Consider the following 115,343-nt stretch of genomic DNA (forward strand, 5'->3'; position numbering starts at 1 on the left):
ACGTCTTCACGTTTCTTAACAGCAGAGCCTTTGTTTTCAGCAGCATCTAAGATTTCGCCAGCTAGACGCAAAGCCATGGATTTTTCACCACGCTTACGAGAAGCATCAACCAACCAACGCATAGATAAAGCTGCGCGGCGAGCTGGACGAACTTCTACAGGAACTTGATAAGTCGCACCACCAACACGGCGAGATTTAACCTCAACCATTGGCTGGATAGATTCCAATGCTTTTTCGAAGATAGCCATTGGCTCTTCAGTTTTAGCGCGAGCTGCTACAGTATTTAGCGCATTGTAAACGATGCTCTCTGCAACAGACTTTTTACCGCTAACCATTACATGGTTGATAAATTTAGCGAGAATCTGGCTTCCGTGTTTAGGATCCGGAAGGATTTCACGCTTAGCGACGACGCGTCTTCTAGGCATATCTATATCCTCTTCAGGTTCGCCCGAGACAATTTAATTATTGCTCGGCCTTACTGTATTAAAAAATTATGTCTAAACGATGAATTAAGCTTATTTAGCTTACTTCTTAGGACGTTTAGTACCGTATTTAGAACGGCCTTGCTTACGATTTTGTACGCCTGAAGTATCCAAGCTACCACGTACTGTGTGGTAACGAACACCAGGAAGGTCTTTTACACGACCGCCGCGAATCAGCACTACGCTGTGTTCTTGCAGGTTGTGACCTTCACCACCGATGTAGGAAGTAACTTCGAAGCCGTTAGTCAAGCGAACACGACATACTTTACGCAAAGCCGAGTTAGGCTTTTTAGGTGTAGTAGTATATACGCGAGTGCAGACACCGCGGCGTTGCGGACAAGCTTGTAACGCAGGAACGTCACTCTTTGCCACTTTACGTTTACGTGGTTTACGAACCAACTGGTTAACGGTTGCCATTAGACAAGCTCCACAAATCCAATTCTCATGACGGAAATCGCCAAAATTAAGGAGGCGCAAGTTTAATTTGCGCCTATAAAACAGTCAATAGGGAGGCGACTAAAAAATCACCTCCCTTACGATTTAACAGCAAATAACTAGTCTTTCAGTGCAGCACTCAATGCTTCTTCAACATCTGAGGCACTTACTGTCGAACTTCCTTCCTTCGCTGCTAGCGCAAGCTCTTTCTTTCTCTTACGCTCATTGTGGTAAGCCAAACCTGTACCAGCTGGTATCAAGCGACCCACTACAACGTTTTCTTTCAAGCCACGCAAGTGATCTTTCTTACCAGTTACCGCACCTTCCGTAAGAACTCGAGTTGTCTCTTGGAAAGATGCTGCTGATATAAAGGACTCAGTAGCCAAAGAAGCTTTCGTGATACCTAAAAGCACACGCTCAAACTTAGCAGGGAACTTACCCTCAGCTTCCGCTTTTTCGTTTGCATCTAGCAGATGAGTAAATTCAACCTGATCACCTTGAATAAGATCTGTATCACCAGACTCACCAACTTCTACTTTACGCAACATTTGGTTAACGATAACTTCAATGTGCTTATCGTTAATTACTACGCCTTGTAAGCGGTAAACTTCTTGCACTTCATTCGTGATGTAATCAGCCAAAGCCTCTACACCCTGAAGGCGCAAAATGTCATGGGGACTCAAAGGACCGTCGGCGATAATCTCACCTTTAGCCACTTCTTCACCATCAAAGATGTTGATTTGACGCCATTTAGGAATCAAAGTCTCGACTGGATCATCACCGTTTTGAGGAGTGATAACCAAACGGATCTTACCTTTTGTTTCTTTACCGAAGCTAACCACACCGCTAGTTTCCGCCATAACAGCAGGATCTTTCGGACGACGCGCTTCGAATAGGTCTGCCACTCGCGGCAAACCACCGGTAATATCTTTGTTACCAATAGATTCTTGAGGAATACGCGCAAGAACCTCACCTGATTTCACTGTCGCGCCATGATCTAGACTCAACAATGCTTTTTCAGGAAGCATGTACTGTACTGGTGATTCAGTACCAGGAATCAATACAGGGTTACCCTCTGAATCAACAACAGAAATCATCGGACGAATGTCCTTACCTGCTGCTGGACGATCGCGCATTTCCATTACTTCAATGGTAGTCAAGCCCGTCATTTCGTCAGATTGACGACGAATAGTAACGTTCTCTTCCATACCACTAAACTCAAGGCGACCTTCCATCTCAGATACAATTGGGTGTGTATGTGGATCCCAGTTAGCGACGATTTGACCCGCAGTAACTTGATCACCTTCACGTACACTCAATACCGCACCGTAAGGAAGCTTATAACGCTCTTTCTCACGACCCGCTTCATCGGCAATGGCCAATTCAGAAGAACGAGATGCAACCACTAGATGCCCAGTGTGGCGCTCGATACTCTTCATTTTATTAAAACGAACCGTACCCGCACTCTTCACTTGAACACTATCAACCGCAGACGCTCGAGAAGCCGCACCACCGATGTGGAAGGTACGCATTGTTAACTGTGTACCAGGCTCACCGATTGACTGTGCCGCAACAACACCAATGGCCTCACCAATGTTAACTTGATGACCACGAGCAAGATCACGACCGTAACACTTAGCACATACACCATGACGTGTATTACAAGTGATAACAGAGCGAATGATCATTTCGTCAACACCAGCCGCTTCGATAGTTCGCACATCATGCTCATCGATCAATGTGCCAGCAGACAATACTAAATTGCCTTTTGCATCAATAACGTCTTGAGCCACAACGCGCCCCAACACACGATGACCTAGCGGCACAACCACATCACCACCTTCAATCATAGCGGCAACGGAAATACCGTTTGTAGAGCCACAATCAACCTCAGTGATAACCAAATCCTGTGCTACGTCTACTAGACGACGAGTCAAGTAACCAGAGTTTGCTGTTTTCAATGCCGTATCGGCTAGACCCTTACGAGCACCGTGTGTAGAGGTAAAGTACTGAAGTACTGACAGACCTTCACGGAAGTTCGCAGTGATTGGTGTTTCGATGATGGAACCATCTGGTTTCGCCATCAGACCACGCATACCACCCAACTGACGCATCTGCGCAACACTACCACGGGCGCCAGAGTCAGCCATCATGTAAACCGAGTTAAAAGATTGTTGTTCAACCGTTTCACCTGCTTTGTTGACAGTCATCTCTTTTGCCAAGTTTTTCATCATGGCTTCAGTAACAGTTTCGTTAGTACGAGACCATAAATCGATTACCTTGTTGTACTTCTCGCCTTGCGTTACAAGACCATCAGCGTATTGGTATTCGATTTCTTTAACTTCGGCTTCTGCTTTCGCAATGATGGCTGCTTTCTCAGGAGGAATAACAAAGTCATCCACACCAACAGAAGAACCAGACGACGTTGCGTAAGCAAAACCTGTGTACATCAATTGGTCAGCAAAAATACAGCTCTCTTTCAAGCCGACTTTACGGTAACACTCGTTGATCAAGTTAGAGATCGCTTTTTTCTTCATGGTTTGGTTAACCACAGAGAACGGTAGGCCATCAGGAACAATATCAAACAACAAGGCACGACCAACAGTTGTATCTGCAATGAAAGTAGACGGCACTTTGTCACCATCAAGCGTGGTATCAACTTGGCTGATACGTACTTTTACTTTCGCGTGCAATTCAACTTGTTTAGCACCATACGCACGGTGTACTTCTTTGATGTCAGAAAATGCCATGCCTTCGCCTTTGGCATTGATTTTCTCACGAGTCATATAGTACAGACCCAATACAACGTCCTGAGAAGGAACGATGATCGGCTCACCGTTTGCAGGTGATAGGATGTTGTTCGTAGACATCATCAATGCACGAGCTTCTAGCTGCGCCTCGATAGTCAACGGAACGTGAACCGCCATTTGGTCACCATCGAAATCGGCGTTGTATGCCGCACACACTAGTGGGTGCAACTGAATCGCTTTACCTTCGATCAACATTGGTTCAAACGCTTGGATACCCAAACGGTGAAGTGTTGGCGCACGGTTCAACATCACTGGATGTTCGCGGATAACCTCATCTAGGATATCCCACACTTCAGGTGTTTCACGCTCAACCATTTTCTTAGCCGCTTTGATCGTCGTCGCCATGCCACGAAGTTCAAGCTTAGAGAAAATGAATGGCTTGAATAACTCAAGTGCCATTTTCTTAGGTAGACCACACTGATGTAGACGCAGTGATGGACCTACTGTGATTACAGAACGACCAGAGTAGTCAACACGCTTACCTAGCAAGTTCTGGCGGAAACGACCTTGTTTACCCTTGATCATATCAGCCAAAGATTTTAGAGGACGTTTGTTAGAACCCGTAATTGCGCGGCCACGACGACCGTTATCAAGCAAAGCATCAACAGATTCTTGCAACATACGCTTTTCGTTGCGCACGATGATATCTGGAGCTGATAGCTCTAGTAGTCGTTTAAGACGGTTGTTACGGTTAATCACACGACGGTAAAGGTCGTTCAAATCAGACGTCGCAAAACGGCCACCTTCAAGTGGTACCAATGGACGAAGATCTGGCGGAAGAACTGGCAATACATCTAGCACCATCCACTCTGGGTTGTTGCCAGAATGATAGAATGCTTCAACTAGCTTAAGGCGCTTAGAAAGCTTCTTAATACGCGTTTCAGAATTAGTGCTGTTTAGCTCTTCACGCATGCTGTTAATTTCTACAGGCATATCTAAATCGCGAAGCAACATCTGAACCGCTTCCGCACCCATACGGGCATCAAACTCGTCACCGAATTCTTCTAGCGCTTCAAAATACTGCTCATCGTTTAGCAATTGGCCTTTATCAAGCGTTGTCATACCTGGATCGATCACGATGAAAGATTCAAAATACAAAACACGCTCAATGTCACGCAACGTCATATCTAAGATAAGACTGATACGAGACGGTAGAGACTTCAAAAACCAAATATGTGCAACAGGCGATGCAAGCTCAATGTGACCCATGCGTTCACGACGCACTTTAGACAGAGCCACTTCAACGCCACACTTCTCACAGATAACACCACGGTGTTTCAAACGCTTATATTTACCACACAAGCATTCGTAGTCCTTAATAGGACCAAAGATTTTTGCACAGAACAAGCCGTCACGTTCTGGTTTGAACGTACGGTAGTTGATGGTCTCTGGCTTTTTAACTTCACCGTAAGACCATGAACGAATCATATCTGGTGATGCCAAGCCAATGCGGATCGCATCAAACTCGTCAGATTGTCCCTGTGATTTTAGAAGACCTAATAAGTCTTTCATGGATATTCGCCCCACTCGTAAGGCCGGGGAGTCTTGCTCCCCAGCAGGTCAAATGTGATTCGTGCTTATTCGTTTTCCAGCTCGATATCGATACCAAGAGAACGAATCTCTTTCACCAACACGTTGAAGGACTCAGGCATGCCAGGTTCCATACGGTGGTCACCATCTACGATGTTTTTATACATCTTAGTACGGCCATTCACGTCATCGGACTTAACAGTCAACATTTCTTGAAGCGTGTAAGCAGCACCGTATGCTTCTAGTGCCCATACCTCCATCTCCCCGAAACGCTGACCTCCGAACTGAGCTTTACCACCCAGCGGCTGCTGAGTAACCAAGCTGTAAGAACCGGTAGAACGTGCGTGCATTTTGTCGTCAACCAAGTGGTTCAACTTAAGCATGTACATGTAACCAACAGTTACCGGACGTTCAAAAGCATCACCAGTACGGCCGTTAAACAATTTAACTTGACCGCTTTCGTTGATTCCCGCTAAACGCAACATACGTTTGATTTCAGACTCTTTTGCACCATCAAAGGCACCAGACGCCATTGGAACACCACCTGTTAGGTTAGATGCCAAGGTTAAAATTTCTTCGTCTGTAAAGCTGTCCAAATCTTCAGTACGCGCACATTTCAAATCACCTTCGTAGCCGTTATAGATCTCGTCAAGGAAGCTACGCAGTTCTGCAACTGCCTCTGCTTTCTCACGCTCTACAACAAGCATCTCGTTGATCTTACGACCCAAGCCTTTAGATGCCGCACCTAAGTGAGTCTCCAAAACCTGACCAACGTTCATACGCGAAGGAACACCTAGCGGGTTCAAAACGATATCAACTGGATCACCGTTTTCATCGTACGGCATATCTTCAACTGGCATAATTTTAGAAATTACACCTTTGTTACCATGACGACCGGCCATTTTATCACCTGGCTGGATACGACGTTTGATGGCAACATAAACCTTAACGATTTTAAGAACGCCAGGCGCTAGATCATCACCTGTTTGTAGCTTGCGTTTCTTATCTTCGAATTTCGCATCAAGTTCTTTACGGCGCTCAATCAAAGCGGCTTGTGCTTTTTCAAGCTGCTCACTCGCTTCTTCATTAGCAACACGAATTTTAAACCACTCAGGGTGATCTAGATTCGCCAAGTACTCTTCCGTAATAATCGCATTACGAGCCAAGCCAGGACCGCCTTCTGCTTGTTGACCGATTAGGGCCTCAGCTAGACGTTCAAACGTTGCTTTCTCGACAATACGGAACTCTTCGTTCAAGTCCTTGCGAACTTGATCTAGCTGCGATTTTTCAATGAACTTAGCACGGTCATCTTTTTCGATGCCATCACGAGTGAAAACTTGTACGTCGATAACTGTACCGCGCGTACCCGTCTTAACACGTTGCGACGTATCTTTTACGTCGGATGCTTTTTCACCGAAGATAGCTCGCAAAAGTTTCTCTTCAGGCGTTAGCTGTGTCTCACCCTTAGGCGTTACTTTACCAACTAGAATATCGCCCGGCTCTACTTCTGCACCGATGTAAACGATACCGGATTGATCCAACTTAGAAAGCGCACCTTCACCCACATTAGGGATATCGGCAGTAATCTCTTCTGGCCCAAGCTTAGTATCACGCGCAACACACGTTAACTCTTGAATGTGGATAGAAGTGAATCGATCTTCTTCTACAACACGCTCAGAAACGAGAATTGAGTCCTCGAAGTTGAAACCGTTCCAAGGCATGAAAGCAATACGCATGTTTTGGCCTAGTGCCAAATCACCCATATCTACAGAAGGGCCATCAGCCATAATGTCGCCAGAAGCAACCTTCTCACCTTTCATAACCAAAGTACGCTGGTTAATACAAGTGTTCTGGTTAGAACGCACATATTTAGTTAGGTTGTAGATATCTACACCCGCTTCACCAGCAATTGTCTCTTCTGAGTTCACACGTACAACGATACGACTTGCATCAACAGACTCAATGACACCGCCACGATTCGCAACAATACAAACACCAGAGTCTTTTGCTACATTTCGCTCCATACCCGTACCCACAACAGGCTTATCAGCCTTAAGTGTTGGTACAGCCTGACGCTGCATGTTCGATCCCATCAAGGCACGGTTAGCATCGTCGTGCTCTAGGAACGGAATCAAAGATGCCGCAACAGAAACAACCTGACGAGGTGACACGTCCATTAGGTTTACTTTCTCTTTTGGAATCAAAGTCGTTTCGTGCATGTGACGCACCTGAACCAACTCATCAACCAAACGACCTTCCGCATCAACATTTGCAGATGCTTGGGCAATAACATATTTCGCTTCATCGATTGCAGAGACATAAACTGTTTCATCAGTCATCTTGCCATCGATAATCTTACGGTAAGGCGTTTCTAAAAAGCCGTAGCTGTTAGTGCGCGCATAAGTAGATAGCGAGTTGATCAAACCGATGTTTGGACCTTCCGGCGTTTCGATAGGACAAACACGACCGTAGTGAGTGGCGTGTACGTCACGTACTTCAAAACCTGCGCGCTCACGCGTAAGACCACCAGGCCCTAACGCTGAAACACGGCGCTTATGCGTTACTTCAGATAGCGGGTTGTTTTGGTCCATAAACTGAGACAGCTGACTTGAACCAAAGAACTCTTTAATTGCGGCAGCAACAGGCTTCGCATTCAAAAGATCTTGCGGCATAAGACCATCCGCTTCCGCCATAGACAAACGCTCTTTCACGGCACGCTCAACACGTACAAGACCAACACGGAATTGATTCTCGGCCATTTCGCCAACAGAACGAACTCGACGGTTACCCAAGTGATCGATATCATCAACCATGCCGTTACCGTTACGGATATCTAGCAAAGTTTTTAGAACAGCAACGATATCATCGTTATCAAGAATACCAGCGCCCGTATCTTCTTCGCGACCTAAACGACGGTTGAATTTCATTCGACCAACGCCAGACAAATCATAACGATCTTCTGAGAAAAATAAGCCTTGGAACAAACCTTCAGCCGACTCTTTGGTCGGTGGCTCGCCAGGACGCATCATGCGATAAATTTCAACCAAAGCCTCCAACTGATTACTCGTTGGATCAATACGAAGCGTGTCAGAAATAAATGGACCATTATCCAAATCGTTCGTGTAAAGCGTTTCAACTTCAGTAATACCTGAAGAAACCAACGCTTCTAGCAAATCAACAGACAACTCAGTGTTTGCTTCCGCAATCAGTTCACCCGTTGAAGGATGAACCAAGTTTTTCGCTGTTACTTTGCCAAGCATATACTCAAGCGGCACAGATAGACGCTCAAGACCTGATTTTTCCATCACACGGATATGCTTAGCAGTAATACGACGACCTTCTTCTACGATCAGCTCGCCATTTGCATCAGCAATATTAAACAGTGCAGTTTCGCCACGCAGACGATTTGCAACTAGATCCATTTCAAAACCATCACGCTTCAAATAAAAGCGAGTAGAGTCAAAGAAAGTATCTAGGATTTGCTCAGTTCCATAGCCTAAAGCGCGCAACAAAATAGTTGCTGGCAATTTACGACGACGGTCAATACGAACAAATACGCAATCTTTTGGATCAAACTCGAAGTCCAACCATGAACCGCGGTAAGGAATAATACGAGCAGAATGTAGTAATTTGCCTGAAGAGTGTGTCTTACCACGATCGTGGTCGAAGAACACACCAGGAGAACGGTGTAATTGAGATACAATAACACGCTCAGTCCCGTTGATTACAAAGGTACCATTGTCTGTCATAAGCGGAATTTCGCCCATGTAGACTTCTTGCTCGCGAATGTCTTTGATTGCCTTGTTGGACGACTCTTTATCATAAATAATAAGTCGTACACGAACACGTAAAGGTGCCGCGTAAGTAACACCACGCAACTGACACTCTTTAACATCAAAGACTGGCTTGCCTAAACGGTAATCGACGTATTCTAGCGCCGCATTGCCGGAAAAGCTGACCATTGGAAAGACAGATTTAAAGGCCCCATGCAGACCTAATTCCCCACGTTCTGCAAGACTTTTACCTTCCTGCAGAAAATTACGGTAGGATTCAAGCTGAATTGCCAGCAAGTATGGCACATCCAAAACGGGCGGCAGTTTACCGAAATCCTTACGGATACGTTTTTTCTCAGTGTATGAGTAAGCCATCAGCATTCCCCAGCTTGTGCACATTGACGCAAAAGGCCCAAATCAGGCCTTACCATATATGGGAGCATTATCTCCCATGTGAAAAATCTTTTAAGTTTTATTTGAGTTTTAGAAACCCAAAAAGGCCGGTGACAATAATGTCACCAGCCATTTCGACTATTGGTCGAAATCTGGAAATGCAAGTATCATTACTTGATTTCGACAGATGCACCAGCTTCTTCAAGAGCTGCTTTAAGAGCGGCAGCATCTTCTTTAGAAGCAGCTTCTTTAACAGTCATTGGAGCGCCGTCAACGATAGCTTTAGCTTCTTTCAAGCCTAGACCAGTCGCTGCACGAACAGCTTTGATTACGTTTACTTTCTTATCGCCTGCAGCAGTAAGAACAACGTCAAATTCAGTTTGCTCTTCAGCAGCAGCGCCAGCTTCAGCAGCAGGACCTGCAGCTACAGCAGCCGCTGCAGATACGCCGAATTTTTCTTCCATTGCAGAAATTAGTTCAACAACGTCCATCACAGACATTTCTGCTACTGCATTGATGATATCTTCTTTAGTTAGAGCCATGACTCAGATTCCTAGCATTCTTTATAATCACCCAAGGGTGATAAAACAAATATTTATCAAGAAGGGATACGGTAAGCCGTATTAAGCCGCTTCTTGCTCTTTTTGATCGCGAACCGCTGCAAGAGTACGTACAAACTTGCTTGTTGCGCCCTGAATAACACTCATCAGTTTCGCAATAGCTTCGTCGTATGTAGGCAGTGTTGCCAAACGATCAATGTCGCCAGCTGGGATCAACTCACCGTTGAACGCCAACGCCTTTACTTCAAACTTGCTGTTAGTTTTCGCAAACGCTTTCAACAAACGAGCAGCCGCACCCGGGTGTTCGTTAGAAAAAGCAATTAACGTAGGACCAACAAAGCTCTCAGCTAGACATTCGAAGTCAGTGCCTTCAACTGCACGGCGAGCCAAAGTATTACGTACTACACGTACATAAACACCTGCTTCGCGCGCTTCTTTACGTAGCTCTGTCATACTACTCACGGTAACACCGCGAGAGTCAGCAACTACTGCAGATAGTGCAGTTTTAGCAACTTCGCTAACTTCGGCGACAATGGCTTTTTTGTCTTCTAGACCTAATGCCACTGGTTTTCTCCTGGATTAGCAGGGAATAAATTCCCCTATTTTTACCAACTCTCCGATTACTCGAAGTACTTGCTGGTGAGTTAGATCCAGTTAATCTGAATCGGGCCACACCATCTGCGCAGGACAAACATTTTTCAACGTTTTATTAAACCGTTAGGTTCCTGCGGTCTTTGACGGCCTGCTCAACAAATAAATGAAGGCAGACCCCAAAGCTCATGATCTAAACACACTTACTTAGTAGAGTTAAGCGCGCCTAGATCAATTTGTAGACCAGGTCCCATTGTAGAGGACAAGGTCACTTTTTTTAGGTAAACACCTTTAGAAGACGCAGGTTTAGCACGACGCAAGTCGGTCAAAAGCGCTTCCAAGTTACCTCTGATAGCATCCGCAGCGAACTCAATAGAGCCAACAGCAGCGTGGATGATACCATTTTTATCTGTACGGTAACGAGCTTGACCTGCTTTTGCATTTCGTACTGCAGTAGCAACATCAGGCGTTACTGTGCCAACTTTAGGGTTAGGCATTAGACCACGTGGGCCTAAAACTTGACCTAGCTGACCAACGATACGCATTGCATCTGGAGATGCAATAACTACGTCAAAATCAAGGTTACCAGCTTTAACTTGTTCAGCTAAATCTTCAAAACCAACAACATCTGCACCAGCTTCTTTCGCAGCTTCAGCATTTGCACCTTGCGCAAATACAGCAACACGAACATCTTTACCAGCACCATGAGGCAATACTGTAGAACCACGAACAACCTGGTCAGATTTGCGTGGGTCAACGCCTAGGTTAACAGATACGTCGATAGACTCTTTAAACTTAACAGTAGAAAGCTCAGACAATAGAGCAACAGCTTCTTCTACAGAGTAAAATTTTGTTGCTTCTACTTTTTCAGCGATCAAGCGAGCGCGTTTAGTTAATTTAGCCATTAGTTAACACCCTCAACTTCTAGACCCATAGCGCGTGCGCTACCAGCAATTGTACGAACTGCTGCATCCATGCTAGAAGCAGTCAAATCAGCCTGCTTAGCAACAACAATCTCTTCTAGTTGAGCACGAGTAACCGTACCGACTTTTTGAGTATTTGGACGTGGAGAACCACTCTTTAAACCAGCTGCTTTTTTAAGCAAAACTGCTGCAGGAGTAGATTTAGTTTCGAATGTAAAACTACGATCACTGTAAACAGTGATAATAACAGGCGTTGGAAGACCAGGCTCAACACCCTGAGTTTTCGCATTGAACGCTTTACAGAATTCCATAATGTTCACACCATGTTGACCAAGTGCTGGACCAACTGGTGGACTTGGGTTCGCTTGACCCGCTTTAACTTGTAGCTTGATATAAGCTTGGACTTTCTTAGCCATTTTTCAACTCCAATTGGGTCACTGCCCGAGGGCTACCCGTTCAACAAAATCAGGCCTTTTCAACCTGACTAAATTCCAAATCAACTGGCGTAGAGCGCCCGAAAATAAGCACAGCCACTTTGATTCGACTTTTATCGTAATCCACTTCTTCAACAACACCATTGAAATCAGCAAATGGCCCTTCGTTGACACGAACAACCTCACCCACCTCAAACAAAGTCTTAGGACGAGGCTTATCAACACCGTCACTAACGCGCTGCAAAATAGCATCTGCTTCGCGAGTGGTAATTGGTGATGGCTTATCAGCCGTACCACCAATAAAACCAAGCACACGAGACGTACCTTTAACCAAATGCCAAGAAGCATCATTCATATCCATTTGAACCAATACATAGCCTGGATAGAACTTTCTTTCACTCTTGCGCTTTTTACCATCTCGGATTTCGACAACTTCTTCAGTCGGCACCAAGATGTCACCAAAATTCTCTTCCTGCCCCATAACCTGCACTCGCTCAATTAGCGAACGCATTACGTGCTTTTCGTACCCTGAGTACGCTTGTACTACATACCATCGTTTGGTCACGAGCAACTCCTAACTAATTACCGAGGAAACGATCCAACCAAGGAACGAATCCACCCCCCATAGCACGAGAGACATAAAAACAACAACCGCTAACACTATTAAGGTTGTTTGCATGGTTTCTTGCCTAGTTGGCCATACAACTCTGCGAATTTCGGTTTTAGCTTCTCTTGCCAGAGCAAAAAAAGCCTTACCTTTCACAGTTTGCAACGCAACAAAACCGGCAACACCAGCTAACACCAAGATAGCGATTAAGCGATACAATAGTGACTCAGCAGAATAATAGTTATTACCAATCACGCCTACCGCAACTAGCAGAACAACAATTGCCCACTTAAACACATCTCCGCGAGACGCTTGAGCTTCAGTACTCGAACTCATACTTCAGGTGATCCCTAACTAAGAAATAGGATACGAAAGATGGCAGGCCAAGAGGGACTCGAACCCCCAACAGCCGGTTTTGGAAACCGGTGCTCTACCAATTGAACTATTGGCCTACATTCGTATGGGCGAAGGATAATACCTGAACAAGCTAAATCTAGCAAGGGTATCTGCCCAAAAAACAGACAATAAAAAAGGCGGTCAAACCACCTATCTTTTGCATTGGAAATGCTGGAGCTCATGAGCAGATTTGAACTGCCGACCTCACCCTTACCAAGGGTGTGCTCTACCAACTGAGCTACATGAGCATTGGAGCGGGTAGCGGGAATCGAACCCGCCTCTTCAGCTTGGAAGGCTGAGGTAATAGCCACTATACCATACCCGCAATTGGTGGAGGGAGGTGGATTCGAACCACCGAAACTTTCGTGGCAGATTTACAATCTGCTCCCTTTGGCCACTCGGGAACCCCTCCACGTACTCAGCGCTACAACGCAACACCCCAAAAGGTGGGAGCCATTATATGAATCGTCTTGCCAATTGCAAGCGCTAGCAAGGATTTTTTTCTACTTTTATCATCATCTTGGTTAGATCGAAGCGCGACATAAATTGCTCCCAGTCTTTTTCATCCACTGGTTGCGCGATATCTATCTGTTGAAGCGGAACATTTCGCATATGTTCATAAACATCAACAGCATAGCCAGATATATTTTGAATGCGTATTTTTGCTTGTTCGGCGCGCTCTTGTGAAGAATACAATCCTAATGAGATACGGTTCTTCATTTCTGCTCGATTAATAACGAAGCTATCTATAGATTTGGAGGCAAGCTCTTTTACTATTCGCTCCGCAATGGCTGGCGTTTCCGGTGCTGCTATATAAAGCCAAAACTTAGGGCGCTTACCTGTCACTTCACGATCGGTATAAGCCCAACCAAAACTCTTCAACACTTGAGCAATCTGTTTTTTATCATCATCTCGCTCTGTTTCTAAACGCGGACAATACAAGTCAGGGGAATCTCCAGAAGCCTGGTCTATAACCTTATTGAGCGCATCCTCAAGACTCTCATTAGTTACCATTCCAGCATTATAATCTTGCTCGGTAACCGCTGGCGCCTCTGACAGTAGGTGAATTTTTTCACTGACAGGTGGGCCATAAATAGATTCTTGTTTTTTTTCTGGTTTATCCTGAACGAAACTGTGCCAACTCAAAAAAGCGGCATTAAGCAACACTACAAAAAGAAATAGCCACTTCATTTTTTGCCCCTTAACCGTTCATCACCAACCAGTTTTGCGCCCAAAGCCACAAGATTGGGCTGACATTCAAGTGACACTCCCAACGAGCCCAACAATGCCTGCGCATCACCACCTGTCACAACCCACTTAAACTCTGGGTAACGATGATAAATACGCTCCAAAAAACCTAGCGCCATCTCGCGACAACCTTCTGTTACTGCTCTCGCAGTCGAATTAGGCAGCTCATCCCCTTCGACAACCTCACGGGAGTCAAAACGAATCCGAGCCGTTTTTGACAGTAAAGATTCCTCCATCATAGCCAACCCAGGAGTAATATAACCACCGAGATGAACCCCGTCGTTGTTAACCACATCCACCTTGATTGCGGTACCGGCATCCACCACTACAACATCGCCCGTCACTACATAATGCGCCGCAATCACACCAAGCCACCGATCAACCCCCAAACGTTCAGGTTCGATATAGGCATTACGAACACCACATGCAATTGCTTGACTCGTTAATGTCACCCATTCACTGCATGGAAACTCAGCTTGAATATCGGCATGCAGCAACGCGCTTTGCTCTTTAGAGCGAACACTAGCGAAATAAATCACATCAGGAGAAAAACCAGTATTAACAGGAAAACTTTCCTCCCTCTCCACCCATAATACTTGCTCACCTTCAAAGGCTGTAAATTTGATACTGGTATTACCCGCATCAACAACCAAAACCTTAGCCGCGACGGACACTAATTTCCCCTCCATGAAGAGCCACCAGCTCACCATTTTCCTCTAGAAGCAAAGCACCTTTTTGATCAATCCCCCTCGCAATACCTTGGCGTTGCTGAGAAACCGTACTAACAGTCACCGTCTGATTGAACAAAACATCATACGCTTGCCACTGATATTGAAAATGCTTCATGCCATTACCATCCTCAAACAGCTGGCAAATATCGATCAATTCTTTGGTTAATTCAGCTAAGATGACATTTCGACTCGGGCGAGATTTCAAGCGAGAAACCAAATCAGTCCAAGGCTGATCGACTTTCGCCATAAAGGCATCATCCATTTCCACATTGAGCCCAATGCCGATGATTACATGACACACATCCTGATCTGCTACCATTTCCAATAAAATACCGCAGATTTTCTGACCATCAACCTGTACGTCATTGGGCCATTTTAATCCAGGATTCGGAATGCCTGCCTTTTTTAATACCCGAGCAACAGCAACTCCCGCTGCAAGACTCAAGCCTTCAACAACATTTGGCCCGTTATCAAATCGCCACGCAAAGGAAAACGTAATATTTTTTGCAACCCCCGACTCCCATTGACGGCCACGACGCCCCTTACCCTTTGTCTGACGCTCAACCGAGAATAAAACAGGTAACGGCAGTCCTTGTGATATGTATTGCTTAGCATCACCGTTGGTTGACTCTGTCTCGAACGCTAATCTAATAGCCACATCATTAGGCACGCCATTTTCACGCAGCATATCTTCTGACAGCAGCTCAACTGGTGCCGGTAAACGATAACCACGGCCTTTTACAGAATGGACAGTTACACCAATGGATTCTAGCTTTTTAAGCTTTTTCCAAACCGCGGCACGGGTCACTCCCAATGCAGCCCCCAACTCTTCGCCAGAGTGAAATTCATTATCACTAAGCAGGGCTAAAACAGCTTGCATCAATGCTCTCCAACTTCTCTTTTTATCTCACTCAGTTCTAATACCAGTTCAATTTCTGGGATATATGAGAGCAATCTATTATCACGCTAACGCACTCATAATTAAGAACCTCTAATTTATCTATTACTGTTTGCGTTTGCCTTGATAAAAAAAGCAACTTCTTGCATTAACGAATTGAAGTTCGGATTCCAAGATACTCGTGCAGCATGAGGACTCCGTTCCGTTAATACATCAGAGCCTTCACCAAACCAATTATCTTTATCCGTTCGACAAGCTTGATACAAAGGCTCATCAGACAAATACCAGCTGCAAATACGATATTCACCCATCGCGCCGTAATAGGCGTTTTCAGGATTACCATGAATCGCCATATGCGACAAACCTAATATTTTAGCCTCTGGCCAATTTGTATTGAAAACCTTCATACGATCCGTATTGGTGCTCATTTGATCTTTACTGTAAAGCACCATCTGACTCTTAGCACCAATCATCCCAGTTTTAAACACCTTTTCTGATACAGACGAATCTACCGTTTGATCATCTTCTGACAAGGCAATAAACACTGGCAACTCTTTCGGGTTATCAAGAATTAAATTACGCACTTCTTTAGACAACTTGTACACCTGAGCAATCGCAGGTAAAGGGATTGACGCATATTTAGCAAAGTCATCACTTGGATAATTATCTAACCAGTCTTTCACTAACGCCAACCAAGGCGACAGCCAATCTATGCTACTGTTCACCTTAAAAATAGGCGAAAATAAAATAGCGCCAGCGACATTGTCTGAATGTTGCCATGCATATTCCGCCGCCAACGCGCCACCAGTAGAAAAGCCGCCAACATACATAACATCCACTTCTTTATTGAACTGATCAGCGGCATTTTGAAAGGTCGCACGCCAATCATCGCGCGAAACATGAAGAAGATCTTCTGACTTTGTACCGTGACCCGGCAATAGAACTACTCGCACTTGGTAACAAGCTTCCTGAAGCGCAAGCGCTGGGTCTCGCATCGAAAAAGGAGAATCAGATAAACCATGAGACAATAAAACACCTATGCGAGCTCGCCCAGCACAGTTATCCGCATTGGGCAATAACTCAAAAGGCAAAACAGCGGCAAGCTCTCTAGCCTTGTCATCGGCATTAATCCAAACCTTGCGCTCACTTACATATTGTTTTGCTCGCTCTGCATAATGTACAAAAGATTCTTCTGGCTGATAAACAAATTGCGTTTGTGTTTCTGCGGTATGACCTATGACAGAAACGGGCAATGCAAGAATACAAAAGCACCACAACACTATTTTTTGCTGCACAATAATCCCTCCCGTTATATAAGTAATTCAAACTAACAGACATTCTAGGAATGGCGGTTTATGCTATCATCAAGCACTTCATTGCCATACACATTCAACTATGAAGACATCCTATCTTATCACCGAGCAAGTTCCTTCACTTTGGTTTCCTTTGGTAAAAAAGTTTTATCAAGAACATTATCCGAGTGGTAAACCAAACAAAGCGGACCCTATCTGGGTAATAACAGAGAAAGGCAAGATTCTTTGTGCTTTAAGACTCAAACAAATGGCTCACTCTCAACTACTAACAGGCATGGTGACAGACCCCAATCACCGCCATATTGGGCTTGGCAGCCGTCTCATCCAAAGTATTCATCCCGCATTAGGTGAAAAGCCTACTTATTGCTTCGCATTTACGCATCTTGTGTCTTTTTATAACACGAATCATTTTACGACCATCTCAGCAGAAATGTTACCAGAAGAACTAGAAAGTCGCTTCCGATCTTATACGCCACAAGGTCGAGCTCTTACGCCAATGCACTATATCCGCTGCTAAAAAGCTCTTAAAATACGCTTAAATTCTCTTAAACCTCTAAAACTCACTCGCTCGTATTGACGCTTTTCAATATCCTCCAGTACCTTTGGTCGCATTACTTATTTTCCCAAGCATAATAAATAAAAATCGAGGACAACATGTCAATCACCTTACCATCAAACTCTAAAATGCTTACCTCTGATTTTACTTTCGGAGTCGCAACCGCTGCCTTTCAAATCGAAGGCGCATCAAAGGCCGACAATCGCCTTCCATGTATTTGGGATACTTTTTGCGCCATACCCGGTAAAGTAAAAAACGCAGATAACGGCGAAGTAGCTTGTGACCACTATCACCTTTGGGAAGAAGACATAAAACTCATTAAAAGTCTCGGTGTAGATGCTTATCGATTATCTATTGCTTGGCCTAGAGTCATGAATGAAAAAGGCGAAGCAAACCAAGCTGGACTCGACTTTTATCGTAATCTGCTCAAAAAACTCAAAGCAGAAGGTTTGCATGTTTTCGTCACGCTCTACCACTGGGATTTGCCGCAATACCTTGAAGACAAAGGCGGCTGGCTTAATAGAGAAACCGCATACCTGTTCAAGAATTATGCAGACTTGGTGACCAAAGAATTAGCGGAATGGGTTGATAGCTGGGCGACTTTTAACGAACCTTTTTGCGCTGCGATATTAGGTTATGAGTTAGGCATACACGCACCCGGTCTAAGCAAGCCAGAATACGGAAGACAAGCCGCTCATCATATTCTGCTCGCCCATGGTTTGGCGCTGCCGGTTATTCGTAAAAACGCACCAAAATCTCAGGTAGGCATAGTGCTCAATATGAATCGTTCCTATGCCGCCAGCGAAAAAGCCGAAGACCAATTCGCTTGTTTAATGCGCGAGACCTTAGACAATCAGTTTTTCATTGAACCGCTAATGAAAGGCCAATATCCACAGATCCTCAAAACCGTTGCACCACAATATTTGCCAACAGTTTTACCTGGTGATATGAACATCATTTCTCAGCCAATTGATTTCTTAGGCATGAACTTTTACACCTGCAACCACAACGCTTATGATCCCGACAATATGTTCAAGGATGTAAAAAACAGCAAAACGGTTGAATACACTGACATTGGCTGGGAAATCGCCCCGCACGCTTTCACTGAACTGTTAGTGAATCTTCACAAACAATATACATTACCACCAATGTACATTACCGAAAACGGTGTTGCCTGTGCCGATACTCTTGTTGACGGCGACATAAACGATGAGCAACGCGTTCGTTATTTAGATGGCCACCTCAATGCCGTTCACCAAGCCATTGAAAACGGCGTCGATATTCGCGGTTATTTCGCTTGGAGCTTAATGGATAACTTTGAATGGGCAGAAGGTTATAACAAGCGTTTTGGTCTTACTTACGTCGACTATCAGACTCAAGAAAGAACCATAAAGCGCAGTGGATATGCCTACCGAGACTTTCTAAATAATCGCAAAAGCTAAAATTTTCAGATGCCATTATTGAACAACTAAAAATGCCCGATGCATAAGCATCGGGCATTTTTATTGGTAAGATAAACAAGTACCTTTAGATAACTACTTCAAATGACCTGCATTGTGAAGCTCTCTGTCTTTTTCTGCTGGCGGAGTCCACTGATACTGCCACGTTTCAGTCAGCGGCTGCCCATTCGCTTCTAGATAGACGCGAAGATTAATCGGCTTAGTTGCATTCTTTCCATTCGGTGGAACTAAATCGAACATCGCGCGATAGCCGTCAATAGAATGCAGTGGTCGAGCCGATTCGATTTCTACTCTACCTTCAGACGAAGTAATCACCGCCTTCACTTTCGTATCATTGCCTAACATAGCTAAAGAGCCGCCGGCAAAATCAACAACAAAACGCTTGCTATAATATTGGCGTTTCTTGCCAATCACGCCACCAATGCCGGTAAAGGTATCAACAACTCGAGCGCGGTTGGATTGCACAGGAGGATGACTTCCCCAATACATATTGTAGCTGTAGAGCAACTCTTGGCCAGCTTCAACTGGAGCCGCCGGATTCCAGAAAGCCACAATATTATCGAAGGTTTCATCCAAAGTCGGAATCTCTACTAATTGCACAGAACCCTTGCCCCAGTTACCAAGTGGTTCAATCCATAGACTTGGGCGTTTTTCATAGAAAACACCATCATCTTGATAGTGATCAAAGTTACGGTCACGTTGTAGCAAGCCAAAGCCTTTTGGGTTTTCATCACTGTATGCATTGAACTGCAAATTGGCAGGATTACTTAAAGGGCGCCAAATCCATTCACCATTACCCGTCTGCATTGCAAGCCCATCAGAGTCATGAATCTCAGCGCGCCAGTCATAATTGGTCCGTCGGTCATTTTCACCAACCATAAACATACTGGTCATTGGTGCGACCCCCAAACGCTCAACCGATTTACGAGGATAAATAGCCGAATCTACTCGCATTTTGAACGGTTCGCCCGGTGTCATATCAAAGCGATAAGCACCTGTCACACTAGGAGAATCCATTAAGGCGTAGACAGTAACCACGTCTGAGCCTGGCTTGGGCTTCTCTAACCAAAAATCGGTGAAAGTCGGAAACTCTTCTGGGTGAGGCATCGCCGTGTCGATAGCCAAGCCTCGAGCGGAAAGACCATATTGCATTTCACTGCCAACCGCTCGGAAGTAGCTCGCGCCTAAAAAGGCAACAACATCACGCTGCCAGTCAGTCGCAAATTGCATTCTAAAACCAGCAAAACCAAGGTCTTTCGGCAACTTATCACCTTTTACCCCTGACTTACCATAAGTAAACTCAGAGGGCATATAAGGAATCGGCGTCGACTTACCATTTTCAAGCTCATTCATATGAATTGGCGTATCAAAACCTAAGCCAAGATGGAAAAGCCCTGTACGGAACTCCGACTTTTGATCGTGCCATAACGCAGCGTCTTTATTAAATTGAATTTCTTGATAATCATCCCAGTCCAAGCCTTTTAAGCTCTCTGGCATTTCACCTTGATGGCTTTCATAAGGTTTAGTTGCCAATTGACGCGCGTGGCCTTTTAACCAGGCATAACTAAACTCTTTACCTTTTTTCGGTTGCGCGACAGACTGAGATGATTGTGACTGCGCTGGCTGTGATTGTGCAGCGCAAGCTGTGAGACTAAACAACACACCGACAGCCACTAAAGATCGACTCGCCAACCGTTGCAAATTACTAGACACATTTGTTTTCCGGGATTTTCGCAACACCTGCGACCCGACCTGGTTTGAATCCTTCATGAACTCTGAAAAACAATGAGGAAGCATAAAACTTAACCCTATCAGCTAAAAAGTTGATATCTATACTAGCGAATTACGTCCGAGCCTAGTGTTCAGATAGAGTAAACATTTAATACATTTATAAGGGAAATTCAGGATATCACCTTACACTTGATCTGAAACTCCCTTTAAATCGAACAGTTTTTCACTTCAATCACACCATATAGGCTTAAATATAAGCAAATGTGGATAAGCGCCTAAGTTATTCACATCAAAATGCTCAGTTGTATTTTCGTAGTAAGGAAAGCAACCTTAGTTAGCAAAATAGACTAAGTTAATTACATAACAATACAGAGTGGCATCATATGTCATACAGCCGAAAAGCCAAATTCAGATTAAAATAGTGATCACGAAATACATAATGATGGCGTTTATATAACAACCACTCGCTCTATTTTTTCATTTGTGCATAGCTAAAAAATTAAGGTGAAAAGTAATGACATATCCTTGGGTAACAATATTAGGCTATTGCTTAGCTTTATGTTTTTTACTCATGTTTATATACATTCACATAAAGATAAAAACAGAAAATCACATTATTCTTCAAAAGCTTGAACGATCTAAAATCGATAATTACCAATTAACATCATCACTCGACACGCTTTCCGATCCTATATGGATCAAAGACAAAGACCAAACTTACACCTATTGCAACCCCGCATTTGAGCAACTTATTGGGCTATCAAAGGCAGATATAATCGGTTATGCAGATGAAAACATTCAATCTCACCACGCTCAACTTACTCAAAAAATTATCCCTACCATTACGTCAAATGAAGCAACAGGAACAATAGAAAAATATGTTTGCTTACCCTGTGGCGACTTTGATTATTTTCAAATCAGCATCGCGCGCGTATACGACATTGGTAACCAACTCTTTTCATCCGTTGGTTATGCGCAAAAAATAACGCCATTTAAAGAAAGGGAAAACGAACTTATCAATGCTGAAATCCGAGTGAACGAAGCGTTAAAATTAACCAAGGTAGGTATTTGGGAATGGGATGTCAGCAAAGATATCTGGTTTGCCACTCCTTCCTATTTCACTATGCTCGGCTATACTCCCGTCGAAGGTATCGCTGACAGAAAAGCTGAATTGGAAAAAATACACCCTGAAGATCGCCGACATGTGTTAGACACCATAAACAGCATCTTAACCAGCGCAAAGGGGCCAAATTACTACAAATATCAAGCTCGGATAAGACACATAAACGGCCACTATCGGTGGATAGGTGTACGCTGTATCGTGACCGAATTTGATCAAGAAGATAAGCCAGCACGCATGTTGGGTGTAAGAATTGATATTGATGAAATCCAAAAAGCACATGATCAGGTTGAGTGGCTAGCACACCACGACTCACTCACCAAACTCCCTAATAGAGTCGCACTCAATAAGACATTCCATCAAATCATCAAACCTAATACCAAAATAGCACTACTATTCATCGATTTAGATCATTTTAAAAACGTAAACGACACGCTTGGTCATTGCATAGGAGACCTGTTACTACTAGCCGTTGCAGACAGAATGCGTACTTTAGTTAATAATATTGGGTACGTTGCACGACAAGGCGGTGACGAATTCATTATTCTTCTACCTGCAGAAAATGAGGAATGTTTAATCGAAAAAACCTACACAATCAAAGAGGCTTTGTCCGCACGTTATACTATCGACCAGCATCAGTTTTTTATCACTCCGTCTATAGGAGTGAGTTTATACCCACGGCACGGGGAAGACTTCGACACCTTATATCAGCGAGCAGATGCAGCTATGTATCATGCAAAGCATACAGGCAGAAATCGATACGCTTTTTTTACAGAAGAGATGCAAGCTATCTCAACACGAGCACTTACATTAGGTAACGCCCTCCATGACGCCTTAGAACGCGAAGAGTTTTCCTTACACTACCAGCCACAAATATCGCTCAGCACTGGAAAATTAATAGGTGCAGAAGCACTCATTCGATGGCATAGCCAAGACTTAGGGCAAATTAGCCCTGCTGAGTTTATTCCTCTTGCAGAAGAGAGTGGGCAAATTTTAGCTATAGGCGAATGGGTGCTACGAGAAACAGCTCGTCAACTAAAACAATGGTTAGAAGAAGGCATTACACCAGTAAGAATTGCGGTAAACCTATCTTATGCTCAGTTTCAAGTAAATGACCTTCCCACTATTATCGAGGACATACTCAAAGAATACGCAATACCGACAAAATACTTAGAGCTTGAACTCACCGAGCGCATTGCGATAAAAGACCCTGAACACACAATAACAATACTAGAATCATTGCAGAAGCTTGGTATTCATACATCCATTGACGACTTTGGTACAGGCTATTCCTCTCTGAGTTATCTACAACGTTTTCCTGTCTACAAACTAAAAATAGATCAATCTTTTGTGCGTAACATGAACACTAACACCAATGATCAAGTCATAGTTGGCACCATTATTCTACTCGCGCAACAACTAGGCATGACCACAATAGCAGAAGGTGTTGAGACAGAAGCACAACTAGACATGCTCAAAAATATTGGTTGTAACGATATTCAGGGCTATTACATCAGTCAGCCAATTCCAGCAGAAGAGTTCAAAATAGGTTTCTTACAAAAAAAGCAGAATCTTATTGTCAGCCAAGACGAGCACTAATAAACAAAAATCACTTGAAGCCTTCAACAAACCCGTTACCTTTCTGGCGCTTGTGTCAACTTGCCTATAAAATCCCTTCATTCAAATCATCCAAGGATTTTACCTATGAAAAATGCCGTCTTAGGCATCCAAATGTTGTTTGTTGCATTTGGTGCTTTAGTACTCGTTCCACTCTTAACAGGACTTGATCCTAACGTCGCGCTTTTTGGCGCGGGTGTCGGCACACTTTTATTTCAATTAACCACACGCCGCACAGTTCCCATCTTTCTCGCCTCTTCTTTTGCTTTCATTGCGCCAATTATGTACGGCGTTCAAACATGGGGCATTCCAGCCACCATGGGCGGTTTGATAGCAGCAGGTTTTGTCTATGTCGTTCTTGGTGGGGTTATCCGACTCAAAGGTGCTGGCTTCATTCACGCTCTATTACCGCCTGTAGTAATCGGTCCAATCATCATGGTGATCGGTCTTGGTCTAGCGCCAGTTGCGGTCAACATGGCGCTTGGGAAAGCGGGTAGCGTACAAGCCATTGATGCCAATATTTCCATTTGGATTGCCCTTGCCTCTTTGCTTACTACGATCCTAGTTAGCGTGTTCGCAAAAGGCCTTTTCAGATTACTACCTGTTTTTGGCGGTATTATCGTTGGTTATGCCCTGAGTTTATTCTTTGGCATAGTCAATTTCGACCCTATATACAATGCAGCATGGTTTGCTATGCCAAACTTTACCGCACCAGAATTTAACATTAACGCGATATTGTTTATGTTACCTGTTGCCATTGCTCCAGCGGTTGAACACGTAGGTGACATTCTATCTATCTCCAATGTCACAGGAAAAGACTACCTTAAAAAGCCGGGTTTACATCGCACTATTGCTGGCGATGGCATCGCAACCATGGCAGCGGCTATGGTCGGCGCGCCACCGAATACAACTTACAGCGAAGTCACCGGTGCAGTGATGCTGACCAAAGCATTCAACCCTGTCATCATGACATGGGCCGCCATTGCCGCCATTGTTCTTGCTTGGGTTGGTAAATTAGGCGCTGCGCTGCAAACGATCCCCCTCCCTGTCATGGGTGGCATCATGATTCTATTGTTTGGCTCAATTGCCGCGGTAGGACTAAATACCCTGATTAAGAATCAAGTCGACCTTCATAAGTCACGAAACCTAATCATCGTTGGTGTAACTCTAGTATTTGGTATCGGTGGTATGGCTTTTGGTATTGGTGAGTTCAGCCTTCAAGGCATCAGCCTGTGTGGCATCGTCGCGATCATATTGAATTTAATACTACCGAAAGACATCGGTGATAATCACATCGTCGACAAAGCACAAATGGAAGATTAATACTTTCATAAATAGTTAAACGGAAGCGGCCCATTCAGAGCCGCTTTTTTTTGTAGTAAGCTACAAGCTCTTCTAGAAAAATAAGTTAATTAAGCATCGGATAGGTAAATAAGAATAGATGCAAAACGTTCAACATAAAATGACATAGAATTGACCATTCCATTATCTTAGTCCGATGGAAAAGACTGTCAACCCTACTGCTACACCTGTAATATCAGCTAGGTCAAAAATTTAACGCTGAAAATATGGGACAATTAATAGAGAAAGCTTGCCGTCCAATCAATTTGATAACACTCCTTGCAGAAAGCCTAGAAAACACTTCTTCGGCAACACAAGTAAACAACAAATTTATAGCACGAAAGCTCAACCAAAAGCTTGGCACTTTAAAACCGATCTGAATTCCCCCACAATACGGCCTACCCTTAAAGCAAAACATAGAATAAGAATTACTATAAGCGACGTCTATTGATGTTCCTGCAGATTGTAAAATAATCTATTCTCGCTTGCCCAGCGGAAAAGGTAAGCCAGTAAAAAAAACAAACCAGCTGCAACGCTAACGACACCAATATTGGCCTCGCGTTGGATTACTGAACAGATACAATCAAATCGAATACCAAGGTGAGCGACACTTCTTGGTGGTGACAGTGCTATAAGGTTCGACCTTCTCGACCTAAAATCACGTAGATGCTCTCACAGAGGTTTTCTTTATAACCTTGGAGCTATTGCGATGGCGAGCACCGACGGCGAATAAATAATCACTTCTGAACTTGGTATTAGATTCGCGTAGACGTGTTGAGCCTGCGAAACAGGCGCAAGCAAATTGAATGGCAAGGTGAGGTAGCACAGAGCTACTTAGTCAGCATTAAGAAGAGCTAGATTCCTGTCTTCGCAGGAATGACGAGCGTGTACCTTTATAGGAGTCACGTGGCGTTCCCAATTTCATGGAGGTTTACTCCCCCATTTTTATTTTCTGACTTTTCTTCAGACGAAGAAAAAAACCCTGGCAGCTGATACTTACACTCTTGAAGTGTTATCAAGGCGACGACCTTCAATGATCTGAAGCTTCGCTTCATCCCCTTCGGGCATCCTATGGATGTCTTCCACTGGTTCCTTCGGAACATGGTGTAATCACATGGATCCAAAGGTAGTAAAGAGCTAGGTGACGTGGTTCCAAGACGAAAAAACCCCGCCCTGCTTCGCAGGACGAGGTTCTTTTCATTTTAAAGCTTGACGACGACCTACTCTCACATGGGATCTCCCACACTACCATCGGCGATGGCGCTTTTCACTTCTGAGTTCGGGATGGGATCAGGTGGTTCAACGCCTCTATGATCGTCAAGCAATTCTGTTGCGTTTGTTCTGAGGTGCACTGTGTTGTGCGCTGACTTGTTAGGGTTAGCTCGTCTCAAAACACGCGAATACGTGCTTGGATCTTTAACAATTCTGTTTTGAAATAACGTGTATCAAGTATTAAACCGGATCGTATTATGTGTCTTTTTAACGTTTTCGTTAAAACCACTTTGGTGTTATATGGTCAAGCCTCACGAGCAATTAGTATTGGTTAGCTCAATGCCTCACAGCACTTACACACCCAACCTATCAACGTCCTAGTCTCGAACGGCTCTTTAGGGAACTTAAGTTCCAGTGAGATCTTATCTTAAGGGAGGCTTCCCGCTTAGATGCTTTCAGCGGTTATCCCGTCCGAACATAGCTACCCGGCAATGCCACTGGCGTGACAACCGGAACACCAGAGGTTCGTCCACTCCGGTCCTCTCGTACTAGGAGCAGCTCCTCTCAAATCTCAAACGTCCACGGCAGATAGGGACCGAACTGTCTCACGACGTTCTAAACCCAGCTCGCGTACCACTTTAAATGGCGAACAGCCATACCCTTGGGACCGGCTTCAGCCCCAGGATGTGATGAGCCGACATCGAGGTGCCAAACACCGCCGTCGATGTGAACTCTTGGGCGGTATCAGCCTGTTATCCCCGGAGTACCTTTTATCCGTTGAGCGATGGCCCTTCCATACAGAACCACCGGATCACTAAGACCTACTTTCGTACCTGCTCGACGTGTCTGTCTCGCAGTTAAGCGTGCTTTTGCCTTTACACTCTATGCATGATTTCCGACCATGCTGAGCACACCTTCGTGCTCCTCCGTTACTCTTTGGGAGGAGACCGCCCCAGTCAAACTACCCACCACACAGTGTCCTCGATCCCGATTAGGGACCTGAGTTAGAACCTCAAACATACCAGGGTGGTATTTCAAGAGTGGCTCCACGCAAACTAGCGTCTGCGCTTCAAAGCCTCCCACCTATCCTACACAAGTAGGTTCAAAGTTCACTGTGAAGCTATAGTAAAGGTTCACGGGGTCTTTCCGTCTAGCCGCGGATACACAGCATCTTCACTGCGATTTCAATTTCACTGAGTCTCGGGTGGAGACAGTGTGGCCATCGTTACGCCATTCGTGCAGGTCGGAACTTACCCGACAAGGAATTTCGCTACCTTAGGACCGTTATAGTTACGGCCGCCGTTTACTTGGGCTTCGATCAAGAGCTTCGCTTGCGCTAACCCCATCAATTAACCTTCAAGCACCGGGCAGGCGTCACACCCTATACGTCCACTTTCGTGTTTGCAGAGTGCTGTGTTTTTAATAAACAGTCGCAGCCACCTGGTATCTTCGACCGACTAGTGCTTACGGAGCAAGTCCTTCACACCGGCCGGCGTACCTTCTCCCGAAGTTACGGTACCATTTTGCCTAGTTCCTTCACCCGAGTTCTCTCAAGCGCCTTGGTATTCTCTACCTGACCACCTGTGTCGGTTTGGGGTACGGTCAATGTATATCTGAAGCTTAGAAGTTTTTCCTGGAAGCATGGCATCAACCACTTCACCCAAAAGAGGGTTCGTCATCAGTTCTCGGCATTCTCTCTTAAAGAGTGACCCGGATTTGCCTAAGTCACTTGCCTACCGCCTTAAACACAGACAACCATCGCTGTGCTGGCCTAGCCTTCTCCGTCTCTCCATCGCAATATACATCGGTACAGGAATATTAACCTGTTTCCCATCGACTACGCATTTCTGCCTCGCCTTAGGGGCCGACTCACCCTGCCCTGATTAACATGGGACAGGAAACCTTGGTCTTCCGGCGGGGGAGTTTTTCACTCCCCTTATCGTTACTCATGTCAACATTCGCACTTCTGATACCTCCAGCCTGCCTTACAGCTTGACCTTCAACGGCTTACAGAACGCTCCTCTACCATGCCTAATAAATTAAGCATCCGTAGCTTCGGTGTACAGTTTGAGCCCCGTTATATCTTCCGCGCAGGCCGACTCGACTAGTGAGCTATTACGCTTTCTTTAAAGGATGGCTGCTTCTAAGCCAACCTCCTAGCTGTCTAAGCCTTCCCACATCGTTTCCCACTTAACTGTAACTTTGGGACCTTAGCTGACGGTCTGGGTTGTTTCCCTTTCCACGACGGACGTTAGCACCCGCCGTGTGTCTCCCGTAATTGCACTCATTGGTATTCGGAGTTTGCATGGGGTTGGTAAGTCGGGATGACCCCCTAGCCCAAACAGTGCTCTACCCCCAATGGTGAGATACGAGGCGCTACCTAAATAGCTTTCGAGGAGAACCAGCTATCTCCGAGCTTGATTAGCCTTTCACTCCTATCCACAAGTCATCCCCAGCCTTTTCAACGGATGTGGGTTCGGTCCTCCAGTTGATGTTACTCAACCTTCAACCTGCTCATGGATAGATCGCCCGGTTTCGGGTCTATTCCCAGCAACTAAACGCCCTATTAAGACTCGGTTTCCCTACGGCTCCACTACATGCTTAACCTTGCTACTGAAAATAAGTCGTTGACCCATTATACAAAAGGTACGCAGTCACGGAACAAGTCCGCTCCCACTGCTTGTACGTACACGGTTTCAGGATCTATTTCACTCCCCTCACAGGGGTTCTTTTCGCCTTTCCCTCACGGTACTGGTTCACTATCGGTCAGTCAGGAGTATTTAGCCTTGGAGGATGGTCCCCCCATATTCAGACAGGATAACACGTGTCCCGTCCTACTCGTTTTCATGATTAGGGTGTTTTCGTATACGGGGCTATCACCCTCTATCGCGGCACTTTCCAGAGCCTTCTACTAACACCAAAACCACTTAAGGGCTAATCCCCTTTCGCTCGCCGCTACTTAGGGAATCTCGGTTGATTTCTTTTCCTCCGGGTACTTAGATGTTTCAGTTCCCCGGGTTCGCCTCCACACAGCTATGTATTCACTGTGGGATACTCTACAAGTAGAGTGGGTTTCCCCATTCGGACATGTTCGGATCAAAGCCTGTTTATCGACTCCCCGAACCTTTTCGCAGATTACCACGTCCTTCATCGCCTCTGACTGCCAAGGCATCCACCGTGCACGCTTGGTCACTTGACCATATAACCCAAAATAGTTTCCACTCAAAAGAGTGTAATATTAAGAATCACATACCAAAGGGCTTTTGTACCCCTCTGGATTTACGATAATAGAAGTCACTAAGCTGTTATCCTTAAAGAATAAGAGCAAGTAAACTTCCACCGGTTTAACGCTTGATTCATCGTTATTTCAAAATTCGAATTGTTAAAGAGCAAGTTTAGTGCAAAGCACTAAGTCAGATGCTTGATGGTTAAACCATTCAAACCTCTTGCTTAGAACTCTGTGCTAATGCTTTTAAGATAGGTATCAGATAATTTGTGTGAACGCTCACCAGAGGTTTCTATCGTTTAAGGAGGTGATCCAGCCCCAGGTTCCCCTAGGGCTACCTTGTTACGACTTCACCCCAGTCATTGACCACTCCGTGGTAACCGCCATCCCCGAAGGGTTAAGCTAGCTACTTCTGGAGCAATCAACTCCCATGGTGTGACGGGCGGTGTGTACAAGGCCCGGGAACGTATTCACCGTGGCATTCTGATCCACGATTACTAGCGATTCCGACTTCATGGAGTCGAGTTGCAGACTCCAATCCGGACTACGACGTACTTTCTGGGATTCGCTCACTATCGCTAGCTCGCAGCCCTCTGTATACGCCATTGTAGCACGTGTGTAGCCCTACTCGTAAGGGCCATGATGACTTGACGTCGTCCCCACCTTCCTCCGGTTTGTCACCGGCAGTCTCCTTAAAGTTCCCACCCGAAGTGCTGGCAAATAAGGATAAGGGTTGCGCTCGTTACGGGACTTAACCCAACATTTCACAACACGAGCTGACGACAGCCATGCAGCACCTGTCTCAGTGTTCCCGAAGGCACTCCAAAATCTCTTCTGGATTCACTGGATGTCAAGAGTAGGTAAGGTTCTTCGCGTTGCGTCGAATTAAACCACATGCTCCACCGCTTGTGCGGGCCCCCGTCAATTCATTTGAGTTTTAACCTTGCGGCCGTACTCCCCAGGCGGTCTACTTATTGCGTTAGCTGCGCCACTAAGTCATTACAACCCAACGGCTAGTAGACATCGTTTACGGCGTGGACTACCAGGGTATCTAATCCTGTTTGCTCCCCACGCTTTCGCACCTCAGTGTCAGTATTAGTCCAGGGTGTCGCCTTCGCCACTGATGTTCCTTCCTATATCTACGCATTTCACCGCTACACAGGAAATTCCACACCCCTCTACCATACTCTAGCCTGCCAGTATCGGGTGCAATTCCAAGGTTGAGCCCTGGGATTTCACATCCGACTTAACAAACCACCTACGCGCGCTTTACGCCCAGTAATTCCGATTAACGCTTGCACCCTCTGTATTACCGCGGCTGCTGGCACAGAGTTAGCCGGTGCTTCTTCTGGGGCTAACGTCAAAATAACTAGGTATTAACTAGTTACCCTTCCTCACCCCTGAAAGTGCTTTACAACCCTAAGGCCTTCTTCACACACGCGGCATGGCTGGATCAGGCTTGCGCCCATTGTCCAATATTCCCCACTGCTGCCTCCCGTAGGAGTCTGGGCCGTGTCTCAGTCCCAGTGTGACTGGCCATCCTCTCAGACCAGTTAAAGATCGTCGCCTTGGTAGGCCTTTACCCTACCAACTAGCTAATCTTACGCAGGCTCATCTAATAGCGGAAGGCTCCGAAGAGTCCCCTCCTTTCCCCCTTAGGGCGTATGCGGTATTAGCATGCGTTTCCACATGTTGTCCCCCTCTACTAGGCAGATTCCTACGCGTTACTCACCCGTCCGCCGCTCGTCAGCAGGAGCAAGCTCCCCTGTTACCGCTCGACTTGCATGTGTTAAGCCTGCCGCCAGCGTTCAATCTGAGCCATGATCAAACTCTTCAGTTTAATTTTTAAACTCATACTTAAAAGTAAAAGTTTGCCTGCTCAAAATCTATTACACTAACAATAACTTAATCATTTCATCACCCCGAAAGATAACAAAACAACATAAAGCGAATTGACGTGTTAGACGTTTCGCAAGACTTCAATTTTTTTGATCATCTCGAACCAGTCAAAAACTAATCCGGACAATCTTCTGAAGCCTCCAGCGAGCGCCCACACAAATTATCTGATTATCTATTTTAAAGAGCGTGCTAACTTGAATCACCAATCAGGTAACAACCTAATCAGTTGAACTTGGTCTTCGTTGCTCTGAAGCCTTGTCCGTGTCAGCGAGGGCGTATATTAAGGATCTACAGATTTTTTGCAACCCTTTTTTGAGGTTTTTTATCATTTTGTCATATTTATTTGCTTCATCCTCAAAAACTGATTACGCAGTGATCAAAGGACACGAGAAAGGCCATTATTTGTACAAATAATGGCCTTTCTATTTCAAATACATCAATCTATTTTGTTATGAACTGGCCGAAAGTTCTCGACGACGTTTTACTTCATAAACAATCGCTAACAGGATAGTAATAGAAATCATCACCAACCCCAGAGCATTTACCGCTGGAGTTAAACCCGTTCTCACTTTAGATGCGATATAAACAGTCAAGGTTGTGTCGTAACCTTTAACAAACAAGGTTGTGTTGTAGTTTTCAAACGATTGCAAAAACGCAATTGCTGCCGCTGAAATAATAGCTGGCTTTAAATAAGGCAAAAGAATACGTCGGAACGCTTGCCATTGAGTTGCCCCCAAACTTAACGCTGCATTTTCAAGCGTACGATCGAATCGCTGCAACCGAGCTAACACCATCAACATGACATAAGCTGCAATAAAGGTGGTTTGCGCAACGACGGTTAGAAAGACACCTCCACTCACAGACAATCCCTTCCAAAAGATCAGCGTTGAAATACCCACAATCACACCCGGTGTTAATAAAGGCGACATCATCAAGGTATAAATAAAAGTCTTCCCTTTGCCTTGTACAGTGGATAAAAACAACGCGCAACAAATACCAATCGGTACAGCAACTACTAAAACACCAGCCGCTACGACAATACTTGTCCACAATGCATTCCACATAGCACCATCTTGAGCGAGCGCCTCAAACCATTTAAACGTTGCGCCTTTCCAAGGAGAAACAGTAGGGAAACGGCTGTCGTTAAAAGTTGCTAAGCCCATAATTATGAGCGGAGTGAATAAGTAGACAAAAAATACGCCAATATAAAAGCGCACAGCGAATCGCATAATAGTTTCAGATTTCATTTTGCTATGTCCCCCAAACCGACTTTAAAGACACGCATCACTAAGGCAATAAAACCAATACAGATCACTAACAACAAGAATGCATACGCCGCGCCTTGGTTCCAATCTCCACCTTCAAAAAACCAATTATATATAATTTGAGTAAACCAACGGCTACCGGGAGAACCTAATAATGCTGGAACAGCGTAACTTCCCGCTGCCAACATAAAGGTCATAATGCAACCCGTTGCAATCCCCGGCTTAGCATGTGGAATAACCACTCGCCAATGTGTACGAATCCATCCTGCGCCCAAATTACGCGCGGCTTTAATTTGATTGGTATCCAAACTTTCGATGGCATTATAAATAGGAAAAATCATGAACAAAATATAAGCATAAACCATACCGATCAGTACGCCACCATCACCCGATAAGAATCGTATTGGACGATCAATAAAACCCAACCCCAACAACAAAGCATTCAGCGGTCCTTTATAGGCAAGAATGATGTACCAAGAAAACGTACGCAGAATTTCATTAATCCAAAATGGAATGATCAATAGGAGCAAACATAAAGCCGCTTTCTGAGGTGTGGCGACTTTTGCCAGATAAAAAGCAATTGGATAGCTAACCAACAACGTTAATCCTGTTACCAGCACACTAGACCAGATGGTTTTAAAGAAGATCTTAAGGTGAATCTGGTTTCTAAAAAACGTTTGATAATTCTCTAACGAATAAATATCTTTGGGACCACCAATGTCAGCGGGCAACAAGCTTGGGCGCAGAGAATAGTCAACCATCAAGAGCTGCGGCAAAATTACTAAAGCAATAAGCCAGATAGTAATCATACCGAGGACGCCAACCGCTAAGCCACTGCCAAATCTCGCCCTCAGTTGACTAAACATGACCGCCTCCACCAATAACAATGGCATCTTGCTCATTATAAGAAAGACTTACAGGTGCACCTTTTTTCAACGATTCAGAAAACTGATGAGTACCAAGCTGAATAGACAAAGCTTGATTTGCTGGCGTATTAGCGTTCAACGTTAAATATGCACCTTCAAAGTTCACTTCATCAATAATGGCTTTTAGCGTATGCATACCATTTTCCGCTTGAAGCCGGAAATGTTCAGGTCGAATGAAAAGAGTCGCTTCGTCACCGATATTAATATTGCTTTGAGAGCGCCCGACTAACTTTCCCAATGGGCCGCAGTCCAATACCGTAAAATCAGAACCAGATTCCACCACTTTACCTTGAACACCGTTATTTTCGCCAACAAACGAGGCAACAAAAGCAGTATGAGGATCGCGATATAACGTAATAGGGTCTGCTACTTGCTGAATTCGTCCCGCCGACATAACCGCGACTCTATCCGACATAGTCAAAGCTTCGCCTTGGTCGTGGGTTATATAGATGAAGGTAATGCCCGTTTTACGCTGTATGGCTTTTAATTCGGTGCGCATATGTTGGCGTAATTTTAAATCTAGCGCCGACAATGGCTCATCGAGCAACAATACTTGCGGCTCAACAGCCAAGGCACGAGCAATGGCAATACGCTGTTTTTGCCCTCCAGAAAGTTCTGAGACTTTCTTTGTCCCACTGCCTTCCAAGGCAACCAATTCAAGCAAGCGATCCGATGCTTTCTTGCGCTCACTTTTCGAAACGCCGCGAACCTCGAGGCCGAACTCAATATTTTCGGCCACTGTCATCAGAGGAAAAAGTGCGAGGTTTTGAAAAATCATCGAGGTTGGGCGCTTATTAGCTGGTACGCCGCGCATACTCTGTCCGCCGATTTTAATGTCACCCTGAGTCGGATCGATAAATCCGCTAATCATATTAAGAATCGTGGTTTTTCCACAGCCAGAAGGGCCTAAAAAACTAAAAAACTCGCCAGATTCAATTTTCAAATCGGTTTGTTGTATGGCGGTAAAGTCACCAAACTGCATGATGGTATTATCTAGGTGAACACTGCTATCCATTTTTCTCTCACTAATTATTTTTCTCGATACGATTTTTCGATATAAAAAAGCCCCTTGTGCATAAATGGCACGCAGGGGCTTTCAAAGCTATGCAGACAGGTAACGGTCTTGATATTCGTTGCGCAGTGATAAATACCAAGCTTCTTGGATCGGCCACCACCAAAGGTTAGCAAGATCTTGCTGGCTGTACGATTCTTGGAAGAATTGTTTCGTTGCTGCTGGTAATAACGCATCCGCACCTTTCGATGTAGAATTATAACCCGTCGCTTTAACAAACATTGCGCCTGCTTCTGGTGTGTAATACCAGTTAATGAATTCGTAGACAGAATCTACATTATTGGCATTTTTCGGAATAACAAAGCCTTCCATCCATGCTAATGCACCTTCTTTTGGCGCGCCATAGGCAATAGGTTCACCTTCGGACTTCAGTTTGAATGCAGTGCTATCCCAAGTTTGGCCAATCGTCGCGCCATTTGTACGGAAGGCACCTTGCGCTTCGTTTTCTGTCGACCAATATTGAGCAATAGCAGATTTGTGCTCAACAGCGACTTTCAAAATTACATCGAAATTTGCACGCATGGCTTTTTCGTTTTTATACGAATCTAGCAATGGGAAAGGAAGCTTATCTGCTTTTTCTAACCAAAGGCCGATACCAACCAGTGCAGAGTGGCCACGAACCGTAACGCCACCAGCATTTTCCGGTAACCAAAGGTCACCATAACTTAGCTCTTTGCTTATTTTTGCGTCATTTTTGTTATAAGCAATCGCTTCTGTGCCCCAATCAGATGGAGCAAAGTAGCGCTTACCTTTTACAACACCGCCCACATCAGAGCCAGACAAAGCACTATCTAGACAGCCTTTCCAGTTAACTCTTTTTACATCAAGAGGCTGCACCAAATCGTAGTCAACAAAACCAGGAACACGGTCAACAGTTGGCATAATAATATCGAAGCCAGTTCCATCTGTAGCGCGCAGTGAGTTCATCAATTCATCGTTTGTACCGTACGGTGTAAACGTCGCATTGATTCCGGTTTTTGCTTTGAAATCCGATAACATTTCATCAGTAATGTAACCAGCCCACGCATAAATACGTAGCTCTTTGTTCGCAGCAATGGCTTTATTAATGGAAAATGGTGTAGCGGCAACAGCGCCTGCAACAGAGGCGCCTTTCACGAATTGGCGACGAGAAAGGGTCATTCTTGAGCTCCTTTGGTTCTATATGTTTGTTTTACAGTTAAAAAACGTCTCATTTTTTATAAAGTATCTCAACACTTAAAAACTTCTTAATTAAACGCTTATTTAATTACTCTCCTAATTTAATACAAAATAATGACAAAAAAGTGACTATGAACGTTTTTTTACAGATACCCTATTTTAGATCCTAACAATGACGCTAATAGTCAATAACACAGCGCTTTTAGACATCTTTATTTAAAACAACCTCGATTTATCTCCAATCTTTTATTAGATGCTTTGTCACATTTTTGTCATATATTCCTATTACTGTAGCCGTATTCCTACAAACGTCTATCTTCGAGCAGGTGCTGGATTGAAAATATCCCATGTAACACGAACTACAACAGCGAGCTATTTGGTCATTGCTGCAATGCTGGTTGCCTTATTGTTGTGGAGCTTAATGAAATTCAGTGACGCTTTTGAACAAAGCGACACTTACACTCAAGTATGGTCATACGCTTCTATCGATTTGAAGCAGCAAATAGAAGGCTACCTATCTACTGGAGAAGCATCGGCTCTACAAAACTCACAAGAGTTTATTGAGAACAAAATTCGTCCCGCATTGAACGCATTACCCGACACCATCAAAGACCCTGTTAACGGCCAATTGACTGAAATAGAAAAGAGCCTCCAATCTGATGTTAGAGCGGCAGGAAAACTCTCTGGCAATCCATACGCATTGATCGAAAATAATGAAAGGCAAACCTTATTATCACTGGATACTTTGGCTGATAAGGTCGCATTATTTCAATCCAAACATGATCTGCAATCCGCAGCAATTTACCTAGCTAGCCAAGCTTTGCTATATGCCGACCTTGCTCATATGAGTGATGCCAAAGACAACTATCTCGCAAAAAACACAGCGGACAATAAACAGCGTTTAGTCGATGCCATTGGAGTATTCCAATCTCATATTACTGATTTTAATCAACTTCCCATACTGGCATTAAATGAAAAGAACGATACCGATTCTGGTGATGATTTATCATCCTTAATGGGCTGGGCAAGCGACTCAGAAGACACGGAGGAAGTGGCCGATCCCCTAGAAGAAACCAAAAGCGAACTGCATACTTGGTCAAGCCGCTATTTAAAAGACGTTGATTCTAGCCTTATTAATATCCAACAAGCTGTCACAGCTCAAAACAAGATTCGATCGCTAATAAGTCAACTTGAAGAAATTTTAAAGGCTGGTACTGAGGACATTAAGGAAAGCGCTGAAGCCACTCAAGAACAAACGTTAATGGCGTTTTCTCTCTTCGTTATTTTGATGATCTTAACTACCATTTCAGTGCATATTTTTCAAAACAGAGTCGTGGTAAAAAGTGCTCGGGATTTATACACGGCAGTGAAAGACTTAGTCGAACACCAAAACATCAATACCCTTAAAGTTGGAAAGAATAAAAACGAGCTGTCAGATGTCGCTCATTATTTAAATCGTTACTTAGAACAAATCGCCGTACAACGACAGCAACGAGATACTGAACTAAACAACATCTCTCTCTCGCTTAATGAGATGCTAAATGCCTTTGGACAAGTACATGAATTAAGCACGGCATCTCGACACGAATTGGATGACACACTAAACATGTCAAACCAAGTCGAAACGCTCGCGAGCAAAGCCGAAGTGCGCGCTCAAGAAGTGGCAAATTATGCTGCTGAAACCAATACAGCCATGTCACACAGTGTAAACCAAGCTGCATCATTAGCTCTTGCTAATCAAACAACGGTTGAGCGACTTAATAGCAGTAAAAAGGCATTAACTAGTTTAAGCTCATCCGTATCCAGTGCATCCTCCATTGTGAGCGGTATCAGAGATATCTCAGAGCAAACCAACCTACTTGCACTCAATGCTGCCATAGAAGCAGCTCGAGCAGGCGATCATGGTCGAGGCTTTGCTGTGGTTGCCTCCGAAGTGAGAACATTATCTACAAGAACCCAACAATCCCTAGAAGAGATCACTAAGATCTTTTCACAGCTCACATCAGCAACAGATAAACTCATCCAGAATATAGACCTAATTGAAACAGCCTCAGTTGAGCAAATAGATTTGACCCATGCACTTGGCCAATCGGCTCAAGATATTCTTGAGAAATCTAAGCAATCGAGCCATTTAGCGAAAAAGGCAACGGGCTATGCGGCAGAACAAAAACTAGGTATGAATAAGCTAAATAGCGCTGTTGTTAAAGTAAGAGAACAAGCTAACGAGTCCGAAGAGTTTATGGCTGGCATGACGCATAACATCAAACAGAAGATTCAAGACATCACGACAACATTGGGTATCAACTAGCTCCCAAGATCAGCGTCTTATCTAAAGTAAAGAATCAACAGATACAAAAAATCCAGCCGCAGCTGGATTTTTTAACATCTAGAATACAAAGAAAAAGCTTAGAACAAAACGCGCGCTTTAACCGTTCCTTCCACTTCTTTCACTTTCTCAAGTGCCAATTCGCCCTCTTCTGCATCCACATCCATTACCATGTAGCCAAGCTTCTCCGTTGTACGAAGGTACTGACCGGTAATGTTGATGTTGTTTTCAGAGAAGATCGCGTTGATCTTAGAAAGCACACCTGGACGGTTTTCATGAATGTGAAGAATACGGTGGTTATCGGCCTGCGATGGCAATGCCACTTCTGGGAAGTTAACCGCAGCTGTCGTAGTACCAACATCAGAGTATTTAATTAGCTTCTCAGCCACTTCAATACCGATGTTCTCTTGCGCTTCCATTGTGCTGCCGCCGATATGAGGCGTTAAGATCACATTGTCTAAACCACGGAGCGGTGAAACGAACTCTTCGTCGTTACCTTTAGGCTCCACAGGGAATACATCGACGGCTGCGCCACCTAAATCTCCAGACTTAATAGCTTCAGCCACAGCGTCTAGATCGGCAACTGTTCCACGAGAAGCGTTAATGAAGATAGAACCCTTCTTCATTTGAGACACTTCTTTCGCGCTAATCATCATTTTAGTCGAATTCGTTTCTGGCACATGCAAACTGATAATGTCACTGGTAGACAGCAATTCTTTCAAGCTCTTAATCTGACGCGCATTACCAAGAGGTAATTTAGTAACGATATCGTAAAAGCATACTTCCATGCCTAATGATTCAGCCAAAACGCTCAATTGAGTACCGATGCTGCCGTAACCGATAATACCCAAACGCTTACCACGAGTTTCGAAAGAGCCCGCAGCAGACTTAATCCAACCACCACGATGACATGCCGCGTTTTTCGCAGGAATGCCTCGAAATAATAGAATTAATTGACCAAGAACTAGCTCCGCAACACTTCGAGTATTGGAGTATGGCGCGTTGAAGACAACAATACCTTTCTCACTTGCTGCATCGAGATCTACTTGGTTCGTACCAATGCAGAAACAACCAATGGCAACCAGTTTGTTCGCATGTTCTAAAACATTCGCTGTTAACTGAGTACGAGATCGAATACCTATAAAATGCGCTTCCGAGATTTTCTCGATCAACTCATCTTCTGCTAGTGCAGTTTTATGATATTCAATGTTGGTATAGCCTGCGTCATGCAATGCATCCAATGCAGATTGATGAACGCCTTCTAATAACAAGATTTTGATTTTGTCTTTGTCTAGTGAGTTATTACTCATGGCTCGTTCGACTTCTCTTTGGTGGTGGGGGAAAAAGTTGCAGTATCTTAACACAGAATAATACGTAACCTAATGCCGCTAGAGGAAAGTCTTTCATTATGAGAAGAGCAATCCTCATAGCAGCCTAGTTCATCCTATTACGCTTGTATTTTTCTCTGCAAATACACGCCAGTTTCAACATGATGCGTATAAGGGAACTGGTCAAACATGGCGTATCGAACCACTTCATGGGTGCTCGACAGGGCTTCTAAATTTGCTTTCAGTGTTTCAGGATTACAAGAAATATAAAGAATGGAGTCTATCTTACGAATCAATTCAACCGTCGCATCATCCAAGCCTGCGCGTGGTGGATCAACCAAAACCACCGATGGAGTAAGCTCGCTGACGCCCGCTTGAACCAAGCTCTTAGGCAGCTCGACGTCGCCATTCAAAGCAGCGGACACATCTTCACTGGCCATTTTAACCACTTGAACATTATGCATGCCATTGATAGCAATATTTAGCTGCGCAGAATTAACTGACACTTTCGAGATTTCGGTCGCAACAACGCGATCAAAACGACGAGCTAGAGGAATAGAAAAGTTACCATTACCACAATACATTTCTAACAAATCACCCGAGGCGTCTTTCGTGACATCCAGCGCCCACTCTAACATTTTTTCACTGATACCAGCATTAGGCTGAGTGAAGCTATTTTCAACTTGTTGATAATGAAACTTCTGCCCATTGACAGTTAACGTTTCCATCACAAAATCACGAGTGATAATTTGCTTTTTCTTACGGCTACGACCAATAAAATGGCAAGCAGGAAAGACATCGTTTAACTCTTGTACGGCGGCATTCCATTCATCATCAATCGGTTTGTGATAAAGCAAGCTGATCAAGGCTTCACCGGTAGTCGTCGTTAAAAAGTCCACCTGAAAGAGCTTGTAACGTAAAACAGGAATATCCCGAACCGCATCAAGCAGCTTTGGCATCAACTCATTAATAAGACTAGATGCTGCGAGAAATTGATCGGTACGAATCGGCGTTCTAGGATCGGCAGAATCAAACATCGCATAATATAAATCATCGCCATCATGCCAAATACGGAACTCAGCTCGCATGCGGTAATGAGTCGGCTTACTCGCAAACACTTCCATCTCAGGTAATGACAAAGTCGCCATTAATTTGGCTAATTCAGCTTGCTTATCTTGCAGCTGCTTTTCATACATTTCTGGTTGGATTTGATCCGGTCTCATGGCTGATTCTCTTGGAAGCGATCGATACTGATTAAGCGCGGCATTATACGAGTTCCCTGTATACAAATCTAATCGCACACAAACAAACAGTGAAATTAGCCAATCCGCTTAATGAAGGTATTTGGGGCCAAGCAAAATGGCTAAAGACAAGGTAAGTGAAAACTTTCCATCATAATCATCATCCGCTTCATGAGTAAATTGAGGAATCACCTGCCCGATTAACCAGTCTTTATAAAGTAAATGCTCATATTGTAAATTGTACAAGAAGCTCTCTGGGTCGAGAGATTGTTTACCAGACTGAAGAAAGCTTAGCTGATAACCGATGCGGTTATTTTCATCCAAACGGTGCTGTACATAGAAATCCTCTCGACCATAAAACTCGCCTTCTTTGTCGAGCCAGGTCACACTAAAATCGCTCCCTAAGTTTAGGTTTGGGCTCACCACATAGCCCACACCAATGCCATAACGCGCCCCAATGCCTTTTGAGTAATAAGCAAAGGCTTCTTGGCTCTGCTTCCAGCTCCACTGTTCTTTTCTGCTGCTTTGATTAAAGCGAAATCGTATAAAAGGATCCAGAGGGAAGTCCACTCGGATACCAGTGTCAATATCCAAGCCAATATCTTCTTTCATATAACGAATGGCGGCTGATACATTGGATTTCAGCGCAGAGTTAACCACGCTATTTTGCTGGGCGGATTCACCTCGCAAGCTTTCTGGCGCTAAAGAGTCAGGCTCTGACTCAATGATCAATCGTAATCTGTCTTGCGTATTGGGAAGTTTCAGTCGAGTACGAAATTCAAAAAAACCCGAGCGCTCGCCTTCCTCTTCACTCAGCACCGAGCCAAATCGAATCTGTAAATTACTATCAGAACGTTGATCACTTTGACTTTGCTTTCCAGACAGGAAGGTATCAATACTTTTAGACCAATCACCAATCGTCTCTGAAACACGCTCATGGGAATATAACCACCATGAAGTGTCATCCGCTTCGTTGTTAATAGGTTCTGCCTGAGGTTCCGTGGCGCTTTCTGCGGAAAACACGAATAAGGGCCAACAAGCCACCAAACAAATCCCTGTTCTTTGCCCCTTACTCAACAGCATAATTTAGAAACCTTTAAGCATTTGCTGAATCATCAACGAAGAATTTTCAGCCGCGACTTTCAGGTATTCTTCAAAACTTTGAGGTGATTCCTTACCAGCAATGTCAGATAAAGAACGTACAACAACAAACGGCGTACCAAACTTATAGCAAACCTGCGCTACAGCGGCCGCTTCCATTTCAACAGCAACCAATTCAGGGAACGTCGCTCGTACCGTTTCAACTCGAACAGGATCGTTCATGAAACTGTCACCCGTTCCAATCAAGCCCACTTTTGCTTGTACTTGAGTAACTTTTTGCAGAGCAGATTTGGCCTGATTAACTAAAACCTCATCAGCAGCGTAAGTCGCAGGCATATTGGGGACTTGACCCATTACATAACCAAAGGCCGTCACATCCACATCATGATGAACAACCTGATCGGATATCACCACATCACCAACTTGTAATTCAGGATCAAAACCACCAGCAGAACCAATATTGATGACATATTCAGGCTTAAACTGAGACAGCAGCAAAGTAGTAGAAACCGCAGCATTTACTTTACCGATACCAGATTTCAGCAAAACAACGTCTTTACCTTCAAAATGCCCAACAAAAAAATCACAACCCGCAATGCTTTGCTCACGAACGTCCGTCATCCACGCCTTGATAACAGCAACTTCTTCGTCCATGGCTCCAATTAATCCTATTACGCTCATTCATTGCTCCTCAAATTTGTATTTTGTTGCATAATTTCTTGTGTAAATAATCGTATTTGAGCGCCAGAATAAGGCTGCTTCATATCGAAAAGTGCCACATTATAAGGCATTTCAGGCCAGCTTTGTAGCGAAAAAAATCGAATTGCAGGAAAAGCAGCCTGAATTGATAGTAAAAGCGTCTGTGGCTGAGGCTCGAGCAACACCACCACCGCATCAGGATGATAGGACAACACCACATGATAATTGGATAAATCTACCAACCATTGAGTTTCTAAATCATATTTCTCTAACTCTGAATACCAAATTGCTTTTGAGACACGACTCCCGCCAATCATCACCCAAGACAAAACGTGTTTATTAGAATGAGTAGGGACAATTCCCTCTAACTCACATGCTTTCGCCAATACCTGATGTAAATTGTAATCAAATGAGCATCCCTGCAAGGTAAAAACATCTGGATCTACTTCAACCGGCAAGGTGCTATTAAGCCAAACAATAGGAAGATCATTACGGTTATATTTGAGCTTAAGAGCTCGGGTCATATCAGCTTGGGCCTCAACGTCTTTATCGCAGCCAATCAATACCGCATTAAATCTTATGACTGCACTAGAGTGGGTAAAAAAACTGTCCGTTGAAACGTATTCTTCTACTTGCAGCCCAAGCCTCACTAAAGTGCCCTTGATCGCACCGGGGTTAGGATAATCGTTTGCAACCCAAGCCATGACCAAATTGGGCTGTAACGGCTTGAGTTGAGAATTATATTCATTTGCTTGCGTTACTAAATTAAGTTGTAGAGCATTATTTTGTAAGGTCTTTTGTTGTCCTCCAAGAGACTCTAACAGCATTTTAATCATCCAGTAAAAGAGAGGTCGGAAAGCCATGTCATGCATTGCTATTATCTCAAGTTCTGCACCATTGAATCGAATCGTTAAACGACGCTCTGCCATGTCATTCGACATCACCATCATAAATAAAACACGAATCAAACTTCTGAACTTTGTATCCACAGCGACGATTCTTGAACCAGACCTGACCGAACAATCCAATAACACTCTATTCGCTTCCACCCCCATTGCCGCCATAACCCGAGCGCTTTCTTGGCAAAAAACATCACCTATTGGCAGGTAAGACACCTCAGTGTCTAGGTCACTAATATCATCTAATACAGAGATCAATAGAACGAGCCAACCTTGTAGGTGCTTGGCATCAATATAACTCGGCAATAAAGAAAGATATGTCAGTTCATTCAATATAACATCCGAGTCTACTTTCTTTTGTAAGGCAGATGACAGCGGCTGCAATTGCTCCAATTGCCAGGTTAAACTGGTTTCTTGGGTCACGTCTTGCCCTACCAGTAACAAACCTCGATAGTCGCTCTCATTCTTAAATGAATACGCTTGCCATTGATATATTCGACCTAGACTATTGTGGGTTAACTCAAAGGAAATACCGACATCACCTTTTAGGGCTTCTTGAATCGGTTGGTGACAAGAAATTGGCATAAAATCAAAAAGCGTTCGCGCTTTGTCTGCGTCAGGAAAAAGGCACTTTGCTTCCGAGTTAATCAACTCAACTTCTGCCACTTCCGTACAAAAAATAATCGCACTGTGTATCGATTCGGCAAGAAGCTTAAACCTGCGCTCTTTGGCATCAATAAAAGCTTTATAGTGATGGCTTTGTAACTGTATTGGCTGCAACTCGCTGTATGGTAATAAAGCTTCCTCGTTGCGATATACAATCGCTTCAAGAGGCTGGAAAATCAATTTCTTGATTTGGAGAAATAACAGAAAACAAGAAAAAAATAAAACAACACCAACTCCAGCAATTAAAGGCAACGCATTGATTAAAACAGCCGAAGAAAAAGAGTGCTTTTGAATGATTTCTAATTGTAAGTCTGCTTGTATAGGCGACACCAAAGGTAAGCGAGAATGCAATGTTGAACCTGACAGATCCACTCCGGTTTTATGCTCTTCAAGCAAGATACGATTATGAGCATTATCATAAATTCGTACAGCACTTACTTGAGCACTTTCAAGCAACTCATTTGCCAACGTCAAGTTATCGTTTAAGGAGATAAACCCATACAAAAAACCAATATTTTCTTGATCAGACGAAAGTAACTTCTTTTTAAACATTAGCAAGATAGAGTTGTCTTGCGTCACAATAGACGCCCATCGGTTAATGAGCCCTTTACCTAATACTGATTGCAAATCCACCTTAGTAAACAAACGCGCCCTAGGATCCATCGAGTGTTTACCATCCATCCACTCAATATAGAAAAAATCCAATCCACCAAAAAACAACACTTCATGGTGACTAAACAGCAAATCTAGCTCACGCCCAGCGGTATAATTACTCAATGAGAGATCTTGACCAATGAATTTCATCTCATCTTCAGCACGCGCCAGATAGCCATTAAAAGCTTGCTCAACAACACGATGCTTCAATGCCAAATTCTGCTCCGCAGCAGTCTGATTTAACACCTCAATGAAATATAGAGTCATCAAGGTAACAGCTATAAAAACAACACAGGCCAATATAAGCACCGTTGAGCGCAAACGGTCCTGTAAACTAATCGTTACTCCAGCCATAGATCAACCGAATAATGATAAGCTTGCTGTACCATCAAGCGTAAACTTTCCGAATCTAACTCTGCAGGTACAAGAATAGAATTAGCAACATAAAGATTTGGCATATTCCTTCCTTCAAGATCTAACTTAATCGCTTCTGCCACCGCGATAGAGAGATCATCTTTCATAAAAAGCACGTTCGCTTTTACTTTGTGGCTTTCTAAATCAACTATACCGCTAGAAGACAGTCCCCAAGTATTCGTTTGTACCTGAGAATTAAAGCCTTTGGCTTGCAGTGCCGCAACAACGCCCTCAGAAATATTCTGTGAACAACTAAAAATAAAGTCTGACGGATTATCTTTTAATAATACTTGAGCAGCCTCAAAAGCGCTGGCCTTATCATCCGATACTGCTCTAATACGACTGACATGACGATTGTACTTCTGCATTTCGTCGAGAAATAAATCACAGCGCATATGACCAAGATAACCAGTTGGCAAAACCAAAGCAGAAATGTTTGTCTCAGGCGGCAGCTGACGCTCTAGATAGCTAGCCAACATAACCGTTGCTTTCTTTTGATCAAAACCGATATACATTAATGGGGAATGATTCATCCAATCCGTTAATGGCGTAGCAAAATCGTACAAAATAACTTTTGGTTTACTGGCACGTAAGAATTTCTCTAAAAAACGACGTTGTACAAAGCCCAACTGAGTCATAATAATATAATCTGGTTGCGCATCCGCCACCTTAAAATAAGGCGATAAATCGCTATCTTGATCGGCAGGTAGAGCGTAAGTGTCTAAACGATAATCAATCGCTAATTCTCGCATACGCTTTCTAAACGTCATTAAAATTGATCTATTTTCGAGAGAATTGATATCGCCAAACAACAGCAAAGCAATTCGTGCCGCCTGCTTTTGAGACACACGTATTGGATTAGGAGGAGAATTAACTATCGTAGTGAATTGTTCAGCCAAAGGACCTTGTCTAGGCATCAACTGATAGAAGTCCTGACTATCCATAAGATCAAGCGCCATATTAGCGGCTTGTACGTTGAAAGCCGCGCTGCCTAGAACAATCCATATAAAAAAAGAACGAAGCCTTCGCATTACCGAGTCCGATGAAACATCATAGAAAAATTATTCTAACCAAGTTAACGAACTTTGATGATAACAGGAACAAGAAAATGCGATTCAGCACGATAAATATCGTTTTAAATACACGTCATAACGAAGAAGAAAGAAGTTAAGATAAATTTCAGGCAAAAAAAAAGCTGACATAAAGTCAGCTTTTTTAAATTTGGTGCGGAAGGAGAGACTCGAACTCTCACGCCGTGAAGCACTGGAACCTAAATCCAGCGTGTCTACCAATTCCACCACTCCCGCAAGGAATGGCGAGCATTATAGGCAATTGATTTTCTCGGTCAATAGTTTTTTTGCTTTTTTATTAAAAACTTAAAAATATTTTCCTTAACCTATATTTGTCCGCCATTTTATTAAACGTCACTTACTTCAAAGCAAAGCTTAAAAAATACGTCCGTCGGAATATTCACCGCGTTCATAACGAACCGCCATTTCTTCCAGATCCATCGTATGAATACGAGAAGCCTGGCCGGCACAACCAAATGCTTCATAGCGATCAATACAAACCGCCTTCATTGCTTTAATACTTTCTGTTAAGTATTTACGTGGATCAAAGTTACCTTTGTGTTCAGCCAAACTACGGCGAATCGCGCCAGTTGCTGCCAAACGTAAATCTGTATCAATGTTGACCTTACGAACACCGTAACGGATCGCTTTAACGATCTCATCAATCGGCACACCGTAGGTTTCAGGAATATCGCCACCAAACTCATTGATGATAGACAGCCAATCTTGTGGAACAGAAGAAGAGCCATGCAACACGATATGAGTATTTGGTAACAACTCTACGATTTTCGCAATACGCTCAATATCAAGAATATCGCCAGTCGGTGGACGCGTAAATTTGTATGCGCCATGGCTGGTACCGATCGCTACAGCCAAGGCATCAATACCAGTGGCATTAACAAAATCCACGGCTTCTTGTGGATCTGTCAGCATTTGATCATGTGACAAGATACCTTCAGCGCCAACACCGTCTTCTTCGCCAGCCTGACCTGTTTCTAGAGAACCCAACACACCCAACTCACCTTCTACAGATACGCCACATGCGTGTGCGAATTCAACAGTGCGACGAGTTACGTCAACGTTGTAGTCATAAGTCGCAGGAGTTTTACCGTCAGCCATCAAAGAACCATCCATCATGACAGACGAAAAACCAAGCTGTATAGAACGTTGGCAAATAGCAGGAGACGTGCCATGGTCCTGATGCATCACAACAGGGATATGCGGATAATCTTCAATTGCAGCAGCAATCAAGTGACGCAAGAAATGCGAGCCAGCGTATTTACGAGCACCAGCTGAGGCTTGCATGATAACAGGTGAATTTACTTCGTGAGCTGCTTCCATGATCGCCTTAACTTGCTCCATGTTATTCACATTGAAGGCTGGCAAACCATAGCTGTGTTCTGCTGCGTGGTCGAGCAGTTGACGCATACTAATTAAAGGCATAAAAGGTTTCCTCTGACAATTTGTCTTATATTGTATTTATAACGAACAGAGTTATGGTGTTAGTTAACTCTGTGATTTTATAATCATGACACTGCTTATCGCAGGTCATGTGGCTTACGCCTTATCGTTATTGTCATACTCGACTTGCGCCGAGTAGGTCACTCTCTAGTTTTGTTTTTCGCCTACACCGTTTTCAGCACAACTAATATTTAGCATCTAACGGTGTTAACGAAGTAGGCTTTTCGCCTTTTTATTACTTATAAAGCGCTTTAGAACGATCTTTGCCATTCTTTGATACTAATTTTGCGCGCGAGACTCTAACATCGCAACCGCTGGCAACACTTTTCCTTCAACAAATTCCAAAAACGCCCCGCCACCAGTGGAAATATAGGATATTTTGTCAGCCAAACCGTACTTATCAATAGCGGCTAACGTATCTCCGCCACCTGCAACAGAAAAAGCATCGCTGTCAGCAATAGCTTGAGCAACAACTTCTGTGCCCTTAGAAAAGTTATCAAACTCAAAAACACCACATGGGCCGTTCCATAAAATGGTTTTAGCATTCTTTAAAATGTCAGCAAGAACTTGAGCTGAGTCCGGACCTAAGTCCATAATTTCTTCATTGTCAGCCACTTGATCAACTGGTTTAATCGTTGCAACTGCGGTATCAGAAAATTCAGTTCCCACACGAACATCCGTCACTTCAGGGATATCCAAATCAGCCATTAATTTTTGCGCTTGCGGAATCAAGTCTTTTTCATATAACGACTTACCGACATTGTAGCCACGAGCTGCAACAAATGTATTTGAAATGCCACCACCAACAATCAGCTGATCACAAATTTTAGATAATGATTCCAATACAGTTAATTTAGTCGAAACTTTTGAACCACCAACCACTGCAACCAAAGGACGAGCCGGGTTATCAAGCGCTTTACCCAATGCCTCCAACTCCGCCGCTAATAAAGGGCCAGCACACGCAACAGGTGCAAATTTCGCTACACCATGAGTTGAAGCATGAGCGCGATGAGCCGTACCAAATGCGTCCATCACAAACACATCACACAACGCTGCCATTTTTTTAGACAAGGCTTCATCGTCTTTCTTTTCGCCGACGTTGAAACGCACATTCTCCACCAGAACGAGTTGGCCTGCTTCAACCTCAACACCGTCTAACCAATCTTTTACAAGTGGAACGTCTTGGCCCAGTAAACCCGCCAAATGCGTTGCTACAGGTTGTAGAGAAAACTCTTCTTCGTATTGGCCTTCTGTTGGACGGCCAAGATGAGACATCACCATCACTTTAGCGCCAGCCGCTAGAGCAGATTGGATTGTTGGCAATGCAGCACGAATACGCACATCACTGGTTATTTTTCCGTTTTTTACTGGCACATTCAGATCTTCACGAACTAATACTCGCTTACCTTTTAGATCTACTTCACTCATTTTTATTACGGTCATTTACAGTGTCCTCATTATTTAACCTTGCGGTGTATCAACATAAATATTACTGCTTAATCACACCAGCCCAATACTTAGCCACATCCAACATACGGTTAGCGTAGCCCCATTCATTATCAAACCAACATAGTAACTTTACCATTCGCTGGTCAATTACTTGGGTTTGCGTACTATCGATGATCACTGAACGCGGGTCATGATTAAAATCCACCGACGCATGCGCTTCTTTGGTAAAACCCATTAACCCTGCGTATTTTGAATTTGCTGCTTGCTCTAACTGCCCATTGATTTGCTCAACGGTCACGTCTTGTTCCGTGCGTAATACTAAATCAATAACCGAGACATTTAATGTTGGCACACGCACCGCATTACAACCCATTTTTCCGTCAAGTTCTGGCATCATCCGTGCAATACCTCTCGCCAATCCTGTATCGACAGGAATAATCGAACTCAAGGCAGCCCGAGTCAGACGCAAGTCTTTCGTGTGATAACCATCAATCACTGGCTGATCATTCATAGCAGAATGAATTGTCTGCGTCATACCGTGCGCCACACCGGAGAATTGCTTAACGATATCTAAAACCGGAATCAAACAATTCGTGGTACAAGATGCCGCCGAAACGATATTGTGATCCGCCTGAATGTCCTGATGATTAAAACCATACACAATCGTCGCATCAACATCTGCCGCTGCCGGCTGCGAAAGCAACATTCTCGGAACACCGGCATTTAAATAGGCTTGTGCACCCTCTCGTCCAGAAAAGCTACCAGAGCATTCAAGTACCATATCTAACTCAAGAGATGACCAATCAAATTCAGCGGGCGTCGCACAGGAAAAACACAAAATCGCATCGTCGCCGATAAGCAACGCATTACCTTGAGTCAAAACAGACTGAGGAAAGCGGCCATGAGTCGTGTCATAGCGCGTAAGATAACTGATTGTCTCAATATCAGACAATTCATTAATAGCAACCACTTGAATGTGATCGCGGTAGCCGTTCTCATAGAGCGCTCGTAATACCGAGCGTCCGATACGACCATAACCATTGATAGCGACTCGCAACATATTCCTACTACTTCATCGCAAAGAAAGTGACCTAAAATCATCACCCTCCGCCTTAATAAAAGGAAAAAGAGGCATACAAACGTACACCTCTTTTCTTATCAAGCAACGAGATTACACGGCTAAAATTTTCTCAGCAGTCGCAACCACATTGTCCACTGTAAAGCCGAAGTACTTCAGAAGATCGCCACCAGGAGCCGACTCACCAAAAGTCGTCATACCCACCATAGCGCCTTCGAAGCCCACGTACTTGTACCAGTAATCAGTATGAGCCGCTTCTATAGAAACGCGCTTAGTCACACTGCTTGGTAGTACAGACTCTTTATACGCAGCATCTTGCGCTTCAAAGACATCCGTAGATGGCATAGAAACCACACGCACTTTCGTACCCTTCGCTGTTAGTGCTTCCGCAGAGTCCATTGCCAGACCCACTTCAGAACCCGTAGCGATCAAGATAAGCTCAGGTGTCCCAGCGCAATCTTTCAGTACGTAACCACCTTTCGCAGCATTCGCTAATTGCTGAGCATCACGCGCTTGCGCAGGCAAACCTTGGCGAGAGAAAACCAAAGAGGTTGGGCCAGTACGACGTTCGATACCTGCTTTCCAAGCAATGGCGGTTTCCGCCGCATCACATGGACGCCATACAGACATATTTGGTGTCATGCGCAAGTTAGCCAATTGTTCTACTGGTTGGTGAGTTGGACCATCTTCGCCTTGACCAATAGAGTCGTGCGTGTAAACAAATACGTTTTGGATGCCCATCAAAGCAGACATACGAACCGCATTACGCGCGTATTCCATAAACATCATGAAGGTTGCACCGTAGTTAATAAAACCACCATGCAAAGAAGCGCCGTTCATTATGCCGCTCATACCAAATTCACGAACGCCGTAGTAAATGTAGTTACCCGCTGGATCGTCTTGAATACCTTTAGAGCCAGACCATAACGTCAAGTTAGAACCGGCAAGATCCGCAGACCCGCCTAGTAATTCTGGCAACATAGCCCCAAAGAAACCAATCGCATTTTGAGACGCTTTACGGCTCGCAATGCTCTCGCCTTTGTCTTGGCTTTCTTGAATGAAAGCTTGTGCTTTCGCTTCGAAATCCGCTGGCAATTCGCCTTTAATGACACGACGCTCAAACTCTGCAGCCAACTCAGGGTAAGCCGCTTTATATGCTTCAAATTGAGTATTCCACTGCGTTTCACGAGCGGAGCCCGCTTCTTTCGCATCCCAACCAGAATAAACATCGGCAGGAATTTCGAAAGGAGCGTAAGGCCAACCTAGGAATTCACGAGCAGCGGCAACTTCCGCGTCACCAAGTGGTGAACCATGACTATCGTGGCTTCCAGATTTATTCGGTGAACCAAAACCGATAATCGTCTTGCAACAAATAAGAGTCGGCTTAGTGGTTTCCGCTTTTGCCGCCTCAATCGCCGCTTTAATCGCTTCTGGATCATGTCCATCGACGTCAGCAATAACATGCCAGCCGTAAGCTTCAAAACGTTGTGGGGTGTTATCTGTAAACCAGCCTTCCACATGACCATCGATAGAAATACCGTTGTTATCCCAAAACGCGACCAACTTACCTAGCCCCAACGTACCCGCTAAAGAAGACGCTTCGTGAGAAATACCTTCCATCAAGCAGCCATCGCCAAGGAAGCAGTAAGTGTTGTGATCAACGATGTTATGACCTTCACGGTTAAACTGTGCCGCTAGAGTCTTCTCAGCAATCGCCATACCTACCGCGTTACTGATACCAGCGCCCAAAGGACCCGTTGTGGTTTCTACGCCATCGGTGTAACCGTATTCTGGATGACCAGGCGTTTTAGAATGTAGCTGACGGAATTGTTTTAGCTCTTCAATTGGCAATTTATAACCAGACAAATGCAATAAAGAATAAATCAACATAGAGCCATGGCCGTTTGACAACACAAAGCGGTCGCGATCAACCCATTTTGAGTTATTTGGGTTGTGCTTTAGAAAATCGTTCCATAGCACTTCAGCGATATCCGCCATACCCATTGGCGCACCTGGGTGACCTGAGTTAGCTTTTTGTACGGCATCCATACTCAATGCACGTATGGCGTTAGCAAGTTGTTTACGAGACGGCATGGTTATTCCACTCCTGATAGCTTAACGAACAAAATAGAAAGGACATTCTCTACAGGATAGAGCCACCTTGCAATGCTGGCACCACCGTGACGCCCAAACATTGGGCAAAGAAAATGAAATTACATAAAAATCTCAACCATCGTAACAAAAAAATCGCCCTTTGCCTCATTAAAATCCACAGATCGGGTTGATATTTAAACAGCTCTAGTTCATTATTCTCACTACTTAAAAGCGTCGATTTGTTTCGGCTTGCGGACGGTATATAAATTCAGCTAAACAGAAGCAATATCACCTGTTTAGCTTTTTTTGAAATATAAACATTGCTAAGCGGGGTTTTTTATACCTATTTAGCGCTTATCCATCATTTTTGATTGAGGCACTAAACATGTCAGAATATTCTTTATTTACTTCAGAATCCGTTTCTGAAGGCCATCCAGATAAAATCGCCGACCAAGTGTCCGACGCCATCCTTGATGCCATTTTGGCAGAAGATCCAGAAGCACGTGTTGCCTGCGAAACTCTAGTAAAAACTGGCATGGTGCTGGTCGCTGGCGAAGTTCGTACCAACGCATGGGTCGACATTGAAGAAATCGCTCGTGGCGTTATTCGTGAAATCGGCTACAACAGCTCAGACATGGGTTTCGACTGGGAATCTTGCGCGGTTATGAACGCTATCGGTAAACAATCTGCTGATATCGCAGTAGGCGTTGACGAAGCGGGCGAGCACGAGCAAGGCGCTGGCGACCAAGGTTTGATGTTTGGTTTTGCAACCAATGAAACTGACGTGTTAATGCCTGCCCCAATCACTTACGCACACCGTTTGGTTCAACGCCAAGCAGAAGTTCGTAAAAACGGTACCTTAGATTTTCTTCGCCCAGACGCGAAAAGCCAAGTTACTTTCCGTTACGACGAAAATGGCAAACCATGCGCTATCGATGCCGTTGTCCTTTCCACACAGCACAGCGCATCCATTAAACAAGCGGACCTTCGTGAAGCGGTTATGGAAGAGATCATCAAGCCAGTTCTTCCTGCCGAGTGGTTATCAAAAGACACTAAATACTTCATCAACCCAACAGGTCAGTTCATCATTGGCGGCCCGGTTGGCGATTGTGGTCTAACTGGCCGTAAAATCATCGTTGATACTTACGGCGGCATGGCTCGTCACGGCGGTGGAGCTTTCTCTGGTAAAGATCCATCCAAGGTTGACCGCTCTGCTGCGTACGCTGGTCGTTATGTTGCTAAGAATATCGTTGCCGCTGGCCTTGCTGATAAGTGTGAGATTCAAATTTCTTACGCCATCGGTGTTGCTGAGCCAACCTCTATCAGTATCAATACATTCGGTACAGGCAAAGTAAGCGACGCCGTGATTTCGCAATTGGTTCGCGAGCATTTCGAATTGCGCCCAGCTGGCCTTATTAAAATGCTCGATCTGAAACGTCCAATCTACCTACCAACTGCGGCTTACGGCCACTTTGGTCGTGAAGGTGAAAACTTCACTTGGGAAAAAACCGACAAAGCGGACGCATTACGCAAAGCTGCTGGTTTATAATTTTCTGGTTTTCCGTTATAAAGCCTTCTTCTGCGTTACTCTTTAATTAGGTAACCCGTGCAGAAGAAGGCTTTTTTATTTCTATTTTTTTAATACTCTCGAAAACATAAGGCAAAACATGCGTATTCCACGAATTTTTATCGACACAGAACTCAACGAGAATACTACCCTTGCCTTACCTGATTCGGCTTTCCAACACCTTTGCAAAGTATTGCGTCTAAAATCAGACCATCCTATTCGTGTTTTTAATGGCCGAGAGTTTAATGGTAAAGGCGGTCAATTTAACGCCACTTTGTGCGATGTTGAAAAACGCTCCGCTAACGTTCATGTCACAGATTTTGAAGCACTGGATAATGAATCCCCAATCCAAGTCACAATTGGACAAACACTGTCTAGAGGCGAACGAATGGATTACGCCATTCAGAAATCTGTTGAAGCGGGCGTATTTGCTATCCAGCCACTTTTCAGTGAACGTTGTGAAGTAAAACTGCAAGACAGCCGTGCAGAAAAGCGCCAACAACATTGGCAGCAAGTGGCGATTAGCGCAGCAGAACAATGTGGTCGAGCTATCGTCCCTATTGTTCATCCCCCCATAGAATTGAGCGAATGGGTTGAGAAATGTAACGAAATGTTAAAACTTACTTTGCATCACCATAGCGCAAAAGCGATTAGTCAATACGAAAAACCAACAAATAATCGCGTTGTTTTATTGATTGGACCAGAAGGAGGGCTAACTGAAAAAGAAGTCCAACTATCTGAAAAGTCAGGATTTAATGCCATCACTCTAGGACCTAGAGTACTTCGGACAGAAACGGCTCCCATCGTGGCTCTCAGCGTTATTAATGCTATTTGGGGGGATATTTAATACATTTCGATATAATGCCAGAACTAACAGAATCGCTACATATTCAGCGTTTAAATAGCCTTACCATTCTCGCAAGATATAAAAAAGGGTAGATGATTACATGTTTTATCGAATAGTTTTGACTTGCACTGTCTATCTCGGGGCAACGTTTCTACCTGCTGTGGCACATGCAATCACACTAGAAGAAGCCACATACATGGCAATAGAAAATAGCCCGAAAGTTAGACAGGCCATCGCCAAATATCGAGAGTCTAAAGAAAGTGCCGAGATAGCTAATCGCGCTGGTTATTATCCAAGCGCAAATCTCTCCGCTGGAATAGGACGTGAAACGACCTATGCTGATAACACCAATACCAACGATGTTGATCTTACTCGTCGAGAACTCACACTTTCCCTTAATCAGCCTTTATTCAACGGCTTTTCAACAAAAAATGACGTCGAACGCCTAAACAGCGAGGCTGAAGCTGATCGTTGGGGTGCGTTAATTTCAGTTGAAAATACAGCACTAGAAGTGGCTCAAGTTTACGCTAATATTTTACGCTACCGAGAGCTTGTCAGTCTTGCCGATTTAAATCTAAAAACACACGAGCGGATTTACGGACAAATCAAATTAAAAAGTGATACTGGCATTGGCCGCCAATCTGACCTTAGCCAAATAACTGCGCGCCTTGCCAAAGCACATGCTAATTATTTTGCTGCCATTAACAACCTGCAAGATGCGCAAAGCAACTACAAAAATATCGTCGGAGAAATGCCCCCAAACGATTTAATCTATCCGATTCCAGATAAAGATTTGCTACCAAAAGATCTCGACTCGGCAATAAATGAATCTTTGAAAAAAAATCCTTCCATTGAAGGGGCACATTGGGACGTTGCCGCAACAGAAAGTAACCAGAAAATTGCCGATGCAGACAACTATCCGACGATTAATTTTGCCTTAGAGCGTACATGGAATAATAATTTAGATGGCAAAATAGGACCGAGTGAAGATTTATTAGCCATGGTGCGGTTAAACTATAACTTATACAGCGGTGGCACACACAAACGCAAAAAAGAAGCCGCTGTACAACAAAATATTCAAGCATCCGAGATTCAACGCAAAACCATCAGAGACACAGAACTTACCGTTCGCTTGGCATGGGCAGCCTTTGAAGCCACCACAGGACAAAAAGAACACATTAGACAATACGTCATCGCGACAAAAGAATCACAAATCGCCTATGAAAAACAGTTTCGCCTGGGCCGTCGCACTCTGCTGGATGTATTAGACAGCGAAAACGAGCTGTTCCAAGCTCGCCAAGATTACGTAAACGCCGACTACGATGAGCTTTTTTCTGAGTTCCGTTTATTTAATGCTAAAGGAGAATTGATGCGCGCGTTTCGCATTTATCGCCCACAACTCCTTGGTTTCAACGATGAATTCGATAAAGCCAAAGCGCCGCCAGCACCAGAACCGACAGCCACCGACGAGTTAAAAGCAGCTGAAAGCTCAATCAAAGAGAACCCTGATGTGTTCTCGCCAAAGCCAACCCAGACAAATACAGAAAAAACACAAGAAAGTGAGCTATTCTTGGATGCGAATGGGAGCTCTGGTAATTGGTAGATCGAGAAAATTCTTCTCTTAAAAGCAGAATCATTAAGATAACAGCTATTTGTTGCACCTAATAATTCTGCTTTTAATTACGCGGAACGACAGACTCTTTTTTCATACCGTCAGCTAATTGCCATATTCTTACTCTTCGCAACAACTATCTGAAAATCATGGGTGTTTTTTCTTCTCAGCGCCCCCATATTTCTATAGCATCAACCACTATCAATATTGAACAAAGCACTAAAACGTTGCTTTCGCTTTAGGAACCGCCTTATGACTATCAAACTCGGCATTGTTATGGACCCAATCTCATCCATAAACTACAAAAAAGACACCTCTCTCGCCATGCTATGGGCTGCTGCAGAAAAAGGCTGGCAACTCATTTACATGGAGCAAAAAGACTTATTTTTGGACAATGGCAAAGCTTACGCCATGACTCGCCCATTAAGCGTTTATAAAGACCCAGCACACTTTTACGATCTTGGCGAAGAAACGAAAATGGCCATGGGTGATATGGATGTGATCTTAATGCGCAAAGATCCACCTTTTGATAGTGAATTCGTCTACAGCACCATGATTCTAGAACAAGCAGAAAGAGATGGCGCACTTGTGGTCAATGATCCAAAAAGCTTACGTGACTGCAACGAAAAGCTCTTCGCTACTCAGTTCCCGCATTGTTGCCCACCTGTTTTAGTGACAAGACGTGCAGACTTGCTGAAAAAATTCCACAAAGAACAAGGCGACGTTATTTTCAAGCCATTAGACGGCATGGGCGGCAGCTCGATTTTTCGTATCAAACCCGATGATTCAAACGTCAGCGTGATTATTGAAACCCTAACCAACATGGGCGTAGAGCAAATCATGGCGCAAAAATTCATCCCAGAAATCAAAGACGGCGATAAGCGTATTTTGGTGGTAAATGGTGAACCTGTTCCGTTTGCTCTAGCGCGCATTCCAGCATCCGGCGAAACCCGTGGCAACTTAGCCGCTGGTGGGCGTGGTGAAGGCCGACCTCTTACAGATAAAGATCGCTGGATTTGCGAGCAAGTTATCCCATCATTGAAAGAAAAGAATTTAATGTTTGTCGGCTTAGACGTAATCGGTGATTACCTCACTGAAATTAATGTCACCAGTCCAACCTGCGTTCGTGAGCTAGACACTCAGTTCGACCTAAATATCGCCATGATGTTGATAGAAGCCATAGAAAAACGTCTTCAGTAATATCAACATGCGAGTAATAGATAAATTTTCTATCGCGCTTTTCATTGCCATTAGCCTTCATGTGCTAATGGTGATGATTGTTGGTTTCGATTTCGCATTGCCGGCACCAAAGCCTAAAACGCTAGAGGTGACTCTCGTTCAGCATACAACAAAAGCGCCTGTCGAAGCAGACTTCATTGCTCAGGCCAATCAGCAAGCCAGCGGTACAGAACTACGCAAACAGAAACTCACCACAACAGAAGACGCGCGCTTTTTATCAGATACCATTCAAGAAATATCGCCTCCCGTACAGCCGCAACTCGCCTCTGCCGAACCTATCGACGAACCAAGCTTACTGGCAACCAAAGACCAAGAAGCCGTATTTGAAATCATCAATGAATCTGAAAATGAACCTAAAACGCTAGAAGAAAAGTTTCGTGGCGAAACCCAGATTCCTAGCCATATAACCAACGACATAGCCACCTTAGAAGCACTATTAGACCAACAGCGCCAATCCTATGCCAAGCGACCAAGAATTCGCCGACTAACGTCAGTCTCCGCCAAAGCAGCTATAGATGCGCAATACTTAGATGATTGGCGACGCCGTATTGAACGCATCGGGAATATCCACTATCCAGAAGAAGCAAAACGCAACCATCTATATGGAGAACTACGCTTAGCCGTTATTATACAGCCGAACGGATATGTCGATGATATCGAAGTATTGCATTCCTCTGGTATTAGAGTGCTCGACGATGCTGCCATGCGCATTGTTCGTCTAGCAGAACCTTTTCAGGTCTTCCCTAGCGAACTCAAGAAAGAAGTGGATAAACTGGAAATCATTCGTACATGGCGATTTGTCCCAGGCAATCAGTTACAAAGCCAGTAAACATACAAAGTCAGAAAGTATAAAAAACCATAGACACAAAAAAAGCCCTCACACAGAGGGCTTTAGTCGTTTTCGCTGGCTAAGCACAACGATCAATCAAATTGACCGTCACCCATTGCAAGGCGAATTTTCTTCATTGCGTTCTTTTCAAGCTGACGAATACGCTCAGCAGAAACACCATATTCATCGGCCAATTCATGCAAGGTTGATTTAGCATCGGACAACCAACGTTGTACTAGAATATTTCGGCTACGCTCATCAAGGTCTGCCATCGCGACTTCTAGACGCTGATTGGAGTCTTCTTCCCAGTTACCATTTTCAAGCAAGGTCGCAGGATCTGAACGATGATCTTCTAGGTACTGTGAAGGTGCTTGGAAAGCACTGTCGTCGTCATCGTCTGCAGAAGCATCAAACGCCATATCAGAAGAACTTAAACGCCCTTCCATTTGGCGAACCACTTCTGGCGTCACACCTAAATCACTGGCAACAGATTCAACTTCTGAGTTGCTGAACCAAGACAAGGTCTTTTTCGCACTGCGCAAATTGAAGAACATTTTACGCTGTGCTTTCGTTGTCGCCACTTTAACAATGCGCCAGTTTTTCAGAATAAATTCATGAATTTCAGCTTTAATCCAATGCACAGCAAAGGATACAAGGCGAACACCGACTTCTGGGTTAAAGCGTTTAACCGCTTTCATCAAGCCAACGTTGCCTTCTTGAATAAGGTCACCTTGTGCTAAACCGTATCCAGAGTAACTTTTCGCAATATGTACAACAAATCTCAAATGCGACATAACCAAGGTACGCGCTGCTTCAAGATCTTCTTGATAATACAGACGTTCCGCCAACGCTTTTTCTTCGTCTGCGGTTAAAATCGGAATTCTGCTGACGGCTTGTATATAGGACTCAAGGTTTTGACCTGGAATCATCATGTCCGTAGGCTGGAGAGCTTTACCCATCTCTATTTCCACCTTTCTAGTTGTTCATACTGTGTATGACAAAATACTAACAAGTAAATTTTGCTTGTGTGTGACATAAATGTGAATAAATCGTGGCTATTATCTTAGTTGTGATATTAGCCTTTCATTGTCACTGCAGCTCAATAGTCGTGATATGTCGGTTAACAGCAATCCACGCACCAAACACACCAATAAATGCACTAATAGTTAAACATAAAACAATCTCATCTGCATTAAAAGTCTGCAGTTGAAAACCGCTTTGGTAGAGATCAATCAATCGTTCTGCTGGCGCACTTACCCACCAGCTAAGTAAGAGAATACAAAGGCTGGCGAAAAAACCGCCCAATACACCAAACCAAAAACCCATATACAAAAATGGTCGACGAATATATGCATCGGTTGCACCAACCAACTTCATCACCAAGACTTCATCACGACGACTTTCCACCGCCATACGAATGGTATTGCCAACAATTAGCAACACAGCAACCACCAACAAAACCGATAAAGCATAGACAAATCGTTGGCCAAAACTCAGTATATTCGCAAGACGCTGTAACCATTGTGCATCAAGTTCTGCATAATCCACCTCTTTTTGTGCGGCCAACTGGTCTCGCAAAGCCTGCAAGCTCGATAACGTCGTAATATCTACCGCTTGTTTAGGAATGACACGCAGAACAATCGGCAAAGGGTTCTCAGGCAATGCAGACATTATTTGTTCATAACCACTAGAACGTTCAAAATATCGAAGACCTTCTTCCTTAGAAATATATTCCACCGACGCAATATCTGCTTGCGCAGAAAGACGATGTGACAAGGCAAGTGCTTGCGTGTCTTCTAAGTTAGGAAATAGATACAAGGTAATGACCGATTGTTGTTCCCACTGGTCCGTCACGGATTGCACATTTTTCAGCAAAACATACAAACCACCCGGTAAAGATAAGGCAATCGCAATCACCATCACCGTCATAACACTAGCTAGCGGATAATTCACCAGCCGCATAAAGCTTTCAGTCAATGTGGTTTGATGTTGACGAAAATACTTACTCGGGCTAAAAGACGTTCGCGCAGGCCAATTATGTTTGGTCGCTTTAATCGACTCTCTGGTCGCACCTCGTTGATTTGGCTTCTGTACCATCAACCAAACCCTCCGTCATTCACCATTCGCCCCTGATTTAGCGTCAATACTCGATGACGCATGCGCGCAACCAGCGCTAAATCATGGCTGGCAACTAGGACGGTCACGCCAACACGATTAAACTCTTGGAATAGATTCATTATTTCTGCTGACAATTTAGGATCCAAATTACCGGTCGGCTCATCGGCTAATAATAATTGCGGTTTATTCACTACGGCTCGCGCTATACCAACACGCTGTTGTTCACCACCTGATAACGCCATGGGGTTGTATTTTTCTTTATCTAACAAGCCGACTTTATCCAACGCCGCACGCACTCGCTTGGCAATTTGCTGAGGATCGGCACCACTTACCTGTAATGGCAAGGCAACGTTATGGAAGACATTTCGATCTAATAACAACTGATGGTTTTGAAACACCACACCCACTCGACGTCGATGATGAGGAATTGCTCGGTGACTCAAGGTGCGCAGATCGACACCATCCACCAAAATTTGCCCCGAAGTTTGGCGCTCGATCATCATCATGAGTTTCATTAAGGTACTTTTACCCGCACCAGAATGCCCAGTAAGGAAAGCCATTTCACCTTGCTGCAAATGAAAGCTCACCTGCGACAATGCTTCTTGTCCACTCTCGTACTTTTTACCCACTCGTTGAAATTCGATTTCCACGCTAATCCAGCATCCTTAAATTAGAAAGAAGAAAGGTCTAATCACCACTTATTTACTATCAAGCTATTCACTATCAAACTATTCGCCATCAAACAAAGCGTCGACAAACTCTTGAGCAACAAAGGGACGTAAGTCATCCGCTTGTTCACCCACACCAATATAACGAATAGGAATACCGAACTGTTTGGCGATAGCAAAAATAATACCGCCTTTTGCGGTTCCATCCAGCTTAGTTAGTGTAATACCACTTACACCAACGGCTTCGGAAAACAGCTTAGCCTGACTGATAGCATTTTGACCAGTACCAGCATCCAAAACCAACATAACTTCATGTGGCGCTTTTTCATCCAGCTTCTTCATAACACGAACCACTTTAGACAGTTCGTTCATCAAATTCGCTTTATTTTGTAAACGACCAGCAGTATCTGCAATAACAATATCGACGCCTTTTGCTTTGGCAGACTCAATCGCATCATAAATAACCGACGCTGAATCGGCGCCAGTATGTTGGGCAACGACTGGAACATTATTACGCTCGCCCCAGACTTGAAGCTGCTCAACAGCGGCGGCACGGAAAGTATCACCGGCCGCCAACATAACACTTTTGCCTTCTGCCTGATATTTTTTGGCCAGTTTACCAATGGTTGTCGTCTTGCCAACACCATTCACGCCTACCATTAGAATCACAAAAGGACCGTCTTTACTGACTGGTTTAAGCACATGCTGAGACTGGTTAAGAATACCTTCCATGTCGGCTTTTAGATGACTTAACAAGGTGGCAGAGTCTTTTAATTCTTTACGATTTAGCTTGTCTGTTAACGCGCTTATCAAGGTCTGTGTAGCGTCGATCCCAACATCCGCCATCAGCAACTGAGTCTCTAGCTCTTCAAGCAGATTATCATCTACTTTTTTATGACCGCCGATAACAGAAGACAAACCATTGCCCAAACCATTGCGCGTACGAGACAAACCGGATTTAAAACGCTGTGACCAGGATAATGTAGACTGAACAGGCAAGCTTGCGACTTCTTCTGCTGCTTGCGTCTTAGTACTGGTCGCCACGTCATCTTCAAGTTGCTCATCAGAAACCAAAGTTTCCGCAGAAGTGGATTCATCCTGAACTGAATCAGACGTATCTATATCCTTTTTCTTAGCTGCTGCAATATCTGCATTCATTTTGTTCACAAAACGACGGCGAACAACAAAAGCGATAATGGCTAAAAGTGTACCTATAGCAATCGGAACATAACGCGCATATTCACCAAGATACGGTGTGAAAAAAGCAATAATTTGATTAACAACTTCCATTAAATCAGTCTCTTTATTTTGACTGATGCGATAAACATCAGTGAAATGCTATGATTAGACACAGCGCCACATACATGGACACTTAAAAACGGTTATTTTAACATCATTCTGGCTCGCAAACAGGCTTAGTTTTAACCAAAATATTCTTAACACGCACCACTCAAGGTTCATTATGTCCGACGATAGCAAACCTCTCTTTAGCCGACCGGTTTTGGCGGCGGTCATGTTGTTCTGTACTCTGGCGATCTGGCTGTTAAATTTAACGGCTCCGAGCAGTAAACTGCCCACACCTCAAATTGAAAAGTGGACAACCACTTCAGGTATTCCTGTTATCTGGTTAAAACAAGCACAATGGCAAGACAGCAACAAGTTAGAAATTCGTTTTTCATTTCGTTCGACTACCAACAACCTAGCATTGACCCAAGCGACCCTTGCCATGTTAATGAGCGACTCATTACCGCTAAGTACTGCTTCGATTAACCAAAGACTCGCACCATTGGCCGCTAGCGCAAACAGCTATTATGATCATGAAAATCAAACCATTGGTTTAACGCTAAGCAATGAACCCAAATATCTAATTCCAACACTTTCTTTGGCAACGAATTGGCTTAAACAACCGGATTTCAAACGCCGAACTTTTGAAACATGGCAAACACAACAACAGGCCAATCCGCCCGTACAGCATGAACTTGAGCGAGTTTTATTTTTTGACAAGGCTGATGAACAAAACAACGAAACAATAACGTCGGTATCTCTAGAACACGTCGCTGATTATTACCAAAATTTAAAATCGTCTGCTAACGCTATTTTTGTTGTAGGCGATATGTCGCCAGAAGCGAAAAAAACCGTCGAAGCCGCGATCAACACCATCAGCCAAAATTATCGATTATCAAATGCGTCGGCGGAAACAATTCACTACGAATCCATCAGCTCAACGATTCAACAGAATGAAGGCGAGCTCTGGCAGACCCGCAGCGCCATTGCATTAATGCCAGTGTCTTCAATCAAAGAATGGATTAGTTTACAAATTTGGGGCTCGGATTTAGTTTCGACGCTCAACCATCAACATATGGATTTTGTTCAGCTCGCTTTTACGCTTTCACCCCAGCATCCTTGGGCTTGGTGGAATATTCAATATACGAATAACATCACAGAAACAGCGAGCGAGCCTATCAATGATACTAATCAATTCATCGATGCTAAAAGCCTTGTTTTTGTTGAACAAATCCCATCAGCAAATGACAAAAACAACTTTAATACGCTATTGGATAATTTCAAAGAGCAGCTCGAACAGCAAACACTATCGCCAACATGGTGGAGCCATATTGCCACGCAAGTCACCCATGAAGATGGCCCACTCACCGTGGAACAATTCGCCCAAGGCTATAAAGAAGCCATAGACAGCTTCACCATAGAAGATTATCAAACGGCTCTACAGCACTTATTAAAACCATCATCCTATCAAGAGATTCAGGTTTACCAATGAAAAAAAAAGTTCTAAGCAACGTCTCGAATAAAAGCAAAGCGAAGGCATCGAGACTTCGTATCATCGCCGGTGAATGGCGCTCTCGCCAATTGCCAATTCCAGATATCGAAGGCTTACGTCCTACTCCAGACAGAGTAAGAGAAACCTTATTCAACTGGATCAATGCTTACCTTCCAGGCGCGGTATGTGGCGACCTGTTTTGTGGTTCTGGTGCGCTAGGATTGGAAGCGCTATCACGTGGCGCAAAACACATGACCTTTGTCGATAATTCTCGCGTTGTGTCACAACAGATGCAAACAAACTTAGCGACATTAGGCGCGACAGATAAAGCCAATGTGATCGCACAAAATGCCGCTGTGTTCCTTGATACCGTCACGCCGCATGCCATGGATATTGTGTTTCTTGATCCACCATTCCGCAAAGGTTGGTTGGCGCAAATTATCCCTTTGCTTGAAAAAGGCTGGCTCGCAGATCGTGCGCTTGTTTATATCGAAATGGAAAAAGAAGCCGACCTACCCGCTCTACCAAGCCACTGGACTTTATTAAAAGAAAAAGTCGCTGGGCAATTAGTCTATCGGTTATTTGAAATTTCTAAATGACTTTCTAAATGATAATAACATCAAGCCCTATCCAAAATAGGGCTTTCTAACTATCCGGCACAAATCGCGCACCAAAAATATGCACCTTTTATAAAACAGTTGCATTACAAATAAAAACAATTAGGAACATATCCTTACAACATCCTAGCTTGTGTTCAACTAAAGGATTTGTTGACTTTTTAGCACGTTACTTGCATAAACTAACAGTATACGTGCAAATTATATGCATATTCTTTAAACATTGCCTCGCGCTGGAAGGTACCTATGCTGTCAAACCTATCCTTTAAGACAAAACTACTTATACTTCTTATCACCGCGATTATGGGATTAATTATCGTCACCTTTGTTGCCATGAAAGGACTTTCTTCCCAACAGGACGCCAACAATAAGCTGAGAAATTTCTCAAAAATTCAAACATCTAATGATCAACTCAGTATTCACATGTTAGAGATAGCTGACAGCCTAAGATCCATCTCTGCAGAAAACTATCAAGGCTATGTTGCTAGCGCAAAAGAGCAAATTGCACAAAATGCCGACATCATTGCCACGAATATCGAAAAAGCTCAGAGCCAAAATTTAAAACAAACCCTCGAAGAAAACCTAGTAGAACTCAATGACTATAGCCAAGCACTTATGGCTCTTATTGAAAAACGCTACATTATTGGTTTTGATTCCTCTTCAGGCTTACGTGGCAGCGTAGATAAAATGGGCTCAGAGATAAGCGAAGACATTCAAAAGCTTAGTTTATTAAAACGCGAGTTTACTAATGTGCGTAAGGCAGAAGCTGGCTATCTATCAGATCCAACCGAAAGCAATCTAGAAGAATTCACCACCAGCTTCGACCGCTTTGATAATCGAATTGAAAACTTCGGTTTTCAAGATACTCACGGCGTTAAGGCCAACGCTTATCGTGATGCCATCTTCCAATATGGTAAGGAATACGCGTCACTCAGTGACACTAAGAACACTTTTGCCACACAAAAAAAAACGCTTCACAGAAAGCCAGCTCAAAGCCAATCAGTTGATTGAAGACAAGGTTCAGCAAGCAGAAACCAGCGCGGAAGAAAGTTCAACTCAGGCCAATGCCACACTATTGGCCGTCAGTATCGCAATCATTCTCGTCGCAGCCCTTCTTATGCTTGCCATTGGCCGCAGCGTCAACAGCACCTTACAAAATATCATTACAGACCTTAATAAGGTCAAAAAAGGCGACATGTCATCGAAAGCGTCTGTTAACACCAAACGCAACGACGAATTCGATCAATTGAGCCAATCACTCAATGAAATGACAGGTGGTTTGGGTGATGTATTAAAAGACGTTGTCTCCACTAAAAATAATGTCAGTACCATGTCCACCGATCTGAACAACACCATAAGCAGCATTGCCAGCAGTAACCACTTGGTCAATCAGCGTACACATTCATTGGCTTCTGCAACGGACGATATTTCTAGCCGTTTAACCGAATTGTCTAGCACCACAAATACGCTGCAAACCCATTCCAATGAAACCTACCAATCCGCTAAATCTGGCGCGGACACGATTAAATTAGTATTAAGCAGCATCACCGACACAGTGAATATTGTGAACATGACCAGCCAACAACTCGATGAGCTGGGTCGTTTGTCTAAAAACATCGACAGCGTTATTGCCATGATCAACGACCTTGCTAGCCAAACCAATTTACTCGCACTTAATGCCGCCATAGAAGCGGCTCGCGCTGGTGAAGCAGGACGTGGGTTCTCTGTGGTCGCTGATGAAGTTCGAGCTCTGGCGGAGAAAACCGTTGATGCCACCTCGAAAATTACGGACATCGTCAACACCATTCAACAGTCGACTCAGACCGCGATTAGTACGATGGAAAGCGGCCAAGACAACCTGAAAATCATCAGCGCAAATGGTAACAAGGCAGAAGAAGCTATGCGTGATATCGAAAACAACGCCATGACAGGATCTAAATCCACAGACTCAATGGCAAGCGCCATTCAAGATGTTGCTAGTACCGCGATTCAAATGAGCACCGAGATGGAAGAAATTGCTCAACAGTTAAATCAAGATACACGCTCTATCGATATTTTAGCGGATAAAACCAAGCAAATTCAGCGTATTTCTGAACAACTTGCTGTTAAAACTCAGGTATTCACTCTCGTTTAACGCCCTATTACTCCATAGATATCAGTAATAAGTAAAACGCTTCTGCCATTAACAAAGACAGAAGCGTTTTACTTTCAACCATCTAACACCATACACGGATTGATGGCGACATCCGCCTCTTGATGACGCTGGGCACAAACGCTAGACTGTGTGGCATCTTTCATCGATGAACCTTCCCACCTTTCTTCACGGGAATTCGAGCACTTTCTTTAGGACTTTACTTTAGGATAAAAACGAACCTATGCCGGACGTCATTCCAGCCGACTCTGTGGGTATTATTACGCCACAGACTGCGCAATTCGACACACCGTTGGCGCTTTCCTGCGGACAGACCTTGTCATCGTACCAACTGATTTACGAGACTTATGGAACGCTGAATAAAAGTGCGACTAATGCTATTTTAATTTGCCACGCGCTAAGCGGAGATCATCACGCAGCTGGCTATCATGCCATGTCGGACTCAAAACCGGGTTGGTGGGATACGGCAATAGGTCCTGGGAAAGCCATCGACACGGACAAGTTTTTTGTTATTGCACTCAATAATTTAGGCGGTTGTTGTGGATCAACGGGACCGACCAGCATCAATCCAGAAACCGGACAGCGTTGGGAAGCCAGTTTTCCGATTGTCACAGTAGAAGATTGGGTCGAAAGCCAAGCTCGCTTAGCGGATTTATTGGGCATCCAAACCTTTGCGGCCATTGTTGGCGGCAGTCTTGGCGGTATGCAAGTACTTGAGTGGAGCATCCGCTTCCCTACTCGCTTGAAGTCAACGGTGATTGTTGCTTCGGCACCGAGACTATCTACGCAAAACATCGCCTTCAATGAAGTCGCACGTCAGTCTATTCGTCGTGATCCAGACTTTTTTGATGGCAACTACCTAGACAACAGTTCAGTGCCAACCAACGGCCTTGGTTTGGCGCGTATGTTAGGTCATATCACTTATCTTTCAGACGATGCCATGGGCGCCAAGTTTGGTCGTCAGATGCGTCACGATAGCTATCAATACAATTACGGCATTGAATTCGAAGTAGAAAGCTATTTGCGCTACCAAGGCGAAGCCTTCACCAAACGCTTTGACGCCAACACCTACATGCTGATGACCAAAGCGTTGGATTATTTTGATCCCGCGTCACAAACCAATGGCGATCTTTCAGCTGTTCTAAGCCGCGCGCAATGTGAGTTTTTATTGGTTTCCTTTACCACCGACTGGCGCTTCTCTCCAGAGCGCAGCGAAGAAATTGTCAACGCGCTTGTCAAAGCAGGCAAGCAGGTTTCTTACGCCAAGATCGAAGCGGCAGAAGGTCATGACGCCTTTTTGTTTCCAATCCCACGCTATATGGCCGTGTTAAGTACGTTTTTAACCCGCGTTGCCAATCGCTTAACAACGGAGGTCAAATAATGCGCTCTGATTTAGAAATGATCGATGAATGGGTTCAGCCCAATATTCGAGTGCTCGATTTGGCCTGTGGTCCCGGCGAGTTGCTTCATCACCTCATTCAGAACAAGCAAGTAAACGGCTATGGTTTGGAGATCGGCCATGAAGATTTAAACACCTGTATCGAAAAAGGCATTCCGGTTTTAGAGCAAAACATCGACGAAGGTTTGCAAAACTTTGATGACCAAAGTTTTGACTTGGTCTTAATGACTCACGCCTTACAACAATTTCGTCGCCCTGATTTGTTGATCGATGAAATGCTGCGTATCGGCAAAGAATGCATTATCACTTTCCCGAACTTCGGACATTGGCGAAGCCGTTTGCATTTGGCGCTAAAAGGCAGAATGCCGGTATCCGATTTCTTGCCATACAATTGGTATGACACACCGAACATTCACTTTTTCACCTTTCAAGATTTTGAGCGTTTGTGTCGCGAAAAAGACATCAAAATCCTACGTTGGGCTGCCGTAGACGGCCAATTAAAAGACCATTGGTGGATTCGATCTATGCCTAACTTATTCAGTGAAACGGCTATTTTCCATATCAGTCGTTAAGTCTCGATTAGTTGCATAAACAGAATTATCAACAAGGCGGCGCATCAGCCGCCTTTGTTTTAGAACATGAAGGAAAAATCAATGAACAAGACCATAGTACTCGCCAGCAACAATGCCGGAAAAATCAAAGAATTCAATGCGTTACTAGGTGACATGGGCATTGATGTCAAACCGCAAAGCGAGTTTAACGTCGAAGAAGCAGAAGAAACAGGCTTGAGTTTTATTGAAAACGCCATTCTAAAAGCGCGCAACGCTTGTGCTCACACTGGCTTGCCTGCATTGGCCGATGATTCTGGTATTGAAGTGGATTATCTCGACGGTGCACCAGGTATTTACTCTGCTCGTTTTGCCGGTGATCACGGTAATAACGAAGCGAATAACAAACTATTATTGGAAAAACTAGACGGCGTACCTGAACTAGGACGCACCGCTCGTTTCCATTGTGTATTGGCTTATATGCGTCACAAGGATGATCCAACCCCACAAGTGTTTCATGGCGTTTGGGAAGGTCGTATTTTGACCTCGACAGAAGGTCAGGAAGGTTTTGGTTATGATCCAGTCTTTTATGTTCCTGAATGCGCTTGCAGCGCGGCTAGCCTGCCAAAAGAAGTGAAGAACCAAATTAGCCATCGCGCCAAGGCTTTGAAACAGCTATTCGCATCCTTTCAACCACCCTCTTTTTCTCAACAGGGCAAGCCATTTTGAGCACTCAGTTACCGCCACTAAGTCTGTACATCCATTTACCTTGGTGTGTGCGTAAGTGCCCTTATTGCGACTTTAATTCCCATCAAGCAGACCGTTTTGAGGCCAATGGCAAACTGCCGGAAGATGCCTATTTGGCGCAGCTTTTGGCGGATTTAGACGCCGATTTACCTTATGTTGCTGGGCGGGAAATCCAAACTGCGTTTATTGGCGGCGGCACGCCAAGCTTGATGAGCGAAGACTTCTATTATCGCTTAATGGCTGCGCTACGGGAAAAGCTAGTTTGGGCTGACAATGCTGAAATCACCATGGAAGCCAATCCAGGGACATTTGAACAAGAAAAGTTTCGCCACTTTCGTCAGGCTGGCATCAATCGTTTGTCCATCGGTATCCAAAGTTTCCAGCCAAACCTGTTGAAAACCCTAGGAAGAATCCACAACCGCGAGGAAGCGATACACGCTGTGGATAAGTCTAGAGCCGCAGGCTTTGACAATATCAACCTTGATTTGATGCATGGCTTACCGGATCAAAGCCTAGAAATGGCGCTAGAAGACTTATCTCTTGCTATCGAATTGAACCCTGAACACTTGTCTTGGTATCAACTGACTATCGAGCCAAACACTGAGTTTTATCGTCGCCCACCAACGCTACCTGAAGACAATACTTTATGGGGAATTCAAGACGCAGGACAAGAGCTGCTGACCAAACATGGTTACGCTCAATACGAAGTGTCAGCGAATTCGAAAGAGAACCGTCGCGCGGCACATAATCTTAATTATTGGCGCTTCGGCGATTACATAGGAATTGGCGCTGGCGCTCACGGCAAGATAACATTGGTTAATGGTCAAATATTTCGTACACGAAAGACTCGCCATCCAAATCATTACCTAAACAACCTGCCTGAAGCCTTGGTGATCAAAGAAGCCATAGAGCAAGAAGACCTACCGCTTGAATTCATGATGAACCGTCTGCGCTTGTTCGAAACCTTTGATTTAAAGGATTACGAGCGTTTTACCTATCAACATGTGCCGCTTTCCCTGATCAATGCCTGTGAAATAGCAATAAAACAGGGCTTATTAGATGCCGATGAATGGAAGAATCAGCGTGTCAAAACCACCGAAAAAGGCAAACTTTTCCTCAATGAATTGCTTGAGTTATTCCTTCCCTAACCCGCCATTTTATTTACTATAATTTGACATCTAAGCATTTAGATGTAACCCTTATCAGGTTAAGAACAAAAAAGGCCATCTTTGATGGCCTTTTTTGTTCTATTTGCAACACACAAACTAGTGGCTTTTTTGATAGGAATTATCTTTTTAAACGAAAGAAATAGCCCAAATTCCGTTCTAATTAATCAATTTACAGCTCTTCATCATCACGCTTTCTTGGTTAATAAGATGCAGGAAGACTTTTACTCTTGTAAGCAAAATTGCTGGCACGAGATTATGCATAAATTGTGAAAAAAGAACAAAATGCGTCGTATTAAGAACAATCTGACAATGAGAATTCTTTTAGGGTGATGAAGCGAAATTGTTTAAAAAACGCTCATGTTGATTTTCGTTTAAAAAGATTGGAACAGACCTTTGTAAATTGAGTTATCCAACAAAGGTCTCGGGGAAGTTTTCACTAATTCAGGAGATTGTTTATGAGTAATAAAGTACCTGACAGTGGTCGGGCAGAATACAACACGTCGTATAAAGTAGGACAAGATAACATTCAGTTTCTTGGCTTAGACGTATTAAACCCAGTGTTTAGTACCAGTGCTCTTATTATTTTTGCATTCATCATTGGCAGTATCTTATTCCCTGCCGATGCAAGTGCTGTTTTATCTGGTGCGAAGAATTGGTCGATCAATAATTTTGATTGGTTTTTTATGGTCGCTGGTAATATTTTCGTACTCTTTTGTTTACTACTGATTCTCCTTCCTTTAGGTAGAATTCGCCTTGGCGGTACTGAAGCAAGAGCAGAACATTCAACGATTACTTGGTTTTCTATGCTGTTCGCGGCAGGCATGGGTATTGGTCTGATGTTTTGGAGCGTGGCTGAACCGGTTGGTTATTATACAGGTTGGTATGGCACACCTTTTGACGTGGTTAAAAACACGCCTGAAGCACGCGATCTAGCAATGGGCGCAACCATGTTCCATTGGGGTCTTCATCCTTGGGCTATTTATGCGGTTGTTGGTCTGTCTTTGGCGTTTTTTGCATATAACAAAGGTTTGCCTCTTACTATTCGTTCTGCTTTTTACCCACTGTTTGGTGAGAAAGTCTGGGGCGGAATCGGTCACGTAATCGACGTTATTTCGGTTATTGCAACTATCTTTGGTTTGGCAACATCGCTTGGCTTTGGCGCACTACAAGCAACAAGTGGTCTTAACTTTCTTTTTGATATTCCAAATACGCTAACCACACAAATCTTTGTGATCTGTGGCGTAACAGCCGTTGCCATTATCTCGGTAGCCCGTGGTCTAGAAGGTGGTGTGAAACTGCTTTCTAACATCAATATGATCATCGCCGCTGTCTTGGCTATCTTCATTGTGATCGTGGGTAACACTGGCGCTATCTTTGCGGCAATGGGTTCTTACTTGTTGAACTACGTTGAAAACATCATTCCATTAAGTAACTGGATTGGTCGTGACGATACAACCTTCTACCACGGTTGGACTGTGTTCTACTGGGCTTGGTGGATTTCTTGGTCACCATTTGTCGGCATGTTTATCGCACGTGTTTCTCGTGGTCGTACTGTTCGTGAATTCCTAGTAGCCGTTCTATTAGTACCAACGGTTGTCTCTCTTGTATGGATGTCTATTTTTGGCGGATCGGCTTTGGATCAGTCTGCGAACGGCATTGGTGCATTGGCAAACGGTATTACTGATTCTTCATTGGCTATGTTCCAAATGTTTGCGAGCCTACCATTGACGTCTTTAATCTCTTTCATTGGTATCATTCTGGTATTGGTATTCTTTGTAACCTCTTCTGACTCAGGCTCTTTGGTTATCGATGGTATTACCGCTGGCGGTAAAACTGATGCGCCAATGGTCCAACGTGTTTTCTGGGCGGTTCTAGAAGGTGTCATCGCCATTGCCTTACTTGTAGGCGGTGGTTCTGAAGCACTTGGCGCAATTCAAGCCGCTGCGATTACCATTGGCTTACCATTCACCCTACTCATGTTGATAATGTGTGTGAGCTTGTGGAAAGGTTTGCATAGCGATATGCATCTTTATAAAAAAGCATAGATTTATAGAGATCCATTACTTCTAAAAGATAACGCGAATGGCCGTAACAGGGCATTCGCGTTGTTTTCTTTTTGTAAATACTCTATTATCGGCGTCCTCTTAGGGGAGTAATCTTCTTTGCACAGTACCTCTGTGTACCGCAAAGATTCTTTGTCAACATAATTGAGCCTCAAGCTCGTGGCAAAGAAGTCCTGATCCGATAAAGTATCGACAGGGTTGATGAGACTTAAGACAATAACTTGGCTCAGGTGGGCTCAGGTTTGTTGTCTTTCGTTTATTGCCCACCTAGGATCTATCAAATGGAAGCACTGCTCACTTCTATCTCTACTGTTGCTCTCGCTGAAATGGGTGATAAAACCCAACTTTTGGCCTTATTCCTTGCTACTCGTTTCGCGTCCAAATCTTCTATTGTGCTTGGTATTCTTGCTGCGACATTACTTAATCATGCGCTATCTGCATGGCTTGGTGTTGAAATTGCCCAATGGATTCCGGAAAGTGCAATCAGTTGGGTGGTTGGCTTAAGCTTTATCGCCGTCGGCTTATGGTTATTGATCCCAGACAAAGACGACAGTGAAGACAATGGCATGCTGAAATACGGTGCATTTGGTGCGACGTTTATCTTGTTTTTCCTTGCCGAAATCGGTGACAAAACCCAAATCGCCACCGTCTTATTAGGCGCTCACTATGGCAGTGTTTGGATGGTCTTGCTAGGCTCAACTATCGGCATGATGCTGGCAAACGTACCGGTGGTGTTTGCCGGTAACTGGATAATGGACAGAATCAATGCCGACCGCACACGTCAGCTTGCTTGTTTGCTTTTCCTCATTATGGGAATAGTCACAATCGCGACGCCTCTGCTTCAATAAACGGGCTCTACAAAACGAGCCATAAAAAATAGGAACGGAACAATGGATGTCGAATTAACCGAAATTCTCGAAGCACTTTGTCAGCATCCGCCATTCAATGAGATTGCCGACGACCCGCAACTCAATGACATGACCAAAGAAATAGAGATTCAGTATGTTCGTGCTGGCGAGTGGGTTATTGCTCCAAGCGCACTGAACAATACCTTGTTCTTTATTCGTAGTGGTGCGATTGAAGTGCTTAGCAAAGAGGAAAAGTTAATTCGACGTATGAATGAAGGCGAGCTATTTGGCTACTTTTCTCTACTGCGAGGTGGCAAGTCTTCACAATCCATGCGAACCATTGAAGACAGCTTGCTGTATCGCATTCCAGCACGTTGGTTTCTAAAACTCTACGAAGAAAACGACAACTTTTCCGACTTCTTTGAACTCGCTCGCGAAGTGCGTTTGCGCGTTGCGATGGATTCACAAAACTCAGATGTGTCATTAATGACTTGTCCTGTTATCAGCTTATTAAGACGACCACCGATTAGCGCAGACATCAGCTCAGACATTCTGACTTCTGCGCAAATTATGGCGGAGCATCGTGTCTCAAGCTTGTTGATTACGGAAAATGACGAACTGATCGGCATTGTTACCGACCGAGATTTACGTACTCGCGCTGTTGCCAAAGGCCTTGCCTACGACACGCCTATCGCAGACATCATGACTCGCGATCCGATTGTGATGGACAGCGGTGATTACGCATCAGAAGCCGTATTAAAAATGATGGAACGTAACGTTCACCATATTCCCATTGTCAAAAATGGGCGCCCTATCGGCGTGGTGAGTACCGGAGACATCATTCAAAAAGAAAGCCACGGCAGCGTCTATCTGATCAGTGATATTTATAAGCAAACCAGCATCGAAGGGTTGAAAAGTATCAGTCGCAAAATGACACACACGTTCACCCAACTTGTGGTCGCAGATGCCAATACACAAATGATTGGCAACGCCATGTCGCACATCGGCACTGCCTTTGTAAAACGACTATTGCAGCTGGCCGAAGAAAAGTTCGGTCCGCCACCTGTGCCCTATTGTTTTATCGCCCTTGGTTCACAGGCAAGAGAAGAGCAAACCATTAAAACCGATCAAGACAATGCGCTTGTGTTGAGTAATAAATACGACGAATCTCTTCACGGTGAATACTTCGAGCATTTATCTGAATGGGTCTGTCGTCACCTTGATGACTGCGGTTACACCCTTTGCACTGGCGACATCATGGCATCAAACTCTCGCTGGCGTCAGCCATTGAGTGTTTGGAAAGAAAACTTCAGTGATTGGATACAAAAACCCAAAGCCGAAGCACTGTTACGTCTGTCTATCTTCTTTGATTTACGCGGTATCTATGGCGATAAAACCCTCGCCAAGCAACTTAACCAACATATACGTCAACAAGCCCAACAGCACTCCGGCTTCTTAACCTTTATGGCAAGAAACGCCAATCAGCGCAAACCGCCACTGGGGTTCTTCCGACAATTTGTGCTGGATGGCGAAGGCAAACAGTCGCGCACTTTCAACCTAAAAGAGCGAGGCATTGCGCCAATTATCGATATCGTTCGAGTTCACGCTCTGGCTTGCGGCAGCGATAAGCTCAATACACTTGAACGCATCGAAGACATTGAAGCCGCAGGATTATTGCCTGATGGTCGAGCGAAAGACCTTGCGCTAGCGTTAGAAATGATAGGTATGGTGCGAATCAAACATCAGAAAGACCAAATCGAAGCTGGCGAAGAACCGAATAATCATGTTAACCCTGAGCACTTGTCGTCATTTGAAAAACGCCATCTACGGGATGCTTTTCATATCGTTACTCGCCAACAGGAATTTATTAAATTTCGTTACGCAGGGAAACGCAGCTAAATGGCAAAGTTATTAATGAAAAACAAGTCCAAAGCAGGCATTCAAGATTGGCAGGTCATGTTTGCGGAGTGGGCAGAAGAAGCGCCTGAAGGCCCTCTGAAACGCTATTATCAAGCGGGAATGATTGCACCGCAAACAGCCTTGCAAGATACGCCGTTGCTGGCCTTGGATCTAGAAACCACAGGACTTGATCCAAGCCAAGATGAAATCATCAGCCTTGGTTTAAAAACCATTCGTTGCCAAGGCGCACAATACTGGATGGCAAAACCAGAGCGTTCACTGAATGCAGAATCTGTCACCATCCACGAAATCACACACTCGGAGCTGGCTGAAGCACCGCGACTTCATGCCATTTTAGATGAGATTTTAGTGGCGCTCTCTCATCAAGTCATCGTCGTACATTGTGTTGCTATTGAGCGTCAATTCTTACTGGAAGCATCGATGAAGATATACGGCTATCCGCTGTATTTTCCTATGCTCGACACCATGGATATTGAACGCCAAGCGACCTTTAAACCTTGGTGGAAACGCTTTGGCAGACAGCCTTCGTTACGCTTAGACGCTTGCCGTCAACGCTACAAACTACCGCGCTATAAAGCACATCATGCGCTCACCGATGCCTTGTCATCCGCTGAGTTACTGCAAGCGCAAATTTCCTATCACATGGACCCAAGCGCAGACATTTCAAACTATTGGGTTTGAGGTTTTGCGACCTGCTTCTGCTTTTTTCAACTAACACTTAAGCTTAAGCAATTGCGGGCTTGGCAAGCGCTGGTTCAATGACGGAAGGACAACTTTCACGAATCACCAATTCTGTTTCTAACACCACGTCTTTAGCTTCTCGAAGTCCTAAAAATACTTCTGCGGCAACGCGACCTTTTTCCACTGTGTGTTGGTGTATGGTGGTGATCGAAGGATGAATATTGGCACTTTCAGCAATGCCATCAAAGCCAACGACCTGCAAATCTTCCGGCACACGCAAGCCTAAATGCAAGGCCGCTTGCACCGCAGCAATCGCGATACAATCACTCATACACAGCAATAATTGCGGACGCTTTGCCATGGTCAGCGCTTCTCGGGCAGCCTGGTACGCCAACTTATGACTGTTCTCAGGAATATTCCAAATATGCTCGGACACAACAGACAACTGATGCTCTTCCAGTGCTTGAAAGTAACCATGTAAGCGCTGAATTGAAATAGACGCCGCGCGATCAAACAATTCGTCTTCGCGTATACGACACACTCGATCCGTCGCTAGCAAACTCAATCCTAAAATCGCTACAGCTTCAGGCTTATGTTGCAAAGCATGACTGGCAATTCGGTAAGCGCCGCTGTGGTTTTCAATATTGACCGATGTGGTACCGGGAATGAAGCTATCTACCGTGATGATGTTCTTATTCGGCATCAACCAAGGGGCATTAATGCATTGCTGCGGTTTATGTCCGTAGACAATAAAACCATCCACCATAGAAGATTGCATACGGCTTTGTGCATCTTGCTCAACTTGATCCGAGGACAGCAGCAACATGTTGTATTCATTGGCTTCAAAAACTTCCGCCATGCCTTTTAGAAATTGATTGGCAACTGGGTCGGTTAAGCTGTAGCTAAGGTCATCAGACAACACAATACCAACGATTCCCGTACGGCCAGTACGCAAACTACGAGCAGCGGCATTGGGGCCAAAATAGCCCATTTTTTCGCATTCGCTCAAAATGTTTTCACGTAAGGTCGCCGACAACTGATCGGGGCGATTAAAGGCGTTTGAGATGGTTGCCGTGGAGACTTCTAATCGCTCGGCAACGTCTTTTAAAGTCAGTTTTTTTATGTTTTTTGTCATACTAACTACCCGCAAACCAAAAGAGCTTCGACAAACAAACCGACTTACGCAAAACGCAAATCGGCTTGAGGCGACAAAAGCTCAATTAAAAAGCTCAATAAGCCGTGATATGGCCTAAGACAACTTAGCGTAGAACGCTTGATAAGCTGGTAAGGTCAATACCTTACCATCCAAAGTCGATTTAAAACCATGACCTTGCAACACGTCAGCAACGTCCGCTGTTAATGTCGCTTGCTGCTCTTCACTCGTCATGTTTAACACAACTAAGAGTCGAACACCTTCGTACTCGCGCACCAACGCAATTAATTGTTCATTACCCAGATCAAGCTGAGACAATTCACCATTCACCAAAGCTGGTTGCTGCTGACGCCAATGAATCAGCTGACGAACCTTATGCAACAAGGCATCTGGATTCGCTTCTTGTTCAGCAACACTCAACGGCAACTGCTCTTTAGAAACAGGCAACCAAGGCTCAATGGTAGAAAAGCCACCTAATGTCGATTTATCCCACACCATCGGCGTACGGCAGCCGTCACGGCCTTTGAAAACTGGCCACAGCGGAATGCCATAAGGATCCTGAATGCGCTCAAACGGCACCTCAGCTTCAGGTAAGCCAAGTTCTTCACCTTGATACAAACAAACACTGCCACGTAGGGATAAAATCAAGGCTAACGCAATCAGAGGATAGGCTTTGCTATCTTCGTCTGCGCCCCAACGAGTGCGAGAACGCACCACATCATGGTTCGATAACGCCCAGCAAGGCCAACCGTCGCCCACGATGTTATTCATGTCCGCCAAGGTTTTGCGAATATATTCTGGAGAATGAGGCGTATTCAAAAAGTCGAAGGTATAAGCCATATGCAACTTATCACCGCCAGACGTGTATTCCGCCATGCGTTTTAATGGGAAATCATCGCCAATTTCACCCACCATAGTACTACCTGGAAACTCATTCATCATGACACGTAAATCTTTTAAGAAATCCAAGTTTTCTGGACGGCTCAGATCGTACACATGACGCTGATAAGTGTAAGGATTGTCGTGTGGTGCACCCATGGTTTTTGGCTCACCAGCAGGCACTGGAGGATTATCTTCCAAACCTTCACTGTGGAAATAGAAGTTCACTGTATCCAAGCGGAAACCATCCACACCAAGCTCTAGCCAAAAACGCATGTTATCCAAATGCGCCTGACGAACCTCTGGATTATGGAAATTAAAATCAGGTTGAGACTCTAAGAAGTTATGCAAATAATACTGCAAACGACGGCTGTCCCATTTCCAAGCGCTACCACCAAAGATAGACAGCCAGTTATTTGGCGGTGAGCCATCTGGTTTCGGATCAGACCATACATACCAATCGGCTTTCGGATTAGTTTTGTCTTGACGGCTTTCTTCAAACCAAGGATGAACATCCGCTGAATGGCTAATCACCTGATCGATCATGACTTTTAGCCCCAATTCATGGGAACGATCAACCAAGACTTTAAAATCTGCCAACGAACCGAACATAGGATCAATGTCACAATAATCGGACACATCGTAGCCAAAATCTTTCATTGGGGAAGTAAATATTGGCGAGAGCCAAATGGCATCCACACCAAGCGATGCAACGTAATCTAACTTACTTGTGATACCCGCTAAATCACCTACGCCATCACCATTTGCATCCATAAAACTACGTGGGTAAATTTGATAAATAATCCCACCTTTCCACCAGTTCAGATTGGTTGTCATCAGACTCTCCAAAAAAGATAAAACGTGGGGCAACGCCAAAGCATTGCCCCATTTAAACAACAGTATTAGAAACTGTTCAATAACACGCGAGCAAATTAGCCTTTGCGTAAATAAGACTGCTCGTTTTCATCAAACAAATGCATTTTTTCAGCCGGTGCAGATAAGTACACTTTATCGCCGCGCTTAATATCCAATGTACCAGCTTGCTTAGCAATCACCATCTCATCTGCGCCAGGGATTTTCACATAGAGCAAAGTCGCTTCGCCAAGCGATTCTACAAAAGAAACGTCGCCAGAGAAAAGACTGTCTTGTTCCGCTGAAACAACCACCAAATCTTCTGGACGAATACCAAAGAAAGCGGGTTTCGCCTGCTCGCTAGATTCTGTCACGATGGGCGTTTGAATGGAGGTTGTAGCCGACAAAGACACCAAAGTTTGTGCGCCAGTTTGCTCAATACGACACGGCACAATATTCATCGCTGGCGAACCAATAAATTTCGCCACAAATACGTTCGCTGGATGTTCATAAAGCTCCAAAGGCGAACCAACTTGTTCAATATCTCCGCCAGACAACAACACAATGCGATCCGCCAAGGTCATGGCTTCCACCTGATCATGGGTCACATAAATCATAGTTGAATCAGGCATACTGTCTTTTAGATTGGCAATTTCCATACGTGTCGCCACGCGAAGCGCCGCATCCAAGTTAGACAAAGGTTCATCAAACAAGAAAACTTTAGGGCGACGTACAATCGCACGACCAATCGCCACACGTTGACGCTGACCACCAGAAAGCGCCTTCGGCAAACGATCTAGATACGGCGTTAATTGCAACATATCCGCGGCTTTACGCACTTGTTGCTCGATATCCGCTTTGCTCACCTTAGCGATTTGCAAACTGAACGCCATGTTGTCATACACTGTCATGTGCGGATACAAGGCGTAGCTTTGGAACACCATAGCAATACCGCGCAACGCAGGCGGTACATCGTTTACCACAACACCATCGATCTCTAATGTGCCAGCAGAGATTTCTTCTAATCCAGAAATCATACGCAACAACGTGGATTTACCACAACCTGATGGACCGACGAAAACAATGAATTCGCCCTGTTTGATGTCTAGATTAATGTCTTTTAATACTTCAACATTATTCGAATAAATTTTCTTAACATTGGTGAGTTTTACATCAGCCATGATTCTACTGCCTCAATCTAAATTCATACCTTAGGTGAGGAGCAAACGCTCGACTCACCTGCCTAGGTTTTGTTATTTCACCGAGCCTGCTAGCAAACCGCGGACTAAATAGCGCTGTAAGCCAAAGAAGACGCACAAAGGAATAATAATGGTAATAAACGCAGACGCGGTTAGGATTTCCCAGTTACCGCCACGAGAGCCCAGCAATTCTCGAAGCTGACCTGTTAACACCATGTGGTCCGCATCGTTACCAAGGAATACCATGGCAATCAGCAAATCATTCCATACCCAGAGGAATTGAAAAATGGCAAATGACGCTAATGCAGGGAAAGATAATGGCAACACAATTCTGCGAAAAATATCGAAGTCTGAAGCACCATCAACACGGGCTGATTCGATGATTTCTCTAGGCAATCCAACAATATAGTTACGCAATAGATAAATTGCCAACGGCAAACCAAACCCGGTATGCGCTAACCAAATCCCCACGTAGGTTTTTGATCCGACACCAAAAAACTCACCGATCAAGTTATAGGTTTTCAGCAGCGGAATCAGTGACATCTGTAACGGAACAACCAATAAACCAACCACAGCCGCAACCAACAAAGCACGCCCAGGAAAACGCATCCACGCCAGCGCATACGCGGCAAACGCCGCGACCAATATAGGAATAATAGTCGCCGGTATCGTTACGGTTAAAGAGTTAATAAAAGACTTACCTAAACCTTCGGCATTCAATACTTCGCGATAGTTTTCTAGCGTAAAGCGCGGTGGGATCTCAGCCGTATAGAAAATACGATCACCACGTGAACCTTTCCATTCAACAGGTGAAGAAAACGCATAATCACCGTTTTCCATAACTTGCAAGGTTTCGCCGTTATTAAGCTCAGCAGTCGTTCCAGCATCAAATTCATCAGGTCTTAACGAACTTGAACCAAACTGAGTTATTTTTCCTGCCGCCCCTTCAAACAGATTACCGCGTATAACAAAGCGATCACCCTCTTGAACTTGTTTTTTCGGTTCATGAGCTCGCGCCACAAGACGCTGCTCTGAGGTAGCCAGTGCTGTCCACCAGCCAGACGTAGAAAGCTGATTTTTATCTCGGATAGAAGAGATAAACAAACCTGCGGTCGGAATCGTCCAAATAATCACGAGAAACAAGACAGTCGCATGTACCAAATAAGTTAACGGAGTGCGTTTAGATGACGTAATCATATTAACGACCCTCCATTTCGGCATTAGCGCGACGAATATTCCACACCATAATTGGGATAACCAGAACCATAATAACCAACGCAATCACCGCGCCGCGACCAAAGTCGCCACCGCCATTAAACATCCAACTAAACATCTGATTGGCCAACACTTGTGTGCCCCATTGGGCATTCGTCATTGCCAATACGATATCGAATACTTTCAATACCAAGATGGTAATCGTGGTCCAAACCACCGCTATGGTTCCCCAAATCTGTGGCACCATAATTTTATAGAAAATTTGAAAGCCATTAGCGCCATCTAACACTGCCGCCTCAATGGTTTCATCTGGAATGCCACGCAGTGCAGCAGACAAGATAACCATGGCAAAACCGGTTTGAATCCAGATTAAAATCACCATTAGGAAGAAATTGTTCCAGATAGGAATCGTCAGCCAGGTCTGAGGTTCACCACCGAAGAAGACAACCAAGGCATTTAACAAACCAATTTGATCTTCGCCGCCAGTACGAAAATCGTAAATAAACTTCCAAATAACCGACGCACCAACAAAGGAAATCGCCATCGGCATGAAGATTAAACTTTTTGCGATATTGCCCCACCAAATACGGTCGGTCATGGTTGCGATAATCAAACCAAAAAACGTTGCCGCTGTTGGCACAACAATCAACCACAGCATGTTATTGCGGAAAGATTCATAGAACTCATCGCTGCCAAATAGCCATTTGTAGTTCGCGAGACCAACAAAGTCTTCACCGCTACGGCCATAAAAAGATAAGCGAATGGAATCGATAACAGGATAGAAAAGATAAAACGTTAGCAATAAAACCGCAGGCCCCAAAAACAGCCAAGGACGAATCGTATTCGCCACACGCAAATTACGAGCTACCACAGAAGCGGCGCCACTTTTGGTTGGGAAAATTTTATCTAAAAGGAAGTTGGAGCCGTAGAAATACACGACACACCCCATAACACCTAGAATCATGGTCACTAACGCCGAGGCAAGCTGTCCCATAGAATCTCCAAAATATATCAATGCAGTGACGATTTAAAACGGCAACCGCTTTACTTATAAAACAAATACAAAAAAGCCCCAGGGCGAATAATCCCCTAGGGCTTAGCAAAGAATTACTTCAAGGCATCCCATGTTTTCTGGATGTCTTTCGCGACTTCTTTGGCATCTTTACCACCAGTGTAATCGACCATACCTGTCCAGAAAGAACCGGCACCGATTTTACCTGGCATCAAGTCAGATCCATCAAAACGGAACGTCGTCGCGTAGCGAATGATTTCGCCTTGTTTTTTCGCCGCTTCACTTGAATAAACCTCAGGGTTTGCTTTCAAGTGCGCAGAGATAAAGCCAGTTTGCGCCATCCACAACTCATGAGCGATTGGCGAACGGATGAAGTCGATAAACGCACGAGCGCCTTTAGAATCATTCGTCACACTCATCAAAGTTCCGGCACCCAATACTGGGTTGCCCAAGTCTTTAGATGCATAAGATGGGAAGTAGAAGAAATCAGCATCTAGACCCAGTTTCGTTCCTTCAGGGAAGAAAGCAGGAATAAACGACGCTTGACGATGCAAGTAACATTTAGGTGGAGATTGGAACAAGCCTTTTGGGCTGTCACGGAAGTCAGTAGACGCTACCGCGCCTGCGCCACCGTCAACAAATTTATCATTACGAGCGAACCAGCCAAACTCTTCGATGGCACCAACAATACGTGGATCATCGAATTTGATTTCGTTAGTTACCCATTTATCGTAAACCGATGCTGGCTGTGTACGAAGTAGTAGATCTTCCACCCAGTCGGTTGCTGGCCAACCTGTTGCCGCGCCGGAACCCAAACCGATACACCAAGGCGTTCCGCCATCAGCGACGATTTGCTTGGTTAGCGCTTTTAGGTCTTCCATGGTTTCAGGCACTTTATAGCCTGCATCGTTGAAGTTATCTGGTGAGTACCAAACTAACGATTTCAAATCTGCACGATAGAAAACACCGTAGAATTCTTTCTGACCTTTTTGGTCTTTAAACGTGGCTAGATCCACCCAAGATTGACCTGCTGCATAATCTTTTTTCACGCCATCTTTTACGGTATCGCTCAGAGGGGTTAAAAAGCCTTTAGCAGCCAAATCTGCGGCTAAGCCAGGTTGTGGGAAAACAGAAATGTTTGGCGCACTACCTGCTTGAGTATCAATAACAATTTGCTGTTCAAAAGAGTCAGAACCCGCGTATTTCACTTTAGCGCCAGTCGCTTGTTCAAAGTAAGCCGCAACTCGTTCGAAGTTGGTTTTCTCATCACCAGTCCAAGGACCAAAAATAGAGATGGTTTCGCCAGAAAGCTTAGTCGACTTCAGCGCTTCATAGCTGCTCCAACTAAAACGAGAATCTTCACCAGGCTTAAACAAGAGGTCTGCTGCATGTACAGCATTTGCGGAAAGTGTCAGGGCAACAGCCATAGACAATAGAGATTTTTTCATCATTGCTCCTTACAGGCCAGCTTGGGAAACCCCTAGCACGCCTTTGTTTTTATTATCGTAGGTCGAAACAAGGTAAACATGTCTTCTATAAGGATTAAGAAGGAATTCGATTATTAACAAACATAACCCACGCTTCAAGCACCTCAACCGCTTAATATTGACTTAATTATTTTTAAATTTTAGTAGAGTCTTACCAGATTGCGAATCTTATTTACTTCGTCACATCTGGATAAAAAACCAAAAAAACACGGTTTTTATTCTAAATTCAGCAAGTTAATGCGCAATTTTTAATCATTTATTGTTAATTATATTCTCGTTGTTTACCTATTTTAACGACTTTTTTGGGCATAAAAAAAGCGTGGCTAGCCACGCTTCTTACTTACTATAAACAGACTTAATAGCCTCTTAACCGTTTAACTAAAATATACTCAAAGAGTAAAATCCTATTTTTTATGGCTTAAAATCGGCTTAACTGCGCCTCAGCTTCGCTCAATGAAGGCAAAGAAGGATACGCACCTAATTTTGTCACCGAGTTGGCACCGCAAGCGGCAGCAAAACGCACAATATCCACCAACTGTTGTTGAGATAAAGCTGCTAGCGCTGCGCGGTCTCCACCTTGTTCAGCCAGTTTATAAAGCAAGCCACCGACAAAGGCATCACCCGCCGCAGTGGTATCTTTTACTTCAACTTTTGGTGTCAGCACTTCACTTACACCGTGAGTCGCTGTATAAAAGCGAATTGGGTTGCCGCCATCGGTTAACACAAACAAAGTCACACCCGCAGCAAGAGACTCTTCAATAAGAGCAAATGGATCTTCTGCCATAACTGCCAACTCTTCTAGGCTGGCTTTCACCACATCGCCACTTTGCATCCAATCAATAACGCGCTTGGTATCAACTTGCCCATTTGGCCAAAGATTCATACGCAAATTCACATCAATGCTCACGATCCAATTCGCTGCACGAGCCATGCCCACACCCGCCAACGTTGCTTTGGTAATATCCGCATCAGTCAGAGTGTTAGAACAAGTGTGGAACACGCCTTGGCTATCAGCAAACCAAGCGGCTTCAAAATCTCCTTCACTGAACAAGATATCCGCCGAAGGACTGCGGTAAAACTCAAAACTACGCTCACCCGTTTGGTCCAAGCTCACAAATGCCAAGGCCGTTTTGGCTTCCTTGGTCATTAGCATATTGCTGGTATCCACACCGTAACCATCAAGAGACTCTTTCAAGAAATGACCAAAGGCATCGTCACCTACTTGGCCGACAAAATGACTATTGCCACCTAAGCGTGCCACAGCCACAGCAACGTTTGCTGGCGCACCGCCTGGGAACTTAGTAAAAGACTCAAGCTCTCCTGCTTTGGTGGCTCCATTGGAAAGGAAATCGATCAAGGCTTCGCCAAACGCCATTACTTTTGTTGTCATTATTGTGTTCTCTTTTTGATTTGCAGACATAATCTACGCAGATATAAATAAGGATAGATGAAAAATTATGCAGGGGAGAAAGCTTTAAATCAATTTAATTTATTTAAAGCCTGCTCATCTCATACTTTATATCAGTAATTGGTTCACTGTCCGTTTCTTGCTAGACTGAAACTTACATAACAATTTCTGTAATAACTTTTTACAATTATTTTTTGTAATAACTAACAGACCTCAACCTTCCACTGAGCAAGATAATGACCAACGCAAAATGTATCTATGTTGTAGACGATGACGACGAGATCCGCACCCTGCTCAAAACTTACTTAGAAAAACACCAATTTACGGTATTAACCGCGGATTCTGGCGAAGCGTTTTTAGCAAACTTTCGAGCCGAGCAAGACGTCGATTTGGTGATTTTAGACATCATGCTTCCCGGGCAAGATGGCTTTGCGGTTTGCCGTTCCTTACGAACTCAATCACAAGTTCCGGTGATCATGCTGACGGCAAACTCTGACGAAATGGATCGTATCATTGGTTTGGAAATTGGCGCGGATGATTATCTTGCGAAACCCTTTAATCCGCGTGAGCTCTTGGCTCGGATCAAGGCTATTTTGCGTCGTATGGAACACACCGAAGTCATAGAAATAGCACCAGTCGCTCATCGCTTCTATCGTTTTGCACAATTCACTTTGGACACTTTGTCACGTGAATTACACTTTAAGGATGAAAATAAAGATGAAAAAGAGTCGTTATCCGGTGCGGATTACAACCTTCTAATGTTGTTCTTAACTCATCCCGGCGCGGTACTCACTCGCGAGCTGATCGCCGAAAATACACGTGGACGCGACAGCGCTCCGCTTGATCGTTTTATTGATGTACACGTTAGCCGCTTACGTCAGCGTTTGCGTGAAGATGCCCGCCAGCCACAGTTGATCAAAACCATTCGTGGTCAAGGTTATATCTTAACCGCTAGCGTCGAAGCCATCAGCGATGCCCGTTAATACACCAATCAGTAAACGCTCGCGCATTAAGCGCTGGTCCCAGTCTCTGACAGGGCAAATTCTGATCATCATGGCGTTGGGCGTAGCCAGCGCTCAGTTCATCAGTTCATCCATTTGGTTACGCCAGCTCGAATCTGATACCGAAGAAAACGTGCGTGAAGTATCTAAGCACATGGCGTTTCGCATCGCTGCCACCGTCAGCTATTTCAAATCTTTACCAACCAATTATCGTCATATCGTCATCGATCAATTACAAGATATGGGTGGTACGCGCTTCTTTGTGACGCTCAACAAAGAAGAAATTCGCATCAACAATATTCCCGACTCGCCGCTCAAAGACATCGTCAAAAACGAGGTTCAGTCGACATTAATTAAACAGCTGGGTATTCACAACGCCAAAATTGCGTTCTCCAGCCCAGAAGACCTGCATGTGATCAACAACCATACTCGTCTCGTAGACTTACCCGAACGTTGGGGACACCACAGCTTATTGGTAAAGCCTCTTACCTCGCCGATTATCGTGATTCAAATCCCTATCAATGACAAAGATTGGTTGTACCTTGCGAGCTTAATGCCCGATCCGTATTTTTTGGATGGCACCACAGCGCTCAGCGGCGATCGTTTGTTTTCCATGGCCATGTCTGTGATTACCGTGTTGCTGCTGAGCATACTGATACTGCGCCGAGTGACTCGCCCACTGGCAACCTTAGCTCGCGCGGCGGAACGTTTTGGGCAAGGTGATTGGCAACCAATAAAAGAAGTCGGCAGCGTCGAAGTACGCAATACCGCCAAAGCCTTTAACGATATGCAACGCCGTATACAGCGTTATCTCAATGATAGGGAAAGACTCTTTGCTTCCATCTCGCACGATTTAAAAACGCCTATTACACGCTTACGATTACGTGCCGAAATGTTGGAGGAGGATGATATCCGCGATGCCATGATTCGCGATCTAGAAGATTTAGATATGCTGCTAAAAGGCGCACTACAAAGCGTAAAAGAAACCGATATTCATGAAAATCGCGTCGAAGTGAACATTTCTAGAATGCTTAGAGACATGCAATCCACAGCCAATTTACATGGCGTGAAACTCTCGGTTGTCGGCGAATTACAACACCCATTTATAGGTAAACCCTTTGCTATAAAGCGCTGCCTTGGCAACCTTGTCGATAACGCCTTGTATTACGGAAAAACCGCCACTGTCTACATTGAAGACGATGAAGACGAAGTCTGTATTCGCATTTGTGACCAAGGCCCAGGTATTCCCATTGATAAAATGGACAAAGTTTTTCAGCCTTACACTCGTCTCACACCAGATCATTCCGGCCATCCCGGCGGCATGGGATTAGGCTTGAGTATTGCGCGCAATATTGCCCGTGCTCATGGTGGCGAAGTGACCTTGAGTAACCATATACCGCAAGGCTTAGAAGCCAAACTCTGGCTACCAAGGCATTGATTTTCAAATGATTAACAGGCATTTTTTAGCTAACGAAAAATGAAAGAAATCAGGACCTAAAAAGCAAGCAAAAGTCATTCTAAAGAACCGCCTTGCAAGACTTCGTTACAATAGGTTGCTCTACTTTACCCTCACTTGTCAGATCCTTTGCTAAATTCTGTAACTCGAACACTCGCTTAAGCTGATCTTCAGAAAGCGAGGTCGATACAAAATAACGCGATATCAAAGTCTCTAAAATGTCTTTGGTTGGATGACATAACAATAACAAAGGTTCCTATCATGAAAAAAATTGCTTTCGGTTTAACCACAGTTGCACTTTCTCTAGCCGCGGCTACTGCTCAGGCTGGTGAAGTAGAAGTTCTACATTGGTGGACATCAGGTGGCGAAGCCGCTGCGATCAATGTACTTAAAGAAGAAATGGTAGACGCTGGCCACACCTGGAAAGACTTCGCAGTCGCTGGTGGCGGTGGTGAATCTGCTATGACCGTTCTAAAATCTCGTGCCATTTCTGGCAACCCTCCTTCTGCTGCTCAAATCAAAGGCCCAACCATTCAAGAATGGGGCGACCTTGGCTTTCTAACAAATCTTGATGATGTTGCTAAAGCGGGCGAATGGGATGTGATCCTTCCTCAAGTTGTTAGCAATGTAATGAAGTACGACGGCCACTACGTAGCGGCTCCAGTAAACGTTCACCGCGTAAACTGGATGTGGGCAAATCCTGAAGTATTCCGTAAATCAGGCGCGTCTATCCCGACAACTTGGGATCAGTTCATTGTTGAAGCGAAAAAAATCAAAGCCGCTGGTTTCACACCACTTGCTCACGGTGGCCAAAACTGGCAAGACGCGACTTTGTTCGAAGCAATCGCTTTGGCTAAAGGCGCTAAATTCTACAACAGCGCGTTCATCGGCTTATCTGACAAAACACTACGTAGCCAAGACATGATCGACGTGTTTGATACTTTCAAGCAAATGCGCGAATTCGTTGATCCAGGCTTCTCTGGTCGCGATTGGAACATCGCAACGTCTATGGTTATCAATGGTGATGCAGCAATGCAAATCATGGGTGACTGGGCGAAAGGCGAGTTCACCGCTGCAGGCAAAAAAGCGGGCATCGATTACGTTTGTTACCCAGCGCCTGGCACAAGCGGCTCTTTCACTTTCAACATCGACTCTCTAGCTATGTTTAAAGTGGATGGCAAAGATAAACAAGCGGCTCAAAAAGACCTTGCGCGTTTGATTCTTGAACCTAAATTCCAAGAAACATTCAACTTGAACAAAGGCTCTATTCCAGTTCGCTTAAATATGCCTCGCGACAAGTTTGATACTTGTGCACATTCTTCAATGGATGCGTTCCTAGCAAGCTCAACGACTGGCAACCTAGTACCAAGTATGGCTCACGGCATGGCTGTGAACTCTATGGTTCAAGGCGCTATCTTTGACGTAGTGACGAACTTCTTCAATGACGAATCTATGACGTCTAAAGAAGCGGTTGATAAACTGGCTCGTGCTGTTAAAGCAAGTATGTAAGATCTAAATCTGCAAAGTCTTAATTTGCAGTAAACATAAGAGGCTGGCCACCTAGCCAGCCTCTTCTTAATCTCTCCAAATAGTGAAGCATCAACTATGAATACTAAAGCCGCCAATTCTGGGTCAGGACAGACTCAGTCAGGACGTCCTGCGCGCCTAAGCTTGGCCGATTGGATGCCTAAAATCGTCATGGCCCCAACGGTACTGGTTACCTTGGTGTGCATATACGGCTATATGATTTGGACAGCCGTACTCTCTTTTACTGGTTCTCGCATGTTGCCGTCGTACAATTTTGTCGGCTTCGATCAATACGAGCGCCTATTCAATAACGACCGCTGGATGGTAGCCCTATCCAATCTTGGTATTTTCGGCGGCTTGTTTATCTGTATCTGTTTGTTCCTTGGCGTTACCTTAGCCATTTTCTTGGATCAAAAAATTCGTGCTGAAGGCGCGATTCGTACTATTTATCTTTATCCGATGGCGATTTCTTTCATCGTGACCGGTACCGCTTGGAAGTGGTTGCTTAACCCAACCAACGGTCTAGAGAAAATGATGATCGACTTCGGTTTTGAAAACTTCAAATTCGACTGGCTTATTAACCCAGACATGGTTATTTACTGTTTGGTTATCGCGGCGGTATGGCAAGCATCTGGTTTCGTTATGGCGCTGTTCTTAGCTGGCCTGCGTGGTGTTGATGGTGATCTTATCAAAGCCGCACACCTTGATGGCGCAAGCACGTTTACCACTTACCGACGTATTATTCTGCCTTCTTTGAAGCCAGTATTCTTCAGCGCCTTGGTGGTTCTGTCGCACATCGCGATTAAGAGTTTCGACTTGGTAGCGGCGTTGACCAATGGTGGGCCAGGCTACGCGTCTGATTTGCCAGCTAACTTCATGTACACCTACACCTTTACTCGTAGCCAAATCGGCTTAGGTTCGGCATCTGCCATGGTGATGCTAGGTTGTGTATTGGCGATTTTGGTTCCTTATTTGTACTCTGAATTGCGAGGTAAACGCCATGAGTAACCTTAATTCTACAAGTAACAAAGCTGTTGGCCGTAAAACGTCTGGCCTAGACAAAGTATTGCGCGTTGCCTTGTACACAGTATTAATCGTCGTTGCGGCGTTTTATCTGATGCCGTTTATCGTCATGTTGATTACATCGCTAAAAGACGTTGAAGAAATTCGTACTGGTACGCTACTGTCTTTGCCTGCGTCTTTGCATTTCGACTCTTGGTCTAAAGCTTGGTCTAGCGCTTGTACTGGCGGAAGTTGTGGCGGTATTTCACCTTACTTCATGAACTCGTTTCAAATCGTGTTACCGGCTGTGGCTATTTCTACTTTAGTTGGTGCCATTAACGGTTACGTTATTTCCCTATGGAAATTTCGTGGCAGTGACTTTTTCTTTGCGGCGATGCTAGTTGGCTGTTTCATTCCGTTCCAAGTTATCTTGTTGCCAATGGCGCAAACACTAGGCTGGTTAGGCATCGCCAATACCACCTCAGGTTTAGTCTTCGTGCACGTGGTTTACGGTGTGGCATTTACGACCTTGTTCTTCCGTAACTTTTATCAGTCCATTCCTGGCGAATTGGTAAAAGCGGCTCGCCTTGATGGCGCTGGCTTTTTTACGATTTTCTACCGCATCATTTTGCCCGTATCTACACCTATTATCGTAGTAACGGTAATTTGGCAGTTTACGCAGATTTGGAATGACTTCTTATTTGGTGTGGCCTTCTCTGGTTTTGATACTCAGCCAGTCACGGTTGCCTTGAACAACTTAGTAAACACCAGCTTCGGCGGTAAGGAATACAACGTCGATATGGCCGCAGCCATTATCGCCGCCCTACCAACACTGGCCGTTTACGTGTTTGCAGGAAAATACTTCGTCCGTGGCTTAACGGCTGGCGCAGTAAAAGGCTAACAACGCCGCTAAGCAACCTAGCGAACAACGATAAAGACAAAATGCACTCGTGCCTTTTTACCTAACACAGCACGAGTGATCTGAAAAATTCGGAGTAATAACATGGCAAACCTAGTCATTGATAATGTTAAAAAACGCTACGGCGAGACTGAAATCTTAAAAGGCATCAATATTTCTATCAAAGCAGGTGAATTCCTGATTTTGGTTGGGCCATCTGGTTGTGGTAAATCCACTTTGATGAACTCGATTGCGGGTCTTGAAGACGTCACCGAAGGTCGTATTCTAATCGCCGACAAAGACGTGACTTACACCAGCCCAAAAGATCGCGATATCGCAATGGTGTTCCAGTCTTACGCCTTGTATCCAAACATGACCGTAGAGCAAAACATCTCTTTCGGTTTGGAAATGCGCAAAGTACCAAAAGCAGAACGTGATGTTGAAGTACAGCGTGTCGCTGAACTATTGCAAATTAGTCACCTACTTGATCGTAAACCAGCACAATTGTCTGGTGGTCAGCGTCAACGTGTTGCCATGGGGCGTGCCTTAGCTCGTCGCCCTCAGCTTTACTTGTTTGATGAGCCGTTGTCTAACCTTGACGCCAAATTGCGCGTAGAGATGCGTACAGAGATCAAGAAGCTGCATAAAAAGCTGGGCACAACCATCGTTTATGTAACGCACGATCAGATCGAAGCCATGACCTTGGCCGATCGCATCGCCGTAATGAAAGACGGACAAGTTCAACAACTTGGTACACCACAAGAAATCTACGACAATCCAGCGAACTTGTTTGTTGCTGGTTTCATGGGTTCACCAGCGATGAACTTCATTCCAAGCAAAGTCGTCGAGCAAGATGGCGTACCAATGTTGGAACTGGCCACCAGCACTACCGTTGCTTTGCCATTCCCGAAACCAGAAGCGCTAAAAGACTATGTAGGTAAAACTATCCTGCTTGGCTTGCGTCCTGAAATGATCACCGAACCTCAGCCGCACAAAGAAGGCCAGCCTTTTGTGACAACAACGGATATCGAAGTCGAAGTAACTGAGCCTATGGGCGCGGACACCATGATTCTGACACGTGTTAACGATGCCGAAATCAACTGTCGCTCTAACCCAATGTACCCAGCTGATGCCGGTTCAATCATCAAAATGATGTTTGATACCTCTAAAGCGGTTGCCTTTGATAAAGAAACAGGTCGACGTTTAGATCTTTAATCGTTAGTAGTGCGAACGATTAAACAGGTTTAAGCAAGCCTGCCACAGAATGACTTTCGCTGTGGCAGGCTTTTTTTGGAAAAAACTCCAGCACTTTATTTTTAAATTATCCATCCAGAAATATACGACTTTTTATTTGCTTCATTAATTCGTAACAAATAAAATACTTAAAGCTAACAAACAATGACAAGGATTTGTTGATGAAATACCGCCTGATTAAGCTGGAGAGCTTAATGGAGATGGAGTTCTCTTCTGTGGAAGGGAGCTTGGAGCAAATAAACGAGCGTGACCTACATTCTATTCTCCCTAAAGGCATGAATGCCGCGGCGTTACTGGAGCAGGTATCTGCCGGAGAATACGTTCTCTCTACCGACTTCCCCACGACGCCCTTACTCATTCGTCCAAGTAAAAATCTGGGTGCCAGCAGATGGGAAATCAACCCGGATGCCGAAGCTGGCTTTCAGCCCTCCGCGTTAACCGCACTGACACAACGTCTTAATATGATGGGACAAGGTGCGTCTTCAACGGCCCCCTTCGACAATCAGAACCGGGGCAATCTTCATCCCGCTAAAGAACCGGATTACACACCAGAACCTGTCTTGCCTGATCGAAGCTCCCGACCACATCAAGCGCCTCTCGCCTACGAATACAATATCGAAATCGCTTTTTCCGCCAAGAACCCGAACCTTCCTGTTGGTTTGAGCACAGAATTATTCGACACAAAGCATAAAATAGCAAAGGGCAATTGGACAGCAAGTTCAACCACCCATGGCACAAAATACACTCTAAAAACCGACTCCAATGAGCCGCACCACTTGAACTTTCGTGCCGCTAAAAACACCATGGGACTTTCCCTGAAAAATGTCGCCATGGTGCCATTAGGGTCGGGCAAGGTGGATGACGCTTTTATTCCCATTATGCCCACCGTGCAATTCGGCGAGCGTTTAGGTTTTGCTACAACGGGCTATCTTTATCATTTCAAAGGCAACACACTCGTCCAAAAATACCAGTGGAATGGCGACGAAACCTTTAGCCCCATGCCCGATAACATTGCCGATTACACCTTCCATCACGCCAGTATGTCATTGCTGGTGTATTGGAAAATAGCGAGCAAAGTGGTGAAAGATCAGTACTTGGTTTACCGTGCGGAGTCTCTATCTGCTGAAGAAGTAAATCAAGTCTCACTAGAATGGCTAGAACAACACGGTGTGCATTTAGACATCGACGCCTTATTAAAAGTCACCCAAACACCACAGCTTGAAAGAGACAACTACGAAAAAGAAAGCATTAAAGCCGACATCACAGCCCATACCGTCATAGAAGACCCAAGCACACAACAACGGGAAACCTGGGCAGACATTGCCAAACAATACGCTTTATCAGCCAAAGAACTACTGAACCAAAATCCCAGTTACCATGATAATCCACTGGCGTTAAAAATCGGCGATACATTAACCATTCAGCTTAGTGAAGCGGAAAAGCCCGTCGTCTTTGATCGCTTTGAATGTCCACCAGAAGCACCCAGTACTTACAACAACCCGCACAACAGCCACTATGTTAGTGATGAAACCAGCATCACCATCACCAACAGCGCGCCCATTCTGACGCTGGAAAAACGCAAAGTTAAAAAAGGCCTGCCATTAGTCAATGTTAAACCCGAACACATCTTACGCATCGGCGTGTTTTTTGATGGCACGGGAAACAACAAAACCAACGATGCTTACAAAGAAGAATCTGGCGACCATTCCCGCACCAACATCGCTAGGTTGTTTGAAGCATATCCACAAAAACTCGGTGAATCCGACGCGATTTATGTGTCTGGTGTCGGCACATTGGATCTGGACGAGAAATCCCCAGAGGAAAGAAAAGAAATCATCGATGCTGGCGATGACATGCTAAATGTTAGTTTGGCAAGTGGCCTATATGATTCAGGTGGCGCGTTAATCAAATGGCAAAGCTTACTCATCCAACTTAAAAGAATCATTACCCAGACAAAAGAGGAAAATATTTATCAAGATATCACTCATATCGCTTTCGATGTGTTTGGCTTCAGTCGCGGGGCAGCTTTAGCACGACATTTTATTAATATCCTTCATCAGGAAGGCATACCAGATTATGACAGCATTCATAACCCCCCTTTAGAAAGATCACACCTAAATGCGTTTACAAAACGCCATCCTAATTTACTTGGCGTCACAGATCATGCAACTTACAACAAAGTACGCGATGCCTATAATAGAGACACTCAACGCTCTGCCAGTGTGCGCTTTGTCGGGCTACTAGACACAGTCGGTTCTTTTGATTGGCCGGGTAATGATGATGAGGGTGATTTTCAGCTTGGCCTTAGTTCAACCTGTGCCAAACGCGTGCTGCATATTACTGCCCATGGCGAATACCGTACTAAGTTTCCACTCACCTCACTGAAAACCAAAGGCAAATTACCACCGAATTTTTATGAAGAAACGTTCCCCGGTGCACATACCGATATCGGTGGAGGCTACCCGTTTAGGAAGCTATACGATACAACGGGATTGGCAGACGTCTTCGGCTCCCCAACCCATTCAAGTTATCGATTGGAGTTAATTAAGGTTGAGGATATCTCTACTCTAGCATTCCCTCACTACGACATAATGAATGCGAATTTACCTCCGCGATGGACCTCAGAGATGCATATAGCACTCAATAAACAATGGAATGACGAATCTTTAAGGGATCACAAGGTACGCGGACAAGTCACACATGATCACTCAAAAATCTATTACTACCATCTTCATCCTATTGATGCCAGCCTAGCAGGGCTGGCTCAAGAGCGCCTTAAGCAGCAAGCAGAACTCGCTGGAGTGGAATGGAACATGGACAAATATGCCCAAACTGAAGATTACACGAAAAATGATAGCGTAAAAGATTTATGGGATGAGCTATCAAGCAAAGCTATTGGCACCATACAAGTGACGGATTGGCAAACCGCAATTGCACTAATTGATCCTTCTGTCATTCATAACTCCCATGACCTTGCGACCCATATCGGATTTAATGGCATAAAAGAAGTACTGGTAAATGGCGTTAAAAACAATGATCAATTTATACAACATACGCCGAATCAAATAATCGAAATACCGGAGCGAACCATTTATGACAATGTTTAAAGCGACTATTATGAAAACATTATCGCTATGTTTTCTGATAGTTGCACTCACGGGATGCGACGATAGTGAAAAAGCATTAGGAACCATCGCTCAAATTGGTAACGCGGGCAGTTTAGATGGTGCTTATAACCTCTCTGATATTTGGGTCACCAGTGTTAATGGTGGCAGCGCTGGCTTTGGCTACGGGGCGGTCAATGGCTACCCTGGAAAAAGTGCCAGCATTGGTATCAGCGTGCCTAGACACATAAAGGGCTACTGGGCAAAGGAAAACGAAGATGGCCCTGGCTTTCAATCCTACTATCGAATTTCCGCCGACATAGACAGTGACCTAGCAGAAAAGAAAATAAGAACAATGCAAAACTATTATCAAAACTTTGAAACAATTTGGGGGGCCATGCAAGTTGAGGTAGAAAAAAGTCGTATAAGAGTTTTTTTTGACAGAGGCTGTTCACCTTCGCTGAAAACAGACGACTGCACTCCAAAAGAAGGAGCCGATCCTAATGGCTGGGTGATTAAAGCGCCAGGCTCAATTAGAGATGTAACTGTGCTTTTCGATGGCCAAGGTGAATCCTCCCCCACGCCGTTTCCCGGCTCACCCTATGATAAACGCTCTGTATGGGTGGGACCTGCGCACTTAGGGAGTAAAATCACTCTAACCGATACGGAAGGCCGAACCGCTACAAACGGCAGTAGCATTGGAGACTTAACTCGAATACAGGGGGATTGGCAAAATTACATCGGTAAGGATGACTCAGGAAAGTCCATGTATCGTTTCTTTCACATTGATCAGCCAATTGATACTGAAGTGGTAAAAAACAAAATACACATCATGCGCAAAGGCTTAGCACATAAATATTTTGCCACATTCAGCTACATAGAAATTAATGACAGCGGCAATGTAAAAATATTTTATCGAATGGTATGTGCTTCAAAAGAAGAATGTGACCACTTAGAAAAAAGTCGTGATAAAGCCCTTGTAGAAAGAACATCAAAATATAGGTTCGATATTTTATTGTTCGAAGGCAAAGCCGAAGAGCTGGATACGCCTTTTGAAAATAAGAGCGATGCCTGAATGATAATAGCTAAATCTAACGCCATGAAAGCGTTAGCCCTGTGTATTCTGATAGCAGCACTCACGGGATGCGACGATAGTGAAAAAGCATTAGGCACTATCGCTCAAAATGGCAACGCGGGCAGTTTAGACGGTGCCTACAACCTGTCCGATATCTGGGTCACCAGTGTCAATGGTGGTAGCGCTGGCTTTGGCTATGGGGCGGTCAATGGCTATCCAGGAAAAAGTGCCAGCATCGGCATCAGCGTGCCTAAACACATAAAAGGTTACTGGGCAAAGGAAAGGGAAGATGGCCCTGGCTTTCAATCCTACTATCGAATTTCCGCCGACATAGACAGTGACCTAGCAGAAAAGAAAATCCGAACACTACAAAACTATTATCAAACCTTCAAAAGTAAATGGGGGCGTATGCAGGTTGAGGTCGAGCAATCCAGAATCATGGTTCTGTATACTCAAGGCTGCTATGACAACCGAGTCGATTGTTCTGCAAGAGAGAACGCAGACCCAAATGGTTATGTAATTCGTTCTCCATCAGACACGATTGATGTGGTTGCTCTATTCGATGGGCATGGTGAATCCTCCCCCACACCTTTCCCTGGTTCGCCTTATGATGAGCGTTCTGTATGGGTGGAACCTGCGCACTTAGGGAGTAAAATCACTCTAACCGATACGGAAGGCCGAACCGCTACAAACGGCAGTAGCATTGGTAACCTAACCCGAATTCAGGGAGATTGGCGCGATTACATAGGTGAAGATGAGACAGGAAAGTCTATGTACCGTTTCTTCCATATTGATGAACCAATTGAAACCACACCGGTAAAAGAAAAAATCCAGATTATGCGCAAGGGATTGGCTCATAAGGCTTATCCAACCTCCACTTATGTAGAAGTCGATAAAGAGGGACATTTCAAAACCTACTATCGGTTAACTTGCGTCAACGACACAGAGCTATGCGACAGCCTTAAAATAAGCCGAGCATCGCCTCTCGTTATTCGGTTTTCAGATTACTCTCTTGCCATTTTACTGTTCGAAGGTAAAGCCGAAGAGCTGGATTCCCCTATTAAAAATAAGAGCGATGCCTGAATGATAATAGCTAAATCTAACGCCATGAAAGCGTTAGCCCTGTGTATTCTGATAACAGCACTCACGGGATGCGACGATAGTGAAAAAGCATTGGGCACTATCGCTCAAAATGGCAACGCGGGCAGTTTGGATGGTGCTTATAACCTTTCGGATATATGGGTCACCAGTGTCAATGGCGGTAGCGCGGGATTCGGCTATGGTGCCGTCAATGGCTACCCAGGAGCCAGTGCCAGCATTGGTATCAGCGTGCCTAAACACATAAAGGGTTACTGGGCAAAGGAAAGGGAAGATGGGCCTGGCTTTCAATCCTACTATCGAATCTCCGCCGATATAGACAGTGAACTGGCAGAAAAGAAAATCCGGACACTACAAAACTATTATCAGAACTTCAAAAGTAAATGAGGACGAATGCAGGTTGAAGTTGAACAATCCAGAATCATGGTTTTATATACTCAAGGTTGCTATGACAACCGAGTCGATTGTTCTGCAAGAGAGAACGCAGACCCAAATGGCTATGTAATTCGCTCTCCGGCAGACACAATTGATGTAGTTGCTCTATTCGATGGTCATGGTGAATCCTCCCCCACGCCGTTTCCCGGCTCACCCTATGATAAACGCTCTGTATGGGTGGGACCTGCGCACTTAGGGAGTAAAATCACTCTAACCGATACGGAAGGCCGAACCGCTACAAACGGCAGTAGCATTGGAGACTTAACTCGAATACAGGGGGATTGGCAAAATTACATCGGTAAGGATGACTCAGGAAAGTCCATGTATCGTTTCTTTCACATTGATCAGCCAATTGATACTGAAGTGGTAAAAAACAAAATACACATCATGCGCAAAGGCTTAGCACATAAATATTTTGCCACATTCAGCTACATAGAAATTAATGACAGCGGCAATGTAAAAATATTTTATCGAATGGTATGTGCTTCAAAAGAAGAATGTGACCACTTAGAAAAAAGTCGTGATAAAGCCCTTGTAGAAAGAACATCAAAATATAGGTTCGATATTTTATTGTTCGAAGGCAAAGCCGAAGAGCTGGATACGCCTTTTGAAAACAAGGGAGACTTAAAAACCAATTAGTACTTTCTCATCTTTACATAACAAGCCTGCCACAGAATGACTTTCGCTGTGGCAGGCTTTTTTTTGGTTAAAAACGCCAAAATTTTGCACAAATGGTCAAAATTACTGCACAGTCTCTCGAACTTGTCACAAATATGAGATACATTTCGATAACTGTGATCAAAATAAGGCCATTAGATTGTGGTATTTGATTATGACCAATAGAAGCTCTGTCGACTAATCTCATGTAAAGGAATCAAACCATGAAATTTACTAAGCGTTTTATCACGCAGCTGGCCATTACTGGTGTCGCGTTATCTGTGACAGCGTGCTCTATGATGGGACCGCAAAAGCCAGATTGGCAAGAAGACAAAGAATATCGAGTCACCATCTTGCACACCAATGACCACCATGGTCGTTTCTGGCAAAACGGCAATGGCGAATACGGCATGGCCGCTCGTAAAACCTTGATCGACAATATTCGTGAAGAAGTGGCATTAGACGATGGCAATTCCCTTTTACTATCGGGTGGTGACATTAATACAGGCGTTCCAGAGTCTGATCTACAAGACGCTGAGCCAGATTTTCGCGGCATGAACATGCTGAAATACGATGCGATGGCATTGGGTAATCACGAATTTGATAACCCACTTTCTGTCTTGAAGAAACAACAAGAATGGGCAGGTTTCCCTTTCCTTTCTGCGAACATTTTAGACGCAAAAACAGGCAAACCTTTATTTGACGCCTATAAAATTTTCCAAGTGGACGATCTTAAAATCGCCGTTGTCGGTTTCACTACAGACGATACTGTTAAGCTAGGCAACCCTGAATACCTAGAAGGCATCAAAATTGAATCGCCTATTACCGTTGCCAAAAAACTCATCCCAGAACTTCGTAAGAAAGCTGACCTAGTGGTTGCTGTAACTCATATGGGTCACTACAAAGATGGCAACTACGGTGGCAATGCACCAGGTGATGTCACGCTAGCTCGTACCGTTCCTGGCATTGACGTCATTGTTGGTGGTCATTCACAAACCCCTCTATTTGCGCCTGATGAGCAAAACGGCACACTTATTCTTCAAGCACACGAATGGGGGAAATACGTTGGCCGTTTAGATTTTGTCTATAAAAATGGTGCGATTGTTTGGTCTCAATACAAACTTATTCCGGTTAACTTGAAGAAAAAAGTGAAAACAGCCGATGGCAAATCTGAGCGCGTTTTCATTGAAGAAGAGATTGCTCAAGACCCGACGATGCTGGAAATGCTAACGCCATTCCAAGAAAAAGGTCAAAAAGAGCTTAATATCGAAATTGGCTTCTCTGACTCTGACTTCATCGGTGACCGCAGCGTTGTTCGTAACCAAGAAACCAACTTAGGTAACTTGATTGCCCATGCCATGCAGAAAAAAGTAAACGCTGACATCGGCATCATGAACTCTGGCGGTATCCGTGACAATTTGGAAAAAGGCATTGTAACTTACAAAAGCGTCTTGAAAGTTCAGCCTTTCGGCAACATGGTGTCTTATGTTGATTTCACTGCAGACGAGCTAACCGACTACCTTTCTGTAGCGGCAGCAAAACAAGCGGGAACGGGCGCATTTGCCCAATTCAGCGGCGTTGCTCTTACGCTAAAAGACGGTAAAGCAACCAATATTATGGTCAATGGTAAAGCACTAGATGCAGCCAAAACTTACCGTATCGCGATGAACAACTACACGGCATCAGGCGGTGATGGTTACCCTAAAATTGTTGATCATCCAAACTACGTAAACTCAGGTTATGTTGATGCAGACGTTTTGGTGGAATACATTCGCAACAATTACCCACTTGAGGGCGCAAAATTCGCTCCAACAGGTGCAGTTAAGCGTTAATACCATTGATTAGTCACTAAAGTAAAAGTAACCAAGTAATTGGCTACTACTAAAAAGCCCCAATAGGCATCAAACCTATTGGGGCTTTTTCATGAATAAAATTCGCAGTAAGACCTTCGCACGAAGTCACGAGCGAAGGTAAGACGAGGCACAAATAGACGAGAAAGCGGAGTTTATGGATTATAAATGAGCATTTTGAGTCTATTTTTAACAAAGTATTAGCGAGCACAGTAGTCGTGCTTATCTTTTATAAGTCAAAGACCAAGTCAAAGGCGTCGGTAGCTTTTCAGATTCTAATTTAACAGTGAAGAGTAGCTCGTTCTCGCCAACTTGCTTCCAAGTATTAGTGCGCTTGCCTCGTTCAGATTCAAGCACTACAACCACAGCATCATTAGTTTGCTGATAGGTGCCTGATATCTCAATATCTTCTTCGTCTTTCTTAATTACTTCGCCATTAGCAGTAAGCGGTATGGTATCGGCTTCAGCATCGTCGCACTGCCATTGAAACTGACTGGCTTGCCAATCCAATAGCCATTGCTGACAAATTTGGGTTTGCTTTTTCAGCACAGGCCGCGCCAAAGCTCGGATAAAATAGTTCATCTCTTGCGCCACGTTTTCAACCGCTACATCTAACTTAGCTTGCGTGCTGTCTGCGTCTTGCAACATCCACTTACCAGCTAAAGCATTGCCTGATGCTTGCACACCAGAGCTAAATGCTATCGCCGCAACTATTCCAACACCAATCAGTTTCTTCACCTTGCTTCTCCTTATTTTTATTGTGGATAGATAATGGCAAAGAAGCACAATATTGTAAGGCGCAAAAACGCGCACAATAACTGACATTAAACGCCAAAGAAATAAGCTTGAACGTTTCGAGGTATAACCAGCACCACAGAAAAGTGTCAGAACCGGCTTGAAGCAGGCAAAAAAATCTACCCGCAGCTAGATTTTAGAAAGCAAGTAAATAAGAGTCTCGGCTTTTTTTGCCACAAACGCTTGTTTATCTGCGCTTATTTGTCAGCTGTTATTTTTCGAACAAGGCCGCACGTTGCGCTTCCATTATTTCCGCAATGCCTTTACGCGCCACGGCTAGCATACCCATCATATGCTCGTCGCTGAAGGCTTCCCCTTCAGCTGTACCTTGAATCTCAATGAAGCCGCCTTTATCGTTCATGATGACGTTCATGTCTGTTTCGGCATTAGAATCTTCTGGGTAATCCAAATCCAATACTGGAATACCTTTGTAAATGCCCACAGAAATCGCAGCGATTTGTGACACGATTGGGTTCGCTTTGACTTTTTTGTTCTCAACCAAGACACGCATTGCATCAGCCAAGGCAACAAAACCACCGGTAATAGACGCAGTACGAGTACCGCCGTCGGCTTGAATCACATCACAGTCAATCGTGATCGTGTTCTCTCCCAATTTTTTAAGATCCACCGCCGCACGCAAAGAACGACCAATCAAACGCTGAATCTCAACCGTACGGCCAGTCTGTTTACCACGTGCGGCTTCGCGATCCACTCGACTGTGTGTAGAACGCGGCAACATACCGTATTCAGCTGTAATCCAACCTTGGCCCTTGCCTTTCAAAAAGCGCGGCACGCCATGAACCACAGTCGCAGTACAAATAACTTTCGTGTCTCCACATTCGATCAGCACCGAGCCCTCGGCATGCTTAGTAAAATTACGTGTAATTTTCAGGGGACGTAATTGATCTGCTTCTCTTCCGCTTGGACGCATACTTGCTCTCTCTGTCTATTCGCCATAATAAAGGCGCAATTATAATGATCTTAGATAAAATTGCTCGCCCAGCGACGGGAAAACATGACATTTAGCAAACCTGTCGAACACAGTCTGGTTAGGCTACAATATCGCTTTGATTTTTCACTCTTTATCGATATTTATTTAGGTATCCAACATGACAGCAAGCATGACCGCCTTCTCACGCCAAGAAGCCGTATACGATTGGGGCACCATCAGCTGGGAAGTTCGCTCCGTCAACCAACGCTACCTAGAACCCAGCTTTCGTCTACCAGAAAACTTCCGCGAGCTTGAGTTTGCTTTCCGTGACGTGCTGCGCAAGAAAATAAACCGCGGCAAACTGGAATGCCAACTGCGTTTTCAAGGCGTAGACAAAGCGGCCACCAATCTGACAATCAACCCAAGCAACGCCCAAGCCTTGGCAAACGCCATCGAAACGCTTAGCACTTGGTTCAAAGAACTTGATCCTGCCAATCCTCTCGACATCCTGAAATGGCCTGGCATCCTTAGCGACGAAGGCAGCGACTTTGAAATGATGAAAAAAGCCGTCGTAGAACTCTTTAATAAATCTGTCGACGAAATGATCCAAGTACGTCTACGTGAAGGCGCGCAACTAAAAGACATCATCGAACAACGCTTAGACGCCATCGACGCCATCGTCATAGAAGTACAGGCAAAACTGCCGGAAATCATCTCCGCACAGAAACAGAACTTACTGGATAAACTAGAAGCAGCCAAAGTCGACCTAGACCCAATGCGCGTCGAAGCCGAAATCGTCCTACTGGCCCAAAAAGCCGACGTAGCGGAAGAACTTGACCGCCTAGCCACACACACCAAAGAAGTGCGTCGTCAACTACAACAAAAAGGCCCAATCGGCCGCCGCCTCGACTTCTTAATGCAAGAACTCAACCGCGAAGCCAACACCCTTTCGTCAAAATCCATCGTCGTGGAAACCACCCAAAGCGCCGTGGAATTGAAAGTTCTCATTGAACAAATGAGGGAGCAGATACAGAATATTGAATAAGATCTTGGGTAAAAAGTTACCTGTCCTAGAATGTCTTAACCCAATATGACCGACGCCTCTGCATTTCTGTACGCGTCGGTTCTCATTTTAGCGTAGCGGTATACTTCGTAAGTGTGTTTCGATTGCTTCAATCATCGCCTTGGTAAGCGGTAAATGCGCTTTTTCTTTCGCCCATACTTCATGAAAGCCTGCTACGGTTTGCTTGGCAGTATCTAACACCAATTTTTCTGGCAGCATGGCTTTAGCCGCCAAGTGTGACAGCTCATCCAACGTGAAATCACTGAATTTCTTGCTACGGCTCACCTTTAGCGACGCACTATCATCGGGGATATAAGGAATGGTCGAGACAAAGTCATAGGCAGGCGCAATCGATGCGGTGCGCTTGTCTTTGTAAATCACAGACCAATTCTTCAAATGCATATCCGCATTGCCAATTAGGGTATTGAACACCAATCGACGCGTAAATTCTGCAATGTCCTTGTCTTGACCTTCGATGCCGATAACCTGAGCAATATTGCGCATACTGGCTTTTTTGTATTTATCTTGAGGATAGACGCCAAACACTTGCGCAAAATCTTCAATATGTACGGCTTGATCACCTGCACGATCAAAGCGCTTGATCACAAACGCACTGTCACCAAATTTACCAATACCATCTGGGATATTAGCAATCTGGTTAATCGGGAGTAGCTGCGTCTCTGGTACATCCATTCCCAACATTCGAGCCAACTCCATCATCGAATATTCATTTTCTGGCACAGCATCAAATCGAGACGACGGCAATTTCACAATCCAAGAGCCACCTTTACCGGTTGCTGGAATGGTCAAACCACCGTTTGCCTGTTGTACGGCTGAAAACTTCAACTGTACACCCGCTAATGAAAAACGCATTGGTGATTCAATTTCCGTTTCATCGTCAATGTCTTGATGCATATTAGGCGGCAGCGCTTCGCCATCAGCAGGTTCAACCGTGATCGCACCTGCTAAATCTTGTCCTAACACCCACAATAGAAAAAATTCTCGCGCGGGGTTCACTCCGGCACGCTCTGCCAGGTAATGACGCATGGCTTCTTCTGGCAAAAGGTTAGAGAAAAACGGAGTTAACTTGGTTTGGGTCGGTTTAAAGTTAGTCAGCAAGCCACCTAGCGAATCTTTAAAACCCAGCCCTAACACGGGCCGTGATTCATGATTAATGTACGAATCCATAAAGGCAAAAAGCGTTCTGTCATTGCCCACGTTGGTGATCGTTGCGATAGGTTCCCCGTAGAGCAACACGTTAAGCGTAGAAACATAATTAGTCATCGTCGTCTTCCTCTAACTGATATGCGGGCGACATTGCCTCACCTTCATCGCTGATCCCTTGGCTGCTTCGAATGATTGACTTGATGGCAGGAATGGACTTTTTAGGCGCAACCAATAGCTCTAGGTCGAGTACACGGGCAAGTGCAATTAAACTGGATATTCTTAAATCAACGCCGCCAGACTCGATTTTCGAAATATGGCTTTGAGGTACCCCCGAACGAGCACTTAACTCTCTCTGGCTAAACCCCTTTCGTACCCGAGCTTCTCGAAGACTTTCTAGTATCTGCCCTGTTAAATAGCTCATTTTCGATATACCTTAATGCATCAATTAGGAATAATTATATATAAAAACATATCAAATTAATCCCGCAAACACAAGAATGATTAGCTATTATATATCTAAAAGCACTTTTTGATATGCAATTATAGATAAGTCGTAACGCGCGAGCTCACTTACCGTGGGCAGTTGGGACAATGGGGCAACACTTGATATGCCGAGCTTTAGAGGGTGAATAAAAGGAAATTAAACTGCCCCAGGAACGGGGCAATCGAGGATGCAGTAACAACTCCTAACCGCATCAAAAATTGCCAATCTTGCAAAGCCCCAAATTGGGACTGCTATCTATTTATGAGAATTATCGCATTATCAACCTTAAAAACATTTTGGGAAGACAGCCCAGAATACATTGACGCTAAAGAGCCAACGTTAGCGTGGTATAGGCATTCATTAAACGCTGATTGGGGATCACCGGCGGATGTGAAACAGGACTTTAGAAATGCCAGCATCCTCAAAGATGGGCGTGTCGTGTTTAACATTGCAGGTAATAAATACCGGTTAGTCGTTTGGATCAATTATGCCTACAAGGTGGTTTACATACGATTTATCGGCAGCCATGCACAATACGAAAAATTCGTCGGGAACGAATTTTCATGAGCAACGCGAGCCCGAAGGGTGAGACTCATGGACGAGCCGAATAAAAAGTTGATGTGCAAACGATTTAAAGCCAAAAGGTAGTACAAGAGGTAAATATAATGGACATCAGACCTATTAAAACAGATGCCGACTACCGCGCGGCATTAAACGACATCGAAAACCTGATGATGGCGCAGCCAGATACCATCGAAGGCGAAAAGCTGGACATTTTGGTTACGTTAGTTGAATCCTACGAAGCAAAGCATTTTCCAATGGATTTGCCAGACCCTGTCGAGGCAATAAAGTTTGAGATGGAGCGCAAAGGCTTAACGGTTAAAGATCTTGAACCCATGATAGGTAAAAGCAATCGTGTTTATGAAATCCTAAACCATAAGCGATCACTCACGTTAAAAATGATTTGGAAACTTCATGAAGGACTAGGTATTCCGGCAGAGTCGCTGATCAAGCCACCGCAAGTTCACGCATCATAGCGCTGCGAATTAAAATTGGTTTGTCATGAATGACGCTCGCTACCCAAACATTTCTGCTATTGATAACAGGCTAGCTGAGCTTGAAAACGAAAAGCAGCAGCTTCTCGCATTAAGAGAGGCTTTGCGTAGCGCTCAAAACGAGCGTTCAGCACAGACATTCACCCCAGAACAAAAAGTCGCCCTTTTCAGACAACGATTTCGCGGACGAGATGATATCTTCGCCAATCGTTGGCAAAACCAACAGGGCCGCAGTGGCTATTCCGTAGCCTGTGATAATGAATGGGTAAACGGGGTCTGCAACAAACCCCGCATTAAGTGCCAAGACTGTACACACCGAAAGTTTAGCGAATTAAACGAGCACATTATTTACAGGCACCTTGCCGGGCATCAAGTGGTTGGTTTGTATCCATTACTGAAAGATAATTCGTGCTATTTGTTGGCCGCCGATTTTGATAAAGGCTGTTGGCAAGAAGAAGTCAAAGCAATGTCCAAAGCGTGCCAAGAGTTCGATATTCCCCACGCGATAGAAATCTCGCGTTCTGGCAACGGGGCGCACTTATGGGTCTTTTTTGAATCGAATATCCCAGCTAACCAAGCTCGGGCACTGGGTTTCGCTTTGCTTGATAAAGCCATGGAAATATTTCCAAATCTTTCGTTTGACTCCTATGACAGGCTCTTTCCTAACCAAGATGTCCTTCCTGAAGGCGGGTTTGGTAATCTCATTGCATTACCACTTCAAAAGGAAGCTCGCCTTTCAGGTCGTAGTTGCTTTGTTGACAGTGATTTGAATGCCATCGATGATCAATGGCGGTACCTTGCTGAGCTTAAAACGCTCACTAAGTCGAGTATTGATCAACTCATAACAACCATTTCACCCAATACCCTATTACTGTCCGAACAGGGGCTAACAGACAACCGCCCTCCTTGGGAAATCACAGCCAAAGCCGCACCAATAAAATTAGAGTCTTTGCCGAAAAACGTGACCATTACCTTGGCAAACCATATCTACTTTTTGATGAGCGAATTACCTGGACCACTACTGGCAGGACTAAAGCGATTAGCTAGTTTTTCTAATCCTGTGTTTTTTAAGACACAATCGTTGCGTTTTTCAACCCATGGCATTCCAAGGTTTATTTCCTGTGCTCGTATTGAAAACGGTTATCTAGCACTACCGCGAGGCTGTCTCGATGACGCGATTGCTTTGCTACAAGAGCAAAACATTTCGCCACTCTTTGACGATAAGCGTGAAACCGGCAAACCATTATTAAAACTTACTCCTGAGTTCACTTTGCGAAAGAATCAACGTGACGCAGTGGCTGCAATAACGAAACATGACTTTGGTATTTTGCATGCGCCCACCGCATTTGGAAAAACGGTTACTGCCCTAGGCATGATCGTGAAACGCAAAGTAAACACCCTCATACTGGTTCATAGCCGACAACTGCTTGAACAGTGGCAAGAGCGATTACGCACGTTCCTACCCGAAGTAAACATTGGCAGCATAGGCGGTGGCAAAAGAAAGCCGAGTGGCATTATCGACATTGCCACCTACCAAAGCTTGGTTAATAAAAAAGACAACTCCATCACGCCTCTGATCCAAGATTACGGCCACATTATTGTTGATGAATGCCACCATCTGTCTGCGCCAAGGTTTGAAATGGTACTCAACGAAGTAAGAGCAAAATATGTGTTGGGCCTAACAGCAACACCAGAGCGACAAGATGGCCATCAAAAGATCATTTTTATGGCGGCAGGGCCAATTCGCTACAAAGTGAAACAAAGCCCTGATGACCAATTTACTCAAATCGTGATGATTCATCAGCTCTACGATATACCGCCAGCTGAGCTAATAAAAACAGATGTGCGCCCTAAAATAAGCGATGCCTACCGCTGGCTCGTCGATAATGAACAGCGCACTTCAAAAATAATCTCAGACGCCTTCCAGTGTGTTCAAAATGGCGGACACCCGTTAGTCCTTACAGAGCGCAGAGAGCACGCAGAGTACATACACTCACAACTTGCCGAGATGGGTATAAGCACTGTCGTACTCAAAGGCGCCATGAAAGCTGCGGAACGCAAGAACGCTGACAATCATCTGCAATCAGCTCAAGTTGTCGTCGCAACAGGAAAATATGTGGGCGAAGGGTTTGACCTACCAAGACTGGATACGTTGTTTTTGGCCATGCCAATCGCATGGAAAGGTACGTTAGCCCAATATGCTGGTCGCATTCATCGTGAATCGGAAGGAAAAACACAAGTAACCATTCACGACTATGTGGACTGCGCCCTCCCTATGCTGCAACGCATGTTTAAAAAACGCGAGAAAAGCTACAAGGCAATTGGGTATGCCCTTGAGTACATTGATGGCAACAGTAACAAGCAACCTTCACTGAAGTTGGAAAACGCCTCTTCATCAAATACCAAATCAAATTAACCTCAGATCTGCATAAGCATGTCTTTTTCTAGCCGAGTAATATTAATGCTCGGCTTTTTATCTTGGAATGTATAAGCAATAATTCCCGCGACTAAATTTACCATGAATGTGACACAGCTTCTGTGTCTTGAATGGTCAATTTGAGAAATATTTTTCAACTGGTCAAACACAGTTTAAATAATAAACCGTTTTCTTAACATCAATTTGTTCCATAGCTTTTGAGTTTTGGTTTTCATATTTTTGCGTTGTCCCGTAATGAATGTGATGCCTTGCTCTGCTAAATCCGTTTCCAGCGCCTTCGAGATATAGACTTTATCACCGTATAATGAGCCGAATAAGCCATCGACCATTTCTGGAATAGGGGCTCTATCATCGACATTACCCGCCGTGACTTTAACAGCCAGTATTCCGCCTTCATCGTTGATGATTAGATGCAATTTGAAACCATAGAACCAACCTATTGTGCCTTTGCCACGCTCTGCTTCTTTAGAAAATACTTTGTGCCTCGGAATGCGTAAGTTATGACAAACTTTTAATATCGTTGAGTCAACATAGGCAATACCTGTGGGTTTTGATTTTCGTTGTGTGAGATAGGAGCAAAGAGGTACTAATACGGTCTGCATCAACTTAAGCATTCTCGTATAGGTGACTAAATCAGGAAAAGCATCACGCCAATAAACACATACAAGTTTGGTGTAGAAGCTTTTAAAATCTCGAAAACTTGATTGATGGAAGGCAATGACGAGGGTCATCACTTCACTCGGAGAAAGGCCAGAAGGTTTGAATCGTTGCTTTTCAGCACTTTCAAGCAAATGCGCTCGCCAAGCAGGCTCGAATTTTACAAAAAAATCATCGACATTAACGTAAATAGACTCTAACTTATTCATGCCCTTGTTCCTGTGTGCTCAAATGTTTCTTGGTCGAAAGATCTGATAACCACAAGGGCACTTAGTTCCTCAGTTTTTTTTAATTTCTTATGCGCAGCTCAGGTTAAATTAATATTTAAGAAAATATAGTTTCACTATGAATACTGTCGAGCCAAAATCAAAACGCACTGCGGTCATATTCCCTAGACAAAGGAAGATGTTAAACATTTTGGGAGAAAACTTAACATTGGCGATGAAGAGACGCGGCATTACTCAAGAAATGATGCATAGTAGGACAGAGATTTCCAAGCCAACACTGCGTAATATATCAAAAGGTGATCCTTCCGTTTCACTTGGTCACTACGTTAAGGTTTTGGCAGTCCTAGGCTTGTTAGACGACCTAACTAAGGTTTCCCGTGATGACGAGCTAGGAAGAAAACTGCAAGATATCCAGTTGCTGAATAAAAAAATAAGTGCGTCATATTCGTATAGAATTTGACCATGTGGACATGGGCAGCTTCAGAGAAGAAAGATAGTTATTAAGGGGCTATTTAATACTCAATCAGAACCAAATTACACTTTTATGCGCATAAAAATGTAAAATTCTGCACTTTTTTTCTGCGCGTAAAAGTGTGTAATGCAAGCAGAGTAGTCATCTGTGTATTTTAATGAACGGGAAAATCCAGCGGTTAGAGGTCTACACAAAGTGACTTCATAGGTAACAATTTGTAAACCTAAATGCGGCATACAAGCTTTCAGCCAATCAAAACTGAGCGATATTTTTTACTCACGTCATTTGGCCGACCTATAGCCTCATCGTTTAAAACAATTCACTCAAGCGATTTAACAGCGCTTTACGGCTATTATTCGCCACAACAAAGCGCTTAAAGCGTTGTTCAAACGCCGCTTCATCCGCTTTGAACTGATAGGCCTCAAACAGCTGATGCAGATAGCGTGATGCCGCATCGTAACCACTGGCGCAAGTTCGATCCGCTTGCTCTTGTGATTGCTGCCAGTAGTGCTCACGCTGGTTGTAAATATCCGTCAATACTTTTTCTTTTTCCGCTTTTTCGAGGGCCATTTTCTTTACGAGCGCTGCGGCTTGCTCTTGCTGTAATTGGCTTTGGGCTTGCTCAATGAAAGGGGAAATTACCTCGGGGGTTAACCAGTATTGATAGATTTCGTCTGTGTTGGCAGGTTCTTTTCGCGTCAGCGCTAAGGCTTGGTGTCGGGTTAGCTGGCCTTGCTCAAACAGCGTGCGTAATAGCGTGTCTTTCTCAACTTCCGAGAGATTATGGAGCCATTCATCAAATTGAAATTGGGTTTGTTTGGCTTGGTGACTGGGTTGTTCGTTCAGCACCATGGCGAGTGCCTTAACCAATGCTAAAGGAATATCATAAAGTGTCGCGAAAGCCTGCACCTCTTCACTGAGGAGCTCAAAATCGAATTGAATTAACGGCATTTGATCAACTTCATCATTAAAATCAAACGCTTTGAGCCACATAAAGTACACAAGGCGCCAATCCCCTTGCATTAACCCACTGCGTAAAGCAGCTAAATGCTGGAAAAAATCGTCAGCATGTTCATCGTCAAAATATTCGTCATACTCCTCGATGGAAAAAATCAGCAACTGCCACTCATCGCTTTGATGCACATGAAGCCCATCTATTGAAAAGCCGAGTAACGGATCAGGAAGGGTTCCAGCTGGTAGCTTGATATAGGCATCGATTGAGCCCCAATCGGCATAGTAAAAACCGATATCGAAGTATTTTAACATCAGCTCAAAAGGCTCTGTCTTTAGGTCGCCGTAGTTGTAATACACCTGAAAGGACGTAGCGCTGATCTCGGCACGGCTTGAAATGGCTCCGAGTGCTTGACGTGCTTTAGCATCTAAATACCCATCCAGACGCTCAAATTTATAGTATTGATATTCGCTCACGATGACCTTGCTATGTATTTATTGTGAATTGAAAAGTTTGTTTTACTTTCATTGAAAAAGCGCTGCATTTTCTTGTTTGCGCTGCTCCAGTGTTTTAGTAATCGCAGATACTGTGGTTTTACTGATCCCTTGCTGCTGTGCAAGATAAGTAAATTGACTGATGGCTTCTGCAACTTCTTCAATGACTTGCCTTGTCTCATGCCAACTCCCATAGCCCGCACTAGTAGCAAGTTTTTGCATCATCTTTATCGGTGGCGCTTTGCCATAACCGCCGAACGCAGTGGCGTGTTCGTTGAATGGATGGGGGCTGTAAGTAACATCGTAAAAAGGTGCAGGTTCCCATTGATCGTCATCCGCTTGCAAAAACGCCCAGTTTTTACTGTGGTCGTCTTGATTAGACGACAGCAGGTTAAAAACGGCACGGCGAAATTGCAGCTGTCCAGCCGCTGGCGATTTACACAACTGACGGCTGGCTTTAATTAAATCAATGTAATCTAAACTTGGCGTTCTAAAGTCTGCATCCAGCAGCCCGCAAGCGCTGTGCATATGCAGGCGACCTGGACTGCGATTGCCGCTTAAATTGGTCTGTTGAGTGACATAATCAAAACGCTTAAGCGCCAACCAGGCAGACGCACCGCTTGTAGGTGGTGCTTCTATGAGTTGCCATCGCGGCGGTTGACACTTAGCTTGCTCAGCCATTTGCAAATAAACCGCCTCACACAAACCTTCTTCATGCCCGAGTGCGAGATTCTTCGAGGTAAATTTAATCAACCAAGCCTCATATCCAGGCTGAGCGAAGGTTCGACAATGCTGAGTTTCCCCAGCAGGCATATAAATCTGCGCCTTGGGCCTTGCTCCACCCGAACTACCACCGGCGACTAATGCGGCCAATACCTGTTGAGTATGCCCATCTAACTCATCGTGATTATCATCCATATAATCTGACATTGAAGCATCGAACAGCGTTTGCGCTTCTAAGCCTAAAATAGCTAAATCAATGTCAGCGTTCGTCGTGGCTGAAAACTCAGACACCGGAGAAAAAGACAGCGCTCCAATGCCTTTATCACCGACAAAGGCCAGCCTATCCATCGCCGTTAATTGATTAGGCAAAATGCCCTGTTGCCGGAAAATACGATCTTGTAACAGCATGCCCCAACCATCGGGCAAACAATCTCCAAATACGCCATGTACACCTTGATGTGGCGCTTTAGGTGCGGCTTGAACTTGTGTGCTCGCTTGCAAAGTAAACGGTGATAAATTGCCAAACTGCTGCAAATAGCTGTCTGCATACTGGAAAAAAACACCTTGGCGATTCTGCGCCAGGACTCCAACAGATATCTGTTCACCTGAGCTTAACGTGCGAGTTACGGCGAGTTTTTGAATGGGTTTAAAACTCATCTTTTAGCACCTCATCAATACTAGAGGGCATTGTAGCGCGCTCTTTGTTAGATTGTGTGAGCTGATAAAGCCTATCCAATGAGTCGAGGGTCTGCCAAAGCAACAGCAATTGGCGAAATGAAATTTGCCCAGTCAACTCAAACTTCTTAATGGTGGCCGCAGGTACACAGCTTCGCTCAGCAAGCGCTGCTCGTGACAGCTTTGCCTGCTTTCGTAACTCACGCAAATAAGCCGCATAGGCTTGGCTTACATCGGTATCATCAAGTAAGGTAAAATTCATCCGCAAAGACCAAATGGATACAGTTATATCCATTATAGCGCAGTAAAACAGAAAGTGGATATTATTGTATCTATTAGTGGATGGAGCGTTGAAAAAATTACTCGATAAAGCCTTTCAAAACTGCTATTTTTAGACCCTAACAGCAGCATAAAAACGGCACTGTTTTTCCATTGCTAACCACTAAGATTTAGTAAAAGCCATAGGCAAGTGGTGGGCAGTTTGGTGGGCAAACAGGCATTTTTGAGCGATTTCTTTTCGATAACTTATTGAGTTTGTTAGGGCTAGGCCGCTGTTCAATGAGCAGATTCAGAATATTGAGTAAGGTTTTAGTTCCTTCTCAATTCTTCTACCAAACTCGATAGAAGCCGCTATAAGTTTGTACTTGCTTCTATTAAACATGTCGAAAAACACATCAAAGAGGTGATTCTCTATCGTTTTGTTTCTGGCTATGGAGTGGCGTTAGCTTAATTTAACTCTGGCCTGCTTTATTCGTTAAACTAGTGAGACCGTTTATTCCCCCCCCCCCCCCTCACTCCTTCCCTTTTTTCATTTCCCGACGCAGTGCTTGCACTTCGCTCTGTAGCTGTTACTGGGTGGCTTTTTCTGTGTCGATCTCTTCTTTGTGTTTGTCGTCGTGCATGGTTTGTACGGCATTGACGATGACGGCGATGAAGAGGTTGAGCAGGGTTAGTGTATGGCTAAATGTTGTTAAGCAAGGATTTGCCCATACTGCCCCAAAAGCCCAAGGGATGGCGTACTACTTTGAAGCTTCCTACTCAAAACCCGGTTTTGGTGAGTCGTATAGATTGAGTTTTGATATGTCGAGTGTATCGACAAACAAGAAAGTCATATCGAAAAAACAGTAAAAAATCGACATGACATGTTCAAATCTTGACTCACTTTATTTCGAGAGATTGGCAATTTATTGGTTTACAACTTAAAGATAAGAATGAAACTATATTTTCACTATTATTGCTAGCGAACCAGAAACAAAAAACCTTGGTCAACAAGGGTATCCGCAAAGAAGATAGAGAATTATTGAGGGATTATTTTATACTCGATCAGAACGATTTACATTTTTATGCGCATAAAAATGCGAGTTGAGTTATAGTATAGGCCGTTAACAATCTTGACAGGCAGGAATTGGCAATGCAGCGCAACTTACTCAACACCCTAACAGCATGGAAAAAACAACCTGTGCGTAAGCCATTATTGATTGATGGTGCAAGGCAAACGGGTAAAACCTATCTGCTGCAAGAGTTGTTTGGTAACACCTTTGCCAACACCCTTCGTATCGACTTTCTTGAAAACCCTACTTACAAAGAAGCCTTCGATGGTTCACTGTCACCTGATGAGCTGCTAATGAACATTGAGCTGTTGACCAATCAGGCGTTCAACCCAGAGACGGATCTGCTGATTTTAGACGAAATTGGCGAATGTGAACGCGCCGTTACTTCGCTTAAGTATTTTGCAGAAAAAGCACCGTCCTATTTTGTCGCAGCCAGTGGCTCAAATATTGGTTTGCTCAACACCTTCCCTGTAGGCAAGGTTGAACAGTACAACTTACGACCACTGACCTTCCAAGAATTTATTTACGCATCAAACGAGCAAGCACTGATCAAAGCGTTTGATAGTCAAGCAAGCACACCGGCCGTGCACACTAAATTAATGGATAAACTAACAGACTACTTTTTTACCGGTGGTATGCCAGAAGCCGTTTCGGCTTGGTATCGGTTTAAAGATTCAAGCATTTTAGATCGGGTTGAAAAAGTCACTAAAATTCATGCTGATTTAGTCGAAGGTTATCGCCGCGATTTTGGCAAGTACGCGGGCAAGGTCGATGCCACACTGATTGAATCTGTGTTTAATAGCATTCCAGCGCAGCTGTCACTTGTTAACGATGAATCCGTTAAACGCTTTAAATTTAAGCATGTGCATGAGCGTAAATCTCGTTATAGCGATTTTGAAACCGCGATCCATTGGCTTAACTGTTGCCGCTTAGCCTTGCCAAACTACCCTATTGAAGGATTGCCGAAATCTCCGCTGGCGGCCTATAAAAAAGAAAATATGGTTAAACTGTTTCTGTTTGATGTGGGCCTGCTCAATCATATGCTAGGCAGCAGTTATAAAGAGATTAAGCAACAAAACTATGAACTCTCTGCTTATAACTACAAAGGCTATGTGGCTGAAAACTTTGTACAACAAGAGCTCACTGCTATTGGCGTTGACCCAAGCTATTCATGGAATGACGCCCGCGCCGAAATCGAATTTATTTTGGTAACCGATGAAGGCGATATCGTCCCTGTTGAAGTCAAAAGTGGCAAACGTACAAGAGCAAAATCATTGGCATCCTACGTTGAAAAATGTGCACCAAGTAAAACCGTCAAGTTAACGGGTACA

The 115,343-nt window shown here is 44.3% G+C and carries 87 protein-coding genes, 5 tRNA genes, 3 rRNA genes, 1 pseudogene and 1 riboswitch (2 of these 97 running past the window's edge); of the genes and pseudogenes, 40 read left to right on the forward strand and 56 right to left on the reverse strand.

From position 1 onward, the window contains the following. From rpsG to ACO05V_RS01715, 18 genes are all read right to left on the reverse strand, one after another. Positions 1 to 425, reverse strand: partial view of a 30S ribosomal protein S7 gene (rpsG, locus tag ACO05V_RS01630; protein ID WP_012071940.1) — the 5' portion only. The gene continues 49 nt to the left of window position 1, outside the view; the window shows 425 of its 474 coding nt (coding positions 1–425); it begins with the start codon at positions 423 to 425; its stop codon lies off the left edge, out of view. A gap of 99 nt (positions 426 to 524) precedes the next feature. Continuing rightward, on the reverse strand, positions 525 to 899 hold the full coding sequence (gene rpsL / locus ACO05V_RS01635; protein WP_012071941.1) for a 30S ribosomal protein S12: 375 nt from the start codon (positions 897 to 899) through the stop codon (positions 525 to 527). A 137-nt stretch (positions 900 to 1,036) separates the two neighbouring features. After that, positions 1,037 to 5,239, reverse strand: a complete 4,203-nt coding sequence (gene rpoC / locus ACO05V_RS01640) for a DNA-directed RNA polymerase subunit beta' (protein WP_421846862.1) — start codon at positions 5,237 to 5,239, stop codon at positions 1,037 to 1,039. Between the two features lie 65 nt (positions 5,240 to 5,304). Next, complete coding sequence (gene rpoB, locus ACO05V_RS01645; RefSeq protein ID WP_421846864.1) at positions 5,305 to 9,405, reverse strand: DNA-directed RNA polymerase subunit beta; 4,101 nt, start codon at positions 9,403 to 9,405, stop codon at positions 5,305 to 5,307. A 188-nt stretch (positions 9,406 to 9,593) separates the two neighbouring features. Next, positions 9,594 to 9,965, reverse strand: a complete 372-nt coding sequence (rplL, locus tag ACO05V_RS01650) for a 50S ribosomal protein L7/L12 (protein ID WP_421846866.1) — start codon at positions 9,963 to 9,965, stop codon at positions 9,594 to 9,596. Positions 9,966 to 10,046: 81 nt separating this feature from the next. After that, complete coding sequence (gene rplJ / locus ACO05V_RS01655) at positions 10,047 to 10,547, reverse strand: 50S ribosomal protein L10 (protein WP_012071945.1); 501 nt, start codon at positions 10,545 to 10,547, stop codon at positions 10,047 to 10,049. Positions 10,548 to 10,777: 230 nt separating this feature from the next. Beyond that, a complete protein-coding gene (gene rplA / locus ACO05V_RS01660) occupies positions 10,778 to 11,479 on the reverse strand; it encodes a 50S ribosomal protein L1 (RefSeq protein WP_212916915.1) in 702 nt (233 codons plus the stop codon). Beyond that, the gene (gene rplK / locus ACO05V_RS01665) at positions 11,479 to 11,913 is read right to left on the reverse strand and encodes a 50S ribosomal protein L11 (RefSeq protein WP_421846868.1); all 435 of its coding nucleotides are present in this window, start codon (positions 11,911 to 11,913) and stop codon (positions 11,479 to 11,481) included. The genes rplA and rplK overlap by 1 nt, the downstream gene beginning before the upstream one ends. A gap of 49 nt (positions 11,914 to 11,962) precedes the next feature. Continuing rightward, positions 11,963 to 12,496: a transcription termination/antitermination protein NusG gene (gene nusG / locus ACO05V_RS01670; protein ID WP_212916916.1), complete on the reverse strand. Its 534-nt coding sequence runs from the start codon at positions 12,494 to 12,496 to the stop codon at positions 11,963 to 11,965. Between the two features lie 9 nt (positions 12,497 to 12,505). Next, on the reverse strand, positions 12,506 to 12,874 hold the full coding sequence (gene secE / locus ACO05V_RS01675; protein ID WP_421846871.1) for a preprotein translocase subunit SecE: 369 nt from the start codon (positions 12,872 to 12,874) through the stop codon (positions 12,506 to 12,508). 40 nt (positions 12,875 to 12,914) lie between these two features. Continuing rightward, positions 12,915 to 12,990 (reverse strand) — tRNA-Trp (locus tag ACO05V_RS01680). A 116-nt stretch (positions 12,991 to 13,106) separates the two neighbouring features. Further along, positions 13,107 to 13,182 (reverse strand) — tRNA-Thr (locus ACO05V_RS01685). Between the two features lie 2 nt (positions 13,183 to 13,184). Continuing rightward, positions 13,185 to 13,259: transfer RNA gene (locus ACO05V_RS01690), tRNA-Gly, on the reverse strand. Positions 13,260 to 13,262: 3 nt separating this feature from the next. Then, positions 13,263 to 13,346, reverse strand: a tRNA-Tyr gene (locus tag ACO05V_RS01695). Between the two features lie 74 nt (positions 13,347 to 13,420). Further along, entirely contained in the window at positions 13,421 to 14,125 is a 705-nt protein-coding gene (locus tag ACO05V_RS01700; protein WP_421846873.1) for an SPOR domain-containing protein, read from the reverse strand. Next, on the reverse strand, positions 14,122 to 14,871 hold the full coding sequence (locus ACO05V_RS01705; protein WP_421846875.1) for a type III pantothenate kinase: 750 nt from the start codon (positions 14,869 to 14,871) through the stop codon (positions 14,122 to 14,124). Before ACO05V_RS01705 ends, ACO05V_RS01700 begins: the two co-directional genes overlap by 4 nt. Continuing rightward, the gene (locus ACO05V_RS01710; RefSeq protein ID WP_421846877.1) at positions 14,840 to 15,793 is read right to left on the reverse strand and encodes a biotin--[acetyl-CoA-carboxylase] ligase; all 954 of its coding nucleotides are present in this window, start codon (positions 15,791 to 15,793) and stop codon (positions 14,840 to 14,842) included. Before ACO05V_RS01710 ends, ACO05V_RS01705 begins: the two co-directional genes overlap by 32 nt. Positions 15,794 to 15,909: 116 nt before the next feature. Continuing rightward, positions 15,910 to 17,106 carry an alpha/beta hydrolase gene (locus ACO05V_RS01715; protein WP_421846879.1) on the reverse strand — a complete coding sequence of 399 codons (1,197 nt, stop codon included), beginning with the start codon at positions 17,104 to 17,106 and terminating at the stop codon, positions 15,910 to 15,912. A 100-nt stretch (positions 17,107 to 17,206) separates the two neighbouring features. Between ACO05V_RS01715 and ACO05V_RS01720 the strand changes: the two genes are divergently transcribed. Together ACO05V_RS01720 and ACO05V_RS01725 are read left to right on the forward strand one after the other, a co-directional pair. After that, the gene (locus ACO05V_RS01720; RefSeq protein ID WP_421846881.1) at positions 17,207 to 17,641 is read left to right on the forward strand and encodes a GNAT family N-acetyltransferase; all 435 of its coding nucleotides are present in this window, start codon (positions 17,207 to 17,209) and stop codon (positions 17,639 to 17,641) included. Between the two features lie 137 nt (positions 17,642 to 17,778). After that, positions 17,779 to 19,122, forward strand: a complete 1,344-nt coding sequence (locus ACO05V_RS01725) for a GH1 family beta-glucosidase (RefSeq protein WP_421846883.1) — start codon at positions 17,779 to 17,781, stop codon at positions 19,120 to 19,122. Between the two features lie 93 nt (positions 19,123 to 19,215). Here ACO05V_RS01725 and ACO05V_RS01730 read toward each other — a convergent pair whose 3' ends face one another. Next, positions 19,216 to 20,853 (reverse strand): glucan biosynthesis protein, encoded by a 1,638-nt coding sequence (locus ACO05V_RS01730; RefSeq protein WP_421846885.1) that lies wholly within the window; start codon positions 20,851 to 20,853, stop codon positions 19,216 to 19,218. A gap of 532 nt (positions 20,854 to 21,385) precedes the next feature. Between ACO05V_RS01730 and ACO05V_RS01735 the strand changes: the two genes are divergently transcribed. Both ACO05V_RS01735 and ACO05V_RS01740 read left to right on the forward strand, forming a co-directional pair. Continuing rightward, positions 21,386 to 23,590, forward strand: a complete 2,205-nt coding sequence (locus ACO05V_RS01735) for an EAL domain-containing protein (RefSeq protein WP_421846887.1) — start codon at positions 21,386 to 21,388, stop codon at positions 23,588 to 23,590. A gap of 105 nt (positions 23,591 to 23,695) precedes the next feature. Beyond that, entirely contained in the window at positions 23,696 to 24,931 is a 1,236-nt protein-coding gene (locus tag ACO05V_RS01740; protein ID WP_421846889.1) for a uracil-xanthine permease family protein, read from the forward strand. Positions 24,932 to 26,156: 1,225 nt separating this feature from the next. On the opposite strand, the gene rrf is transcribed toward ACO05V_RS01740, so the two are convergent. From rrf to ACO05V_RS01775, 7 genes are all read right to left on the reverse strand, one after another. Further along, a 5S ribosomal RNA gene (rrf, locus tag ACO05V_RS01745) occupies positions 26,157 to 26,271 on the reverse strand. Between the two features lie 190 nt (positions 26,272 to 26,461). After that, a 23S ribosomal RNA gene (locus ACO05V_RS01750) occupies positions 26,462 to 29,360 on the reverse strand. A 327-nt stretch (positions 29,361 to 29,687) separates the two neighbouring features. Then, positions 29,688 to 31,227, reverse strand: a 16S ribosomal RNA gene (locus tag ACO05V_RS01755). The 16S, 23S and 5S rRNA genes sit together here, the layout of an rRNA operon. Before the next feature lie 508 nt (positions 31,228 to 31,735). After that, complete coding sequence (locus ACO05V_RS01760) at positions 31,736 to 32,533, reverse strand: ABC transporter permease (RefSeq protein WP_421846891.1); 798 nt, start codon at positions 32,531 to 32,533, stop codon at positions 31,736 to 31,738. Next, positions 32,530 to 33,417: an ABC transporter permease gene (locus ACO05V_RS01765; protein WP_421846893.1), complete on the reverse strand. Its 888-nt coding sequence runs from the start codon at positions 33,415 to 33,417 to the stop codon at positions 32,530 to 32,532. Before ACO05V_RS01765 ends, ACO05V_RS01760 begins: the two co-directional genes overlap by 4 nt. Next, a complete protein-coding gene (locus ACO05V_RS01770; protein ID WP_421846896.1) occupies positions 33,410 to 34,492 on the reverse strand; it encodes an ABC transporter ATP-binding protein in 1,083 nt (360 codons plus the stop codon). The genes ACO05V_RS01765 and ACO05V_RS01770 overlap by 8 nt, the downstream gene beginning before the upstream one ends. An 87-nt stretch (positions 34,493 to 34,579) precedes the next feature. Next, entirely contained in the window at positions 34,580 to 35,689 is a 1,110-nt protein-coding gene (locus ACO05V_RS01775; RefSeq protein ID WP_421846898.1) for an extracellular solute-binding protein, read from the reverse strand. Between the two features lie 352 nt (positions 35,690 to 36,041). On the opposite strand from ACO05V_RS01775, the gene ACO05V_RS01780 reads away from it, so the two are divergent. After that, positions 36,042 to 38,015 carry a methyl-accepting chemotaxis protein gene (locus ACO05V_RS01780; RefSeq protein ID WP_421846900.1) on the forward strand — a complete coding sequence of 658 codons (1,974 nt, stop codon included), beginning with the start codon at positions 36,042 to 36,044 and terminating at the stop codon, positions 38,013 to 38,015. Between the two features lie 98 nt (positions 38,016 to 38,113). Here ACO05V_RS01780 and serA read toward each other — a convergent pair whose 3' ends face one another. The 11 genes from serA to tkt form a co-directional block, all read right to left on the reverse strand. Then, on the reverse strand, positions 38,114 to 39,343 hold the full coding sequence (gene serA, locus ACO05V_RS01785; protein WP_421846902.1) for a phosphoglycerate dehydrogenase: 1,230 nt from the start codon (positions 39,341 to 39,343) through the stop codon (positions 38,114 to 38,116). Between the two features lie 137 nt (positions 39,344 to 39,480). Beyond that, entirely contained in the window at positions 39,481 to 40,584 is a 1,104-nt protein-coding gene (gene trmA / locus ACO05V_RS01790) for a tRNA (uridine(54)-C5)-methyltransferase TrmA (protein ID WP_421846904.1), read from the reverse strand. 108 nt (positions 40,585 to 40,692) lie between these two features. Further along, on the reverse strand, positions 40,693 to 41,685 hold the full coding sequence (locus ACO05V_RS01795; protein ID WP_421846906.1) for a hypothetical protein: 993 nt from the start codon (positions 41,683 to 41,685) through the stop codon (positions 40,693 to 40,695). Between the two features lie 3 nt (positions 41,686 to 41,688). Next, on the reverse strand, positions 41,689 to 42,384 hold the full coding sequence (gene mtnN / locus ACO05V_RS01800; protein ID WP_421846908.1) for a 5'-methylthioadenosine/S-adenosylhomocysteine nucleosidase: 696 nt from the start codon (positions 42,382 to 42,384) through the stop codon (positions 41,689 to 41,691). Further along, positions 42,381 to 44,975, reverse strand: a complete 2,595-nt coding sequence (locus ACO05V_RS01805; protein WP_421846910.1) for a hypothetical protein — start codon at positions 44,973 to 44,975, stop codon at positions 42,381 to 42,383. Before ACO05V_RS01805 ends, mtnN begins: the two co-directional genes overlap by 4 nt. Next, positions 44,963 to 46,066, reverse strand: coding sequence for a substrate-binding domain-containing protein (locus ACO05V_RS01810; RefSeq protein WP_421846912.1), 1,104 nt, complete (start codon positions 46,064 to 46,066; stop codon positions 44,963 to 44,965). Before ACO05V_RS01810 ends, ACO05V_RS01805 begins: the two co-directional genes overlap by 13 nt. Positions 46,067 to 46,257: 191 nt before the next feature. After that, positions 46,258 to 46,342, reverse strand: a tRNA-Leu gene (locus ACO05V_RS01815). A 138-nt stretch (positions 46,343 to 46,480) separates the two neighbouring features. Then, on the reverse strand, positions 46,481 to 47,548 hold the full coding sequence (gene fba, locus ACO05V_RS01820) for a class II fructose-bisphosphate aldolase (RefSeq protein ID WP_421846914.1): 1,068 nt from the start codon (positions 47,546 to 47,548) through the stop codon (positions 46,481 to 46,483). Between the two features lie 297 nt (positions 47,549 to 47,845). After that, positions 47,846 to 49,009 (reverse strand): phosphoglycerate kinase, encoded by a 1,164-nt coding sequence (locus ACO05V_RS01825; protein ID WP_421846916.1) that lies wholly within the window; start codon positions 49,007 to 49,009, stop codon positions 47,846 to 47,848. A 46-nt stretch (positions 49,010 to 49,055) separates the two neighbouring features. Further along, positions 49,056 to 50,075, reverse strand: coding sequence for a type I glyceraldehyde-3-phosphate dehydrogenase (locus ACO05V_RS01830; RefSeq protein ID WP_421846918.1), 1,020 nt, complete (start codon positions 50,073 to 50,075; stop codon positions 49,056 to 49,058). Between the two features lie 111 nt (positions 50,076 to 50,186). Then, positions 50,187 to 52,187, reverse strand: coding sequence for a transketolase (tkt, locus tag ACO05V_RS01835; protein ID WP_421846920.1), 2,001 nt, complete (start codon positions 52,185 to 52,187; stop codon positions 50,187 to 50,189). A 385-nt stretch (positions 52,188 to 52,572) separates the two neighbouring features. Here tkt and metK point away from each other — a divergent pair, with 385 nt between their 5' ends. The 5 genes from metK (at position 52,573) to ACO05V_RS01860 (ending at position 58,281) form a co-directional block, all read left to right on the forward strand. Further along, on the forward strand, positions 52,573 to 53,736 hold the full coding sequence (metK, locus tag ACO05V_RS01840) for a methionine adenosyltransferase (protein WP_100188658.1): 1,164 nt from the start codon (positions 52,573 to 52,575) through the stop codon (positions 53,734 to 53,736). A 118-nt stretch (positions 53,737 to 53,854) separates the two neighbouring features. Next, positions 53,855 to 54,601 (forward strand): 16S rRNA (uracil(1498)-N(3))-methyltransferase, encoded by a 747-nt coding sequence (locus ACO05V_RS01845; protein ID WP_421846922.1) that lies wholly within the window; start codon positions 53,855 to 53,857, stop codon positions 54,599 to 54,601. Between the two features lie 100 nt (positions 54,602 to 54,701). Then, entirely contained in the window at positions 54,702 to 56,204 is a 1,503-nt protein-coding gene (locus ACO05V_RS01850) for a TolC family outer membrane protein (protein ID WP_421846924.1), read from the forward strand. Between the two features lie 261 nt (positions 56,205 to 56,465). Beyond that, complete coding sequence (gshB, locus tag ACO05V_RS01855) at positions 56,466 to 57,413, forward strand: glutathione synthase (RefSeq protein WP_421846926.1); 948 nt, start codon at positions 56,466 to 56,468, stop codon at positions 57,411 to 57,413. A gap of 7 nt (positions 57,414 to 57,420) precedes the next feature. Beyond that, complete coding sequence (locus ACO05V_RS01860; RefSeq protein WP_421846928.1) at positions 57,421 to 58,281, forward strand: energy transducer TonB; 861 nt, start codon at positions 57,421 to 57,423, stop codon at positions 58,279 to 58,281. Between the two features lie 92 nt (positions 58,282 to 58,373). Here the strand turns inward: ACO05V_RS01860 and rpoH are convergent, their stop codons facing one another. The 4 genes from rpoH to ftsY form a co-directional block, all read right to left on the reverse strand. After that, positions 58,374 to 59,240 carry an RNA polymerase sigma factor RpoH gene (gene rpoH / locus ACO05V_RS01865; RefSeq protein ID WP_072839451.1) on the reverse strand — a complete coding sequence of 289 codons (867 nt, stop codon included), beginning with the start codon at positions 59,238 to 59,240 and terminating at the stop codon, positions 58,374 to 58,376. Positions 59,241 to 59,370: 130 nt separating this feature from the next. Further along, positions 59,371 to 60,378, reverse strand: a complete 1,008-nt coding sequence (ftsX, locus tag ACO05V_RS01870) for a permease-like cell division protein FtsX (RefSeq protein ID WP_421846930.1) — start codon at positions 60,376 to 60,378, stop codon at positions 59,371 to 59,373. Continuing rightward, positions 60,378 to 61,049 carry a cell division ATP-binding protein FtsE gene (ftsE, locus tag ACO05V_RS01875; RefSeq protein WP_421846932.1) on the reverse strand — a complete coding sequence of 224 codons (672 nt, stop codon included), beginning with the start codon at positions 61,047 to 61,049 and terminating at the stop codon, positions 60,378 to 60,380. Before ftsE ends, ftsX begins: the two co-directional genes overlap by 1 nt. Positions 61,050 to 61,127: 78 nt before the next feature. Then, a complete protein-coding gene (ftsY, locus tag ACO05V_RS01880; protein ID WP_421846934.1) occupies positions 61,128 to 62,357 on the reverse strand; it encodes a signal recognition particle-docking protein FtsY in 1,230 nt (409 codons plus the stop codon). 172 nt (positions 62,358 to 62,529) lie between these two features. On the opposite strand from ftsY, the gene ACO05V_RS01885 reads away from it, so the two are divergent. The 12 genes from ACO05V_RS01885 to ACO05V_RS01940 all read left to right on the forward strand — a co-directional run bounded on the left by ACO05V_RS01885 (position 62,530) and on the right by ACO05V_RS01940 (position 75,987). Then, entirely contained in the window at positions 62,530 to 63,843 is a 1,314-nt protein-coding gene (locus ACO05V_RS01885) for an insulinase family protein (protein ID WP_421846936.1), read from the forward strand. Next, positions 63,840 to 64,442: a 16S rRNA (guanine(966)-N(2))-methyltransferase RsmD gene (rsmD, locus tag ACO05V_RS01890; RefSeq protein WP_421846938.1), complete on the forward strand. Its 603-nt coding sequence runs from the start codon at positions 63,840 to 63,842 to the stop codon at positions 64,440 to 64,442. Before ACO05V_RS01885 ends, rsmD begins: the two co-directional genes overlap by 4 nt. A 264-nt stretch (positions 64,443 to 64,706) precedes the next feature. Further along, positions 64,707 to 65,471: a hypothetical protein gene (locus ACO05V_RS01895; protein ID WP_421846940.1), complete on the forward strand. Its 765-nt coding sequence runs from the start codon at positions 64,707 to 64,709 to the stop codon at positions 65,469 to 65,471. Next, positions 65,413 to 66,594 (forward strand): methyl-accepting chemotaxis protein, encoded by a 1,182-nt coding sequence (locus ACO05V_RS01900; protein ID WP_421846942.1) that lies wholly within the window; start codon positions 65,413 to 65,415, stop codon positions 66,592 to 66,594. The genes ACO05V_RS01895 and ACO05V_RS01900 overlap by 59 nt, the downstream gene beginning before the upstream one ends. Positions 66,595 to 66,835: 241 nt before the next feature. Continuing rightward, entirely contained in the window at positions 66,836 to 67,993 is a 1,158-nt protein-coding gene (metX, locus tag ACO05V_RS01905; protein WP_421846944.1) for a homoserine O-succinyltransferase MetX, read from the forward strand. Then, the gene (gene metW, locus ACO05V_RS01910; protein WP_421846946.1) at positions 67,993 to 68,583 is read left to right on the forward strand and encodes a methionine biosynthesis protein MetW; all 591 of its coding nucleotides are present in this window, start codon (positions 67,993 to 67,995) and stop codon (positions 68,581 to 68,583) included. Before metX ends, metW begins: the two co-directional genes overlap by 1 nt. Positions 68,584 to 68,664: 81 nt before the next feature. Beyond that, positions 68,665 to 69,288, forward strand: coding sequence for an RdgB/HAM1 family non-canonical purine NTP pyrophosphatase (gene rdgB, locus ACO05V_RS01915; RefSeq protein ID WP_421846948.1), 624 nt, complete (start codon positions 68,665 to 68,667; stop codon positions 69,286 to 69,288). After that, positions 69,285 to 70,454, forward strand: a complete 1,170-nt coding sequence (gene hemW, locus ACO05V_RS01920) for a radical SAM family heme chaperone HemW (RefSeq protein WP_421846950.1) — start codon at positions 69,285 to 69,287, stop codon at positions 70,452 to 70,454. The genes rdgB and hemW overlap by 4 nt, the downstream gene beginning before the upstream one ends. A gap of 476 nt (positions 70,455 to 70,930) precedes the next feature. Then, a complete protein-coding gene (locus ACO05V_RS01925) occupies positions 70,931 to 72,520 on the forward strand; it encodes a BCCT family transporter (protein ID WP_421846952.1) in 1,590 nt (529 codons plus the stop codon). Positions 72,521 to 72,615: 95 nt separating this feature from the next. Next, a riboswitch (yybP-ykoY riboswitch) is annotated at positions 72,616 to 72,813 on the forward strand. A gap of 6 nt (positions 72,814 to 72,819) precedes the next feature. Continuing rightward, a complete protein-coding gene (locus tag ACO05V_RS01930) occupies positions 72,820 to 73,386 on the forward strand; it encodes a TMEM165/GDT1 family protein (protein ID WP_421846954.1) in 567 nt (188 codons plus the stop codon). Positions 73,387 to 73,428: 42 nt separating this feature from the next. Continuing rightward, entirely contained in the window at positions 73,429 to 75,285 is a 1,857-nt protein-coding gene (locus tag ACO05V_RS01935) for a DUF294 nucleotidyltransferase-like domain-containing protein (protein ID WP_421846956.1), read from the forward strand. Next, entirely contained in the window at positions 75,286 to 75,987 is a 702-nt protein-coding gene (locus tag ACO05V_RS01940; protein ID WP_421846958.1) for a 3'-5' exonuclease, read from the forward strand. A 43-nt stretch (positions 75,988 to 76,030) separates the two neighbouring features. Here the strand turns inward: ACO05V_RS01940 and ACO05V_RS01945 are convergent, their stop codons facing one another. The 7 genes from ACO05V_RS01945 to ACO05V_RS01975 form a co-directional block, all read right to left on the reverse strand. Then, a complete protein-coding gene (locus tag ACO05V_RS01945) occupies positions 76,031 to 77,122 on the reverse strand; it encodes a LacI family DNA-binding transcriptional regulator (protein ID WP_421846960.1) in 1,092 nt (363 codons plus the stop codon). 114 nt (positions 77,123 to 77,236) lie between these two features. After that, positions 77,237 to 78,856: an alpha-glucosidase family protein gene (locus ACO05V_RS01950; protein ID WP_421846962.1), complete on the reverse strand. Its 1,620-nt coding sequence runs from the start codon at positions 78,854 to 78,856 to the stop codon at positions 77,237 to 77,239. A 95-nt stretch (positions 78,857 to 78,951) separates the two neighbouring features. Beyond that, positions 78,952 to 80,052 carry an ABC transporter ATP-binding protein gene (locus tag ACO05V_RS01955; RefSeq protein ID WP_421846964.1) on the reverse strand — a complete coding sequence of 367 codons (1,101 nt, stop codon included), beginning with the start codon at positions 80,050 to 80,052 and terminating at the stop codon, positions 78,952 to 78,954. A 72-nt stretch (positions 80,053 to 80,124) separates the two neighbouring features. Beyond that, positions 80,125 to 81,267 (reverse strand): carbohydrate ABC transporter permease, encoded by a 1,143-nt coding sequence (locus ACO05V_RS01960; RefSeq protein ID WP_421846966.1) that lies wholly within the window; start codon positions 81,265 to 81,267, stop codon positions 80,125 to 80,127. 1 nt (position 81,268) lies between these two features. Then, positions 81,269 to 82,279 (reverse strand): carbohydrate ABC transporter permease, encoded by a 1,011-nt coding sequence (locus ACO05V_RS01965; protein ID WP_421846968.1) that lies wholly within the window; start codon positions 82,277 to 82,279, stop codon positions 81,269 to 81,271. 113 nt (positions 82,280 to 82,392) lie between these two features. Further along, on the reverse strand, positions 82,393 to 83,745 hold the full coding sequence (locus ACO05V_RS01970; protein ID WP_421846970.1) for an ABC transporter substrate-binding protein: 1,353 nt from the start codon (positions 83,743 to 83,745) through the stop codon (positions 82,393 to 82,395). A 457-nt stretch (positions 83,746 to 84,202) separates the two neighbouring features. Further along, positions 84,203 to 85,174, reverse strand: a complete 972-nt coding sequence (locus ACO05V_RS01975) for a carbohydrate kinase family protein (RefSeq protein WP_421846972.1) — start codon at positions 85,172 to 85,174, stop codon at positions 84,203 to 84,205. A 254-nt stretch (positions 85,175 to 85,428) separates the two neighbouring features. Here ACO05V_RS01975 and ACO05V_RS01980 point away from each other — a divergent pair, with 254 nt between their 5' ends. From ACO05V_RS01980 to ushA, 12 genes are all read left to right on the forward strand, one after another. Continuing rightward, positions 85,429 to 86,175, forward strand: a complete 747-nt coding sequence (locus ACO05V_RS01980; RefSeq protein ID WP_421846974.1) for a response regulator — start codon at positions 85,429 to 85,431, stop codon at positions 86,173 to 86,175. Further along, positions 86,165 to 87,631, forward strand: coding sequence for an ATP-binding protein (locus tag ACO05V_RS01985; RefSeq protein WP_421846976.1), 1,467 nt, complete (start codon positions 86,165 to 86,167; stop codon positions 87,629 to 87,631). Before ACO05V_RS01980 ends, ACO05V_RS01985 begins: the two co-directional genes overlap by 11 nt. A 279-nt stretch (positions 87,632 to 87,910) precedes the next feature. Continuing rightward, the gene (locus tag ACO05V_RS01990; RefSeq protein ID WP_421846978.1) at positions 87,911 to 89,158 is read left to right on the forward strand and encodes an ABC transporter substrate-binding protein; all 1,248 of its coding nucleotides are present in this window, start codon (positions 87,911 to 87,913) and stop codon (positions 89,156 to 89,158) included. Between the two features lie 96 nt (positions 89,159 to 89,254). Further along, the gene (locus ACO05V_RS01995; protein ID WP_421846980.1) at positions 89,255 to 90,184 is read left to right on the forward strand and encodes a carbohydrate ABC transporter permease; all 930 of its coding nucleotides are present in this window, start codon (positions 89,255 to 89,257) and stop codon (positions 90,182 to 90,184) included. Next, positions 90,177 to 91,079 (forward strand): carbohydrate ABC transporter permease, encoded by a 903-nt coding sequence (locus ACO05V_RS02000; protein WP_421846982.1) that lies wholly within the window; start codon positions 90,177 to 90,179, stop codon positions 91,077 to 91,079. The genes ACO05V_RS01995 and ACO05V_RS02000 overlap by 8 nt, the downstream gene beginning before the upstream one ends. 102 nt (positions 91,080 to 91,181) lie before the next feature. Continuing rightward, positions 91,182 to 92,291, forward strand: a complete 1,110-nt coding sequence (locus ACO05V_RS02005) for an ABC transporter ATP-binding protein (protein WP_421846984.1) — start codon at positions 91,182 to 91,184, stop codon at positions 92,289 to 92,291. 200 nt (positions 92,292 to 92,491) lie between these two features. Further along, positions 92,492 to 95,437, forward strand: a complete 2,946-nt coding sequence (locus ACO05V_RS02010; protein WP_421846986.1) for a DUF2235 domain-containing protein — start codon at positions 92,492 to 92,494, stop codon at positions 95,435 to 95,437. Then, positions 95,424 to 96,509, forward strand: coding sequence for a hypothetical protein (locus ACO05V_RS02015; protein ID WP_421846988.1), 1,086 nt, complete (start codon positions 95,424 to 95,426; stop codon positions 96,507 to 96,509). Before ACO05V_RS02010 ends, ACO05V_RS02015 begins: the two co-directional genes overlap by 14 nt. Continuing rightward, entirely contained in the window at positions 96,510 to 97,592 is a 1,083-nt protein-coding gene (locus tag ACO05V_RS02020; protein ID WP_421846990.1) for a hypothetical protein, read from the forward strand. It begins immediately after the preceding gene. After that, positions 97,593 to 97,994 (forward strand): hypothetical protein, encoded by a 402-nt coding sequence (locus ACO05V_RS02025; protein WP_421846992.1) that lies wholly within the window; start codon positions 97,593 to 97,595, stop codon positions 97,992 to 97,994. A 6-nt stretch (positions 97,995 to 98,000) separates the two neighbouring features. Then, positions 98,001 to 98,681, forward strand: coding sequence for a hypothetical protein (locus ACO05V_RS02030; protein ID WP_421846994.1), 681 nt, complete (start codon positions 98,001 to 98,003; stop codon positions 98,679 to 98,681). 242 nt (positions 98,682 to 98,923) lie between these two features. Beyond that, the gene (gene ushA / locus ACO05V_RS02035) at positions 98,924 to 100,531 is read left to right on the forward strand and encodes a bifunctional UDP-sugar hydrolase/5'-nucleotidase UshA (protein ID WP_421846996.1); all 1,608 of its coding nucleotides are present in this window, start codon (positions 98,924 to 98,926) and stop codon (positions 100,529 to 100,531) included. A gap of 240 nt (positions 100,532 to 100,771) precedes the next feature. Here ushA and ACO05V_RS02040 read toward each other — a convergent pair whose 3' ends face one another. Both ACO05V_RS02040 and rph read right to left on the reverse strand, forming a co-directional pair. Beyond that, entirely contained in the window at positions 100,772 to 101,287 is a 516-nt protein-coding gene (locus ACO05V_RS02040; RefSeq protein ID WP_421846998.1) for a hypothetical protein, read from the reverse strand. Positions 101,288 to 101,555: 268 nt separating this feature from the next. Next, entirely contained in the window at positions 101,556 to 102,275 is a 720-nt protein-coding gene (rph, locus tag ACO05V_RS02045; RefSeq protein WP_421847000.1) for a ribonuclease PH, read from the reverse strand. A gap of 178 nt (positions 102,276 to 102,453) precedes the next feature. Between rph and ACO05V_RS02050 the strand changes: the two genes are divergently transcribed. Beyond that, positions 102,454 to 103,320, forward strand: coding sequence for a YicC/YloC family endoribonuclease (locus ACO05V_RS02050; RefSeq protein WP_421847002.1), 867 nt, complete (start codon positions 102,454 to 102,456; stop codon positions 103,318 to 103,320). 87 nt (positions 103,321 to 103,407) lie between these two features. On the opposite strand, the gene ACO05V_RS02055 is transcribed toward ACO05V_RS02050, so the two are convergent. Both ACO05V_RS02055 and ACO05V_RS02060 read right to left on the reverse strand, forming a co-directional pair. Further along, on the reverse strand, positions 103,408 to 104,622 hold the full coding sequence (locus ACO05V_RS02055; RefSeq protein ID WP_421847004.1) for a type II toxin-antitoxin system HipA family toxin: 1,215 nt from the start codon (positions 104,620 to 104,622) through the stop codon (positions 103,408 to 103,410). Beyond that, on the reverse strand, positions 104,615 to 104,926 hold the full coding sequence (locus tag ACO05V_RS02060; RefSeq protein WP_421847006.1) for a helix-turn-helix domain-containing protein: 312 nt from the start codon (positions 104,924 to 104,926) through the stop codon (positions 104,615 to 104,617). Before ACO05V_RS02060 ends, ACO05V_RS02055 begins: the two co-directional genes overlap by 8 nt. A 324-nt stretch (positions 104,927 to 105,250) precedes the next feature. Here ACO05V_RS02060 and ACO05V_RS02065 point away from each other — a divergent pair, with 324 nt between their 5' ends. From ACO05V_RS02065 to ACO05V_RS02075, 3 genes are all read left to right on the forward strand, one after another. Next, the gene (locus ACO05V_RS02065; RefSeq protein WP_421847007.1) at positions 105,251 to 105,556 is read left to right on the forward strand and encodes a type II toxin-antitoxin system HigB family toxin; all 306 of its coding nucleotides are present in this window, start codon (positions 105,251 to 105,253) and stop codon (positions 105,554 to 105,556) included. Between the two features lie 98 nt (positions 105,557 to 105,654). Next, positions 105,655 to 106,026, forward strand: a complete 372-nt coding sequence (locus tag ACO05V_RS02070) for a helix-turn-helix domain-containing protein (protein WP_421847009.1) — start codon at positions 105,655 to 105,657, stop codon at positions 106,024 to 106,026. A gap of 25 nt (positions 106,027 to 106,051) precedes the next feature. Beyond that, the gene (locus tag ACO05V_RS02075) at positions 106,052 to 108,460 is read left to right on the forward strand and encodes a TOTE conflict system archaeo-eukaryotic primase domain-containing protein (RefSeq protein WP_421847011.1); all 2,409 of its coding nucleotides are present in this window, start codon (positions 106,052 to 106,054) and stop codon (positions 108,458 to 108,460) included. Positions 108,461 to 108,462: 2 nt separating this feature from the next. On the opposite strand, the pseudogene ACO05V_RS02080 reads toward ACO05V_RS02075, so the two are convergent. After that, positions 108,463 to 109,347 (reverse strand): annotated as a pseudogene (locus tag ACO05V_RS02080) (IS982 family transposase). Positions 109,348 to 109,555: 208 nt separating this feature from the next. Here ACO05V_RS02080 and ACO05V_RS02085 point away from each other — a divergent pair. After that, a complete protein-coding gene (locus tag ACO05V_RS02085; RefSeq protein WP_421847013.1) occupies positions 109,556 to 109,825 on the forward strand; it encodes a helix-turn-helix domain-containing protein in 270 nt (89 codons plus the stop codon). Between the two features lie 321 nt (positions 109,826 to 110,146). On the opposite strand, the gene ACO05V_RS02090 is transcribed toward ACO05V_RS02085, so the two are convergent. Genes ACO05V_RS02090 through ACO05V_RS02100 form a run of 3 tightly spaced genes read right to left on the reverse strand, consistent with a single transcriptional unit; the run spans position 110,147 to position 112,943 of the window. Further along, on the reverse strand, positions 110,147 to 111,265 hold the full coding sequence (locus ACO05V_RS02090; protein WP_421847015.1) for a hypothetical protein: 1,119 nt from the start codon (positions 111,263 to 111,265) through the stop codon (positions 110,147 to 110,149). Between the two features lie 48 nt (positions 111,266 to 111,313). Continuing rightward, positions 111,314 to 112,663 carry a type II toxin-antitoxin system HipA family toxin gene (locus tag ACO05V_RS02095; protein WP_421847017.1) on the reverse strand — a complete coding sequence of 450 codons (1,350 nt, stop codon included), beginning with the start codon at positions 112,661 to 112,663 and terminating at the stop codon, positions 111,314 to 111,316. Continuing rightward, positions 112,653 to 112,943 carry a helix-turn-helix domain-containing protein gene (locus tag ACO05V_RS02100; protein WP_421847019.1) on the reverse strand — a complete coding sequence of 97 codons (291 nt, stop codon included), beginning with the start codon at positions 112,941 to 112,943 and terminating at the stop codon, positions 112,653 to 112,655. Before ACO05V_RS02100 ends, ACO05V_RS02095 begins: the two co-directional genes overlap by 11 nt. Positions 112,944 to 114,092: 1,149 nt before the next feature. On the opposite strand from ACO05V_RS02100, the gene ACO05V_RS02105 reads away from it, so the two are divergent. After that, positions 114,093 to 115,343, forward strand: the 5' portion of a protein-coding gene (locus ACO05V_RS02105; RefSeq protein ID WP_421847021.1) for an ATP-binding protein. It continues 78 nt past the right edge of the window; 1,251 of the gene's 1,329 nt are visible here — the first part of the coding sequence; it begins with the start codon at positions 114,093 to 114,095; the stop codon falls past the right edge of the window.

This window comes from Marinomonas sp. (assembly GCF_965225885.1).
In the GTDB taxonomy this organism is placed as follows: Bacteria; Pseudomonadota; Gammaproteobacteria; order Pseudomonadales; family Marinomonadaceae; genus Marinomonas.

Coding starts and splice junctions, on each gene's coding strand:
- rpsL (WP_012071941.1), bottom strand. CDS start 899: ATGGCAACCGTTAACCAGTTGGTTCGTAAACCACGTAAACGTAAAGTG.
- rpoC (WP_421846862.1), bottom strand. CDS start 5,239: ATGAAAGACTTATTAGGTCTTCTAAAATCACAGGGACAATCTGACGAG.
- rpoB (WP_421846864.1), bottom strand. CDS start 9,405: ATGGCTTACTCATACACTGAGAAAAAACGTATCCGTAAGGATTTCGGT.
- rplL (WP_421846866.1), bottom strand. CDS start 9,965: ATGGCTCTAACTAAAGAAGATATCATCAATGCAGTAGCAGAAATGTCT.
- rplA (WP_212916915.1), bottom strand. CDS start 11,479: ATGGCTAAATTAACTAAACGCGCTCGCTTGATCGCTGAAAAAGTAGAA.
- rplK (WP_421846868.1), bottom strand. CDS start 11,913: ATGGCTAAGAAAGTCCAAGCTTATATCAAGCTACAAGTTAAAGCGGGT.
- secE (WP_421846871.1), bottom strand. CDS start 12,874: ATGAGTTCGAGTACTGAAGCTCAAGCGTCTCGCGGAGATGTGTTTAAG.
- ACO05V_RS01700 (WP_421846873.1), bottom strand. CDS start 14,125: ATGAAGTGGCTATTTCTTTTTGTAGTGTTGCTTAATGCCGCTTTTTTG.
- ACO05V_RS01705 (WP_421846875.1), bottom strand. CDS start 14,871: ATGGAGGGGAAATTAGTGTCCGTCGCGGCTAAGGTTTTGGTTGTTGAT.
- ACO05V_RS01710 (WP_421846877.1), bottom strand. CDS start 15,793: ATGCAAGCTGTTTTAGCCCTGCTTAGTGATAATGAATTTCACTCTGGC.
- ACO05V_RS01720 (WP_421846881.1), top strand. CDS start 17,207: ATGAAGACATCCTATCTTATCACCGAGCAAGTTCCTTCACTTTGGTTT.
- ACO05V_RS01725 (WP_421846883.1), top strand. CDS start 17,779: ATGTCAATCACCTTACCATCAAACTCTAAAATGCTTACCTCTGATTTT.
- ACO05V_RS01735 (WP_421846887.1), top strand. CDS start 21,386: ATGACATATCCTTGGGTAACAATATTAGGCTATTGCTTAGCTTTATGT.
- ACO05V_RS01740 (WP_421846889.1), top strand. CDS start 23,696: ATGAAAAATGCCGTCTTAGGCATCCAAATGTTGTTTGTTGCATTTGGT.
- ACO05V_RS01760 (WP_421846891.1), bottom strand. CDS start 32,533: ATGAAATCTGAAACTATTATGCGATTCGCTGTGCGCTTTTATATTGGC.
- ACO05V_RS01765 (WP_421846893.1), bottom strand. CDS start 33,417: ATGTTTAGTCAACTGAGGGCGAGATTTGGCAGTGGCTTAGCGGTTGGC.
- ACO05V_RS01770 (WP_421846896.1), bottom strand. CDS start 34,492: ATGGATAGCAGTGTTCACCTAGATAATACCATCATGCAGTTTGGTGAC.
- ACO05V_RS01775 (WP_421846898.1), bottom strand. CDS start 35,689: ATGACCCTTTCTCGTCGCCAATTCGTGAAAGGCGCCTCTGTTGCAGGC.
- serA (WP_421846902.1), bottom strand. CDS start 39,343: ATGAGTAATAACTCACTAGACAAAGACAAAATCAAAATCTTGTTATTA.
- trmA (WP_421846904.1), bottom strand. CDS start 40,584: ATGAGACCGGATCAAATCCAACCAGAAATGTATGAAAAGCAGCTGCAA.
- ACO05V_RS01795 (WP_421846906.1), bottom strand. CDS start 41,685: ATGCTGTTGAGTAAGGGGCAAAGAACAGGGATTTGTTTGGTGGCTTGT.
- mtnN (WP_421846908.1), bottom strand. CDS start 42,384: ATGAGCGTAATAGGATTAATTGGAGCCATGGACGAAGAAGTTGCTGTT.
- ACO05V_RS01805 (WP_421846910.1), bottom strand. CDS start 44,975: ATGGCTGGAGTAACGATTAGTTTACAGGACCGTTTGCGCTCAACGGTG.
- ACO05V_RS01810 (WP_421846912.1), bottom strand. CDS start 46,066: ATGCGAAGGCTTCGTTCTTTTTTTATATGGATTGTTCTAGGCAGCGCG.
- fba (WP_421846914.1), bottom strand. CDS start 47,548: ATGCCTTTAATTAGTATGCGTCAACTGCTCGACCACGCAGCAGAACAC.
- ACO05V_RS01825 (WP_421846916.1), bottom strand. CDS start 49,009: ATGACCGTAATAAAAATGAGTGAAGTAGATCTAAAAGGTAAGCGAGTA.
- ACO05V_RS01830 (WP_421846918.1), bottom strand. CDS start 50,075: ATGTTGCGAGTCGCTATCAATGGTTATGGTCGTATCGGACGCTCGGTA.
- tkt (WP_421846920.1), bottom strand. CDS start 52,187: ATGCCGTCTCGTAAACAACTTGCTAACGCCATACGTGCATTGAGTATG.
- metK (WP_100188658.1), top strand. CDS start 52,573: ATGTCAGAATATTCTTTATTTACTTCAGAATCCGTTTCTGAAGGCCAT.
- ACO05V_RS01845 (WP_421846922.1), top strand. CDS start 53,855: ATGCGTATTCCACGAATTTTTATCGACACAGAACTCAACGAGAATACT.
- ACO05V_RS01850 (WP_421846924.1), top strand. CDS start 54,702: ATGTTTTATCGAATAGTTTTGACTTGCACTGTCTATCTCGGGGCAACG.
- gshB (WP_421846926.1), top strand. CDS start 56,466: ATGACTATCAAACTCGGCATTGTTATGGACCCAATCTCATCCATAAAC.
- ACO05V_RS01860 (WP_421846928.1), top strand. CDS start 57,421: ATGCGAGTAATAGATAAATTTTCTATCGCGCTTTTCATTGCCATTAGC.
- rpoH (WP_072839451.1), bottom strand. CDS start 59,240: ATGGGTAAAGCTCTCCAGCCTACGGACATGATGATTCCAGGTCAAAAC.
- ftsX (WP_421846930.1), bottom strand. CDS start 60,378: ATGGTACAGAAGCCAAATCAACGAGGTGCGACCAGAGAGTCGATTAAA.
- ftsY (WP_421846934.1), bottom strand. CDS start 62,357: ATGGAAGTTGTTAATCAAATTATTGCTTTTTTCACACCGTATCTTGGT.
- ACO05V_RS01885 (WP_421846936.1), top strand. CDS start 62,530: ATGTCCGACGATAGCAAACCTCTCTTTAGCCGACCGGTTTTGGCGGCG.
- rsmD (WP_421846938.1), top strand. CDS start 63,840: ATGAAAAAAAAAGTTCTAAGCAACGTCTCGAATAAAAGCAAAGCGAAG.
- ACO05V_RS01895 (WP_421846940.1), top strand. CDS start 64,707: ATGCTGTCAAACCTATCCTTTAAGACAAAACTACTTATACTTCTTATC.
- metX (WP_421846944.1), top strand. CDS start 66,836: ATGCCGGACGTCATTCCAGCCGACTCTGTGGGTATTATTACGCCACAG.
- metW (WP_421846946.1), top strand. CDS start 67,993: ATGCGCTCTGATTTAGAAATGATCGATGAATGGGTTCAGCCCAATATT.
- rdgB (WP_421846948.1), top strand. CDS start 68,665: ATGAACAAGACCATAGTACTCGCCAGCAACAATGCCGGAAAAATCAAA.
- ACO05V_RS01925 (WP_421846952.1), top strand. CDS start 70,931: ATGAGTAATAAAGTACCTGACAGTGGTCGGGCAGAATACAACACGTCG.
- ACO05V_RS01930 (WP_421846954.1), top strand. CDS start 72,820: ATGGAAGCACTGCTCACTTCTATCTCTACTGTTGCTCTCGCTGAAATG.
- ACO05V_RS01935 (WP_421846956.1), top strand. CDS start 73,429: ATGGATGTCGAATTAACCGAAATTCTCGAAGCACTTTGTCAGCATCCG.
- ACO05V_RS01940 (WP_421846958.1), top strand. CDS start 75,286: ATGGCAAAGTTATTAATGAAAAACAAGTCCAAAGCAGGCATTCAAGAT.
- ACO05V_RS01945 (WP_421846960.1), bottom strand. CDS start 77,122: ATGACAAAAAACATAAAAAAACTGACTTTAAAAGACGTTGCCGAGCGA.
- ACO05V_RS01950 (WP_421846962.1), bottom strand. CDS start 78,856: ATGACAACCAATCTGAACTGGTGGAAAGGTGGGATTATTTATCAAATT.
- ACO05V_RS01955 (WP_421846964.1), bottom strand. CDS start 80,052: ATGGCTGATGTAAAACTCACCAATGTTAAGAAAATTTATTCGAATAAT.
- ACO05V_RS01960 (WP_421846966.1), bottom strand. CDS start 81,267: ATGATTACGTCATCTAAACGCACTCCGTTAACTTATTTGGTACATGCG.
- ACO05V_RS01965 (WP_421846968.1), bottom strand. CDS start 82,279: ATGGGACAGCTTGCCTCGGCGTTAGTGACCATGATTCTAGGTGTTATG.
- ACO05V_RS01970 (WP_421846970.1), bottom strand. CDS start 83,745: ATGAAAAAATCTCTATTGTCTATGGCTGTTGCCCTGACACTTTCCGCA.
- ACO05V_RS01975 (WP_421846972.1), bottom strand. CDS start 85,174: ATGACAACAAAAGTAATGGCGTTTGGCGAAGCCTTGATCGATTTCCTT.
- ACO05V_RS01980 (WP_421846974.1), top strand. CDS start 85,429: ATGACCAACGCAAAATGTATCTATGTTGTAGACGATGACGACGAGATC.
- ACO05V_RS01985 (WP_421846976.1), top strand. CDS start 86,165: ATGCCCGTTAATACACCAATCAGTAAACGCTCGCGCATTAAGCGCTGG.
- ACO05V_RS01990 (WP_421846978.1), top strand. CDS start 87,911: ATGAAAAAAATTGCTTTCGGTTTAACCACAGTTGCACTTTCTCTAGCC.
- ACO05V_RS01995 (WP_421846980.1), top strand. CDS start 89,255: ATGAATACTAAAGCCGCCAATTCTGGGTCAGGACAGACTCAGTCAGGA.
- ACO05V_RS02000 (WP_421846982.1), top strand. CDS start 90,177: ATGAGTAACCTTAATTCTACAAGTAACAAAGCTGTTGGCCGTAAAACG.
- ACO05V_RS02005 (WP_421846984.1), top strand. CDS start 91,182: ATGGCAAACCTAGTCATTGATAATGTTAAAAAACGCTACGGCGAGACT.
- ACO05V_RS02010 (WP_421846986.1), top strand. CDS start 92,492: ATGAAATACCGCCTGATTAAGCTGGAGAGCTTAATGGAGATGGAGTTC.
- ACO05V_RS02015 (WP_421846988.1), top strand. CDS start 95,424: ATGACAATGTTTAAAGCGACTATTATGAAAACATTATCGCTATGTTTT.
- ACO05V_RS02020 (WP_421846990.1), top strand. CDS start 96,510: ATGATAATAGCTAAATCTAACGCCATGAAAGCGTTAGCCCTGTGTATT.
- ACO05V_RS02025 (WP_421846992.1), top strand. CDS start 97,593: ATGATAATAGCTAAATCTAACGCCATGAAAGCGTTAGCCCTGTGTATT.
- ACO05V_RS02030 (WP_421846994.1), top strand. CDS start 98,001: ATGCAGGTTGAAGTTGAACAATCCAGAATCATGGTTTTATATACTCAA.
- ushA (WP_421846996.1), top strand. CDS start 98,924: ATGAAATTTACTAAGCGTTTTATCACGCAGCTGGCCATTACTGGTGTC.
- rph (WP_421847000.1), bottom strand. CDS start 102,275: ATGCGTCCAAGCGGAAGAGAAGCAGATCAATTACGTCCCCTGAAAATT.
- ACO05V_RS02050 (WP_421847002.1), top strand. CDS start 102,454: ATGACAGCAAGCATGACCGCCTTCTCACGCCAAGAAGCCGTATACGAT.
- ACO05V_RS02055 (WP_421847004.1), bottom strand. CDS start 104,622: ATGACTAATTATGTTTCTACGCTTAACGTGTTGCTCTACGGGGAACCT.
- ACO05V_RS02060 (WP_421847006.1), bottom strand. CDS start 104,926: ATGAGCTATTTAACAGGGCAGATACTAGAAAGTCTTCGAGAAGCTCGG.
- ACO05V_RS02065 (WP_421847007.1), top strand. CDS start 105,251: ATGAGAATTATCGCATTATCAACCTTAAAAACATTTTGGGAAGACAGC.
- ACO05V_RS02070 (WP_421847009.1), top strand. CDS start 105,655: ATGGACATCAGACCTATTAAAACAGATGCCGACTACCGCGCGGCATTA.
- ACO05V_RS02075 (WP_421847011.1), top strand. CDS start 106,052: ATGAATGACGCTCGCTACCCAAACATTTCTGCTATTGATAACAGGCTA.
- ACO05V_RS02095 (WP_421847017.1), bottom strand. CDS start 112,663: ATGAGTTTTAAACCCATTCAAAAACTCGCCGTAACTCGCACGTTAAGC.
- ACO05V_RS02100 (WP_421847019.1), bottom strand. CDS start 112,943: ATGAATTTTACCTTACTTGATGATACCGATGTAAGCCAAGCCTATGCG.